The organism is Enterobacter cloacae complex sp. R_G8 (assembly GCF_024599795.1).
Lineage (GTDB): Bacteria > Pseudomonadota > Gammaproteobacteria > Enterobacterales > Enterobacteriaceae > Enterobacter > Enterobacter dissolvens.
This window is the reverse complement of the sequence record NZ_CP102246.1, coordinates 2580200-2694354: the sequence shown is the minus strand read 5'-3', so window position 1 is coordinate 2694354 and position 114155 is coordinate 2580200. Positions and strand designations below refer to the sequence as shown.

Genomic DNA, 114155 nt, shown 5'->3' with positions numbered 1-114155 from the left:
GTGCTGCGCTATGCCCAGGCATGGGCACTGCCAGCGGAATTTATTCAATGGCTGAATGCGCATAACAGCTTCTGCTCCACGCTGGTTGACCGCATTGTAACGGGTTATCCGCGCGACGAAGCGGCTGTGCTGGAAGCTGAGTTAGGCTATCACGACGGATTCCTTGATACCGCGGAACATTTCTACCTGTTTGTTATTCAGGGGCCTGAATCTCTGGCCAGCGAACTGCGGCTGGACAAATTCCCGCTAAACGTGCGGATTGTGGATGACATTAAGCCGTACAAAGAGCGCAAAGTGGCAATTCTCAACGGCGCGCACACGGCGCTGGTGCCGGTGGCGTTCCAGGCGGGACTGGATACGGTGGGCGAGGCGATGAACGATGCCGACGTATGCGCGTTTATCGAAAAAGCGATCTATGAGGAAATCATTCCGGTCCTGGATTTGCCGCGTGATGAACTGGCGTCTTTCGCCCGCGCCGTCACGGGTCGTTTCCGCAATCCGTATATCAAGCATCAGCTGCTGTCGATTGCGCTTAACGGCATGACCAAGTATCGCACGCGCATTCTGCCGCAGTTGCTGGCGGGGGTGAGGGCATCTGGCACGTTGCCCGCTCGTCTGACGTTCGCCCTGGCCGCACTGATCGCGTTCTACCGCGCAGAGCGTAACGGGGAGAACTATCCGGTGCAGGATGATGCGCACTGGCTTGCTCGTTACCAACATCTGTGGGCGCAGCATCACGACAAACAGATCACTACCCGCCAGCTGGTCTCTTCCGTTTTAAGCGTGACTGAGCACTGGGAGCAGGATTTAACCCAGGTGGCAGGATTGGTAGAACAGGTTGCGTGCGATCTCGACGCTATCCTGCAGCAAGGGATGCGTGCCGCAGTGAAACCGCTTTGCTAGAGATTCAATGCCCGGCGTTGGCCGGGTTTTTCAATTGCATTAGTTACAACATACTATAAACCTCTTTATTTAAAGTCACCTGCGACACCGTGCGGTTTATTGCGTATCAGGTGAAAAATGCAATCTTTCATTAACAAGCTTGCAACCGTGAGGGGGATCACGTTTAATAGCGCGGCTCTTTCCATTCCTGAAGCTCACTATGATTGTTCGTCCCAAACAGCACTGGCTACAACTGATTTTTGTCTGGCACGGTTCGGTATTGCCCAAAATCTATACCCGGTTGCTGCTTAACTTCCTGCTTTCCATCGCCGTAATCCTGATGCTGCCGTGGTATACCTCGCTGGGCATCAAATTTACCGTTGCGCCATTCAGTATCCTGGGGGTGGCAATCGCTATTTTCCTCGGGTTCAGAAACAACGCCTGCTATTCACGCTACGTTGAGGCTCGCCTTTTGTGGGGGCAACTGATGATAGCGGCACGCTCGCTGTTTCGCGAGGTTAAAAACACCTTACCGGATGATAAATATCTGGGTGAGTTCGTCCGTCTGCAAATTGCCTTTGCCCATTGTCTTCGCATGACCCTGCGCCGTGAAAAGGGGGAAGGGCAGCTGGCGCGCTATCTGGCGGCGGCGGAGTTACGCAACGTTATGGCCGCCAACTCGCCGGCGAACCGTATTCTGCTGATCATGGGAGAATGGCTGGCCGTGCGGCGCCGTAACGGACAACTCTCAGACATCCTGTTCCACAGCCTGAACAATCGTCTGAACGACATGTCGAGTGTCCTGTCCGGCTGCGAGCGGATCGCCACCACGCCTGTACCGTTTGCTTATACCCTTATCCTGCACCGTACGGTCTATCTGTTCTGCATCATGTTGCCGTTCGCGCTGGTTGTTGACCTGCACTACATGACGCCCTTTGTCTCGGCCCTGATCTCTTACACCTTTATCTCGCTGGACACCCTGGCGGAAGAGCTGGAAGATCCGTTTGGTACCGAAGATAACGACCTGCCGCTGGACGCTATCTGCAACATGATGGAACGCGATCTGTTGCAGATGAACGATGAAGAGAACATTCCGGAAAGGCTGATGCCGGATAAGCATTATCAGCTGACCTGACGGGCATTCCATTCGTCGCGGGTGATTTCCCACAGCTCGGAATCGAGCATACCGCTGACGTACGCTTTCTGTTCCGTTTTGATAAGCCGCATGCCGCTACTGTCTGAAATACGACGGGAGCGGCTATTGGCGGCGGCCTTCGGCGCGCGTAATACGGGTTTGTTCAGCGTATTAAACCAGTAATCCGTTGCGGCAATGCTGGCTTCGCGCATATATCCCTTTCCCTGAAATTCCGGCGACAGCCAAAACCCGCGGTTGTTATCTTCCACATCGTACAGACAGATAATACCCATCAGCACGTCCGGCACCTCGCGACGGCGGATGCTCCAGAACCAGGCAATCCCTTTTGCCATATCCGGCAGCGCCACGTTGTTGACATAGTTTTCCGCGCCGTTATCCGGGTAAGGCCAGGGCACGGAAGAGACCATATAGCGGACGATCTCCCAGTGCGGATAGCGCGTTTGTATCTGAACAGCATCTTCGGCAACCAGCGGTTTTAGCAGCAAGCGTTCTGTCGTGAGCGTCGGTATCGTCATCCGCAGATCTCCCTATTTAAGCGTTATGCTTTTGTTTGCGTTCTGGTATTTTCATCTCTATCACATTCAGTTGAGGCGTGCTGGATTTATTCACTACCAAAAATGGGCATCATTTCTTCAATGGCGAATTTTTAATGGGCTTTTTGTCTCTTTTCACCGGACGTGTTTTCCAGGATCTTCTGCAACATGGCAAAGAGACAGAGGAGGCGATTGCTCGTCGTGATACCCGTCTTTTGAATCATTCCACCCCCGAGCTGGAACGGTATTTTTCTCGCCCCCTCAGCGAGCTGCCGCGTCAAAACCCTTACCCGGTAGCGGCGCTGTTACCTCTGTTTTTAGTGGCGTTTGCGTTAAACCTTCTGCCTTTTCTCAGCGCGTTGCCGGGTTTGTCACCTTTACACCATGCACTGAGCTTTTTCGTACCATCATTAATAATGACAGGCGCGCTCATTGTTATCAGCGTGCTTCTGGCCCGAGGGATGACGTCAGGATTGTTGGGGGTTATGACGGTGTTCATCATTCTGCTGGTCGTGACACTCGCTCAGGGGCTGCATCTGCTGTTTTCTCATGACGGAAGCCTTTGGCCACTGGTCATCGCATCCTCCGCGCTGATACTTTGTCGGAGGGTGATGAACAGCAGCGGCTTTGTGCTGTTTACCCTCTATTGTCGCACTCAGCGTCTTGCCAGCGTGGCTCGTGAAATCCGGTTAAAAAGCCGTTAAAGAGGTAATATGACATTACGAAAAGCGCATCCGCAGGAAGCCGAAATACTCTGGAATATTCGCAATCAGGCGATTCGTCACGGCTGTAAAACCAGTTACGACGCGGACGTCATTGCGCGCTGGACGCCCGATCTGATGCCCGAACACTACCGTCAAATGGTCATTGAATACCCTTTTTATGTGGTGGAAGATGAAAAGGGCGACATTGCGGCAACCGGCTATCTTGATCTGGATACCCACTGTCTGGAGGCGATATTCACCTTGCCTGCAGCATCCGGTAAAGGCATGGCGACCCGGATTGTCGAGGCGCTCAAACAGGAGGCCCATAGCCGGGGGATAACCCGCCTGACGCTTGATGCAACGCCTAACGCCCGGTCGTTTTACCAGAAGCTCGGGTTTGTCACGCTGAGCGAAAAGTATCATCACTCGCGCATGGCGGGCGCTGATTTACGCTGTTTTGAAATGGCGATCAATGTGTAATGTGAGGAACGCATGGCTGTTACGGTAAGACCTTTACGCGCTGACGATTACTCCCACTGGCGACCGCTGTGGGATGGCTATACCCATTTTTATGACTGTTTTCTCGATGAATCGGTTACCGCATCGACGTGGGAAAGGGCGCTTGCCCCACATTCACCGATGTTCTGCCGCGTGGTAGAGAAAGACGAAAAGGTCATCGGCTTTGCGATGTGCATTCTCCACGAAGGCACCTGGTCAACGGCCCCCGTTTGCTACCTCGAAGATCTGTTTGTTGATGCCACCGAACGTGGTGCGGGGGCCGGGAAGGCGCTCATTGATGCCCTGATAGCGGAAGGCAAGCGCGAAGGGTGGTCAAAACTGTATTGGGTCACCCGGGAGAACAACCCGGCGCGTAAACTCTATGACAAATACGGTGAAGCTGACGATTACGTACGCTACCGCCTTTCGCTGTAAGCCTCAATCGCCTGTGTTTGTATCACACTGTATCTGCGTACCGGATACATACACAGGATTGCAATAAACTCCCTTTCGCACATATCCGCTATACAAACGCGTGTTGTTATATCCCCGTCAACTGTACTTAACCGGAGATACCAACATGTTCAGCAAACTCGCGTATTCAACCCTGGCGTTAACCGTTTCTCTTGGCACCGTCATGGCCTGTCAGGCCGAAGTCACCGGCAAAGATGTCACCGCGGCCTTCGATCACCCTCAGCAAATTAACGCCGGCGATCTGAATATCGGCTATGTCGATATCGGTCCGAAAAATGGTCAGCCGGTAATTCTGTTACACGGCTGGCCGTACGATATTCACAGCTACGCCGAGGTCGCACCTGCACTGGCCGCAAAAGGCTACCGGGTAATCGTGCCGTCATTGCGCGGCTACGGCACCACGCGTTTTCTGTCTGCAAGCACGCCGCGTAACGGCCAGCCTTCGGCCATGGCGAAAGACATCGTTAACCTGATGGACGCACTCAACATTAAACAGGCTGTTTTTGCCGGATACGACTGGGGCGCCCGTACGGCAGATATTGTCGCGGCGCTGTGGCCTGAACGCGTCAAATCCCTTGTTTCGGTCAGCGGTTACCTGATCAGCAGCCAGCAGATTGGTAAACAGCCGTTGCCGCCTAAAGCAGAGCAGCAGTGGTGGTATCAGTTCTATTTCGCAACAGAACGCGGTGCCGAAGGCTATGCCAAAAATACCCATGACTTCGCCCGTCTGATCTGGTCGCAGGCCTCACCAGACTGGACGTTTTCCGATGCGACCTTTAACGCCAGCGCAAAATCTCTGGATAACCCCGATCACGTCGCGGTTACGCTCAGCAACTATCGCTGGCGTTTAGGGCTTGAAAAAGGCGAGCGTAAATACGACAGCTACGAGCAGAAGCTGGCGACATTGCCAAATATCACCGTCCCGACAATCACCATCGAAGGCGGCAACAACGGGGCGCCACATCCTGCACCGCAGGCCTATGCCGGTAAATTCACGGGTAAATATGAACACCGCACCTTTGGGGCCACCGTGGGGCACAACCCGCCGCAGGAAGACCCGCAGGATTTCGTCAAGGCGGTTATCGACGCGGATAAGCTGTGATATGTGCTATTTTCAATACGTTACCCCTCAGTCAGGAGATCCCGGTGGAGCATATTGATCATATCCTTGTCGTCGATGACGACAGGGATATTCGTGAATTGATTGTCGACTATCTCGTCAAGTCGGGCTATCGCGCGTCTGGCGCGGCGAACGGCAAAGAGATGCGGGCTGTGCTTGATAAACAGCATGTCGATCTGGTGGTGCTGGACGTGATGATGCCAGGCGATGACGGATTAACGCTCTGCCGGGGACTGCGCAGCGGTAAACATAAAGATCTGCCGATCCTGATGCTAACCGCGCGCAACGAAGAGACCGATCGGATCCTGGGGCTGGAAATGGGGGCCGATGACTATGTCGTGAAGCCCTTTGTTGCGCGCGAACTGCTGGCGCGTATCAAAGCCATTTTGCGCCGTTTTCGCACGATGCCCCCCAATCTGCAGGTCACCGAAGCCGGGCGCCTGGTGATGTTTGGCGACTGGCAACTGGACACCGTTGCCCGCCACCTGATCGACAGCGAAGGGATGATTGTGGCGCTCAGCGGGGCGGAATATCGCCTTCTGCGCGTGTTCCTTGACCATCCTCAGCGCGTGCTGACACGCGATCAGCTGCTTAACCTGACCCAGGGGCGAGATGCCGAACTCTTTGAGCGCTCAATTGATCTCCTGGTCAGCCGGGTTCGCCAGCGGCTGAATGAAGATGCCCGCACGCCGGCCTACATCAAGACCGTTCGCAGTGAAGGGTACGTTTTCACCATGCCGGTGATCATCAAAGAGGCCAATGAATGAGGCTCTGGCCACGCTCGTTACTGACGCGACTGCTGATCATCGTGATGCTGGGGCTCCTGCTGGCCAACGCGCTCAGCCTGACGCTGGTCATGCTGGAGCGGATGCGCAGCGCCCGCACGGTGATGCTCGGCAACCTGGAATATGACGTTTCCACCAGTGTGGCCATCCTGGACCGGCTTCCCGCGAAGGAGCGTCCAGCCTGGCTGGAGCGACTGGCGCGGGGGAACTATCGCTACATCCTGGGAACCGGTGAACCGGGGCCCGCACCGCATGACAAGCGCTCGCAGGATGCCATCCGCACCCTGACAGAGGCGCTGTCAGCAACCTGGCCACTGACGTTTACTGCCGTGCCGGGGCCGGTTTCCCATATTCAGGCCCACCTTACGCTGAGCGATGGTTCGCCGCTGACCATTGACCTTATCCCCCGAATGCCACCGGTCGCCAGCTGGCTGCCTGTGGTGCTTGTGTTGCAGCTGCTGCTTCTGGCGTTCTGCTCATGGATTGCCGTGCGTCAGGTTATTCGACCTTTTTCGCAGTTTACCCGGGCGGTGGATTCCCTCGACCCGGCAGCAAGCTCGCCGATGACCGAGACAGGGCCAGTCGAGGTGCAACGGGCCGCACACGCCTTTAATGCCATGCAGGCGCGTATCCAGTCGTACCTGCGTGAGCGCGCGCAGATCCTGGCCTCTGTATCGCACGACCTCCAGACCCCGATAACGCGCATGAAGCTACGCGTCGAAATGGCGGACCAGCCGGAACTGCGGGACAAGTTGCTTAACGACCTGGATAATATGACGCGCCTGGTGCGTGAAGGAATAGCGTATGCCCGGTCATCAGAATCTCTGGAAGAGACCTCGCTCAAGCTGGAGTTGAACGCCTGGGTCAACAGCATTGCCAGTGATTATCAGGACATCGGGAAAAACGTGCAGCTTCAGGCAACCGATGCCCGTCTTCCGATTGTCACGCGCCCGCAGGCGCTACGCCGGGTGATGACTAATCTGCTGGATAATGCGCTGAAATTTGGCGACTACGCCGTCATTACGATTCATTCAGATGCCCATCATGTCACGATCTCGATTCGCGATGGCGGACCGGGGATACCGGACGCCGAACTGGAGGCGGTATTGCAGCCGTTTTATCGGGTGGAAACCTCACGAAACCGCGACACCGGGGGCACCGGATTAGGGCTGGCGATCGCCGCCCAGCTGACTGCGCAGTTAGGCGGGAAATTGCATCTGGCGAACCACGTCGAGGGCGGGTTGGACGTTTCGATTACGCTGCCGCGCGGGTAATTGTACGGTTTTGTATCGGACAGCCCTCATGATACGCGCGCAGACAATTCGCGCTGATTTGCACACATCCTGAACATATCAACACGGTGAAATAACCTCACTGCAGCTTCGCAGGGCATCTGTAATGTGAGGTCACTATGTTTCTGATAATCGCTTTTCTGGGCGGGATGATAAGTCTGCTCAGCCCATGCACACTCCCGGTTATTCCACTGCTGTTTGCCGGGTTCCAGGGGCAACGACGGCATATGCTGGCGTTGCTCGCGGGGATGATTGTAATGTTCACCCTCGTGGCACTGGTGGCTACCGCCGCCAGCAGCTGGATCGCCCAGGCGACGATAACAGGGCGCTGGGTCGCACTGGTTGTACTGGCAATAGCCGCGCTGGCACTCATTTTCCCGACATTCGCCCAGCGTATTGCCGGACCGGCCGTCAGCGCCGGTAATCTCCTCAACACACGCAGCGGGCAGACGCGCGGCATGATCTCTGCCTTTCTGGCCGGGCTGGCCGTCGGGTTGCTCTGGTCGCCGTGCGCCGGGCCGATTCTGGGCGCTATATTCAGCCTGAATATTGCCGGTCACTCCGCCATTGCCACGGGGGCACTGCTGGCCGCTTACGGCAGTGGATGCGCGCTGATGCTGGGGCTGCTGGTTGCCGGTGGCCGCACGCTGATGGCCCCCCTGCGCGCCCAATCGGCATTGATGGAAAGGTTACGCAAGGGGGCGGGCGTGGTGATGTTAGCGACCGTTGCGTTTAACGCCACCGGGATGACATCCGTTCTGAAAGGTGCAAATGGCGTCGCAGACCGCCTGGAAAATTCCCTCCTGAGTCTGGCGAAACCGACGACGACCCCGGTGAAGCTCCAGCCGGTGGTGATGACCGAGCCCAGCAGCCAGTTGCCCTCCTTAAGCGGCGGAACGGGATGGATAAACGGTGACCCTGTCACGTCTGACTCTCTGCGGGGGAAGGTGGTATTGATTGATTTCTGGACGTGGGACTGCATCAACTGCCAGCATACGCTCCCGTATGTCCGCGACTGGGCCAAAAAGTACCAGTCGCAGGGTCTGGTGGTGATAGGTGTGCATACGCCGGAATACCCGTGGGAAAAACCGCTCGCCTCGGTGCAAAAAGCGGTGACGAAATGGCAGCTCCCGTATCGGGTGGTAACAGACAACAACTATCAGATCTGGAACGCCTTCGGGAATCAGTACTGGCCCGCACACTACTATTTCGATGCCAAAGGGCAGCTGCGCTATACCTCCTTTGGCGAAGGCAATTATGACCAGCAGGAAAAAGTTATTCAGCAGCTGCTGAAGGAGGCCCGCTCCTGACCCGACTCAGGGTTGACGTTGAGCAACGATAAACAAGCGTGGAAATGCCAGCAGTATCTGCCCGTTTTCCTGAAGCGGATACTGCTCTTCCAGCAGTTCATGGTAGCGTTTCAGGAACTGCTTCTGCTCGCTTTCATTCAGCTCCTGTAACCACGGACGCAGCCCCGTGGCACTCACCCAGTCAATAATCGCCTGATGCGAACTCATTTTATGGAAATAGGTTGTGCGCCAGATATCCACGTCGCAGCCTGCCTCCGTCAGAATATCGTAATACGCATGGACACCGGGCAGAGGTTCACGGCCACGATCCGGATAACCTTCTTCAACAGCCACTTCACGCATCGAGACGTGTGTCGGTTCCAGCCAGTTATCGGGCATCTGGATCGCCAGCACGCCGTTTAACTTCAGCAGCGAAACCAGATGCGGAAGAAGATCGTAATGGTCAGGGACCCACTGTAGCGAGGCATTTGCATAAATCAGGCCCAGGGTCTGGCCCGGCTTGTACTGACGAATATCGGCTTCAACAAAGTGGCAATCAGGCAACGCCTGGCGCGCCTCTTCGAGCATCGCCGGTGAGTTATCGACACCGGTGATGTGGGCGGAAGGCCAGCGATGCTTCAGCAGCGCGGTGCTGTTTCCCGGTCCACAGCCTAAGTCAACGATGGTGGACACCTCAACCAGCGGAATTCTGGCGAGCAGTTCAGCGGCGGGGCGCGTGCGTTCTGCACCATATTGCAGGTAAAGCGAAGGGTTCCAGTCGGCCATCTTTGCATCTCCGTGTTGCAGTCATCAGCAAGAATAGCACAGGCAGAGACCTGCACAGCGGCTGGTCTCTGCCGGCGTTTTGGTTACAGAATGCCTTTCAGCGCAATATGGTAAATCAGCATAATGGTTTTGCCGTCCACGATTTGGCCGGTTTCAATGCTGCGCAATGCCTCGTCCAGCGGCATTTCCAGCACGTCGATATCTTCTCCCTCTGCCTTAATTCCGCCGCCTTCGCTGGTTCGATCCTGTGGGTGATACTCAGCGATATAAAAATAGAGCTTTTCCGTGACGGAGCCTGGACTCATGTAGGCTTCAAACACCTTCTCAACACGGGAGACACGATATCCGGTCTCTTCTTCCGCTTCCGCTTTGATGCGGCTTTCGGGATCCATGTTATCCAGCAGCCCGGCGGCGGCTTCGATAAGGTCGTCCTCATGACCATTGATAAAGACCGGAAAGCGGAACTGCCGCGTCAGGATCACCGTTCTTTTATCGCGGTTATAGAGCAGTATCGTTGCCCCGTTCCCCCGGTCATACACTTCGCGGCTTTGTCGCTGCCATTCACCGTCGCGTCGCTGCAGCTCGAAGGTATATTTTTTAAGGATGTACCAGTTATCCGACAGCGTTTCATTTTCAATGATGCGTACATCTGCACGTTTCGATTGCACGTTTGCTGCTCCTTACGTAGAGTGATCGTCATAAACAGCATTATCATGCACATTCAAGACAAAACGTGCAACATCAGGAATCCACTATGCTCACCAGTCAGCGAAAACAATTAATCCTTGAGAAGCTTGCCGCTGAAGGCCAGGTCCAGTCTAAAGCGCTCAGTGTACATTTCGCGGTGTCAGAAGACACCATTCGTCGTGATTTGCGTGAGCTGGCGGCAGAAGGGCGTTTACAGCGTGTCCATGGCGGTGCGCTGCCGGCCTCGTCGGCCACCGTGCCATTTGCCGAGCGTAAATCGGTGAAGATGGATGCGAAAAAAAATGTGGCCCGCAAAGGCGCGAAGCTCATTTCCCCGGGCCAGGTGGTGATCGTCGACGGCGGCACCACCACGTCGGAACTGATCGCGTTTTTGCCGGCGGATTTACGCATTACCGTGGTCACACACAGCCCGAGCATTGCCCTGGGACTCGTTGAACATCCTTCGATTGATGTCATTTTGATCGGCGGGCGTCTGTACAAACACTCCATCGTGACGGTAGGTGCAGCAGCCATTGAGGGCATCGACAATATTCATGCGGATCTGTTCTTTATGGGGGTTACCGGCATCCATCCTGAAGCGGGGCTTACCACCGGGGATTTCGAAGAGGCGTGCATCAAACGTGCATTTTCCGGCAGGGCCGCCGAGACGGTGGTCCTGGCGTCGCCAGAAAAAATTAACACCGCATCATCGTTTGTGATTGGCGAGCTATCGCTGGTCAATACGATTGTCGTGGAAGACGGTACCGATCGCGCCTGGATTAACGCGGTCAGGGAGAAAGGGGTTTCCGTGGTGAAGACTTCAGATCCAGAATAACCCCTTGAACCTGCCTGTAAACAGCAGGCAGGTTCGCGCGTTTCCTCAGACCTGAGGGATGCTTTCTAATGAGGTGTAGACGTTCAACCCCAGCTTCCGGGCAACCTCAATATCCATATCGGCGCCCTTAGACGCACCGGCAATACGATAAATCGCATCGCATCTGGCAATGAGTCGGTGTGCAACGGGATAGAGCATCGTCTCACTGATTTCATCCCCAATTGACGTTGAACCTGCGGCTTTGGCCAGCGGTAGCGCGAGCCATTCGCCAATCACCGGAACGTGGCCACGCTGGTAAACAGCTAACGCAGCGTTTTCCAGACGGGCAAGGTTTTCATCCATTTTTGCCTGGTCGCCATCAGTCCCGCTGCGCCAGGGCCCGGCAATTAAAATCAACTGTTGTGTCATACATACCTCTTTGCGTGATGGTGCATGAATTTGCACGTTCAGAAATTCGATGTCAGTTTTACGTTTGCAAAACATCATAGTGTGCATCCTCGTGCAAATTCAAGCAATATCGTGCATGGTGGTGATGTTGCATAAGGGCATGGCTGGTCTATGCTCAACATGCAGAGACTCGCCATTCTCTGGGGCAATTGAAAAATAACAATAAGTTGCGTTTCAGGGGGTGGAAATGAACAAGGTCCTGCTCGCATTATTATCCTGCGTGCTCTCGATCATCTCATTTACCGGCATCGCCGCCGAGCCACGGCAGGAGCCTACTGAGCAGGAACGTGCCCGAACGGTTTACATTTTTCACCAGCCGATTGTGATGCTACAGGCCAAATTTGGTCTCACCACTCCTGAAGAGCGCGTATTGCGTATCCGTCATACCCTGCGTAATTTCACCCAGCAGGATGTGCGTGAGCCGCTGAAAATTGTCCCCGTTACCCGTTACAACCAGCAGGGAAGGCTGATTGTCATGAACAATAAGCCTGTTCTATTGCTGACACAGGCGGATCTCGATGAGGGCGATGATCTGACCCTTGACCAGGCCGCTCAGCGCGTGCTGGCGCGGATGGAGGCGCAGCGTACGGCGCTTCGCGATCAGTATGACACCGGCTGGCTGGCGCTCTCCGCCGGGAAAACCGTCGTCGGACTGCTGGCACTGTCTCTTTTCTGGTATGGCGCGTGGCGGTCATGGCGCTGGGTTCGGAATGTCTGCCGTCGTCGTATTCTTGAAAACCGCAGCGTCATTCCTCAACGCTGGCGTAAGTTTGTCGGCGCAATTGAGGCCCGTTTGTATGCTTTGCTGATGATTTTACTGGGCATTCTCGGATTGTATCTCTGGCTGAGCTGGGCGTTCAGCTTGTTCCCCTGGACACGCGTCTGGGGTGCATCGTTAGGCGACTGGACCATGCGCGTTCTGCGGGATATTGTGCTATCGATTGTCTCGGCCATGCCGGGCATTATGATTGTCCTGATCATCTTTGTGATTACCGCCTTTATTCTGAAGCTCCTGAAGGTGTTGTTAAATCAGGTGGAAGCAGGGCGCCTGCAGCTGCCGGGCATTCATCCTGAAACCGTGGGAGCAACGCGTAAACTGATTTCTGTCGTGGTGTGGTTATTTGCCCTCTCTGCGGCCTATCCGTTTTTACCGGGAGCGAATTCGCTGGCGTTTAAAGGCATTAGCGTCTTCTTTGGCCTGATGCTTACCCTGGGTTCGGCAGGCGTGATGAACCATGCGATGAGCGGGCTGGTACTGATTTACTCGCGAGCGTTGAGGAAAGGAGACGTTATACGGGTTGCGGATAACGAAGGGCTGGTCACGGAGATAGGCATGCTGGCGACCAAGATCATCACCCGCGAGAACTATGTTGTGACCGTACCCAATGCGGTGGTGGTGAGCGGAAAAATCACCAATCTGAGCGTGCAGAATCCTGACGGCGGCGTGAACCTGACGATTGGCGTGACGATTGGCTATGACACACCGTGGCGACAGGTTCATGCCATGCTGGAGATGGCAGCCAGACGGTCGAAATGTGTTGACCCTTCGCAGCAGCCCCTGGTGCGTCAGCTGGGGCTGATGGACTGGTACATTGCCTATGAGCTGCAGGTAAAATTGCAGCCCGGACAGTCACTTGCCGAGGCCCGCAATGAGCTCCACAGTAACATTCAGGACGTTTTCAACGAGTTCAACGTGCAAATTATGTCGCCAAACTTCGTGATGCAGCCGGAAGGTGCGGTCGTCGTCGCGGAAGAAAACTGGTTCGCAGCACCGGCAGAGAAACCCACACAAAAGCCATCATGAATCAGTCCGGTGCATGACAGACCGCCTCGATATTATGGCCGTCAGGCGCAATGACAAAGGCGGCATAGTAGTTTTTGCTGTAGGGCCGCAAGCCTGGGGCACCGTTATCCCTGGCACCCGCTCGCATTGCGGCATGGTAAAAATCATCAACCTGCTTGCGTGTTTCTGCCACAAACGCCAGGTGCAGTGGGGCCGGTTTGTCGCGCGTCTGGAACAGGCAGAGTGACACGTTGCCGGAACTCATTTCAACACCGTACTCAGGTGTGCCTTCATCGATGAGCCTTACACCAAGCGGCTCAAGCGCGTTGAGGAAGAAGGTTTTACTTTTCTCGTAATCACTGACGCCGAATTTCACATGATCGAACATTGTTCCTTCCTTAAAAAAGAGAGAGAAACACAGAGTATAGAAGGCGTGCGGCGCCACATGTGCTCACGAACGTGCCAGTGTGACCAGCGTCAATCATCGGGTGTTATGTAGCAGACTGTTTTCGCCCAACAAATGTCCAACGCAGGTAGTCATAGAGCCAGTTAAACAGCATCGTGTATGGCAGAAAAAACAGTACCAGACCGATCTCGACAAAAAATGCCTCAGTCACTGTTAAATTCAGCATTACCATCGCGACAGGGATTAATGTGATGATAAGTCCTGTTTCAAAGCAGACCGCATGGATCGCGCGAACGAGAAATGTTCGTTGAAATGCATATTTTTTCTGAAGGGCATCAAAGAATTTATTAAACACAAAATTCCATGCTGTAGCGGCAAGTGCAGATATCACGGATAACGAACCTGACTGGAGCACCGACACGTTCATCAGCCACGCCAGTGACAGCGCAATAATAACGTTGGCCGTCACTTCGAAAATGACAGCATGGAAAACGCGTTCTTTAAAACTTTTATTTAATTCAATTTCCATTTGCTTAGGGGTGTTTTTAAAAAAACTGGAGTATACCAGACAGGCTTCAACTTTCTTTAAACGTGCAGGTTAGAATTGCTGCCAGGCCCCGGTTATTCGGGGCCTGGCACTATGTTCTGAGGAACAGATGTAAAACCAACCCGATGACCGCACACGCGGCAATAACGTGAGTCACTTTATATTTGAACCGGAAAAGTGCGATAGCGGCAGCAAGGGCAATGACCGCCGCGATCCAGTCCGTTTTGCCGTCAAAGCCCTGAGGCCATAGCACGTGGTAGCCAAAAAAGAGCGCCAGATTAAGAATTACCCCAACCACAGCTGCGGTAATCGCCGTGAGCGGCGCGGTGAAATTAATATTGTTGTGCGTCGTTTCAATAAAAGGACCACCGGCGAGGATAAACAAAAACGATGGCAGAAACGTAAACCAGGTCGCCAGCACGGCCGCTACAGCGCCTGCCAGGAAAAGCTGATCCGGGCCATACGCCATATTCACATAGCCACCGACAAATCCCACAAATGCCACAACCATGATAAGCGGCCCCGGCGTGGTTTCGCCCAGTGCCAGACCATCAATCATCTGCGTTGGCGTGAGCCACTGATAATGGCCAACCGCACCCTGGTAGATATAAGGCAGTACCGCATAAGCACCGCCAAAGGTCAGCAACGCCGCTTTGGTGAAGAACCAGCCCATCTGGGTAAACGGGTGCGTCCAGCCCAGGCTCAGAAAGAGCATTGCCATTGGCGTTGCCCATAAAAAAACACCGGCAACGATAATCAGGATCAAGCGTGACCATTTGAAAACCGTATGCGGAGCCGCTGGCGTATGGTCATCAATAATGGCAGCACCGTAGGATTTTCGGCTGGCGTCATGGGCGTTACCCTGACCAAAATGGTCGGGGAAAAGGCGCCCCCCCACATAACCCATCATTGCGGCTGACAGGACAATAACGGGAAAAGGGACATTGAGGGTGAAAATGGCGACAAACGCGGCGGCAGCGATTGCCCACTGCGTGCGATTACGCAGCGCCCGCGAACCGATACGGTGCGCAGCCTGCACAACAATCGCCGTAATTGCCGGTTTGATGCCATAGAAGAGACCGGCCACGACAGACAAATGGCCATACGCAACGTAAATCCACGACAGGGCAATAAGGATAAAAAGGGAAGGGAGCACAAACAGTGCCCCGGCAACCACGCCGCCCCAGGTGCGGTGCATCAGCCAGCCAATATAGGTCGCCAGTTGTTGCGCCTCCGGCCCCGGAAGCACCATACAGTAATTTAGTGCATGCAAAAAGCGCTGTTCGGATATCCAGCGTCGGTTTTCAACCAGCTCCTGATGCATTATCGAAATCTGCCCAGCCGGCCCGCCAAAGCTGATGAATCCTAGCTTCAGCCAGAATAAAAAGGCTTCACGGAAACTGACATGCGGAGGTGGAACGCCCGGTTCGTCGTCGACCGTAGGCAGATTGTTGTTCATGAGTATCTGAACCTGTTATTGAATTCTGCTGAGAGAAGGATCCGCTAAGCATATGCCATATTTATGAAAGATGAGTAAAGATGGCTACGTCAGCGAACTGAGATAAGAGATTTTAAAGACAGCGGCCGTGTTAGCGGTATTTCTTGTTAAATTTCCATGCCTTATAGGAAAGAAACGGAGGCTGAAAAAACCAAATGATGAACAAAGCGATCAACATAGCAACGCCTGTGGATATTACATTTTCTCTGGACGCGATGATAATAACTATGAGGTAAACAGCAGCAAGCAACATGGTCAATAACAACGCTGCGTTAAAACGTCTGGACAAGTCAGATATCACCATATCCAGAGAAAGGGCATCTTTTGTTATGTACTTACGCAACTTCTGCAGGTCCAAGGATGTAAATCCAGATGCCAGCAGCTTTGCTTCGGTTATCGCCATGTTTTCTCCATCAGCGCTGATTACTCGGTGTAATCAAGACTATCAACCCGGTAGCTCAGTGGGTAGCGTTATGTACAAACTCGTAAATGATTTTACAACAGCTATCAATAGCCAAGGGAACAAACACAATGACGGCCACGGAATGCTGGATTCGCCCTGAATTAACCTTGGTGCGCATAATGTATATTATGTTAAATCCCATTAACTGATAACTTACTTCATGAACCAAGTCGGCTTGTCTGACCTCCCTCTCGTTTCTCGTCTTTCACTGACGATTACGCCCATCTGTGAAAAAAACTCATAACACCATTCGATGGCGCATGCTGGTTCCCTTCATGTCAGTGCAATACCCTGTCACATACAGAATTGCTGGCAATAAAAGAAGGAACACAGAATGAAGTATGTGAATCTGGGTCGTAGCGGTTTGCAAGTCTCCCGTCTTTGTCTCGGTTGTATGAGCTATGGTGAACCTGAACGCTTGCCTCAACCCTGGTCCCTGAATGAAAAGGCGTCACGTCCGCTCATTCGTCAGGCGCTTGAAGCGGGCATTAATTTTTTTGATACCGCGAATATCTACTCGGGCGGAAGTTCTGAAGAGATCACTGGAAAAGCGCTGAGAGAAATGGCCAGACGCGATGAGATTGTTGTGGCGACAAAGACCTTCTTTCCGTGGCGCAACTCACCCAATACCGGGTTTCTTTCCCGCAAGGCCATTTTTCAGTCTATTGACGATAGCCTGATGCGCTTAGGTATGGATTATGTGGATCTCTTTCAGATTCACCGATTTGACCACTCCACGCCTGTTGAAGAGACCATGGAGGCTCTGCATGACCTCGTTAAATCAGGAAAAGTACGTTACATCGGCGCATCATCTATGGAAGCCTGGCGCTTTGCAAAAATGCAGCATACGGCAGAGCGTAACGGCTGGACCCGATTTATTACGATGCAACCGCAATACAACCTGCTTTACCGGGAAGAAGAGCGCGAGATGCTGCCCCTGTGTGAAGACCAGGGCGTGGGTGTGATCCCCTGGAGTCCGATGGCACGCGGCAGGCTCACGCGCGACTGGAGTGTCACGTCCCGACGAACGCAAAACGATGCCTTTGCGTTAAAAATGTATGAGAACGCAGCCCTTCTGGATAAGCCCGTTATTGATGTTGTTGCCAGCATTGCTGAAAAGCACGAAGTGCCAAAAGCCCATGTTGCAATTGCCTGGTTGCTATCAAAAACGGTCATCACGGCACCGATCATCGGCGCGACGAAACCAGAACATCTTTCCACGGCTATCAGCGCGCTGGACTTTTCACTTAGCGATGCCGAAATCATGGAACTCGAGGCACACTATCTGCCGCACCCCGTCGACGGGATCATTCCCCCGCTTCCGGATACGCCACCTTCACTCACGCCGCCTTCAGCAATACAGGACTGTTAATGCCCTCCCCTGGCCCGGCGTTGCCGGGTCTCTCAGGCCAATCATTCCCGGACACTGATGTGAAATGGGAAGCGGTGCAGACGCGAATGCGCCCGATCGAAAAATCATCGCTCCACCAGGCGACGGCCTAAGGTGGCCATCACCGTTTAACTTTTATCAAACTGACTTTCGGTAAACGGATCTGCGCGACCGCCCTGCAATGGGATCCTAGCAAGCGCTGCATCGATTTCGCGTAACTCGCTATCCGTCAACCGGACTTGCGGCGCACCGCTATTTTCTATCAGGTGCGGATATTGCGTCGTACCCGGGATGGGGACTATCCATGGCCGCTGAGCCATCACCCAGGCCAGCGCGAACTGAACCGGAGTGGTGTTTTTGCGGCGGGCCCACGACTGCGCGAATTCAAGCAGTACCATGTTTTTGGCCAGGGCATCGGGCTGGAAGCGTGGCAGGTTATGCCGCCGATCTGTGCTGTCGAACCGCTGGCTTGGATTGACTGCCCCGGCAAGGAAACTCCGGGCGGTCGGGCAGTAAGGTACAAAGCCGATACCCAGCTCTTCGAGCGTTGGAAATATCCGCGTCTCCGGTTCACGCCACCACATGGCATACTCACTCTGTACTGCAGTCACAGGGAGTACCGCATGTGCGCGGCGGATTGTCCTGGCACTCGCTTCCGACAATCCCCAGTGTTTCACTTTACCCTCCTGGATCAACGCCTTCACGGTTTCCGCCACATCCTCAATCGGCACATTCGGATCGGGGCGATGCTGATAAAGAAGATCGATATGGTCCGTTTTCAGACGCTTCAGCGAGCCCTCTACGGCACGGCGAATATGGTCAGGATGGCTGTTGAGTGAGGTTGGCTTCCCCTCCTCCACGCCGAAACCGAACTTAGTGGCAATCACCACACGATCGCGAACGGGGGCCAGTGCTTCCCCGACAAATTCTTCACTGAGATGGGGGCCATACACCTCGGCAGTATCAAAGAACGTGATGCCTTGTTCGAAGGCGGCCCGGATGAGCGAAACCATGGCTTTACGATCGCGCGGACCACCGCCGTAATACCCCACCATAGGCAGACACCCGAGTCCCATGCTTGAAACCTCCAGCGAGCCGAGTTTACGCGTGGTTAAGGTCTCCTTCTGGACGGGAACAGCACCCGAAGGGGCGCCCGACGTGTCCTGACCAGCCGGTTTAGCCATCACGGCTCCGCTCCTGCCAAGGGTGGTAGCGGCCAACGCCAGACCGGCGCCGGCGATCAGAAAATTGCGACGATCCCGGGAAGCGGGTACGGAAGCAGAATGCTGGTCATGCATCATCTTGCTCATAAACTGGAACTCCCTATAGCGAAGAAAGGATTCATTAATTTGGTCATTACCAGGCATAAGCCTGGGGCGCTTCTCCCCCGGGTCCGGGCCAGATTTCGTCGAGACAGCTCATGGTGTCGTCTGATAGCGTGATTGTCGTTGCGTGAAGCGCCTCCCGGAGTTGCTCGACCGTACGAGGCCCGATAAGTGGCGCAGTAACGACAGGATTCTGCAGGAGCCACGCCAGCGCCACATCGGAAGGGGTTTCGCCGAGGTCCTCACATAATCCTTCGTAGGCTTCCAGCTGCGGACGATACTGTTCGATTAGACGGGCAAACGCGGGCCTCGCACGGCGCCCGCTTGCCATCTTTTTCAGTACGCCGCCAAGCAACCCTCCGGCAAGTGGGCTCCAGGGAATCAGTCCCAGGCCAAAATGACGGCATGCGGGAATGACCTCCAGCTCAACAGTTCGGGCAGTCAGATTGTAGAGACTTTGCTCAGCTACCAGGCCCAGGGAATGACGAGCCGTGGCCACTGACTGCGCAGTCGCAATGTCCCAGCCTGCGAAATTGCTGCTACCGATATAAAGCACTTTTCCCTGCTGAACAAGGAGCTCCATGGCCTGCCAGACCTCTTCCCATGGTGTATAGCGATCGATGTGATGCATCTGATAGACGTCAATATGGTCGGTCTTAAGCCGTCGCAAACTGTCCTCGCAGGCCTTGCGAATATGGTAAGCAGAAAGACGGCGATCGTTCGGGCCTGGTCCCATAGGCTGATAGGCTTTCGTCGCCAGAACGATACGGTCACGGCGGCCCCCCTGCTGGAGCCAGCGACCAATAATCTCTTCAGACAGCCCCGAACCTTGCTGGATATCGGGTGATTGCTCGGTGCCATACACATCTGCTGTATCAATGAAATTGATACCCGCCTCAAGCGCTTCATCCAGAATGCGGGCGCTGGTTTTCTCGTCGGTGACGTCACCAAAATTCATGGTTCCGAGACAAAGGCGGCTGACTTTCAGGCCGGTGCGGCCAAGATGCGTATAGTTCATACACGGCTCCGTTAGGTGAATGTTCCGCCCTGACCGACGGCCAGAGCGCATAATTTTCAAGAATAACGAAGCACAACGTGTTCAGTGAGAGGCGATGAGTGGATGGACTTGTGAAATAAATTCAGCAACGGATTAGCCCTGGTCGGTCTATGGTGTATATCATTTCCGTATCAACGCATTCGGGCCTTAACGCACAAGGAAAACGATTCTGTATGCAAATAAGCAGAGCTGATGTCGCCGATCTCATTTATTTCATGGCTATTGCACGTCATCGCAGTTTCAGCCGTGCGGCGATTGAATTAGGTGTCAGTGCATCAGCGCTTAGTCATGCCCTGAAGGGACTGGAAACAAGGCTCGGGGTTCGCCTGCTTAATCGCACGACCAAGAGCGTTACCCCTACGGCTGCAGGTGAAGAGCTGGTTCAGTCTGTCCTTCAGCCTTTCGACAAGATAGAAGGCGCGCTTGAATCGCTTAACCGGTATCGTAATACGCCTACCGGCCGTATCCGCATCAATGCAGCCGTTGAAGCGGCCAATCTTTTGCTTGCACCGGTTATGCCCGCGTTTATGGATCGCTATCCCGATATTGAAATAGATATTGTGGCCAGCAACCGTATGGTGGACGTCACTGATGCGGGCTTCGATGCCGGTATCCGCTATGGTGGCACCGTCCCGGAAGACATGGTTGCCCGGCGTTTATCTGCCGATATTCGCTGGGTTATCGCAGCATCCCCCGACTACCTGGAACGTTACGGAACGCCTGAACATCCGGATGATTTGTTACACCATCGCTGTATAAGCAATCGTCTCGGCGACGATCGGATTTATCGCTGGGAACTTGAGCGAGACGGCGAAACGTACCAAATCACTGTGCCTGGCTCAGTCACGGTCAACCAGGCAGAAACGGGTCTTGTGGCCGTATTAGGCGGGGCCGGCCTGATGTATTTTCCGGAGCCTCTTGTTGCACCCTATGTGAAGGATGGACGGCTCCGCCTGGTGCTTACGGAATGGTCCCCGCTGGAGGAAGGTTTTTATATCTATTATTCAAGCCGCCGGCAACTGCCGACCGGGCTTCGCCTTCTGATTGAGTTCATACAGGAGGCCAGGCCGCTGGGGTTGTGACATAGCGCTTCCATACGGGACGATGCGTTATCGTCTTTATCGCCCCGTAGCGGATATCAGAAAATCAATCAGGGCCTTCACTCTTTTCGTTTTACCCGCATTTTTAGGGTAATAGAGATAGACTGGCGGGTAGGTTTTCCAGTAACTCTCCATCACGGGGATAAAGTGCTCTCTGTCGGGCTGTAACTGCCAGATGGGTTCAAACAGGCGTCCAATTCCCAGCCCGTTACGGATCCCGTCAGCCATAACGTCGATATCGTTACTGATTAACTGCCCGGGCATCTCAACCGTCAACTGCTCTCCGCGGTCATTCAGGATCAATGGAAGGATGCGGTTGTTAGTAATAAAACGGTAGCCAATCAGCTTGTGTTGACTGAGGTCTGACGGCACCTCAGGCGTTCCATGCTCGCTGAGATAGGCTGAGGATGCATATAACCCTTCACGAAAGGGTTTCATTAACGGTCGCGCCACCACCCCACCCTCGAGGATATCGCCAAAACGGATCCCAAGATCAAAACGCTCTTCGATGATATTCACGGTACCGTCGTAAACCGAAATTTCCAGCTGTATACCCGGGTATTGCTGACAGAATTCCGCCATTGCAGGCTTAAGAATTAACAGATAGGCAAAACGCGATAGCGTAATTCTCACCACACCAGAGGGCTCCTGATTCTGGTCGCGAATGCTTTCAAGCGAATTTTCCAGCGACTCCACCGCCGCGGCGGTCTGTTCCAGCAACAGCTGCCCGGTTTCCGTCAGCTCAATACGGCGGGTCGTACGCACAAAAAGCGGATGGCCAATATGCTCTTCCAGCAATTTAAGCGCATTGCTGACGGAGGGAGGCGTAATTTCCAGTTTTCTTGCGGCTGCCGAAATATTGCCCTCACGTGCAATGCTCTGAAAAATGCGTATCTGATTATACAGGGCGTTATTCATAATGTGTTCCTAAAACAATCTCCGCCTGATTATTAAGTACAGGCTAAAGATGCTTAAGTCAATAATATCCCTGTAGTACGTTTTTACTGATGCTGCGATCCACTGTTAACCACGTATTTTGAAATACACCTGTACTCATTCAGATGACATTCACGGCACAGAATGGATGCCAATAGGCAAAAGACATTAAGGTATTGATGTTTTTTAACTTTTGTTTAGTGCGGGATAGTCAGTGTAGCCCACCGCATCGTTCTGTCCCGGCGCATAGAAGGTTGCAGGGTCCGGAACGTTGAGATCGCTGCCGCACGCAAATCTTGCGGGTAAATCGGGATTGGCAATAAATGGAACACCATAGGCGATGAGATCGGCCTCACCCTTGTTAATTGCATCCTCACCGGTCTGAGCATCATATCCACCATTCAGAATAAAAGTTCGCGAGAAACACTGACGAAGATAAGGTGCAATCCGCTGTGAACCTGCGACCGGAGCATCGGGCCCGGCAATACCTTCGGTTACGTGAAGGTAGGCGATGCCAATAGCGTCGAGTTGAGTCGCTAAATAACTGAATGTTTCAACCGGCGAAGAATCAGACATACCATGTAGCGACATGTTTGGACCAACCCTGAAACCAACGCGATCGGCGCCAAGCACTTCGCTCACTGCACTGACGACCTCCAGAGGAAAACGTGCACGGTTTATAATAGTCCCACCATAATGATCTTCTCGTTTGTTAGAACCGTCACGAAGGAACTGGTCAAGGAGGTATCCTGAACTACCATGTATTTCTACTCCATCGAAACCGGCTTCAGAAGCTTTTTCAGCACCCTGACGAAACTGTGAGACGACATCGGCGATTTCACTTGTTAAAAGCGCGCGAGGGACAGGAGTTTGTGCTAGTCCATTAGACGTAAAAACGTCTGCCTCTGCATTAATTGCAGATGGGGCAACCGGAAGGACACCATCATGGAACTCAGGATGCGAAACGCGTCCGACATGCCATAGTTGCGCAAAAATAATTCCCCCGGCTTCATGAACTGCATCTGTTACGCGACGCCATGCCTCAACCTGAGCGAGGGAATATATTCCCGGTGTTCTTATATATCCGGTACCTTGACGGCTAACCTGCGTAGCTTCAGATATTATCAACCCTGCCTGCGCCCGCTGCGCATAGTAAACAGGAGCCAGAGGGTTAGGTACATTACCGGTAACGGCCCGACTGCGGGTCATTGGGGCCATTACCATTCTATTTTTTAGTGTCAATTCCCCGATGTTATATGGGGATAAAAGCGTAAGGGGTGCATTTTTCAAGGAGCAGTACCTTTTTTCTCAGTAAGAAACGAGTCGTTTTGTTTTGTAACCAGGGCTATATTACATACCGTTATTTTACCCGCAAGAAGGCACATTCATGATACCGTCAGATAAACGGACAGCACCCACCTGCAATATTTTCACCCGCGAATTGCTCAGTCGGATTGGTGATAAGTGGAGTATCTTAATCATTGCTCATCTTTCCGAGGGACCTTTGCGGTTTAATATACTCAGACGTACCATCGGTCAGGTTTCTCAGAGAATGCTGACGTTAACACTGAGAAGTCTTGAACGAGACGGGTTAGTATCGCGAACGGTATTCCCTTCGATCCCGCCACGTGTTGAATATGAGCTAACTCCACTTGGACGGACATTAATGGGGCCAGTTATGACACTTATAGACTGGTCCTTGATTCATCAGGGCGAGGTTGAAAAGGCACGTTCTGAATATGAAAGCCAGCCCGAGTTTTCGACTGATTAAGCCAGACTATTCATATACAGATGCAGGAACAGACATGTCTGGCATACATTTACCCTGTCGCACTCCTCACCTGATTATTAAGTACAGACTAAATATGCTTAAGCCAATGCCCGCCTAATCTTCTTAAAATGGCGCTCATATACTCTTCTCTCTTTCCCTTTAAACCTGAGAACAAGAGACACTTATGCGAATTTTATGTCTGGATACCCCCGCACCTGGAGCATCGCTGGAAAAATATGCTCCGCACCTTAACGCTGAAGCACTGCACGCCTGGGGATTGTATAAATCCGTTTGAATGCACTGACGGATAAGACTACTGCAAATGAGACACTTATATTTGAGTCTCTTTCTTTTGAAACTTAAGCTCGGGAGGCAATAATGCGAATTTTATGTCTGGATATCCCCGCACCTGGAGCATCGCTGGAAAAATATGCTCCACACCTTAACGCTGAAGCGCTGCACGCCTGGGGATTGTATAAATCCGGCTTCATCCGCGACATCTACTTCCGTCAGGACAGACCTGGCGTCGCTATTTTTCTTGAATGTGACTCTGTCGATGAAGCGATGAACGTAATGGCCGAATTCCCGCTGGCAAAAGCAGGCTTATTAAGCTTTGAGTGCATTCCGCTTGGCTCCTTTATTAACTGGGAAAATCTCTTTGCCGCTGAATTTAAAAATAAAGAGTGAGGCCCGATATGAAACCTGCAGATAAACCCGTGCTGTGTGTCGTTTCCAGCCATCCGATTAAAGGCGCATCCGGTGTACCAACCGGTTTTTTCCTGGCTGAGCTGACGCATCCGCTGAAAGTACTGGAAGATGCCGGACTAAAAACGACGATAGCCAGCATTCGCGGGGGACAGCCGCCGGTGGATGGATTTGACCTCAGTGACCCTGTCAACGCCTGGTTCTGGAACGAAACCGATTTTCAGCAGCGCCTGGCCACAACGCCTGCGTTATCTGAGCTGAACGGTTCCGATTACAGCGCCGTTTTCTTTGCGGGCGGGCATGGAACCATGTGGGATTTCCGCGACAGCCAGGATGCCCAGCGTATTATCCGGGAAGTGTATGAAAGTGATGGGATTGTCGCAGCCGTCTGCCACGGACCTGCGGCTCTGGTTGACGCAAAGCTCAGCAGCGGCGAATACCTGGTGAAAGGCAAAAACGTGGCGGCCTTTACCAACAAGGAAGAGGAAGAAGTTCACACCACCGATGTGGTTCCCTACCTGCTTGAGACTGCACTCCGCGAGCATGGCGCGCTTCATCATGAAGCCCCGAACTGGTCTGAAAATGTGGTTACTGACGGTCGCCTTATCACGGGGCAGAATCCCGCTTCAGCGCACGGTGTCGGTGTGGCGCTGTTAAATGCCCTCCGCCAGCCAACTTAATCCATTCATCTGTCTTTCACCGTTACTCACCCTCTTTGGCCGGTTTACGTCAGCAACGTTCCGGCCTTTTTTCAGGAGCTGAATATGAAATCTCTTCCTTCAGTCGCGCTCGGCACATGGTCCTGGGGCACAGGCTTTGCCGGTGGCGACACCGTCTTCGGCAATCATCTTTCTGATACTCAGATGGCAGACGTGTTCACCACGGCCATGAGTAAGGGTCTGAATCTCTGGGATACCGCAGCAGTATATGGCATGGGGAGTTCCGAGGCAGCGCTGGGAGCATTAGTCCGTCAGTTCCCCCGCGAGGATATGATTTTATCCACCAAATTCACGCCGCAGATTGCGAACGAACAGTCAGCACAGCCTGTCAGCGATATGCTTGAGGCCAGCCTTGGACGTCTGGGTGTGGACGCGATTGATATCTACTGGATCCACAATCCCCTCGACGTTGAGAAATGGACGCCAGGACTGATCCCACTTTTACAAAGCGGTAAGGTCAAACGCGTAGGTGTTTCCAACCACAATCTGGCACAAATCAGACGCGCCAACGAAATCCTTAACGCTTCCGGTTATTCCCTCAGTGCAGTACAGAATCATTACAGCCTGCTTTATCGCGCCTCTGAAGAGGCCGGGATCCTTGATTATTGCCGACAAAATAACATCACGTTCTTTGCTTACATGGTCCTGGAGCAAGGCGCGCTCAGTGGTCGTTATGATTCAAATCATCCCATGCCTGCCGGGAGTGGCCGGGCCGAAAGTTATAACGCAGTACTGCCGCAGATAGAAAGATTAACCGCCGCCATGAAAAAAATGGGAGCCGAAAGGAATGCCAGCGTGGCACAGATAGCCATCGCATGGGCTATTGCAAAAGGTACCCTTCCCCTCGTTGGTGCGACTAAAGTCCAACACGTTCTGGACGCCGCCTGCGCTTCATACATCCAGTTACGCGATGAGGAAATCATCCTGCTGGAACAACTCGCCACAGAGACCAGAGTGGATACACGAGGCGCCTGGGAAAAACCGATGGTGTAAACCCTGTCCGGGACAGACTGTCATGAATGACACTCACGAACGGGCTGTTCCGGGCGATCCTAATCTGCATCACTTTTACTGCTTTGTATGAAGGGTGAGAATATGAAAATCATTTGCCTCGAAGAACATTATCTCGACAGCGAGTTAGGGCGAGCGTGTATGCCTGTTGCGCTTGAGCAGGCACCTTTCCTTGGCGACTGGGGGAAAACTGTCGCTGATGGTCATAATCCTGACCGAAGCCGGCCGCAGATAGAAAAGAATGCGCTGATAAACGCGAAAGGCGCTGATTTGGGAAGCCGCCGCCTCAGGGATATGGATGAGGCTGGAATTACCCTGCAGATCCTCTCTGTGGGCGGATTCCCCCAGCTGGCTCCCGGTGATAAAGCGGTAACATTAAATACGGCGGCAAACGACCGCCTTGCCGGGGCGGTAAGAAATCACCCGGATCGCTTCGCGGCATTTGCCACACTTCCCTGGGCACAGCCGGAAGAGGCTGAAAAAGAGCTTGTCCGCGCAGTTGAAAAACTGGGGTTTAAGGGGGCACTTCTGAATGGCCGACCCTCTTCATGCTTTCTCGATCATCCTGACTATGACTCCCTGCTTTCCCGCTTTAATAAACTGAATGTGCCACTCTACCTTCATCCCGGATTACCGGTTAAAAGCGTGCAACAGGCCTACTTCACGGGCTTCAGCGCAGAGGTCAACGCCCGGCTCTCTATGTTTGGCTGGGGCTGGCATCACGAAGCCGGGATCCATTTGTTACGGCTGATGTTATCGGGCGCATTTGATAAATATCCCCACCTGCAGGTAATCAGTGGCCACTGGGGGGAGATGCTGCCCTTCTGGCTGCAGCGTCTTGATGACAGCCTTCCGCTGGCTGCAACGGGTCTGTCACGCACGCTAACGAGAACCTTCCAGGAGCACGTTTACGTTACCCCGTCAGGTATGCTGACACTGCCGCACTTCCAGTTTATCTACGCGTTAATGGGGGCAGACAGGATCCTGTTCTCCGTTGATTACCCCTATCAGACCCTGGACGGTGTAAAAACATTTATCGACAGTCTGCCCGTCAACAAGGCTGTAAAAGAGGCCATCGCGTTTCGCAATGCAGAACGTTTACTGGGCATCACGGCGTAGTTCACGGGTTCATGATGACCAGACACAATGAGATCCGTCGACCATTATTAGTTTTTGTCTAAAAGTGAATGAGCCTTTACTGCTCTAAAAAAATAATGGTGTCACTCTATACTGGGTTAAAAATTCACCAGCCTCTTTAACGTATTGAAATGAAAAATATCCTTGTTATTTCAGGTCATCCTGAGCTGAACCATTCCGTCGCCAACGCCACTATCCTTGATGAAGTGGCGACCGCCCTTCCCGATGCTGAAATTCGTCGTCTGGACTGGCTCTATCCGGACGGCAAATTCAATATCGCTGCGGAGCAGGAAAGCCTGCTCAGGGCCGATGTGATTGTCTGGCAGTTTCCTTTTTCCTGGTATGGGCTGCCCGGGTTAATGAAACAATGGCTGGACGAGGTCTTTGTCCACGGCTTCGCGCATGGCTCAACGGCGAAACTGGGCGGTAAAAAGCTGATCCTCTCCTTCACTACAGGGGCGCCACAGGCGCTCTATACCGCTGACGGTTTCTTTGGCCATGCCATTGAAGAGTATCTTATTCCGTTCGAGACCACGGCAAAACTGTGCAATCTTGAGCTGCTGGCGCCGGTTTATACCTGCGGTATCAGCTATGCCGACCGGGATGCCGACAAAATCGCGCAGCATAAAACGCTTGCCCGGGAACATGCTTCAAGGCTTGTCGATCTGCTTAATTCCGTCGTGAATAATCCAGAGGGAGAATAACGATGCAGTATACCCGGCTCGGTAAAAGTGACTTACTGGTCTCCCGCATCTGTATGGGATGTATGGGGTTTGGCGACCCGTTAACGGGCCAGCATCGCTGGACGCTGGACGAAACAGCAAGCCGGGACATCATCCGCTACGGTCTCGAAAAGGGTATCAATTTTTACGATACCGCCATCGCCTATCAGAACGGTTCCAGTGAGCGATACGTTGGCCGGGCGCTGCGGGAGATGGCAAAACGCGAGGATGTGGTGCTGGCCACCAAGTTTCTGCCGCGAACCGCCGCGCAAATTGCCGCGGGGATCGGCGGAAAAGAGGCAATAGCCCGATCGCTCGACCAGAGCCTGCAAAATCTGGGGATGGACTACATCGACCTCTACATCTACCACATCTGGGATTACAACACGCCCGTTATTGAGGTGCTTGAAGCGCTTCATGCCGCCGTTACTGCGGGCAAAGTGCGCGCTATTGGTATTTCCAATTGCTATGCCTGGCAGCTTGCGAAAGCGAACGCCCTTGCCGAACGCGAAGGGCTGACGCCCTTTGTTTCCGTGCAAAGCCACTACAACCTGATTATGCGTGAAGATGAACGAGAGCTCTTCGGTCTGTGCGCTGAAGATGATATCGCCATGACCCCCTATAGCGCGCTGGCCAGCGGTCGTCTCTCCCGGAAAGAAGGCCACACGCGGCGAGCCACGGAGGATGATTATGCGCGCGGGAAATATGACAGCACGGCTGAACAGGATCGGCTCATTATTGAGCGTGTCGCCGAACTTGCCGAACGGCATCAGGTGTCCATGACGGAAATCTCACTCGCCTGGCTGCTGACAAAAGTCACGTCACCTGTCGTAGGGGCCACAAAAAAAGATCACGTCGATGGCGCGGTAAACGCCGTAAATCTTCAACTGAGCCCGGAGGAAATCCGGTTTCTGGAAGAAACCTACCAGCCGCACGTTCTGACGGGGATCATGGCGCAAAACACGCCGCAAACGAAAGACGCCAGGCAGGTCTGGACGCGGTAGCCCTTATTCACTTTCATGAAAGCTTATGAGGAGGAAGGATGATTTTTAAAACAGTGGTAGCCACTCTTTTCACCCTCTCCGGGCTCGCGTCAGCCCTGGCAGCAACGCCTGCTTATTACATCGCAGAGTTTCAGGCGACCGATCTTGACGCTATCAAACCGTACAGCGCTCAGGTTGAATCTACCTTCAGACCTTTTGGTGGACGCTTCATCGTCAGAGGAGGTGAACCCGATGTTAAAGAAGGGTTTGGAGCACAGGGCAGACTGGTTGTAATCAAGTTTGAGAGTCTCAAAAATGCCCAGGACTGGTATAGCTCGGCCGCATACCAGAAGATCATTCCTATCCGACACCGTGCCGGCAATTCGCGAACCTATATCGTAGAAGGATTGCCAGAACTGGCTCCTGTTACACCATAGCGTTTTACAGTCCTGTTAAGACAAAGGAGGTTTATGATGGTGTTACTTCAGCGCAGAGCAGCAGCATTGTTTTTGTTTGCCTTTATCTTCCTCATGCCCGCTAGTCATGCTCATAGCCGTGAAAAGACCGACATTAAAACGCTCGTTATCGTCTCTCACCCTTATCCGGAACGCTCAGTTCTGACAAAAGGGCTGCAGGAAGCCGCTGAGAGTCTGGAAGGCGTGACGGTTCGCAACCTTGAGACGCTGTATGGCTATGACACACGTCGGATTAATGGCGACGCGGAGCGAAAAATGATGCGTGAGCACAGGCGTGTTGTTTTCATCTTCCCTACACACTGGTTCAACATTACACCAATGATGAAGGCCTGGCTGAATGAAACCTGGGGAAGTATCGGACCCGGTCTTTGGCAGGGAAAGGAGATGTTTATTGTCAGTACGGCTGCGGGGGGAAGCTCCACTTACGGGCCGGACGGCAGGATCGGGGTATCGCTTGCGGATGTGTTTTTACCGATGAAGGCAAGCGCCCTGCATGCAGGTATGACGTGGCTTCCTCCCCTGGTCTTTGAGAGCGCCAGCAGCGATCGGTTACCTTCTTACCAACACCAACTTATAGAACGTCTTAAACAGCCATTTCAGTAAAAGGATCATCGTGAAAAAGACTCTTATGCTTTTAATTTGCATGCTGATAAGCAGCCCTGTCTTTGCAACAAAACTGGACGCGCCGGATAAGCGAGTGATGAATCTCTTTGAGCTCGGCGTCAGGCCCGATCGGGACAAAGATTTTACAGACGTAGCCAGACAGACGATTTCCGCTTCGGTTGATTATGAAGCAGGTACGCTGGCGATGTACGCCCTGCACCGCAGCGACAATCCACGTCAGGCATTCATGGTCGAACTCTATGAAAACCAGAGTGCTTACCGCAAACATCTGAATGCCGAACCATACAAGGCATTCGCTGCCCGGGCACCTGACATTATCGATCGGAAAAATAAAATCACTCTGGAGCCCCAATTTGTGGGGGATAAACACATCATACCGGATGAGCGAACCATTAATAATCTGGTGATCGTCGAGGTAAAGCCTGAATTTCAGACCGAATTTAAAAACATCGTCCTTCCTGAAATGGCCGAGTCGCTCAAAGTAGAGAAAGGCGTGTTAGCCATGTATGCCGGTACAGATTCAGAGACTCCAAACCGCTGGTATTTCTATGAGATTTACGCCAGTGAGGAAGCGTATCAACTGCACCGACAAACGCCACACTTCCGTGACTATCTCAGGCAAACGGCGCATATGAGCGTCAGTAAGGACGCTATCCCGGTAAAACCGGTATTTCTTCGTAACAAAGGCGGAATCAAACAGGAACCGCACCGTTGACCAGTGAGGATTGACATGAAAAGCGTAATTGCAGCGGCGGCCATGTCGCTTGTTATTTCTGATTTTGCTAATGCTGAGGAAACAAGAGGTAAAACTATGATGAAAATTGAACCTTCAGCGATTTCTGAAGCTGATATTCGTTCTGTCTCACCGGCTCTTGCGCGCTTTGGTCGAGAAGCGATTACTGAAGATCTGTGGACACGCGACGCCCTCTCACCCAGGGATCGTAGCGTGGTGACCGTCGCCATGCTGATTGCCCGCAACCAGCCTGCCGAGCTTAAGCACTATATCGACGTCGCTCTCGATAGCGGCGTGACGCCAGCGGAATTATCAGAAATCATTACCCATCTGGCCTTCTACTCAGGTTGGCCAAATGCCATGTCAGCCGTCAGCGTGACCAAAGCAGTATTTGAATCTCGTGGCGTCACGGCAGATGCACTTCCTGACGCTTCTCCGGACCTGCTTCCTCTCAATCAGCAAGCAGAAAAGCAGCGTTCAGCGACAGTGGAAAAAAATGTTGGCCCAATATCTCCAGGCCTGGTTAAATTTACTGCTGACCCCCTGTTCCTGGATCTCTGGCAAAGACCTGCACTGAAACCCCGCGACAGAAGCCTGATTACGGTCAGCGCGTTAATCGCATCCGGACAGAGTGCGCAGATTGGCTATCACCTCAACAGAGCGATGGATAATGGACTTTCTGCTGAGGAAGCTGGGGAGATCGTTACCCAAGCCGCGTTTTACGCTGGCTGGCCAAACGCATTTACCGCTGCTCCGGTTGTCGGAGAGGTATTAAGCAATCGCTCATCAAGTAAAAGGTAATATTACTGAACACTAAAACCTGACGCACATCACAAAATTAGAACGAACAGTTCATGAACCAACAGGCGTAACATCGAGTGATTTAGGGACAGCGTTTAACACAGTTATGAACCAAAACTGAGTTCATAACTGTGAGTTTGAATCGCCATTTAATTAATATCCATTTAAAACAGTTTGTTATACTGTTTCTGGTGCTGAAGTAAATTACGTATATTCCTCAAACCCAGAATAGTTAAATCTCATTAACTGATTACTTACTTCATGAACCAGGTCGGTTCTCATAAAACCATGGGGTTAAGCACCCCATCCTCTTTCGTATGCCGGCATTATGTTAAGGGGTTAACTTAAAGGTAAAATCTCAATCGTTGCCGCTTTCGCGCGTGTCCCTATCATTGCGGAAACATAGCTGCTGCCGGAGTACTTTTTCTGGTAAGCCTGATCAATTTTACTTTCAAGCTCAGGGTCTGATGGTTTTGCGAACAGTACGTCGAATTCCTGTCCGTTAGCCAGTATCTTACCCGCCTGCTGAGACAATGCAGCCTGATACCATTTTGAACGGGTACCACTATAGGCTCGGACGAAGAGTCGATTATCCACCTTCACTTCCCAAATCCATGTCGGCGTACCGGTCGTATTCATGCCGGGATGATACGGAGCGATTTTCAGGTCGTCAGCCGCATCTATTCTTGCTAATAATTCAGGATTCCAGAGCATAAAACTCTCCTCTTTCATGGGCGGTTATTTTTCCTCCTGGTAATAGCCAGGAGAGCAGTGTCTGTCTTTTCTCGCAGAGACACTGCATCTGAAAACACCGGACGGTGCTATGGCTTACTTATTAAGATTTTTGTTGAAAAATGCAGTGATGTTATCGAACGGGATCTTGTCCATACGATCATATAAATCGACATGTGTGGCATCTTTAACAATCAGAAGCTCTTTTGGCTGATTTGCCGCTTCATAAGCCGTTTTGGAGAAGTAAAGCGAATGCGCTTTTTCGCCATGGATGAACAGGATTGGGCGCGGAGAAATTTCCTTAATATAGGTCATTAGCGGGAAATTCATAAAGGCCATCGGCGTTGTCACTGACCATGAATTGCCAGAGTTAACTGCTCGTGGATGATATCCGCGTTTGGTCATGTAATAGTCCGCATAGTCCACGAGGAACTGTGCTTCACCGCCCTTCAGTTTATTATAGGCTGGCTGGTATGCAGGTTTGCCGTTTGCCGCATCTTCCCAGCGCTGAAGGCTCATCTTCTCGAGTGCCTGCTCGCGTTGCGCCGGTGTTACGCTGTCATTGTAGCCTTTCGACATCACGCGACTCATATCATACATGGTGCTGGCAACGACCGCTTTTACGCGTTTATCCACGGCAACAACGTTCAGGGCAATCCCCCCCATACCGCAGATACCGATGACACCGATACGTTCACGATCCACATAAGGTTGCAGTCCAATAAAATCGACTGCGGCCATAAAGTCTTCGGTATTGATATCAGGTGAAGCAATATTGCGGGGTTCACCACTGCTTTCACCGGTATAAGACGGATCAAATGCCAGCGTCACGAATCCACGCTCTGCTAAGGTCTGAGCATAGAGACCTGAGGCCTGCTCTTTTACCGCGCCAAAAGGCCCGGAAATCACAAGCGCAGCAAGCTTCTTGTTCCCGCGATCTTTAGGAAGATACACATCAGCGGCTAGCGTAATACCGTAACGATTTTTAAACGTTACTTTTTGATGATCCACTTTGTCGCTCCTTGGGAAGGTTTTATCCCACGTCTGAACCAGACGCGCCGAAGAGTCTGCTGTGCCTGGTGCAGGCTGGGCAACCGCAGATTCTGTTGAAATCAGAGCCATCGCACCGGCAAGGAGTGCACCATTAAAAAAACGAGTTGAAGAATTTAGCGTCATGATATCAAAACCTTACATTAAATTTTCAGGAACCGAATTCGGTACGGGTTGCGTTGTTGCTATTTTGAATATCATTAAAGAAATATGTTATTAAAATACTCTGCATTATTTGCCCGATCCTATTAACCTGAGGCCAAACCGTATATTTGAGTATTAATAACAGGTACGTTGACGGGGTTGCATAGACGCAACAAATGTGAGGCGTTACAGATGATTTCAAACAAGTCGGTTGAGAAACGACTCGACGAACTCTCGCGGAATATTGCTCAGCGCACGCCCGATACCGGTGATTTTCCCACCGCTGTCGAAGGGCTGGAATTATTCCGGCGAAACGAACCTGCTCCTCCGGTGAGCTGCCTGGTGCCACCGAGTATCGTTCTGGTGGCTGACGGCGAGAAGATAATGTGGGTTGGAGGCGAACCTTATACCTATAATGCGAAAAAATTCCTGATCACTTCTCTCGACTTACCAGCCAGTTCGGAAGTGTTACACGCATCAGCATCTCGGCCGTGCGTCGGCATAGCCTATAAACTTGACCAACGCGTGCTGATGGAATTAATTACGCAGGGCGGCCTGCCGCCAGTGAAAAAACGTGATCCGGGAACAGGTGTCGGTATAGGAACCATGACAGATGTTTTGCTGGAGCCTTTCTGCCGCCTGCTTTCATTGCTTGACGAGCCTGAAGCCATTCCTGTTCTCAGCCCGCTGATTCAACGGGAGATACATTACCGGCTTTTAATGAGCGATCGGTCCGATCATCTCAGACAGATTGCAGCAGTAGACGGCCATGGCTACCGTATCGGTAAAGCTATCGACTGGTTAAAGACCCATATTGCTTCGCCTTTACGCATCGAGGAGCTGGCGAGTCGGGTTCAGATGAGCACGCCCTCTTTCCACCGACATTTCAGGCAGCTTGCGGGAATGAGTCCGCTCCAGTATCAGAAATGGCTGCGCCTCAATGAAGCCAGACGACTCATGCTGAATGAGCATTACGATGTCACCACAGCGGCCTATGCTGTCGGTTACGAAAGCTTATCCCATTTCAGCCGGGAATATACGCGGATGTTTGGTGAGTCGCCTAAGAGGGATATTACCGTGCTGAGAAAGTCAGCCGGTGAAATTTAATCATTTGTTGCTTCCATGGAAACAGGCTGAAACGTTGATGATTCATATGATTAAAAGAATATCCCGTCGCCTGCAACACTGTAACGAGGCGGCCGCCAGCATAAACCATGCTGCCCCGACACAGCTGCAGCAGCTGAAGACGCAGCTGGCCGATGAAATGGGTAAGCCTGTGGGGCTACATACTATGGGTATTCCAGCGGCGGTCAGTACGCTCGGGGTAATTGTCAGTTTCGCCATTCCGCAGCTGTGGCTGGGGTATGGCGTAGTCGCCGCACTAGGCCAGCCAGCCGAACGCGTATTCGTGTGGGTTGTGCTTGTCGCCCTGCTGTTCGCCGGCATTAACGGCGTGACGATGTTTATGATTGGCAAAGGTAGCATGCGCGCCGTGCGGTTACATCTTACGCTGGCGGTGCTAAGCCTGGTATTAACGGCAGCCTATCTGCTGGCCGCGCTGAGCGGTAGTTCTTCTCCGGGCGTCAGCCTGACCGCAGCGCTGGTGAGTATTGTCATGCTTGGGCTTAGCGGCAGTTGTATCTTCTCTACCGCTTTCTATAAGATGCTGCTATTTACTTTGCATAACAGAGTCTGGCGCAAGCTTATCAGCCAGACGAGTTAGACATTTATTCCATAAAAATCCCGCCGCTACCGGCGGGATTTCTTTATTGCTTTTTATACCTGCGCAACCAGATAAGCTTATACGCCGCCGGAATGATAAACAGCGACAGCAGCGGCGCGGTGATCATCCCGCCAATCATCGGCGCGGCGATCCGGCTCATCACTTCTGAACCCGCGCCGGTCCCCCAGAGAATAGGCAACAGACCCGCAATAATGACCGCCACCGTCATTGCCTTGGGCCGGACACGCAGGACCGCGCCATGGTACAACGCGTCATCCAACGCTTGTGCGGTGAACGTCTCCCGTCGGGATAAGGCCGGGTTCGCTTCGATGGCATGGCGCAGATACATCAGCATCACCACGCCAAACTCGGCCGCCACCCCGGCAAGGGCAATAAATCCGGTGCCGGTGGCGACAGACATATGAAAGCCCTGCCAGTACAGGAACCAGATCCCACCGACCAGAGCGAACGGCAGACTCATCAGGATCAGCAAGGCTTCGTCAACGCGTCGGAACGCCAGATAGAGCAGAATGAAGATGATCATCACCGTCATCGGCACCATCAGCTTTAGCTTCCTGTTGGCATGCTCAAGCAGCTCAAACTGCCCGGAGAACGACACGCTGGTTCCCGGTCTCAGCTTCACGTTCTGGCTGATGGTCGTCTTAAGGTCATTGACCACCGACACCATATCCCTGCCGCGGGCATCAATATAGATCCAGCTGGTTGGTCGGGCATTTTCCGTTTTCAGCATCGTCGGACCAGAAACGACACGAATATCCGCCACATCCCCCAGCGTGATTTGCTGCTTCATCGGGGTCAGGATCGGCATCTCTTTCAGTGCCTGCGGGCTGTTCCGGTAGTCCTGAGGATAACGAATATTAATCGGGTACCGGGCCACGCCCTCAACCGTTTCCCCTACCGTCTCGCCACCAATGGCGGAGGAGACGAACAGCTGCACATCCCCCACCGTCATACCGTAGCGGGACGCTTTTTCGCGATTGATATCCACATCAATGTAACGCCCCCCTTCCAGCCGCTCTGCGAGCGCAGACACCACGCCAGGTACGGTTTTGGCGACCGTTTCAATACTCTGCGCCGTGGCGTCGATATCCGACAGAACGGTACCTGACACCTTGATGCCGATTGGGCTTTTAATCCCGGTAGAAAGCATGTCGATGCGGTTACGGATTGGTGGTACCCAGAGGTTAGCCAGACCCGGCAGGCGGACGGTTTTATCGAGTTCGTCAATAATCTTGTCAATCGTCATCCCGGGCCGCCACTGATCCTCGGGTTTCAGCTGAATGGTGGTTTCCACCATTTCGAGCGGTGCGGGATCTGTTGCGGTCTCTGCCTTACCGGTCTTGCCAAACACAGAGGCCACTTCAGGCACGGTTTTGATGAGCTTGTCCGTGGTCTGCAACAGCGCAGCCGCTTCAGCCGGAGAAACGCCCGGCAGCGTTGACGGCATATACAGCAGATCGCCCTCATTTATCTTCGGCAGGAATTCGCCGCCCACCTGACTCAGTGGCCAGGCAACCGTGAAGATCGACAAGGCCGCCACCAGCAAGGTTGTTTTTGGCCAGTGAAGCACCCGCAGCAGCAGCGGATGATAGGCTTTAATCAGCAGCCGGTTCAGCGGGTTACTGCTCTCGGCGGGAATTTTCCCCCGGATCCAGAAGCCCATCAGAATGGGAATGACGATAATGGCCAGCGCGGCTGCACCTGCCATCGCGTACGTTTTGGTGAACGCCAGCGGACCAAACAGCCGCCCTTCCTGACCTTCGAGGGTAAAAATAGGGATGAACGATAAGGTGATGATCAGCAGGCTGATAAACAGCGCGGGGCCTACTTCAACGGAGGCGTTGGTGATCACCTTCCAGCGGGTCGCGTTATCTATCTGCTCGCCAGGGTGCTGATGATCCCACTCCTCCAGCCGTTTATGCGCGTTTTCAATCATCACAATGGCGGCATCCACCATCGCCCCCACGGCAATGGCAATTCCTCCCAGGGACATAATATTGGCGTTCAGCCCCTGGAAATGCATGACGATAAAGGCAATACACAGGCCTAGCGGCAGCGAGATAATCGCCACCAACGCAGAGCGCACATGCCAGAGAAACAGCGCGCAGACGATGGCCACCACAATAAACTCTTCCAGCAGTTTATAACTCAGGTTATCGATGGCCCGGTCAATCAACTGGCTGCGATCGTACGTGGTAACAATCTCAACACCTTCCGGCAGGCTGGCCTTCAGCGTCTCCAGTTTATCTTTTACCGCGGTAATCACTTCACGCGCGTTTTTACCCGAACGCAGGATCACCACGCCGCCCGCGACCTCTCCCTGCCCGTTAAGCTCGGCGATCCCGCGCCGCATTTCAGGTCCGGTTTGTACGCGAGCAACATCTCGCAGATAAACCGGAACCCCGTTCTCGTTGGTTTTCAGGACGATGTTATTGAAATCATCAATGGTCTGCAGATAGCCGCTGGCCCGGACCATATACTCTGCTTCCGCGATTTCGACCGATGAGCCCCCTGCTTCCTGATTAGACGATCCCAGGGCCTGCTTAACGTCTGCCAGACTGATGCCGTATTGCGCCAGTTTCAGCGGATTGATCTGGATCTGATACTGCTTCACCACCCCGCCGACCGAGGCCACTTCCGCCACGTTCGGGATGGTTTTCAGCTCAAATTTCAGGAACCAGTCCTGCAGGGAACGCAGTTCGGATAGGTCGTGTTTTCCGCTGCGATCCACCAGCGCATATTCAAAGATCCAGCCCACACCTGTGGCATCTGGCCCTATTTCCGAACTGACGCCGGCAGGCAGTTTCCCCTGAACCTGATTGAGATATTCCAGTACGCGCGAGCGGGCCCAGTAGAGATCGGTCCCGTCTTCAAAAATAACGTACACATAGGAGTCACCAAACTGTGAAAACCCGCGCACGGTCTTCGCACCCGGCACCGACAGCATGGTGGTGGTGAGCGGATACGTCACCTGGTTTTCGACAATTTGCGGCGCCTGGCCGGGGTAGCTGGTTTTAATGATCACCTGAACATCAGACAGATCGGGTAAGGCATCCACCGGCGTATTGATGATGGTCCATGTTCCCCAGACGCTCAGAAATAGCGCGCCCATCATCACCAGGAAACGGTTGGCGACGGCGCGCCGGATAATCCATGCAATCATCGTCGTCTCCTCAATGACCTGAATGACTCTTTTCAGGCTGACGCATACGCTCCAGCGCACCGGTAATATTGGCTTCGGAATCAATCAGGAACAGACCGCTGACTACCACCGACTCCCCTTCGCTGAGGCCGGATCCTACGCCGGACTGCTGCTGAGATTCGTGCAGAACGTGGATCCGCTTCGGCACAAACCGGCCCTCCGCATCAACGGTGATGACCCGCTGTTCTTTACCCGTGTCGATAACGGCCTGGGAGGGGATCAACAGCATCTCCTGACTTTGGGTGTTCAGCTTCAGATACGCATTCATACCCGGCTTAAGCCGTTCATCTTTGTTGGAAACCTGCAAGCGAACCTGCAGCGTACGGGTGGCAGGATCGACGCTTGGCAAAATGTTCCATTTTTCAACGTGAAACGATGTGTCCGGATACGCCGGGACCGAAATGGCAAACTGCGAGGCGTCTTTCAGCAGATACGCGATGGATTCAGGTATGGCCGCGCTGATCCACACCGGATCCATCCCCTGAATCTGCGCCACGACCTTATCTTTCGAAATATTCATTCCGTTACGCAGGTCAAACGCGGTGATCACCCCGTCAATCGGCGCGTTGATGGTAAACCGGGTCTGGACCGTGCGGGTCGAGCGTAACCTCTGAATATCCGCTTCCGGCATGCCTGCCAGACGAAGCCGTTCAAGCACCCCTTTCAGCTGCGTGGGCGTGCCACCGGTTCCGGACAACAGGAGGAACTCACTCTGCGCTTCCACCCACTCCGGAATGGTGATGTCGATGAGCGGCGTGCCTTTCTTTACACGATCGCCTGTCGTCAGGGGATACACCTTCTCCACAAAGCCTTCGGAGCGCGCCTGCACGATAACAAACTGATATTCGTTATAACTGACATTGGCCGGGATAGTCTGGGCATAATTCAGCGTGCCGCGGGTGACTTTTTGCGTTTTTAATCCCAGGTTCTGAACCTGCGTCGGATCAATACGGATACCGGCACCGCTTTTATCGTCATTTTCATCCGCGTATTTCGGCACCAGATCCATATCCATAAACGGCGATTTACCGGGCTTATCGAATTTAACGTCGGGCTTCATCGGGTCATACCAGAAAAGCACCTTTCGTTCCGGCGGGGTATTTTCTGTTTTTTCTGCAGCATAAATATACTGCCACGCCGTCACTGCAATCAGCCCTCCCGCGAGAAGGCTGCCGATCATCATTGCAGCATATTTAACCTTTAACGATGCCATGCCGTGTCTCGCTATTTAATGCTCTTGAGTAAAGAGATTTTGCCCTGCTGCACAAAAGAAAAATTAACGCGGTTGCCGACTTTTACGGCCTTAATACTTTCGTCTGCGTCAGTAAAGGTGAAACGCATGGTCATGGCGGGCCAGCCAATTTCCGGGATGGCTTCATGAGCAATCGTGACCTTTTTGTTTGTGAGATCAATGTCCTTCACGATGCCAGTCCCGGAGACAACCTGCTCTGTGGCCCCTTCGCTGGCAGCACTCATCTCTGCATGCTGATGAACCTCGGCCTGCAGGCCGGCAGAAAACATCATGGAGATCGCACCGAATACAACGGCCTTCATTGAATTACGCATATTATTTTCCTGTTGAGTTAACTGAGGTTATTCGACCCAACCGCCGCCCAGCGCGGTGAAGAGATTAATTTCATTAACCTGTCGGGCATAAATAAGGTCGAGAATGTTTTGTTGCGTGGAAAACAGCGCACGTTCCGCGTCTAATACTTCGATATAACTGACCGCACCGCGGGTATATAACCCTCTGGCACGCTGCAGGGTGATGTTTAGCGAATCAAGATACCGCTGTTGCGCAGCAAGCTGCTGGCTGAGGCTGTCCCGCAGCGCGAGCGCGTCGGCGACCTGTTTAAAGGCGGACTGAATTTTTTGTTCGTAATTCACAACCGACTGCTGCTGGCGAATTTCGGCCAGCTTCAGGTTGGCTTTATTCCTGCCCGCATTAAAAATGGGAATGTCTATTTTGGGAATAACGTTCCACATGCCGCTGCCGGACGTGAAGAGGCCAGATAATTCCGTGCTACCCGTTGAAAGCCCACTGGTCAGGGAGATGGACGGGAAAAAGGCCGCGCGCGCCGCGCCAATATTCGCATCGGCCGCTTTAAGCTGATACTCCGCCTCCATAATATCCGGGCGCTGGAGCAATATTGCCGATGAAAGATGGGGCGGTAGCGTTACCGGCGCAATATCGCTGGCGTTCATTCCGCTGTCGCCCGGTAGCGCGCGATACGTTCCGAGGACCAGTTGTAAGGCATTATTGGCCTGTGCCAGCTCCCCCTCTCTTTTGGCAATTTCTGCCCGGGTGCTTTCGATCTGCCCCCGTGCCTGTTCCAGCGCCAGCACGTTCGTGCTTCCCGTCACCAGCTGTTGCTCAACGAAGGCGTAAGACTGCTGATAATTTGACAGCGTATCGCGCGCGATACGCAGCTGTTTGTAGGCCAGTTGTTGGTTGAAATAGCTCTGCGACACATTAGCGACAAGCAAAATATGCACGGCACGACGGGCTTCTTCGCTGGCGAAAAAGTTTTGTCGGTCGGCATCGCTCATGTTCTTTAGCTTGCCGAAAAAGTCGAGTTCGTAGCTAAGCGACAGTCCCGCGTCGTACTGCCGGGAAGTGGGTTTGTCACTCTTTAGCCCCCCGCTGTAAGTGATGTCCGCGGAGGCGTTCAACTGAGGATAACGATCCGAATCCGTCACGTTGAACTGCGCCCGGGCCTCTTCAACCTTCAGCGCGGCCATTTTTATATCGCGGTTGTTCTTCAGGGCCTCTGTAATCAATCCCGCGATTTGCGGATCGACGAAGAAGTTGCGCCAGCCGGTGTCCTGATACAGGCCTTCCACAGGCGTCAGGCTGTTACGCGAGAGCGAAAACTGCTGGGGTACCGGTGACGCCGGGCGCTGGTATTCAGGGGCCAGCGAGACGCATCCTGCCAGGATAAATACCGTAGTGATGCTTAGTCGTTTTAACAGGAACATAACGGTTCAGATGAATTCCAGAGTATTTTTAGGGCTACTCTACTGAACGCGTCCTGTTTGACGGGTGACAGGATAATGACAATGTTGTCATTTATGGCGTAAGTCATTGTTAACGGTCGCGGGTGCAATAGAATGTGCTGAGCAGCCAGTCGGGGAAGCGTGATGAAAATATTGATTGTTGAAGACGAAATTAAAACCGGTGAGTACCTCAGCAAAGGGCTTACGGAAGCGGGCTTTGTGGTGGATCGCGCTGACAACGGCCTGACAGGCTACCATCTCGCCATGACCGCCGATTATGACCTGCTCATTCTGGATATCATGCTCCCTGATGTGAACGGCTGGGATATCATCCGCATGCTCCGTTCTGCCGGAAAGGGAATGCCGGTCCTGTTGCTGTCGGCTCTCGGCACCATTGAACACCGGGTGAAAGGCCTGGAACTGGGGGCGGATGATTACCTGGTTAAGCCCTTTGCCTTTGCTGAGCTGCTCGCCCGGGTCAGAACGCTGTTACGACGCGGCAATACGGTGATCGCCGAGAGCCAGTTTACGGTGGCAGATCTGAGCATCGACCTCGTATCACGAAAGGTAAACCGCGCCGGAAACCGCATTCTGCTCACCAGCAAAGAGTTCAGCCTGCTGGAGTTTTTTGTTCGCCATCAGGGTGAAGTGCTGCCCCGCTCGCTGATTGCTGCGCAGGTCTGGGACATGAATTTCGACAGCGACACCAACGCGATTGACGTCGCGGTGAAGCGGTTACGCGCCAAAATCGACAACGATTATGAACCGAAGCTGATCCAGACGGTGCGCGGCGTGGGCTATATGCTGGAGGTTCCGGATGCACAGTAAGCCCGCCAGACGCCCCTTCTCCCTGGCTCTGCGCCTGACGTTCTTTATCAGTCTCTCCACCATTCTGGCTTTTTTCGCGTTTACCTGGTTTATGCTCCACTCCGTTGAAAAACACTTTGCCGAGCAGGATATCAGCGATCTGCAACAAATCAGCCGCGCCATGCACCGCATACTGCAGTCGCCCGCGGATCCGGATGAAAAGAAAATCAGCAAAATCAAAGAGTCGCTTGCCAGCTATCGCAACGTTGCCGTCCTGCTGCTCGATCCCCGTGGCAATGTGCTCTTCAGCTCACAGGGCGAGGCCATCCGGCCAGCGGTGAATACCGCGGATTTCAGCGCCCATCGCCGCGCGCAGGATGTCTTTCTCTGGACGGTGGAGGATGCTGGCAAGGCGATGCACGCCGGGTCCGAGATGAAGATGGAAACGTACCGGATTATCGCCTCTTCCGGCACGGCGACATTGCAGGGAAAAGAACAACACTATGTCATGCTGATCGGCCTCTCCATTAATTTTCATCTTCACTACCTCGAGGCGCTGAAAAAGAACCTGATTGCCATCGCGGTGGCGATCAGCCTGCTGATTGTTCTGCTCATTCGCATCGCGGTTCGTCAGGGACACCTGCCCCTGCGTAACGTCAGCAATGCGATAAAAAATATCACCTCAGAGAATCTGGATGCGAGGCTTGAGCCGTCGCGGGTGCCGGTTGAGCTGGAACAGCTGGTGATCTCGTTTAACCACATGATTGAAAAAATTGAGGATGTCTTTACCCGTCAGGCAAACTTCTCTGCCGATATCGCCCATGAGATCAGAACCCCGATCACCAATCTGGTAACGCAAACGGAAATTGCGTTAAGCCAGAACCGCTCGCCGAAAGAGCTGGAGGATGTGCTGTACTCCAGCCTGGAAGAGTACAACCGGATGACCCGCATGGTCAGCGATATGCTGTTCCTGGCCCAGGCGGATAATAATCAGCTGGTCCCTGATCGGGTAACCTTTGATTTGAGCGCGGAGGTGATGAAAGTCTTTGATTTCTTCGAGGCCTGGGCGGAAGAACGCCATATCACGCTGCGTTTTAACGGGACGCCTTGCCTGATAGACGGCGATCCGCAGATGTTCCGAAGAGCCATCAATAACCTGCTCTCCAATGCCCTGCGCTATACGCCGGAAGGAGAAACGGTGACCGTGTCGGTAAGCGAAAAGGAAAATGCGTGCGAACTGATCGTTGCCAACCCCGGCAAGCCTATTCCTGAAGCGCATTTGCCCCGGCTGTTCGACCGCTTTTACCGGGTGGATCCGTCCAGACAGCGAAAAGGCGAAGGCAGCGGGATCGGCCTGGCGATTGTGAAATCCATCATCACCGCGCATCACGGCAACGTGCGTGTGGAATCCGATGCCGTGTCGACCCGTTTTATATTATCGGTGCCGCGACTGATGGCACACCGCTAGCACCTTCTCTCTGAGCCACCGGTGGCCCGGGTCCTGCTCCATTCGCGGGTGCCACATCTGTGAAACGGTAATGGTGCGGGTGGGAAATGGCAGTTCAAAGATGTGCACATTCTCGCTCATCGGTTGATTGAGCAGATACAACGCCGGGACCATCGCAATCAGATCGGACGCCAGCGCCACGGATAACGCAGTCGGAAAACCGGGCACCACGCTGGCGATTTTGCGTTTCATCCCCCGCGCGGCCAGGGCATCATCAACAAAACCGTGTGATGATCCGTTCGGGGCGGTCACCACATGACCCCAGGCGACATAATCCTCAAGGCTGACTGTTGGCAGCGCTGCCAGCGGATGCCCTTTGCGTACCGCGCCCACGAAATGGTCTTCAAACAGCCGCTGCAGACGAATTTCGGGCCCCATGTTGCTCTGCACACCAATTTCCAGGTCAACCAGTCCTTCCCGCAGATAACGCGACGTTTTCTCCGGTTTCGGGGCAAAGCGAATACAGACGTCCGGCGCTGCTTCCGCAACGGCCGCAATCAGCAACGGGCCAAACGCCACCACAAAGCCATCATTGGCTCTGACGGTAAACACCCGTTCAAGATTTTCTGCCCGGAACGTGTCCGTTGAAGGCTGCAGCACCGCCCTGGCCTCATGCAGCGCATGCCGGGCGCGATCCCGGGTGGCTTCGGCCCACGGTGTCAGCACCATCTGACGCCCGGCCCGCACCAGAATCGGATCGCCGGTGACCTCACGAAGCCTGCTCAGCGTACGGCTCATGGCTGAGGTGCTGAGATTAAGACGCCGCGCCGCCCCCGCCACGCTGGCTTCAGCCAGCAGGATGTCAAGCGCGACAAGTAAATTGAAATCAGGATCGGTCACGGTGACTCCTCATATAAGGCGTTTCATGCAACAAATAAGTGCAAAGGCTGCGTCTTCCGCCCTGTATAACCGATTACTATAGTGTCGTCATCAACATTTTTCCCTGGAGAAAACACGATGACGCTCTTTTCAAACCAACCCGGCGACGAAGGGTTACCGGGACATGAACGCGCCCGGGTGATGGCCGCGGTGATGACCACCACGCTGATGGGAGTCTTCGACGGCACCATAATCAACATTGCCCTGCCATCGATGGCCAGCGCGATGCAGGTGCCCGCGAACGTCGCTGTCTGGTTCGCCAACGGCTATCTGCTGTCTGCGGCCATGACGTTAGCCATCTTCGCCGCATTCGCCGCGCGCGTGGGTTACCGCCCGGTGTTTCTGGCGGGACTGGCTTCGTTTACCCTGACCTCGCTCGGCTGCGCGCTGGCAACAACGCCGGAAATGCTGATCGGGATGCGAATTCTGCAGGGTATCGGCGGCGCGGCCACGTTGAGTATTGCCCCGGCGATCCTGCGCTCGGTATTCCCGGGACGGCTGCTTGGCCGCATTCTGGGGCTGCATGCTCTGCTTATCGCTTCCAGTACTGCCATTGCGCCGGTGCTGGGCGGAACAATCCTGGATGTCCTGAGCTGGCAATGGTTGTTCGCAATCAACATTATCCCGGGCTCGATTGCCCTGCTGTTGGCATGGAAAGCGCTGCCGCGGACGACGGGCACTGATACATCTCCGTTCGACGTGCCCGGTGCCCTGTTGTCCGTCATCCTGCTGGGGTCGATGATCATGGCGGCAAACAGCGTAGAGAATACAGCGCACGCCATCAGCACGGGTTACTGGGCACTTGTCGCCACGATCAGTCTTATTGCCTTTGTCTGGCATATCCGTCGCACCCGGAGCCCCATTCTGCCGCCGGTGATATTCAGCAACGGACGGTTTACCCTCGCCGCCCTCACCTCGCTGGCTTCATTTGTGAGTCAGGGCATTACCTTTGTCGCGCTGCCGTTTCTCTTTCAGAGCGTGTACGGCTATAGCCCGGCGATCGCCGCGTTACTGTTCACCCCCTGGCCCATAGGTATTGTACTCATTGCGCCGCACGCGGGCCGTTGGGCAGATACGATCTCCGCGCCGCTGATTTCGACCCTCGGGCTGATGATTTTTGTCGTTGGGTTGATTTTGCTGGCGACGCTGCCGGCCAGCCCTTCTGCCTGGGATATCTGCCTCAGGAGCCTGGTATGCGGTATCGGCTTTGGCTGTTTCCAGAGTCCCAATAACCGGGAAATGCTCTCTAACGTTGCCCGGGAGTATGCCAGCTATGCATCGGGGGTGTTGTCCATTGTCAGAACGTTTGGCCAGTGTCTCGGTGCCGCCGTGGTGGGTGTTTTGCTGGCCGCGACCGCAGGGTCAGACCATCAGACGCTGGATGACGGTGCCGTTCATCTTGCGCTGTGGATCGCGGTGATCGCGTCAACTACATCGGTGTTATTTAGCGTTAGCAGACTGCGTAACGCGCGAAGGGCTACGGCATAAACGCCAGGGCAGCGTCCTGCGACGCTGCCCCCATATTTACTCCAGCGCCAGCAGCGCAAAACTCGCCAGCCAGTGCCCACCGCTGTAGTGACTGCCGACAACATGCTCGACGCTCGCCGTCAGGTGTTTCGCCACCGCATCACGCAGCGCCTGCTGCGCCGGATGATCCTCCGGCAGCACACTGGCAATATGCTTCATGCACCAGGCGCGGCTGAGGTTTAATCCGTCCAGATGGGCAATTTTCGGGTCGGTACGGTCACTCACTTCTGCCGGGTTCATCAGCGCCGCAACGGCCCCGATATTGGGCAGAAACGCGTCGAACCAGGCCGGGAAATTCTCCGCCACTTTGCTCATCAGCAGGGCTTCTGTCAGCGCGCCGGACACATACTCATCGCCACCCGGTTCATAGTGAGCCGGATACTGCGTATCCGCGAGATAAAACCGCGTCGCCGCCTCCAGAATGGCACTCTCCAGCGCGCTATCTTCCACCGCCCGGGCGTAATCGACCCCCAGCGCCAGCGCAAACGCGGTGTTGTAATGCGTGCCAACCCGGATCGGGTACGTCAGCTTGCTGAGGTAATCCACCAGGCGGTTGCGAATGTCCTGCGTTAACGGCTCAAGCGTCTGATACCAGCCTGCCGCCTGCGGCAGCGATGACTGTTTTAGCTCCTGAGCCAGCGCCAGCAGCCAGCCGTAACCATACGGGCGTTCGAACGAGGCGCGGAACGGCGCGTTGAAATAGGCCAACTCCTGTGCCACCTTTTCTGGCGTGAGATGGTCGGCAAACAGGGTGATAATGTCTTCCCGGCACGACAGTTGCGGGTAAAGACGCAGGCAGCGCAGTAGCAGCCAGTAGCCGTGCACCGCCGAGTGCCAGTCGAAACAGCCGTAGAAAATCGGGTGCAGTTCGCGAGGCGGCAGCACGTCGCCATCATCATTGAGCAGGTGCATGATGTGGTTCGGGTATTCCTGACGCAAATAGGTCAAAGGCATGCGGGCAAATGCGTCAGCCTGATGTTGCGTTAATTCCATGACAGCTCCTTAGCGAAACACGAGGAAATACATGAGGAACACGTTCACCACCAGCAGGGTTAACGCGGTCGGGATCTGGATCTTTATGACCTGATATTTGTCTTTCAGCTCCAGTAACGCGGCGGGAACGATGTTGAAGTTCGCGGCCATCGGCGTCATCAACGTGCCGCAATAGCCTGCGTACATACCAATCGCCAGCAGCGGTGCCGGGTTACCGTGATGCACGTGGATCAGGAACGGTAAGGCGATACCGGCACTCAGCACCGGGAAGGCCGCAAAGGCGTTGCCCATGATCATGGTGAACAGCGCCATACCCACGCAATAGATCACCACCAGCATAAAGCGGTTATCCGGGTTCACAAACAGGCTGACCACCTGTTGCACGGAGTTGCCGGTATTGGCTACCACGAAGACCCCGCCCAGCATGGCCAGCATCTGCGGCAGGATCACCGCCCAGCCAATGGTATCCACCAGGCGGCGAGACTGACGGACGGCATGCAGCGGCGTGCCCTTTGTCAGCCACCAGCCGGTAAGGATCGCCGCCACACAGGCCACGCACAGCGCCGCCAGCGTGAGCTGTTTTTGATCGAGCAGGTAAACCCCGCCAATCGACACCCCTTTCAGGAACAGCGTGCCGATAACCGTCACCACCGGGATCATCAGGGCCGGTAAAAACAGCCAGTTTTTCAGCCGGTTTGAGGAGGCAATACGCTCGGGCTCGCTGGCCATTTTGTAGTGCCCTTTTCCAACCAGGCCAAAGCCTGCCAGCAGCGCTATCACAATCACGGCGCCGCCAATGATCCGGTACGCCAGCGAGCGACCCAGCTCCTGCACCATCAGGTCACCGAACAGGAAGATCCCACCGAACAGAAACCAGAACAGTGCTGTGGTAAAGCGTTTGGGATTGGCGCGATCGCGCAGGGTCATGATCACCAGCAGCATCACGACAAAGCCAATCAGGTAGTACACGCGGTTGATAGTGAGCAGCGTCATCATGGCGCGATCTCCTGCGTTCCCTGCCCGGCTTTCCAGGTCATCACGTCGCGACGGATGCTGGCATCCAGGCGCAGCAGACGCGTCATATGAATTATCAATGCCGCAATCGCCGTCGGGATCGCCCACAGGCCGATATGCAGCGGTTCAATTCCCTGAATACCGTTCTCCTTCAGGAAGGCGTCGATCAGCAGTACCGCCCCGAAGGCGATAAAAATATCCTCGCCAAAGAACACCGCGATATTGTCGCACGCGGCGGCATGGGCTTTGATTTTGTCGCGGATATACTGGGGCAGCTCGCCGTACTCATTCAGCGCCGCCCCTTCGGCCATCGGCGCCAGCAGCGGACGCACCGTCTGGGCATGACCACCCAGCGACATCAGCCCCAGCGCGGCCGTCCCCTCACGGGCGACAAAATAGATCATCAGAATACGCGCCGAGGTGGCGCTGGCGATCTTCGCCACCCACGCCTGCGCGCGCTCTTTAAGACCGTAATATTCCAGCAAACCGATAACCGGCAGGATCAGAATGAAAGTGGCCAGAGAGCGGCTGTTGACGAACTTCTCGCCGAAGGTTTCCAGCAGCATGCCGAAATCCATCCCAACCAGCAGACCCGTCGCCAGCCCCGCTACCACAACCACCAGTAGCGGATTGAAGCGCAGGGCAAAACCAATAACCACCACCGGGATCCCGATAAGCGGCAACAGTGCAGAACCGTCCATAAACGTTACCCTATCCAAAGTGAGCGTTGCGCGCCGACGGCTATTTTTTTAATTTGCGGCGAGCGATGTTGTGTTTTACGGCAGGCTTCGAAAACCTGCGTTAAAAAGCTATATCTGAACCGCAAAAACATGTAAACAATTTATCAATAAAATGTTCTTATTTTATCGATGAGTTTACATTTCCGGGCAACAGCCACACTCCCGTAAGGAACGTTATGACCCTGAAGAAAAGTGCTGCATCAATGAATCACGACGACATTAACGACGGCCGGATCGTCTCCTCCCGCCATCTGGTTTCCGAGCGCTGCGCGGAGCTGTCGGAGCTGGAGTACGCGCTGATCATGACCAGCAACGCGTTCAATAAATGGATGGTGCGCTGCATGACGGCCGCCGGTGAGCCGGATATGGGCGCCTTTGACGTCTCGCTTTTGCATCATGTGAATCACCGCAATCGCAAGAAGAAGCTGGCCGATATCTGTTTTGTGCTCAACGTGGAAGACACCCACGTGGTGACCTATGCGCTGAAAAAACTGGTCAAGGCGGGCTACGTCACCAGTGAAAAGGCAGGAAAAGAGCTCTTCTTCTCCACCACGGAGGCGGGTAAAGCGCTGTGCATGAAATACCGGGATGTGCGCGAAGCGTGTCTGATCAACATTCATGCCGAAAGCGGGATTGCTGGTGCTTCTATCGGTGACACCGCCCAGCTGCTGCGCACCATTTCATCCCTGTATGACACCGCCGCACGGGCGGCGGCATCACTTTGACATCACGGGCGTCTGAAGAGGGTAATACTGCGTCCCGCCAGTTCGTAATCCACGGTCCGGGTGATGACCTCGCCCGTGGCAACGTCCCCTGCCGTGGAGAGTTCCAGCACCCAGCCACCTTCCCCAAACTGCGGGATCTGGAACGACACGGCGCCTTCGAACGGATTGAACAGCATCAGTACGTCGTGCCAGATCCCCTCCTCCTGAATAAGATCGGGCCGGCTGATGGAGACGCCGAGCGTCGAGCCCTCCTCCCAGTGTTCTGACTGCTGCGGTCCTCCTCCGGCGTTGAACCAGCGGATCTCAAGGCCGTCGCGCCAGCTCTCCCGGCGCAGCAGCGGCTGTTTCGCGCGAAGCGCAATCAGGTGCCGGGTAAACTCGCGCAGCGCGACGTCGTTTTCTGATAACCCTTTCCAGTTGATCCACGAGATCTCGCTGTCCTGGCAATAGCCGTTGTTGTTCCCTTTTTGCGTTCGGCCAAACTCATCCCCGGCCAGCAGCATCGGTGTACCGTGGGAGAACAACAGCGTGGTGAGGAAGTTCCGTTTCTGCCGCTCACGGATGGCAATAATGTCGGGGTTCTCGGTCGGGCCTTCCTCGCCGTAGTTATACGCGCGGTTATCGTTGTGCCCGTCGTTGTTCTCTTCACCGTTATCGGCATTGTGTTTCTCGTTGTACGACACCAGATCGTTCAGCGTGAAGCCGTCATGCGCGGTAATAAAGTTGACGCTGGCCCACGGGCGACGACCGCGTAAATCATAGAGATCGCCCGAGCCCAGCATGCGGGCGGCAAAATCAGTGGGGACGTTATCGCCCCGCCAGTATTCGCGAACGGTATCGCGATATTTGTCGTTCCACTCGCCCCAGCCGGGCGGGAATCCGCCCACCTGATAGCCGCCGGGGCCGATATCCCAGGGCTCACCGATGAGCTTGAGTTTTGATAAAACCGGATCCTGGGTCATGGCATCAAAGAAGCCACCGCGCGGATCGAACCCTTCTGGCTCGCGCCCCAGTATCGTGCCCAGATCGAAGCGAAAACCGTCGATATGCATCGATTCCGCCCAGTAGCGCAGCGAATCCATCACCATCTGCAGCACTCGCGGGTGTGAGGTGTTCACCGTATTCCCCGTGCCGGTGTCATTGATGTAATAGCGATGCTGATCCGGCAAGGTGCGGTAATAGCTGTAGTTATCGATACCCTTGAACGAGAGCGTCGGGCCAAGCTCATTGCCCTCTGCCGTGTGGTTATAGACCACGTCCAGAATCACCTCGATACCCGCGTCATGGTAAGCGCGCACCATATCGCGAAAACCCTGGATCCCCGCCGGGCCGTAATAGCGTGACGCGGGGGCAAAAAAGCCCAGCGTGTTATAGCCCCAGAAATTCTTCAGGCCGCGGTCCAGCAGGTGCTGATCGTCCGGGAACCAGTGAACCGGCAGCAGCTCGACGGCGGTGATACCCAGACTTTTAATGTAATCGACCGAGGCTTTATGCCCCATGCCTTCAAAGGTGCCGCGCAGCTCGGGCGGTATCGCCGGGTTGAGCTGGGTAAAGCCTTTCACATGGCTCTCATAAACCACAGTATGCGGCCAGGGGATCGCTGGCCGCTGATGGTCCTGCCAGTCAAACGCATTGGGATCGATGACCCTGCATTTTGGGGTGAACGGCGCGCTGTCCCGCGTATCAAAGCTCAGATCCAGCGCGTCATGACCCAGCTCGTAGCCAAAATGGGCGTCATTCCAGTCGATATCGCCCACCAGTTCACAGGCATAGGGATCGATCAGCAGCTTATGCGGGTTAAAGCGATGCCCGTTTTCCGGGTCATACGGCCCGTAGACGCGATAGCCATACAGCGCGCCGGGCTTCAGGTCCGGCACATAGCCGTGCCAGATCTCGTGGGTATATTCCGGCAGCTCCAGCCGCGCGATTTCCGTTTTGCCGGAGGGGTCGAACAGACAGAGTTCCACCCGCTCGGCGTGGGCAGAAAACAGGGCGAAGTTAACCCCTTTCCCGTCGTAATTTGCGCCGAGCTGCTGGCCGTGACCAGCCCGAATTTCAAACCTGTTATCCTTTGCCATTTTCGTTCTCCACGATTATTCGCAGGTAAGCAGAACTAACAAACTTCCTGTTTCAGACGTTAAATCCAGCGTCTCCCGCAGCTCCCGGCGTTCACCGGTAAACAGATCCCGGTAGCGTTTCCCGGAAAGTTCTGCGGGGATGGCAACCGAGGTGTTGGCCCACAGCGTTTCGTTTGTGGGGGTAGCAAAAACCAGAAGGGGTACGGCAACAATCAGCGCCTCCCCGTCCTTCACGCGCGCGTAGACAATCAGGTTTTCCTCGCGCTCGCCGCTGACCTTCAGCGGCAGCCAGTCACCATAGCGGAACAGCGATAAATAGTGCTGCCGGACGCGTAACAGCGTGGCGGTGACATACTGCTTCACCCTGCCGTTTCGCCATTGCCGTTCGTCAGCAAAGAGCGTCGCATCAGCGCTGCCCAGGTTTTGCCTCAGCGTGGCAAAGTCTGGCTCCAGTCGGTTATCCGGGTCGACCAGGCTAAAGTTAAGCGCCTCGCTTCCCTGATAGATATCCGGTACGCCCGGCGCCGTCAGTTTGATCACCGTCTGGCTCAGACTGTTCATCAGCCCGGCGCGGATAAAGGGTTGCAGGGAGGACGCGAAATCATGCAGGAACAGCGTGTTCTCAGGAGATAGCAAGTGCCGGACGTAATTCAACACCACGCTCTCATAGCTCTCATTGCTGTCGATCCAGTCGGTACGCTGTTTGGCCTCGCGCAGCGCTTTCTCAATAAACCCGAGGAAACGCGCTTCGAGAGACTTCAGCCCTTCATCATCGTCAGGCGACAACGTTGCAGGCCAGACGCCCGCCAGCGCCTGGTAGATCATCCAGGTATCGGCCGCGTTTGGTGCGGTACCGTCATTGAGAAAACGCACCTGGGTCTGGTTCATCTGTCGCCAGCGCGCCAGATTTTCGCCCCACTGTTCCGGGGCCTCCGTCAGGGTGTAGAGACGCGCCCGCGCGTCTTCCCCGCGCTTGGTGTCGTGCGTGGAGGTTCCCAGCAGCGCATCGGGCTGACGGGCCAGACGAATACGCATCTCCTGGTGAAAGCGGGATAACGAAAACGCGCGCGGGGTGGGATCGGCCCCCACTTCGTTCAGGGCGAGCTCAAGGTTGTGGCGGAAAAAGAGCGTATCTTCCACCGATTTCGCCATCAACGGCCCGGTAAGCTGCTGGAAGCGGGTTCTGAACAGCGAGGCCGCATCGCGGCTGCTGGCGTCCAGGTCGCCGGTAAGTATCCGCACAATCAGGCTCAACGCCGGTTCCGGTGCGTCCACGCTGGCAATAACGCGGTTCAACAGCGCGACATCCGGGGCGGTTAACCCGTCGGCGGTGCCGTAGGTGCGGTAGACCGGAAAGGCAATCAGCAGTTCGCGCAGCGTATATCGGATATCGTCCTGCGGCACGTCAATGCCGTTGTGCCGGGCAAGGTCGGTGGCAATGTTGAGCAGCGTGGTGAATTCACCTTCAAAATTGCGATCGGTCATCAGCCCTTTAGCGTTGCGAAGTTCCGCATGGCGATCGACCGTCACGCCCAGCGTCTCGTCGTGGATTTTTTCCAGCCGCCCGAGGTTATTATCGTCGACCAGCACTTCGGCCAGCGAGGCGATAAACTCGTAGCCGGTGGTACCAGAGACCGGCCATTCCGCAGGCAGTTGTTCCCCTTTGGCGAGAATTTTTTCCACCGTGATATAACAGTCGGGACCGGTTGCCTGCCGTAACCGCTGCAGGTAACCCAGCGGGTCGGCCAGCCCGTCGATATGGTCTATGCGCAACCCGTCGACAATGCCGGTATGCACGAGCTCGAGGATCAGGCGATGCGTATCCTGAAACACCCCCTCGTCTTCCACTCTGACGCCCACCAGGCCGGTAATTTCAAAAAAGCGCCGCCATGAGAGCTGTTTCGGCGCTTCCCGCCAGGACATCAGACGCCAGCTCTGCGCCTCGTGGATCGCCTCAATGCTTTTATCCGCATCCCATGTTCCGGGGTTAAGCGGATAGGCTGTGTCATAGTAGACCAGCGCGGCCTCACCTGTGACACTGTCACGTTTCAGAGCGATCGCCCCCTTCTCCAGCTCGGCCTCAAAGGTATCGCCAAGGAACGGCAGCGTCAGCGGGCGCGACCAGTCGATATCAAAATAGTGCGCGTAGCGGCTTTGCTGACCAAACGCGATAACGTCCCGCCACCAGCGGTTTTCCAGCGAGGTCGACATGTGGTTAGGGACAATGTCCAGGATCAGCCCCATTCCCGCCTGCCTGAGTGCCGCCGTCATACGGTCGAATCCGGCGCGTCCGCCAATGGCGGGCTCGATCTCATTAGGATCGGTGACGTCATAGCCGTGGGTTGACCCGCTGGTGGCGGTAAATATCGGTGAGGCATAGAGATGGCTGATCCCGAGGTCTTTAAGGTATGGCACCAGCTCCACCACGCGGTCAAAGGTCATGCCATTGCGGAACTGTATTCGGTATGTGGCACAAGGGATCATGATGCGTCTCCATCTGCAAAACGAACGACAATGCTGTTTGGCGGTAATACGTCACTGACCTCCGGCCAGCTAAAGAGCGTTTCACCTGCCAGCGCAGGAACGTCAACGGGGTTATTACCGATATTGAGCGCCAGCGACAACGTGCCCGTCGGGAAAGACCAGCTCACCGCCGCCATACCGGGAGCGGTCTTAACGATTTTCCCCTCAACGGTGCCGCCAGGGCGGAGTAATGGCACAAGATAGCGATGCCGCAGGACCAGCAGGCTTCGCGTGAAGCGCAGCCAGGATTTACCCTGCGCAGTCGTCACGTTATGCCAGTCCAGTTTTGAGCGGGCAAAGGTCTGCTCGTCATTCGGATCCGGTACATCACCATCGTGCCCGCTGTGGCCGGTAAACTCTTTTGCCCGCCCTTCCCGCACGGCTTTCGCCAGCTCGCCATGAAAATCCGTAAAGAACAGGAACGGGCTAGTTTCGCCGTACTCTTCGCCCATAAACAGCAGCGGGATATGGGGTGACAGCAGCAGCGCGGCGAGCAGAACGCGGGTTTTATCCGCGCCCGCCAGGGTAATAAGCCGTTCGCCCTGGGCGCGGTTACCGGTTTGATCGTGGTTTTGAATAAAATCGACAAAGAAGGTCGGCGGCTGGGTGTGGCATTCCACCCCGCGTGAGTGTCCGGTCTGCAAAGAGACCTCACCCTGATAGACAAACCCTTCTGCGAGCGCTCTGGCGAATTTTTTCTCGGGTTCGAAGGCAAAATCCTGATAGTAGGCATGCGTTTCGCCGGTGGCAAAGACGTGGGCGGCGTTGTGGAAGTCATCATTCCACTCGGCGGTAAACAGCGGCGTGGCTCCCTTTTCATCCCGTGGATGCAGGAAAATGACGTTACGGCTGTCTTCGGTGGTGAGATGGATATGACGATCCGGGAGCGCTTCGCGGATCGTTTCCGCGATCTGCTGAAGAATATGTTTCGACGCCGTATCTTTGATCTGGTCGATGGCATCAAACCGTAAACCATCCAGACGGTATTCAGTCAGCCAGAACAGGGGCGCATCCAGAATGTAGTGTCTGACCGGCTCCCGTTCATAGGCAATACCATTACCCCACGGCGTCATTCTTTGCGCATCAAAAAACGCGGGTGACAGCAAGGGGAAGTAGTTTCCCTCGGGGCCGAAATGGTTGAGTACGATATCCAGCACCACGGAAAGGCCCAGGCCGTGCGCCGCATCAATGAACGCGTGAAAATCCTCCGGCGTGCCATAGGCGGAGTGCGGGGCATACAGTAATACGCCGTCATAGCCCCAGCCGCGACTGCCGCCGAACTGTGAAACCGGCATGACTTCAAGCTGGGTGATGCCGAGTTCAGCCAGATACGGCAGCTTGTCGATAGCCGCCCGGAAGGTGCCCTGCGGGGTAAAGGTGCCAATATGCAGTTCGTAAATCACCGTCTCTTCCCACGGTCGCCCTGCCCAGTTCGGGTTCACGGGCTGATAGCGGCCGGGATCGATCACCACGGAGGGGCCATTAACGTCACCTTTCTGCGCCCGCGACGCGGGGTCAGGTACCGTCATGCCGTCCTGTAAAACGAACTGATACTCGGTGCCATGCGTCACGCCAGGTACGTCAATCTGGAACCAGCCGTGACCGATCGCCGCCATGGGCAGATCCTCGTCTGCCAGACGTAGCGTAAGTTGTTGTTGTCCTTCAGCCCAGACGCGAAAACGTACAACGTCACCGGAAATAAACTCAGCACCCCACTGCTTTTGAAATGTCCTGAATTCCATTCATTGTCCTCGAATGACCCACATTTTACGCGGAACGAAGTACAAGCTTAGTTCAGGATCGAAAGCACGCTTCAACAGCGGCCAGAAGTGCAACCGTCATTTTTCTGTCACTAAAATTCATTACGCTGTCGTCATTTTGACAAGGGTGTTAAGGAAACTATAGTGAATTCAATGATTAAGGCATTACTGGTGGCATTACCGATGTTGAGCGGAACCGCTACAGCGGCGAATAATGAACTGTGTGAACCAAAAGCCTACGAAATGGCGCTGCGCTACCAGCAGAAGTCGGCTGAAATCATGGCGCTTCAGCTGCAGACGTACCGTTTTGCCACCGGGCGTTTTGATGAGAAGGTGAAAGATCTGAAAACGCCAGAAAATTACGCGGTGGTGATGGATCTGGATGAAACCGTGCTCGACAACACCCCGCTGTTGGTGCGTGACATGGAACAGTGCCATGACTACACCCAATGGGATACCTGGAGCGACTGGGAAAAACAGGGAAAACCCGGCCTGATCCCCGGCGCGCAGGCGTTTCTTGAGCATGTGGATCAAAGCAAGGTGCGTATCTACTATGTCTCTGACCGCATGCAGGAAAATAAAGCAGATACCATCAAAACGTTAAAATCCCTTGGCCTGCCGCAGGTCTCGGACGACAGCGTGCTTCTGGATACGGTAAGCAAAGAAGAGCGCCGCCAGAGCATCCTTAAAAAGCAGCAGATCATTATGCTGTTTGGCGACAGCCTGCCGGATTTCGCCGTGCAGTTTAAAAACAAAAAACCGAGCGAGCAGCAGCGCGAGCTGGTTGAGGCAAGTGCAGAGCATTTTGGCAATGACTGGATTGTGCTGCCTAACGCCGCTTATGGCTCATGGTCAAAAGCCACGCCGGATAGCTGGAAGCCGTAACAATATGCCCGCCGGGCACGGCAATGCCATTGCCCGGCCAACCCACTGAGCTATTCATCCCATTTATAGGTCCTATCACTTTTGAGCGGGTTCTTAAATTTTGATGCATAAGTAAGATGAGGACTTTCTAAAGGAGATCATCATGCTTACTGTCAAGAAACTTGCCCTCTCTACGCTCATCACCAGTTCACTGCTCTTCTACCCTGCGCTGCACTCCCTGGCAGAGACGCCTCAGCACGTGGTAAAACAACCGGCGGGCGGCTACAGCGTTCAGGTGGGCGACGTGCTGGTCACCGCGTTTACAGACGGCAGCGTCGCGCAGGATTTGCATAAGCTGCTGCGCCGGACAACGCCGCAACAAATTGATGCACTGCTGGCGAAAAATTTCCAGACCAACCCGCCAGAGGTCTCCATCAACGCCTTCCTGATTGCGCTGCCGGGACACAAAATTCTGGTCGATACGGGTTCAGGCCAGCTCTTTGGTCCGGGTAACGGTGGGCGTTTAATCGAGAGCCTGGCAACGCAGGGGATCAAACCGCAGGACATCACGGAAATCTTACTGACGCACGCCCATTCCGATCACGCCGGTGGCCTGATTAAGGACGGCAAGGCGGTATTTACCAACGCTCGCGTGTTTGTCGGGAAACCGGATATCGACTTTTTCTTCAATGAAGAGAATCAGAAAAAAACCGGTTACGACCAGAACTACTTTGACGTGGCGCAGAAGACCTTAAAACCGTATCTTGATGCCGGCAAAGTGGTGCCGTTTACCGGTACTTCTGAGCTGCTGCCGGGTATTACCGGAACGGTTCACCCTGGCCATACGCCGGGCTCGGCCTTCTATACGCTGGTAAGTAAAGGCGAGAAGATCACCTTCGTGGGCGACATTATTCACGCTGCTGCGGTCCAGTTCCCGCAGCCTGAGGTGACCATCGCCTACGATGAAGATCAGGACGGCGCCGCCCGTGTGCGCAAGCATGCCTTTGACGACTTCGTCAAAAACAGAGATCTGGTTGCCGCGCCACACCTGCCGTTCCCCGGTATCGGCTATGTCACCAAAGGCGAACGTGCGGGCTATGCCTGGGTTCCGGTTACCTATACCAACCGGGACGCCAGCACGGCTAAATAAACAACGGAAAACACCATGACGCCATTTTCAGACCTGGATATTGACCTGATATTGACGTTGGATGCACTGCTCACCGACCGGAACATCACGCATGCCGCCGCACGTCTGGGGGTCAGCCAGCCCGCGCTGTCAGCCCGTCTTTCGCGCCTGCGTGCCATTTTTGGCGAGCCGTTGTTTATCCCTTCCCCACATGGACGTGGGGTGTTGCCCACACCCCGAGCCGAGGCGCTGAGGCCACAGGTCGCGGCCGTTCTGCGTGGTATCAGCGCGATGCTTGCCCCCACCGGGTTTAACCCCCGCGAGAGCAACCGCACGTTCGTCATTGCCCTGCATGAAAACCCGGCCCTGATGCTTGGGGCTGAACTGCTGAATCACATCAGACGTGAAGCGCCGGGGATCCGCCTGCGTTTCGCCCTGCCGGAGTGGGTGAACCTGCCCCAGCAGCTGGAAAGCGGAGACGTTGATATTTACATCGGCGTAAGTGCGGGCGCGCACGACGGCTGGGTCAGACGCAAACTGTTTGAAGACGCGTTTGCTACCGCCCAGCGCAAAGAGCATCCTCGCGGTACGGGGCCGCTGGATCTGGCGCAGTATTGCGCCCTCTCTCATCTGGTGGTCTCCTCCCAGGGCGATCCATTTACCGGCTTTGTCGACCAGACGCTGGCCGGGCTGGGATATCAGCGCAACGTGGTGATGTCCACGCAAAGCTATGCCATGGCACCGCCTCTGGTGGCGGGGACTGACCTGATTTGCACCTTACCGGGACGCATGTTGCAGCAGTTCGCCACCACGCTCGATATTTTCCCACCGCCGCTGCCTTTGCAGCCGATCGCCATCAGCATGTACTGGCATCCTAAAAACAGCCAGGATACGGCGAGCGCCTGGTTGCGCGAACAACTGCTGCTCGCCGCCGGACGTCAGCCCTGAGCGACAGTAGTCAGGAACTTTTTTAAGACTTCAGAACGTATGATTCGGTGACAAACCAGCGTCAGCTCGCTCTCCCTGAGCCGATCAATAATGTCGACATAAACCACATTCCCGACGCTCACCGCCCTGGCTGAGGCGGGCAAGAGCGCAATGCCAAATCCCGCCGCGACAAGGCTGATGACGGTGGGCACGTCGGTGGCATTCTGCACCACCTCCGGCTGGAAACCCGCCCCGTTACAGGCATCACAGAAATATTGTTCCAGCCCCATGCCTTGCGGATCGCGCAGCGAGATCCACTTTTCGTCCTTCACGGATGAAAGCGTCAGTGCGGATGACGTTGCCAGGGGATGTTGGCGAGGCAGCGCCAGCACCGTTTTTTCTGAGGTAAAGGGACGAGATTGCAGATCGTCAGGTAACGCAGGCAGCGGAGCCCGGATAATCGCCACGTCCAGCTGGTTGGTCTCCACGGCTTCGTAAAGCGTCTGCACGTTCCCGGTCATCAGCGAAATGGCAATCGCGGGCCAGTTTTCGTGCAGCTGGCGTAGCGTAGCAGGCAGCTTACCGTCGAACATCGCACTCGATACACATCCCAGATTCAACACCCCCTGTTCGCCACGGGCGGTTTGTCTGGCGTCCAGCACAGCCTGCTCGGTCATCGCAATTGCCAGCCGGGCTTTGACCAGAAACGCGTCTCCGGCAGGCGTCAGGGTTAAGCGACGATGTGCCCGGCTAAACAGTGTGACGCCCAGACGCGCCTCCAGCGCTTTAATCTGCTGACTCAGCGCCGGTTGCGCCATGTTCAGCCGCTCCGCGGCGCGGTGCATATGGAGCTCTTCGGCCACCACCAGAAAATTACGCATCAGACGAAATTGCATGACGAAGTTCCGCGAAAATTGATAATAAAACTATTATCAAAATAGCATTAATGATGCAATTGATGCTATCTGTCGTTCGCCCAACAATGGAGGTAAGCCATTAAGGGAGAAAAACATGCAAAACCCCATCAACGATCTCAGAAGCGCCATCGCGTTGCTGCAACGCCATCAGGGTCACTATATCGAAACCGATCACCCCGTAGATCCCAATGCGGAACTGGCAGGCGTGTACCGCCATATCGGCGCGGGCGGTACCGTAAAACGCCCCACCCGCACGGGCCCGGCCATGATGTTCAATAGCGTGAAGGGCTACCCCGGCTCCCGCATTCTGGTAGGGATGCACGCCAGCCGGGAAAGAGCGGCACTGCTGCTGGGGTGCGAACCCTCGAAGCTGGCGCAGCACGTCGGTCAGGCGGTGAAAAACCCGGTTGCGCCGGTGGTGGTCCCGGCCTCTCAGGCACCATGCCAGGAGCAGGTCTTCTATGCCGACGACCCGGACTTTGACCTGCGTAAGCTGCTCCCGGCCCCAACCAACACGCCGATTGATGCAGGCCCGTTCTTCTGTCTGGGGCTGGTGCTGGCAAGCGATCCGGAAGATACCTCGCTGACCGACGTGACCATTCACCGTCTCTGTGTGCAGGAGCGAGATGAACTCTCTATGTTCCTTGCCGCCGGTCGCCATATCGAAGTCTTTCGCAAGAAGGCCGAAGCGGCGGGCAAACCGCTGCCGGTCACCATCAATATGGGACTTGACCCGGCTATCTACATTGGGGCCTGTTTCGAAGCGCCAACCACGCCATTCGGTTACAACGAGCTTGGCGTCGCCGGTGCATTACGCCAGCAGCCGGTGGAACTGGTACAGGGTGTGGCGGTAAAAGAGAAAGCGATCGCGCGGGCGGAAATCATCATTGAGGGCGAACTGCTTCCCGGCGTGCGCGTAAGAGAAGATCAGCACACCAACACCGGCCACGCCATGCCGGAGTTCCCGGGCTACTGCGGTGAAGCCAACCCGTCCTTACCGGTTATCAAAGTGAAAGCGGTCACCATGCGAAACCACGCGATCCTGCAGACGCTGGTGGGCCCGGGCGAAGAGCACACCACGCTGGCCGGTTTGCCGACAGAGGCCAGCATTCGCAACGCGGTCGAAGAGGCCATCCCTGGTTTTCTGCAGAACGTCTACGCACACACCGCCGGGGGCGGTAAATTCCTCGGCATTTTACAGGTGAAAAAACGCCAGCCCTCAGACGAAGGACGTCAGGGCCAGGCGGCGCTTATCGCCTTAGCCACCTATTCCGAGCTGAAAAACATTATCCTCGTGGATGAAGACGTGGACATCTTCGACAGTGACGACATCCTGTGGGCGATGACCACCCGCATGCAGGGCGATGTGAGCATCACCAACATTCCGGGGATCCGTGGCCACCAACTGGATCCGTCGCAGTCGCCGGACTACAGCACCTCGATCCGAGGAAACGGCATTTCCTGCAAGACTGTCTTCGACTGCACGGTACCGTGGGCGCTAAAGGACCGCTTTGAACGTGCGCCGTTTATGGAAGTTGATCCCACTCCATGGGCACCGGAACTGTTCAACGATAAAAAATAAGCCGTCGTCGCCGTTTCTTCACCCCGATGGGGTGAAGAAACGCAAGCTTAAATTGCCGCTTCCCCTGCTTTCTTGTACCCTTTCAGCGTTTACCCCAACCTCCTGACAATCGAGACACCGGACGCCTATGACTGCACATATTTCCAAAGATCCTTTGCATGGCGTTACGCTGGAGATGATGGTCAACGCCCTGGTGGCGCGATACGGCTGGAGCGAGTTAGGTAACCGAATCAAAATCAACTGTTTCAGAAAAGACCCAAGCGTGAAGTCGAGCCTGAAATTCCTGCGCCGCACCCCCTGGGCGCGCGCGGAAGTTGAAGCCCTGTATCTGGATTCCCTCAATGATAACGGGGCCGCTGAACCCGAGGCGCCCGCCTTTAACCCCTGGGCCAATAGTCGGATAACCAAGAGCTAATACGCAAATGATGCGACATGTAAAACGGACGGGTGCGCTGCTTGGCTGCGCGCTTTTACTTGTTAGTTGCTCCTCAAAACCCCCAAAGTCGCTGGTCACACCGCTCCCGACCACAAGCAAACCGACGCAGCAGGCAAATGAGCCGATGCGTGGGATCTGGCTGGCGACTGTCTCCCGCCTTGACTGGCCGCCAGTCGCGTCGGTGAATGGCCGCAGTGCTGACCAGCGTATCGCGATGCAAAAGCAGGCGCTGATCGACAAACTCGACAATCTGAAACGCCTGGGAATTAACACGGTGTTTTTCCAGGTGAAACCGGACAGCACGGCGCTCTGGTCGTCCAAAATTCTGCCATGGTCAGATATGCTTACCGGCAACATCGGCGAGTATCCGGGCTACGATCCGCTGCAGTTTATGCTTGATGAAGCCCACAAGCGTGGGATGAAAGTTCACGCCTGGTTCAACCCCTATCGCGTTTCAACCAATACCAGACCGTCAACCATCGCCGCGCTGAACCGCACCTCATACCAGCAACCGTCCAGCGTCTACGTGCAGCACCCTGAGTGGGTTCGCATCGCAGGCGATCGGTTTGTGCTCGACCCGGGCATCCCGGAGGTGCGTGACTGGATAACCCGGGTGGTGACCGAGGTGGTGGCGAACTACCCGATAGACGGCGTGCAGTTTGATGACTACTTTTATGCCGAATCGCCCCGCTCAACGCTGAATGACGCGCAGACCTACAGACAATACGGCCAGGGGTTTAGCTCAAAGGCCGACTGGCGTCGGCACAATACGCAGCAGCTGATCGTCCAGGTTTCCCGCGCAATTAAACAGACAAAACCCGACGTTGAGTTTGGCGTCAGCCCGGCGGGTGTCTGGCGTAACCGCTCTTTCGACCCGGCAGGATCCGACACCCGTGGCGCGGCGGCGTATGATGAATCCTACGCTGATACCCGTCAGTGGGTGCAACAGGGGCTGCTGGACTACATTGCCCCGCAAATCTACTGGCCGTTCTCCCGGGATGCGGCGCGCTATGACGTGCTGACCAAATGGTGGGCCGACGTGGTAAAACCGACCCATACCCGTCTGTACATCGGCATTGCGTTCTATAAAGTGGGCGAGCCGTCGAGAAATGAGCCGGACTGGACGGTTCAGGGCGGCGTGCCGGAGCTGAAAAAACAGCTCGATCTCAACGACGCCCTGCCGAACGTGAATGGCACTATCCTGTTCCGCGAAGATTACCTCAACCAGCCGCAGACGCAGCAGGCGGTAAACTACCTGAAAGGACGCTGGGGAAGCTAAGTGAATGTCAGGCAGAAACGCCCTGTTTCTGCCTGATTTTTTACGGCTTCGGCCCGAACATCGCCTCAAGCTGCTTCGCGTCCGGCATACCGACAACCTGCTGGAGCTCGTTCTGGTCATTCAGATAATAAATGGCCGGCGTGGCATTCGCCCCCAGACTGTCCATCAACGCCTGATGTTTTTGCAGTATCGCCACGGTTTCACGCGAGGCCGTGCCTTCCAGTTTTGGCAGTTTTTTCCCGCCGGACAGTTCGTACTCCTTCCACGCCGTAACCGGATCTTTTGCATTCAGGATCGCAGATGCGTTACGGCCGCTGTTCGGGTTGAGAAACGCCACCAGCAGCGTGTTGAGCTGCACATTACCCGCCTTCACCCACGGCTGTGCTTCTGACCAGAATGCCTTGCAGTATGGGCAGAACGGATCGGCGAAGACAAACACTTTGCGTGGCGCGTTATCTGCCCCCTCTTTCAGGGGGTGCGCGGCGTTAAGCTGTTTCCACATTTCGCGTCCCATCGGGGCGTAGATCTCTTTCTGGAAAACACCCTCGCTGAGGTTTTTACCCTTCTCGTCATAGAGATAACCCGAAATAACGTGCTTTCCGTCAGGTGTCAGAAAGAGCGTCACCCCCATGTCCTGATATTGCCCCAGCCAGGCGGGTGCGCCACCGGGCACGTCAATTTTCTTGAGGATCGTAATCTCCTGCTGCTCGCTAAAGGTCTTCACGACATCAGGTATCGTATCCGCAGCCTGCGCCAGCCCTGACGCAGTCAGCAGCGAAAGTAACAGTAATTTATTCATGTCCCTCTCCGGTTTGTTCGGGGGCCTGCGGCCCCCTACAGGTTAGCGGTTTTTCAGTGCATCAGTGACCATTTCATCAAACTGTTCAAACGGTACCCAGCCGGGTAACAATCCTTCGCCAATCAGCGTGGCCGGTGTCCCCTGAATACCCAGTTTCTCGGCGATGATCAGGCTGCGTTTTACCGTGACCAGGCTCGTATCATCCGGCGTTGCAACATTCACGCCCGCGCGCTTTTGCGCCTCCTGAATGCTGGCGTCATCGTGATACCCTTTTTTCGCCATCAGGGTCTCGTTGAATTTCATAAACTGCTCAGGATGTGAACGCCAGACGGTTAACGCGTCGCGCGCGGCAGTCAGCGAGCTCTCCGAACGGAATGGCAGGAACTTAAACACCACTGCCACCTCAGGATGTTTCTCGACGATCTTCTCCAGATACGGATCGAATTTTTTGCAGTAGGGACAGTTGTAGTCCGTAAAGACCACCAGCGTCAGTTTTGGATTTTTGGCACCGATACGCGGCGAATCCGGGTCGTTAAACAGAAAATCGTAGACCAGCCTCTGAGCGCGTTGCTCCTGATCCGGAGTGATCGGGTCCGCCGCCATGACCTGAGCTGACGCGAAAAACAGCAGAAACGTAATAAGGATTTTTTTCATAACAGCGTTAGCCTTTTGCTTTGTTCAGAGTGGTCATCAGGGTGCGTTTGTCCAGCAGTGGCGAGAGGATGTCGCCCTCCGGCGTTCCGGGGCCATACACCTGATTAAACGGGATGGCGTAGCGGTTGCGTGTTTTCAGAAACGCCGCAATCGTCTCTGATGGCTGACTCCAGTCTCCGCGTAGCGCCACCACATCCGGCTGGCGCAGCGCGGCGATAACCTCCGGCTGATTGAGCACCCGGTGCTCATTCACCTTGCAGGTGACGCACCAGTCCGCCGAGATATCCACAAACACCCGTTTCCCCTGCGCAAGCGCATCGCTGATTGCCTCCTCACTGAGCGGCTGCCACGGGATCGTCTGTTCGCTATTCTCAGTCGTGGTAACCGGCGTTGCGTTCACTATCCCGCGCAGCTGATATCCGCCCAATATGGCCAGCACGAGCGCCACCACCCAGAACAGCGGCGACGTTTTCTGAGCGCTTAGCACACAGGCCACAATGGCAACCACAATCAGAAGCAGCATCAGGATGTGGCTGAACGTCTCGCCCAGATGCAGACTCAGCAACGTCACCAGCCACAGGCTGGAGGCCAGCATCATCACTCCCAGAATCACCTTCAGGGTATTCATCCAGCGGCCTGGTTTTGGTAGCAACAAGGCGGTTTTGGGGATCAACGCGACGAACAGCCACGGCAAACTCATGCCCACGCCGAGCATCAGGAAGATAAGCCACAGCGAATGCAGCGGCGCGCCCAGCGCGAAGGCCACGGCCGTACCGAGGAACGGCGCGGAACACGGCGTGGCGAGCAGCGTGGCAAACATGCCTTCGCAGAAGCTGCCCGTCAGTCCGGTTCCACCCGTTGTAGCGAGCCGTCCGGTGGCGGCGGAAGGCAGAAACAGCTCAAACGCACCAAACAGGTTCAGCGCAAAGATAAAGGTCACGGCGACCATCAGCCCAATAAACCACGGGTTCTGGAACTGGATGCCCCAGCCCAGCGACGCGCCGGTCACTTTCAGGACGGTCACCATCGTGGCCAGCAGCATAAAGGAGGTCAGAATACCCGCAGTGGTCGCCAGGAAACGCAGCCGGATCTTCCGCGTGTCCGTCCCCGCCTGCAGGACGCTGCTGAGTTTCATGCCCATTACCGGCAATACGCAGGGCATCAGGTTCAGGATCAGCCCGCCCAGCAGGGCAAAGGCCAGCATTTTTGCTGTTCCCGCGGGCGCACTCTGCACTGCGTCTGCGGGGGCTGCGCCTACAGTCAGTTGCGTTTGCTGGGCTTTATCGCCGTTGGTGACGACAAATGACAGCGTTTTCCCCGCAAGCGTCGCGGGTTTATCGCCCCACTCATCGGTGACCGGAACCGCGACCTGAAGCCGGTTTCCGGTGTGCTTAATCACCGGTTCGCCGGGCAGAATGTCACCCTCCAGCGGGTCAAAATAGATTCCGGGATTGACCCATTCGCCTTCCGTCGTGCCCGTCATCATCAGCTTGCCGTCTGATAACCAGGCGCTGAAGTCTGACGACACGCCAGACGAACCGGGTATTGAACGCATCGCGTCTTCAAATGCCGTACGGAAGCCCGCATCCGCTGGCGCGCGGAAATCGAGATGCAGCGTGTAGTCCGTCAACAGACAGACGTTGCTGCAGGTTGAGAGCGTAAGTGTGGCGTCGAGCACATCCGCGTCCGTCCCGGCGATCGTAATGGGGATCGTAACGCTATCGTGGTAGCCCTGGGTCGTCAGGCCTGAAATATCAAAGCGCGAAGGTACCGGCCAGTACCAGGTATCCTTAACGCCCTGTGGCCAGCTGATTTTGGGGGCCACGCCGCCCTCGCCCGGCGAACGCCAGTAGGTTTTCCAGCCGGGCTGCAGCTCGACGCTGAGCAGGCCGATGATGCGGTCTTGATCCCGCTCAGCCTGAAAGCGGATGCGGGCGTGATCGTTTTGCGGTGACACCAGCCAGCCCGTATCTGCCGCATGAGCAATACCCATGCCGGACAGCCACAGGAGGACGAGTCCCCTGAAAAGGTTAACCATGTTTTACTCCGTGAATAGTGAAAATTATCGTGTGGTGACGATGCTTTTCATTCACGGAAAACGCAGTTTTTGAGGTGTATTCGGGGAGGCGGTGCCTGGACAGGCTGCTCCCTGGAGAGAAATGTGCGCCGTTGGGTAAACAACTGCAGCAGAGCGAAGAAGATAATAATCGCCGGTAGCGCACCGTCAAAAAACAGCGGCTGGGCACAAAGCAAAGACTGTGCGCCAAGTTGACACGGCGACGGGCCGGGCTGTTCAGCCTCCTGACCCGGGGCGTCAGCCATCATGACCGTTTGCACCTGAGGATCCAGCCCCTGTAAAAAATGGTTGAGATAAACCGCACGCTGGACCAGGCAAATTGCCATTGCCAGACACGTGATTATCAGAAGCCATTTACCCAGAAGCTGACGGTTGCGCATAACGTTCCAAACTAACAAGACGCCCCGATCATAAACGATAGTGATGAATCTACAAGTCCCGGCAGTGTAAGGTTTTGTCTGCCGGGCGTATTAACTCCCTGTCAGCGCGTCATAAACGTCCCGCAATCGCGTTCGCAGGAACAGCACAGCCTTATGCTTACGTGATAATAACGCCTGCTCGCTGACCCCGGTTTCGCCGACCAGCAATTTAATGCTGTAGCCCTGCAACTCCGTCTTTTCAAAGACCTCGCGCTGCGCGGCGGGCAGTTCAGCCAGCGCCTGCCCCAGTTCTTCCCACAGCAGCGTTTTGAGGTACTCCTCTTCCGGGGTATGCGGAACACCGAACAGGGTTTCAGCGATCTCGTCTTCCGGGAAATCGTCATCCTCCTCGCCTGTGAAACTGAAATAACCGGAGAGCGGCACTTCACGCTTTTTGCGTGCCCGGTCGGTCATCTCATTTCGCGCCGCGCGAAACAGCCACGCGGCAACGTTTTCGACCGGCTGTTCCACCTTCATCAGCTGATACGTGATCTCCTGCAAAATATCGTCGGCGTCGTCACGTACCGGGGTTCTTCCGCGAATGAAGGCGCTCAGCCGGGCGCGGCAGGCATTAACCGCCGACATCAGCAAGGATCTGCCCGCTTCCCCGGTTTTCATCTCGCTCACTCTGCGTCCGGCGCTTTCGGCGCGTTGTCTTCGCGCTTGTCGTCACGGTGGCCATGCCAGCCACAGTGCCCACGACCATGACGACCAAATCCTTCCCGGCGCTGCTGCATGAACGCTTCACGCTGTTCCGGCGTCATGTTCATCCAGCGTTCGTGCATCCGGCGATGCGCCCCAAACATACCCGGACGGAACCCCAGCCCCCCGAACAGGATCCGGCTCAGTATCAGAATGCCCAGCGCCTGCCAGAATCCAATGGCTTTCACGCCGAGGATCGCCGGGAGTAATGCGTTCCACAGGGACATCACCAGCAGACCGAGCACGATAAAAATGACCGCGCCGATGACTAAGCCCTTGCCCATACGGTGGCGACCAAATCCGCGCCCGTGACCTCTGCCGTGCATATCAAACTCTCTCATGGTGTTGACCTCATTTACTGTAACTGATTATGGCTTGTGATGAGGTAGACGGATGAGGAGCAAAAATATTGCTAAAAATTTTCAAAAACATCGTAATCAATGTGGTTTACGCTTTTCGCGGCTGACGAATGGAAACAGCATAAAAATGAGAACCTGTCATAATGCCGATCTGTTCGCGCTTTTAAATCAGGTTGTTTATTCATCAGGTTTTATATTGATGCTTTTTAAATGCCCTATTTCAGTTGTTGAGATTATTCCTATAATCACCCAAAAAACCTTCTATTTAACAATAATCTAAAGCGAGGCTTAATTAACTATTTTTAGTTAAAAGTTTGTAATCATTATATCTCTGTCTATTATTCATAGCGTCACGCCCTGCAGCAGGAAATAGAAACAGATACATTAAAAAGGAGCAATCTGGTAATGATAGGCAGACTGACGAATTATATCCTCTGGTACCACACTGTTTGGGTGTTCATATTTTTATTAGTGGTCGGCGTGGCTGCTGGCGTATTTTTTAATGCCATACTGCATTTTCATGGGGATGACGCATTCCTGACAGGATTAATTTTCTTTTTATTCCCGGCGCTACTGGTATGCCTTCGGCTACATCGGCTATCAGCGAAACATCGCCAAAGATAATGCTCGTCACGCCGGTTGTTGAATCAAAATTCTTTCGCAAAATTAAGCTGAAACCAACAACTTAGCCGCCTTTATTGCCGGGCAGCGCTACGCTCACCCGGCCTACAATCCACAATAATATCAAGCTTGCACTGGCAAACTAAAACTCGAAATACTCCGCGTGAGCTGCTGCGCCTGCTCTTCCAGCGACGCGGCCGCCGCGGCAGACTGTTGCACCAGCGCGGCGTTCTGCTGGGTCACACCATCCATCTCCGTCACTGCCTGCCCGACCTGACTGATACCGCGACTCTGCTCTTCAGAGGCCACAGAGATCTGTTCCATCAGCGTATTCACTTTATTAACGGAGCTGATAATCGAGTCAATGACCTCCCCTGAGCGCCCTACCAGTTCGGCACCGTTTTTTACGCTGGAAACCGACTGGGCGATCAGGTTTTCGATATCCTTCGCTGCCACCGCACTTTTCTGCGCCAGCGTGCGAACTTCGCTGGCGACCACGGCAAAACCACGCCCCTGGGTACCGGCGCGCGCCGCTTCTACCGCCGCGTTGAGTGCCAGAATGTTGGTCTGAAAAGCGATGCTGTTGATCACGCTGGTAATGTCCTCGATGCGCTTCGAGTTCGCGGCGATGGTATTCATCGTTTCAATCACTTCACGGGTCACGGCTTCCCCGGTGTGGGCATTTTTCACCGCGTCCTGCACCAGTTTCCCGGCCTGGCAGACGTTGTCGGTGTTATTGGCTACGGTCGCGCTCAGCTCTTCCATGCTGGCCGCCGTCTGGGTTAGCGCAGACGCCTGCTGCTCGGTACGCGAAGCCAGATCGATATTCCCGGAGGCAATTTCCTGTGCAGCGTGGGTCACGGTATGACTCGCGTCGCGCACCTGGGCGATGGTCGTCAGCAGTGCCTGACGCATCTGCTCCATGGAGCCCATCAGGTGATCGATCTCATTGCCGGAATTCCCCTTCACCGGTACCGGAATGTCCAGTTTGCCCGCCGCAATCTGACTGCAGTGTTCACGAGCCAGATTAACCGGCGCCAGAACAAGGCGCTTCATCAGCAGGCTGACGGCAACAATCACCAGCACAAACAGCAGAGCGATACCGGCGATAATCGCCAGGCCGGAAACAAAGTTGCTGCTCGCATCTTCGTTCAGGTTTTTGGCATAGGCCTGATGTACGGCCAGAACCTGGTCAAGAACGATCTCATACTGACGATCGAGGCGCGAGACTTCCGGTATCAGGGCGTTGAATTTGGCAACATCGTGCGCGGCGGCGGCATCAATCAACGGTGCCAGCCCCTGGTTACGGTAATTCTGCCAGGCATCCTGATAGGCGCTCACCAGCGGCGCTTCATCCGTCAGACGGGGAGACGCCATAAAGGCAGCAAAGGCGCGATCGGCTTTGGTCAGCGCCTCTTTTACTGCCGCGAGCTTCGCCGACTCATCCGCAGATGCGCCCGCCTCTACCATCTTCACATACTCCATCACCCGGACACGCAACGTACGGCTATGGTTGATGGGATCAATAATCGACAGCACCACCTGGATCTCTTTGTTCACATTATCCAGGGAGTTATTACTTTTGATGATGAGGCCAACGCTGGTGAGCGTGCTGGCGATAAAGAAGAAAAGCAGCGAGAAAAACACAATCAGGGATGATTTTTTTAACGACATGAACCGATACCTCAAGGAAAATTATTCCTTATGGTTATCGGCTAAACCAAAACTTAAATTAATTAAAGTTATTGAAGTATCCCGTCGTCCGGCAGGGCTATTCTGCCGCTTTGTAGCGCCGCTGCAGGGTGGCATCCAGTTTTCGCTGTACGGGTTCAGGCATCTCACCGTCGATTAACTTGCCAATCAGGTCAAAGCAGTGCCATGCCAGCTGACGATTATCCTGACGGACGGTATCCACCGGAATAGTGAGCGAGTCGTATAAATAGTGATCGTCAAAACTGGCTAACCGGATATCACTTTGCAACAGGTTGTGCTGACCCATGTAGCGCAGCACCCCTTCCAGCAGCCCGCAGGCGGCGGTGAACAGGGCTTTTGGCGGACGGCCCAGGCGTGCACAGAGTTCGGCGAACATCTCATATCCGGAACTCGGGTGATAATTTCCGTGGATGATCCACTCCGGGCGCAGCGTAACGTTCGCGTCGCGCAAACCCTGCTTAAACCCTTCGAGGCGGTCGCGCGTAGGGGAAAGACGTGGCTGTCCACCGAGGAAGTAAAACTCATCGGGGTGCTGGCGGGCAATCTCGGCCACCAGTTCGGCTGTCGGGGTAATGGAATCGGTGATCACCAACGGCAGCGAGCTGTCATTCATGTGGCGGTCAAAGAGCACCACGGGCAGCTGTTCGCTCAGTTTCTGGTAATCCGCATCGTTAAGCATACTGGAGGCCACAATCAGCCCGTCGACCTGACGCGCCACCATGTTGTTGACCACCACGGTCTCCTGCCCCGGATTTTCATCGCTACAGGAGATGAGCAGCTGAACGCCAGCCTCGCGGCACAGCGTCTCCAGTTCGTGAGAAAAGACGGCAAACCCGTAGTTGGTGATCTCCGGGACCACCAGACCAATGGTGTGACTGCGGTTATCGCGCAGCGACCGGGCGTGAATGCTGGGCTGGTAGTGATGCTCTTTCGCAATGGCCAGCACGCGTTCACGGGTCTCTTCCGCCACGCGAAGCTCTTTGCTGCGTCCGTTCAGTACCAGGCTGGCGGTGGCTTTGGACACTCCCGCCAGCTCCGCGATGTCTTTAATGGTGACGCGTTTTGTTTTTCTCACAACGACTTAGATCCGGCTGCCAAAACCGCTATTCTACCATGCAGGCGCGCAGCGACCAGTAGCGTAATGTGATGTCGGACGCACCTTCGAATCGCACCCGGGCCGGTTGGTCAGGAAAATAGCGGCTGCTCATCACCCCTTCACCGTGGTTGATGAAAATTTCGACGCTGGAGTGGTCGCACAGAACGCGCAGATGGTGAACCTCACCCAGCCAGTAGCGGGTTAACGTCTCACCCGTTTTCAGGCTGGCACGTTCCAGACGCAGGCCATTGCCATCGACCGTGAGGTGCAGCGCACCGGCAAAATCCAGTTTCGCGGAGGTTGCACTCAGCTCGAACTCAAGGCGCGAGGCATCAAGCTCCGGCGCATCGCAGGCGTTGCCCTGCCAGTGCTGCTCCTCTTCGCGCAGCGCTTCCAGCTCACGCACCGGGGTCTGCCAGAGCTTGCCGTCGCGGTAGCGCAGCTCTCGCGGGCAGGTCATCTGATGGATCCAGCCCTGTGCCCGGGTGGGCTGCAGCATCTCTTCCCCGTCAGGCACGCCCATCCAGCCCATCAGGATCCGTCGGCCATCTTCCGCCAGCGTCGTTTGCGGGGCGTAAAACTCAAAACCGGCGTCCAGCTCGTGTAACGCACCGTGCTCAAATGCGCCGCGCTGATAGTCAAACGCCCCGCTCATCCAGGCTGCCGGATAGGTGTTGAGATAACGATGCGGCTCACGCGCCAGCCCCTGCGGGCAGCAGATCATAACGTGCGTCCCGTCGAGGGCAAACAGGTCCGGGCACTCCCACATGTATCCCGCCTCCGTCAGTCCGTTGACGCCGTGACCGGCGATTTCTCCGCACAATACCCACGTGTGCAAATCGGCAGACCTGAACAGCAGCACTTTGCCGCGCTTTTGCACATCCTGCGCGCCGAGCACCATGTACCACATCCCGTCGTGCTGCCACACCTTCGGATCGCGCACGTGGCCGGTGTAGCCATCCGGCAGCGCGAGCACCGGCCCCAGCTTTTTAAAGGTCCCGTCCGGTTGTTCCACGGCCAGGCACTGCCAGGCGGTGCGGCTGCCGTCATCGAACTTCACGTTGCCGGTATAGCACAGCGTCAGCACCCCATTGTTGTCCACGGCGCTGCCGGAATAGCAACCGTTGCGGTCGTACTCTTCATCTGGCATCAGCGCCATGGGCTCGTGCTGCCAGTGCAGCAGATCGTCCGAACTCCAGTGCCCCCAGCATTTATACCGGTGATCGCAGTCCAGCGGGTTCCACTGATAAAACAGATGGTAGCGCCCGGCAAACCAGATAAAACCGTTCGGATCGTTCATCAGCCCCGTTACCGGCGCCGGATGCCACTGCGGATAGTGGCGGTCGGCACGCGCGCGCGGTTGCCCTTTCATGACAGCCTGCAGCACGGCAGGCCAGCGGGAAGGTAATGTCATTATTCAGAGTCCGTTTTATATTTCAGCAGCAGCGAGACGGTAAACGCCACGCCAAACGCAATCACCATGCCGATAATATAGTTGAGCAGCGAACTGGCCTGCACGATTGCCATACCCGGCAGCGCCGTCAGCCCTACCGCCGTCATGTAGACATGCACCGACACCACCCATGCGCCGCCCACCGCACCGCCGATCAGCGCGGCCACAAACGGTTTCACGAAACGCAGGTTGATACCAAAGATGGCGGCTTCGGTGATGCCCAACATGGCAGAGAACGCCGACGGTAAAGTAATGGCTTTAATTTTTGCGTCTTTGGTTTTGAACCACACCGCCAGACACGCGCCGCCCTGCGCTACGTTCGCCATGGCCCAGATCGGCAGCAGGAAGTTAACGCCGATCGACGGATTCCCCAGCAGCCCGGCTTCAATCGCGTGGAAGCTGTGGTGAATGCCGGTAATAACAATCACCGAATAGAGCCCGCCGAACAGCAAACCGGCCAGCCAGCCCGCGTGGGTAATCAGGGTGCTCAGAATAAAGGAGATGCCATCGCCTAACGCGCGTCCCGCCGGGCCGATAATCAACAGCGCGATAAAACCGGAGAGAATGACGGTCAGGAACGGCGTCAGGATCAGGTCTAACGCATCCGGGATGACGCGACGCAGGTTTTTCTCAACAATGCTCATAAACCAGACGGCCAGCAGCACCGGGAACACCGTTCCCTGATAGCCAATCATGGCAATCTCAAGGCCGAAAAAGTTCATGGTGTGGAAGCCGGACGCCACGCCCCAGGCGTTGGTCAGCGCCGGGTGAGTCAGAATACCGCCGAGCGTGGCGCCTAAATAAGGGTTACCGCCAAACTCACGCGCGGCCGTGAAGCCAATCAGAATCGGTAAAATGATAAACGCCGCCGAGCTGCACATATCCAGCATGATGTAGATGGCGTTATCGGCATTCACCCAGCCGTAGGTTTTCACCATCCCTAGCAGGCCCATCAACAAACCGGACGCCACAATGGCAGGAATGATCGGCACAAAAATATTGGAAAGCAGACGGGCAATACGCTGGAACGGATTGAGCTTACGCGCCGCGAGATCTGCCGCTTCTGACTTGCTCGATTCACCGATCCCTGCGGCCTGAATAAAGGCCGCGTAAACTTTGTTAACCACGCCGGTGCCAAAAATCACCTGCATCTGGCCCGCGTTACGAAAACACCCTTTCACCCCCTCGACCTTGCCGATGGCCTGCTGATCGGCAAGCGCATCGTCAACCAGTACCAGACGAAGGCGTGTTGCGCAGTGTGCGGCACTGGCGATGTTCTCTTTGCCACCGAGCAGCGGAATGAGCGCACGGGAAATATTATCAAAATCCATAGTTACCTCTGCCTGACTTCATTTTTATGATGTTTGATACGCTCCCTTAGTGCGGGAGCGTGAAGGGTTAAAACCAGGTTTCCATCTGGACCCCAAAGTTCCATTCCCCGCCAGCGTTAAAGCCGCTGCTGCCGAAGGCGTCATCGCTGGCGTAGTTATCCAGTTTGCTGCTCCAGTCCATCCAGGTGGCGAACAGGCGCAGTTCAGGACGGCTGAAGAAATCGCCGATCTTGCCCGCTTTTAAGGTCGGCGCGAAGGTCAGCTTGTAGAAGCTGCCGTTAACGGCGTTGCGATCTTTATAGCCTTCCGGGTTCAAATCCATGTACTGGTAGCTGCCCTCAAACGCCAGGGCGAAATTCTGCGTAACCTCTTTGATGAGCCGGGTGTTGAGCGTAACCCACTCGTAGCTGTCACCTTTGATGTAGCGATCTTTACTGCTCTGCGCCAGCACCGCAGGTGCGATATGCCAGCCACCGCCGAGCGGCGTGACACCGTAACTTGCGAAGCGCCAGGTATCGGCTTCTGACAGCAGCGCGCCATCAGAGCCGATGCTTTTAACTTCTGCCCCCAGGCCGTGACCATACAGCAGCGCCGTTTTCGCTGAGCCTTCTCGCAGGCCGTAGAAGCTGTCATTGTGCAGACCCACCAGGGCATGCACGCCGGTGTTCGCCGCATCGGTTTTAATCAGATCGCCATTGCTGTCCTTGCGTTCGTCGTTATCCTTCGCCCGCAGGCCGCTCACCATGAGCTGGAATGGCCCGGCAAAGTGATTCATGCTGAGGATATAGTTCTGCACGTTGTTGTCGATCTGCTCTTCGCTGCCGAAGTTGCGGCCGTAAATCGAGAAGTTGCTGCGCAGCGTATCATTCCACTTCACGTCATACACACCGCCGCCGGTACCGGCAAGGAACACCACGTCAGAATCCAGCCAGTGAATATCAAAGTTATCGCGGTCAAAGCGTTTACCGGCCCAGAAGGTACTCCCTTTCAGCGCGCCGGTGAAATCAGGCAGATTGCCCAACTCGGCGAAGGCCTGACGAATGTTGAGGTCGCTGGTATCGGCTGACCAGTCGTTATAGGTCTTCTGCCCGTCGGCTAACATCGCTTTAAAGCGCGTGGTCGCCCCGCTCTCCAGGGTCTGTTTGTGTTCCACATTCAGCTCAACGTAGGTATCCGCTTCGTTACCCAGACGCCCGACTGCGCCCCCGGTTTCCCCGGCAGGCGTCAGATACGGACCGCTTTTGCTGCTCGACGCCGCGTCATTCATCAGCAGGCCTGAGCGGGCATAACCGTGAAATTCAAACCCGCTGCTCTGATCGGCTTTCTTCTCCAGCACCGTGGTACGCTGGGCCACCTCCTGGGTGGTGGTCTGTGTCTGCTGCTGCGCGGCAACCAGCTGCTGCGTTTTTTGTTCTGCTGCCGTTGCGCGTTTCTCCGCATTCTGGGCGCGCATTTCCGCATCCTGAAGACGCTGTTCCAGCGCCGCCAGGCGCGATTCAATGCTTGTCATATCGGTCTGGGCAAAAACAGAGGTACTACCGGCCAGCATGCCAATCATCACGGCAAGTCTGCGTTTTTTATACATTTTGTCGCATCCCTAAAAAAAGTGTTTTGATAATGCTAAATTGCTAAACCGGTTTAGGCTGCTGATACTAAACCCGTGAATTTTGGATCGGCAATACTTTTTGCTAAACCGTTTTAGTAAGTGTGATCGAGGCGACAATTCAGGCCGCCGATCGGCGGCCAGGAAGGAATTACAGGTTGTGACGGTACGGCAGCGCGGTCATTGCCCCTTTGGCCGTCGTGGCCAGCGCACCACAGCGCTGGGCAAGTGCGAGGGTTGTTGCCAGATCCTGGCCTGACGAGGCCAGGCCGAACAGCAATCCTGCGACGAACGCATCGCCTGCGCCGGTGGTGTCAACACACGCTACCGGCGTGGCCGGATAGTGTGTCGTGATGCCCTCATGCCAGGCCATTACCCCCTCTTTACCCCGCGTCACCAGCACCAGGCGGGCCGGACAATGGCGCATCAGCGTCGCCAGACCGGCTTCCACAATCGCTTCACCGGTTAAAAACGTCAGCTCTTCGACGGAGAGTTTGACCACATCCGCGCGCTGTAACGCCTGTTCGAGGCAACGGCGAAGATCGCCCTCATCCTGCCAGAGGTCGGGGCGAATGTTGGGGTCGACGCTGACAAAACCACCGGCTTTTTTAATTGCATCCATCGCCTGAAAAGTGGCAGAGCGACTCGGCTCCGCGCTGAGCGCAATGGAGCAGACGTGCAGCCACTCTCTGGCCCTGAAGGGCGGCAGATCGGTGGAGTCGAGAAACAGATCGGCGCTGGGGCGAACCATAAACGTAAACGAGCGTTCGCCCTGTTCGTCCAGATCAACCACCACCGTTGAAGTGCGGTGTGCCGGATCAAGACGCATCCACTGCACATCAACCTGCTCATCTGCCAGCGTTTTGTGCATAAAGCGGCCAAACGGATCGTCGCCAACCCTGCCAATAAAGGCACTTTTCCCGCCCAGGCGGGCGATGCCGACCGCCACATTTGCCGGTGCGCCGCCGGGGCACTGTAGCAATTTACCTTCCCCCTCTGGCAGTAAATCCACCACCGCATCACCGAGTACCCAGATTTTATCCATGACATCCCCGTAGCTAAACTATGTTAAACCGTTTTAGCTATTTAAACACAGGCTGGCCAAAGGGGAAATAATCAGGGAGGAAAAAGCGTTATCGTACCAGGTGTGGCCAGTGAATATCGCCCACCCCGTTAACCTGCGGCCGGGCAAACAGAAACCCCTGGAAACGACGAATACCGGCGGACTCCAGCCAGCACCACTCCTCCAGCTTCTCGATACCTTCCGCCACCAGCGTGATTTCCAGGTCGGTGCAGCAGCTCACTATCGATCTGACAATCGCCTGTTTCGCACCGCTGAGATGGATATTGCTGACAATTTCCCGGTCGATCTTGATTTTATCCGGCTGGAAGCGGGTAAGCAGAGAAAGCCCCGCATAGCCAGAGCCGAAATCATCAATCGCCAGGCCTATGCCTTCGCCGCGAAGCCGTTTAATGGCGCTGTTGAACTTGTTGAAACCGGAAATCATTTCATTTTCCGTCACTTCAATGACCACCTGCTCCGGCTGTAGCCCGTGCAAACTGATTTGATCCACCAGAAACTCCACTGCCCCCGGCACATTGACCAGCGACATAGGTAACAGATTTACCGCAATTTTATGGCTGCCAATCCCCAGTTTCTCTGCCAGTGCAAAGGCATACTTTTTGGTTTGCAGATCCACTTCGTAGATCTTGTCCTGATCGAGCGTTTTAAAGAAATGTTCCGGGCTGCCGCCATCGTTACTGCGAATAAGCGCTTCAAGCGAACTGATTTTCCCTTCCGAGGGTTCGACAATCGGCTGCAGTGCGAACTGGCAGATTTGGTCGGCAATAAGCCCCACGGCCTCACCAAAGGGGGCTTTCTCGCGTGAAAGCGTCCATTTTGCCGCATCCGCTGGCGCCCTCGAATTGCCCGCATGCTTACCGGTAATAAAGCTCTGAATGAATTTAAACACCCGATCATCAGATGTCAGGTAGCTTTCCAGTTGGCTGTAATCCAGAACCGACTGCAGTACCTCTTTTGGCGACTGAACCTGCAGGTCGAAGAGCAGCATACCGGCATTGTTAAAACGTCTGCGGGGGCCGTAGTCCCGCATCAGCTCAACCACCCCACTGTGTCGCTGGTCATCGCGAATTTTATGGAACAGCTTGACCACGCTCTCTTCAGACCCTTCAAGAATTTGCATAACGTCGCTGCCGTTCGAGAGTAGCACACCGGTAATGTTCTGGTTGGTGTTGCGGATCCTGGCTCGTTCGACCAGCGCGCGTAGCTCTGCGGATCGGCAGGATAAATTTAACTGGCTTCGATAAATCAGCGTGGTGAGCACAGGAATGGGTTCCAGAATAAGGGAGGCGCCGGGGAAGTTACTGTTTAACATACTTCACCAGCGCTACCTAATAAATTAACGGCTTAAGGGATCACCCTTTTTCCTCCGCCCCGATGCGGTTGTCGATCCGCATCTTCATGTAGTCGTAAAACGGATTTGAGGTCACCCGCATCAGGGCATCTTTACCCACGCTCAGTACGGAGGTCTCTCCCCACAACGCAATGGTGCCCAGGCTGATGCCATAGCGGTTTTTCACGGCCGGATGCCGGCCATACAGATCGTCATCCGGCGGGAAAGGCACGGCGACATGCGAAAGCGAATAGACCTCCGGCGGATACTGCTGCGCCAGCGGCTCCACGGTCTCATCTGTACTGCCTGCGGGGATGTGCTTCGCAACCGTGGCGAAACGCTCCGCACTGGCGTTGGTGACAATAGTGACACTGTAACGCCTTTGCGCAGACGGCAACAGCTCAGAGAGGGCCGTCCACGACGATGGACGGAATAACGGGCGGAAACTCGCCGCCTGGTTGATATCAAACACCACCAGTTCACTGCCGTTGGCCGGGAGCTGGTCAAATAACCCCGTGACAACCGCACGGGTACTGACGGTTGAATCCATCACCGACTGAAAGGCCAGTACCGGCGGCAATCGATCCAGCGTGTGGTTTTGTGCATCGCGGCCAATCTGCTCCTGCAGCGCCTTCGTCAACAGCCACGACTGGCGCGCCGCGTTTACCGGGAAAGAGTTGTATTTATACGGGTTATACTCCGGCGCGATGTTCAGCCACGCCGCTTTCGCAAACGCCGGTAATAGCGCCGGTAAGCCAGCGAATCCGGCAAAGCGGGCAAACGCCGTGACGCCGATCATCGGTGACAACAACACCAGTTGCTGAGGTTTTCGCAGCGAAGGCGATTCCAGCGCGTCCAGGGTGTATTTCATCGCCAGCGCCCCGCCGTTGGAATAGCCCACCAGATGCAAAGGAACGTTATCCCCCGCCAGACGGATGGCTTCGCGCACCGCAAGACGCGTCGCCGCCAGCCACATTTCCCAGTCAACGTTGGTCAGCGCACCTGGTGCCGTTCCGTGTCCAGGCAAACGCGGCACCACGGCCACAAAACCACGCTGCTGATAATCAACGGCAAGATGGTGAACGCTGTAGGGTGAATCGGTAAGTCCGTGCAGTAAAACTACCGCACCACGCGGTTTACCGGCAGGCATCAGCACAAACGAGCGATTCGCATCCGGGGCAAATTTTCCGGGCCACACCAGGCTCTGGCGGTAGTAGCGATTTAACGCGGTACGCTCCTCACCCTCCGTTTTTGCCGTGACCGCGTTATCCATGTCGGCGAAGATGGCCTTTTCCCGGTCGAGATAGTCAGCAAATTTCGCCTTATCCAGCTCGCTTACGCTCATTTCATCCGCACGCCAGGTATGCCAGAGATGCAACGCCGGCCCTTGCTGCGAGAGATACACCCTCACTGCCAGCAGCACAACCACGATAATCCCTATGACCATCGCCACTTTCTTTGCGAGAGCCATCAGGCGCACGCTGACACGCCAGGGCAGATTCGCCATGCCGGGTTCCTTCTTTTAGTCACTGTGTTTGTATCTTATCAAAAATGTGAAGCGGCTGAGGTATTCACTGTATTTATTGCTAATGTTTTTTATCACGCTTATCTGCGCATGTGTAAGGTATGCCCATACGGCATCAACTATTACCTCTTTCACCTGCTTTATAAATTATATAAATGCCAATACTAAATACATCAACCATGATTATCTTGGTTAACAATAAATAACACTAAATCGCATGCTAAAAGATGATATTTACGTATATTTATAAACTCTTTTTAAAAATGGAGTTTTAGCGATGGCTATACCGGTTTATTTATGGATACGAGATGATGGCAATACTGAAATAAAAGGAAGCGTAGACGTTCAGGATCGAGAAGGCAGCATTGAAATCACCGGTTTTACACACAGCCTGAGATTACCTACCGATGCACTTACCGGAAAAGTAATGGGCACTCGTCAACATGCACCTTTGTTATTTCAGAAAGAAATTGACTCATCCTCCCCTTACCTCATGAAGGCAGTAGCGACCGGACAAACACTTAAGACTGCGGAATTCAAATGGTATAAGATAAACGATGCAGGACAGGAAGTTGAATATTACAACATGACACTTGAAAACGTGAAAGTAGTTTCGGTTTCACCGCTAATGCACGACATCAAAGATCCCACCAAAGAAAAGCATAATCATCTGGAACTGGTTGAGTTAAGGTACGATAAAATTACGTGGAAGTTTTGTGATGGAAATTTACAGTTTGCTGATAGTTGGACGGAGCGTTAATTATGCGCTATCCAACGATACCCGTTCATCCAACACCGCCAGCGTATCCAACCTCCTTGCTGGTTCCCCCTGGCGCATCCATTGTTAACAACATGATGATAGCAAGATTCCATAAAGGCCCATCAGCACTGACGTACATTTGGTTCTATGGGATGGTAAGGCTACATGGACCGTGGGACTATAAATCACTATCAGGACGCCAGTATGCCGATTATGGTAATTTCAATTACGGTGCCGTAGGTACTGCGGCAGGCATTTCTGAACAAATACTGTTGAGAGGGGCTGGATGGGCGCAAAGTCGATCGGGTAACGGGGATCCGAAGAAATTTGGCGCCTGGTATGAATCAGCACCCTATGGAGATGATCCTGCGGATCAGGTCTGGATAAGAGCAGGTATTGACTATGCTAAAAGAACGGGGTTTTAAAAAACGGTACGCATTAGGCGTTATTATTATCGTGATGATTTGGATTATATATATGATCCCCCGGTGGGTATTTCCTGTGGAATATAGTATATATAAGAAAATAGCTTTAAATGATTCTGCAAATATTTATATTGTGCAAAGTGATGCAGGAGCGACTACAGCATTCGGTTACCATTATTACCTGATTGATAATAAAACTTCAGACAATAATTTTATTTCTCATCTGGATGATTATACTCCCTTTCTTAAAACACGAGACGCAAACGCCTTACGTAAAGTCGATAATGGACAGATTTATCTCAACATTACAGGCGATATATATTATTTTTCAAGTCCTGCGCAGTATCGTATTCAATCTAACCTATACCGCATAGGTATAAATCTCGTTGCCAGGCCATAGGGCAACCTGGCAAAACATTACTGTGTTTCTCCACATCACAAACTTTCCTCACGGGCGACGGGCGATTCAGGATCGCAAATGCGTGCCCCTTCAAAGTTCTTGCTTACCGTAATACACACTGCACCAAAAGTGAACTACGCTGCACAAATGTTGATCACTGGTTAATCAAATATTGCATGAAATTTACAGCACAGCGGCTTTTCGCCGTCATGTGAACATGGCACGCGTCATGCATTGTTAACCAGGTAACAGAATTCCGGCCATTGACAGCCGGTTAACAGCGAGGCGGTAATGACCACCAAACCCGAAATGCTGAGCCGTATCGAAGCCACCTTCAGCCAGCTGACGCCCAGCGAAAAGCGTGTGGCAAGCTGGATGCTGGCGCATGCCGCGCTGATACCGTTTGAGACGGCAGAGAGCGTGGCGCTGACTACCGGCACCAGTGGGATCACCGTCGGGCGCTTCCTGCGCAAGCTGGGGTATCGCAACCTGGACGATGCGAAAAAAAGCCTGCGCGATCCGTATCAGCCATGGGGAATGAACGAACGTCTGGACTCCTGGCAACAGCAAAGTCCGCTCTCGGATCGCCTCCAGCACTCCCTTTCGCTGGAGGTGGATGCCATTACCCATGTTTATCAGCTGGCACAGACCGATGCCTTCAGGCAGATCGTCCATCAACTCACCCATGCTGACGCGGTGTTTGTGTTGGGGATCCAGTCAACGCGCGGGATTGCCAACGCCTTCTTCAGCCACCTGGAATACCTGCGCCCGCGCGTGAGCTACTCCGAGGGGTTATCCGGCAGTTGGGTTGAATCGCTCAACTCCGGTTTTGACCACCCTTATGTGGTGCTGACCGATACCCGCGCCTATTCCGCCATTGCCCGGCAGTACTGTCGGGTCGCAAGTGAGAAAGGTATTCCGATGGCCCTGATCACCGATATCTGGTGTCCGTGGGCGCGGGATTATCCCATTGATTTATTGCAGGTTAAAACCGATACCGGCCACTTCTGGGATTCGCTGGCCCCTGTGAGCTGTCTTTTCAACCTGCTGCTGTCGGGCGTGGTCCAGGCGCTGGGTGATGCGCTTGCAGACCGTCTGACGATAAACCGTGAATTACAACAAGAGTTTGGACAATTCGAACGCTAAAGGAGCGGAGCTATGCCCGAAGAGAGTGAATTGATTGATGTCGCCAGAATGTTTCCTGAGTTGCATATCGATCTGAAATACGCCACCGCCGATAACCTGACTGGCCGTCCCATCTATCAGGAGGCGCTGTGTTTGCTGCATACCGATGCCGCCACCGCGCTGGCGAAATCGATTGGCATCGCCACGCTCGCCGGACTGAAACTGGTGGTCTACGACGCCTATCGCCCGCAGCAGGCGCAGGCGCAGCTGTGGGATGCGTGCCCGAACCCGGAATATGTGGTGGATGTGGCCATTGGCTCCAATCACAGCCGCGGTACGGCCATCGACGTCACCCTGATGGATGAACATAACAACGTGCTGGATATGGGCGCCGGGTTTGATGAGATGGATGACCGTTCTCATCCGTATCACCCCTCCGTGCCGCCGCACGCCCAGCGCAACCGCCTGCTGCTTAACGCCATCATGTTTGGCGGCGGCTTTGTGGGGATCGGCAGCGAATGGTGGCACTTCGAGCTGCCAAACGCCGCCAGTTATCCCCTTCTTGACGATCGTTTCGCCTGTTTTCCGTTGACGCACACCTCTCTTTAAACCTGGAGCACTGCCATGAAAACAACGCTTCTCACGACGCTTATCGCCGCCACACTGGCTCTGAGCATGCCTGCTGCGCAGGCCGCCGTTCCGAAAGACATGCTGGTGATAGGTAAAGCCGCCGATCCGCAAACCCTCGATCCGGCAATCACCATCGATAACAACGACTGGACTGTCACCTATCCGTCCTATCAGCGCCTGGTGAAGTACAAGCCTGGCACCACGGAGGTCGAAGGCGATCTGTCTACGGGCTGGAAGGCATCTGAGGATCAGAAAGAGTGGACCTTCACCCTGACGGACAACGCTAAATTCTCTGACGGCACGCCCGTCACCGCCGAAGCGGTAAAACTGTCGTTTGAGCGCCTGCTGAAGCTCAGCCAGGGGCCGTCTGAAGCGTTCCCGAAAGATCTCAAAATTGACGCCGTTGATGACCACACGGTGAAATTCACCCTCAGCCAGCCGTTTGCTCCCTTCCTCTATACCCTGGCGAATGACGGTGCATCGATTATTAACCCGGCCGTACTGAAGGCCAATGCCGCCGATGATGCGCGGGCTTATCTGGCGCAGAACACCGCCGGTTCCGGGCCATTTATGCTGAAGAGCTGGCAAAAAGGTCAGCAGCTGGTGCTGGTGCCTAACCCGCACTGGGCGGGTGATAAGCCCCACTTTAAGCGCGTCTCGGTGAAAATTATCGGTGAGAGCGCGTCGCGTCGCCTGCAGCTTTCCCGTGGCGATTTGGATATTGCCGACTCCCTGCCTGTCGATCAGCTTTCTGCGCTCAAGCAGGAGGGCAACGTCGCTGTAGCCGAGTATCCGTCCCTGCGCGTGACCTATCTCTATCTCAACAACAGCAAAGCGCCGCTGAATCAGGTGGATTTGCGCCGGGCCATCTCCTGGGCGACCGATTATCAGGGGATGGTAAAAGGCATTCTCAGCGGTAACGGCAAGCAGATGCGCGGCCCGATCCCGGATGGCATGTGGGGCTTCGACGCCACCGCCATGCAGTACAGCTTTGACGAGGCCAAAGCGAAAGCGGCGCTGGAGAAAGTCAAAGATAAACCGGCCAGCCTGACGTTCCTCTACTCGGACAACGACCCGAACTGGGAGCCTATCGCCCTCTCCACTCAGGCCAGCCTGGGCAAGCTCGGCATTAACGTCAAGCTGGAAAAACTGGCTAACGCTACCATGCGCGACCGCGTTGGCAAGGGCGATTATGACATTGCCATTGGCAACTGGAGCCCGGACTTTGCCGACCCGTACATGTTCATGAACTACTGGTTTGAGTCGGACAAAAAAGGTCTGCCGGGCAACCGCGCGTTCTATGAGAACAAAGAGGTCGATTCCCTGCTGCAGGCGGCGCTGAAAACCACGGACCAGGCGGAGCGCACCCGCGATTACCAGCAGGCGCAGAAGATTGTGATTGACGAAGCGGCCTACGTTTATCTGTTCCAGAAGAACTACCAGCTGGCAATGAACAAAGAGGTCAAAGGCTTCACCTTTAATCCAATGCTCGAGCAGGTGTTCAACATCGCCACCATGAGCAAGTAACGGTTTCGCCGGGGGAAAGTGTATGACGTTCTGGAGCATTGTGCGCCAGCGCTGCTGGGGGTTAATCCTGGTAGTAGCCGGTGTCTGTATCATCACCTTTATCATTTCACACCTGATCCCCGGCGATCCGGCCCGCCTGCTGGCCGGTGACCGTGCCAGCGACGAGATTGTGCAGAACATTCGCCAGCAACTGGGACTGGATCAGCCGCTCTATATCCAGTTTGGCCGCTATGTGGACGCCCTGGCGCACGGCGATTTAGGGACCTCTATCCGTACCGGGCGGCCGGTGGCGGAAGATTTAAAAGCCTTCTTCCCTGCCACGCTGGAGCTGGCGTTCTGTTCCCTGCTGCTGGCGCTGGTGATCGGCGTTCCGCTGGGGATTTTATCGGCGGTCTACCGTAACCGCTGGCTGGATCATCTGGTACGGCTGATGGCGATGACCGGGATCTCCACACCGGCCTTCTGGCTGGGTCTGGGCGTCATCGTCTTGTTCTACGGCCATCTGCAGCTTCTGCCCGGCGGCGGCAGGCTGGACGACTGGCTCGACCCGCCGGCCCACGTGACGGGCTTTTATCTGCTGGATGCCCTGCTGGAGGGTAACGGCGAGGTCTTTTTCAACGCCCTGCAACACCTAATTTTACCGTCACTGACGCTGGCGTTTGTTCATCTTGGCATCGTGGCGCGTCAGGTACGTTCCGCCATGCTGGAGCAGCTCAGCGAAGATTACATTCGCACCGCCCGCGCCAGCGGCTTGCCGGGCTGGTATATCGTCCTGCGGTATGCCCTGCCGAATGCGATGATCCCGTCCATTACCGTACTCGGGCTGGCGCTGGGCGATCTGCTTTATGGTGCGGTACTGACCGAAACCGTCTTTGCCTGGCCAGGCATGGGCGCCTGGGTGGTGACCTCCATTCAGGCGCTGGATTTCCCTGCCGTCATGGGCTTCGCCGTGGTGGTTTCACTGGCCTATGTGGTCGTCAATCTGGTGGTTGATCTGCTCTATCTGTGGATAGACCCTCGTATCGGGCGCGGAGGTGCAGAATGATGTTGACTGAGGAAACGCCCGTCCCCGTAAACACAACGAAACCGGGCATCGACTGGCCAAGGCTGTTCTGGATGCTGCGTCAAAGCCCGCTCACGCTGATCGGCGGGGTGATTATGCTGGCGATGCTGTTGCTGATGGTAACTTCACCGTGGATCGTCCCCCATGATCCGAACGCGCTGGATCTCACTGCCCGGTTGCAGGCCCCGTCTGCGCAACACTGGTTTGGTACCGATGAAGTCGGACGCGATCTGTTCAGCCGCGTGCTGGTCGGTAGCCAGCAATCCATTACCGCCGGGCTGGCGGTGGTAGTGATTGCCGGGAGTATCGGCTCGCTGCTGGGCTGTTTGTCCGGCGTGCTGGGCGGGCGCGGCGATGCCATCATTATGCGGGTGATGGACATTATGCTCTCCATTCCCTCGCTGGTACTGACCATGGCGCTGGCGGCGGCGCTTGGGCCGAGTCTGTTTAACGCCATGCTGGCGATTGCGATTGTGCGTATCCCGTTTTACGTTCGCCTGGCGCGCGGGCAAACCCTGGTGGTGCGCCAGTTTACCTATGTGCAGGCCGCGCGCACTTTTGGCGCGTCGCGCTGGCATTTGATCAGCTGGCACATTCTGCGTAACGCCCTGCCACCGCTGATCGTGCAGGCCTCACTGGATATTGGCAGCGCCATTCTGATGGCCGCCACGCTGGGCTTTATCGGCCTTGGGGCACAGCAGCCCACCGCCGAATGGGGAGCGATGGTGGCCGTGGGCCGCAACTATGTGCTCGACCAGTGGTGGTACTGCGCCTTTCCTGGTGCGGCAATTCTGGTCACTGCCGTCGGGTTTAATCTGTTTGGTGACGGCATTCGCGACCTGCTGGATCCGAAATCGGGAGGAAAACAGGCATGAGCGAAGCAGTATTAACCATTGAAGATTTACACCTGAGCTTCCCGATATTTCGCGGCGAAGTTCACGCCCTGAACCACGTATCGCTGGAGATCAAACGCGGCGAGATTGTTGGCGTAGTGGGCGAATCCGGCTCCGGAAAATCGGTAACGGCGATGCTGACCATGCGTCTGCTGCCGGAGGGCAGTTACCGGATCCATCGCGGGCAGGTAAAACTGTTGGGTGAAGATGTCCTGAATGCATCCGAGAAACAGCTCCGCCAGTGGCGCGGTGCCAAAGTGGCGATGATTTTTCAGGAGCCGATGACAGCGCTGAACCCAACGCGACGAATTGGCAAACAGATGGTGGAGGTGATCCGCCAGCATCAGCCCCTTTCACGGCGTGATGCCGGGAAAAAAGCGATCACCCTGCTGGAAGAGATGCAGATCCCGGATGCGGCGGAGGTCATGGAACGTTATCCGTTCGAGCTGTCCGGCGGTATGCGCCAGCGGGTGATGATTGCGCTGGCCTTCTCCTGCGAGCCTGAACTGATTATTGCCGATGAGCCGACCACCGCACTGGACGTCACCGTCCAGCTACAGGTACTGCGATTGCTGAAGCATAAAGCGCGGGCCAGCGGAACCTCGGTACTGTTCATCAGCCACGATATGGCGGTGGTTTCACAACTCTGCGACCGGATGTATGTCATGTACGCCGGGAGCGTGATTGAAAGCGGCACCACGCAAACGCTGATCCACCATCCCGTTCATCCCTATTCCATCGGCCTGTTGCAGTGTGCGCCTGAAAACGGCGAGCCGCGCGAGATGCTGCCTGCCATCCCCGGTACAGTGCCCAATCTTAGCCAGCTTCCGCGCGGGTGTGCTTTTCGGGAGCGCTGTTTTGCTGCGGGCGTAAAATGCACTGAAACGCCGCGCTTACTGCCTCAGGGGGCCGAAGGCCAGCGGGCAGCCTGCTGGTATCCGCAACAGGAGAAAACCCATGTCTGACGTACTGCTGGAACTGGATCGCGTGCACGTTAACTTTCCCGCACGCAAAAACTGGCTGGGGCGGGTCACGGAACAGGTGCATGCTCTTAACGGGCTGGATCTTCAGATCCATCGCGGCGAAACGCTGGGGATTGTTGGCGAATCCGGCTGTGGTAAAAGCACGCTGGCGCAGCTTTTAATGGGGATGCTCAAACCCAGTGCCGGCCTGTGTGCACGGACAAACCACGCGGGCGGTATGCAGATGGTGTTCCAGGATCCGCTCTCGTCGCTTGACCCGCGTCTGCCGGTCTGGCGCATTATCACCGAGCCGGTGTGGGTGCAAAAACGCAGCAGCGAACGGGAACGACGCCAGCTTGCTGAAAACCTGGCGCAGCAGGTGGGTATCCGCCCGGAATATCTCGACCGCCTGCCGCACGCCTTTTCCGGCGGGCAGCGCCAGCGTATTGCTATCGCCCGCGCTCTTTCCTCTGACCCGGACATCATCGTGCTGGATGAGCCCACCAGCGCGCTGGATATTTCCGTACAGGCGCAGATCCTCAATTTACTGGTGAAGCTACAGCAGGAACGCAACCTGACCTATGTGCTGATATCCCATAACGTCTCGGTTGTCAGGCACATGAGCGATCGCGTGGCGGTGATGTATCTCGGGCAAATTGTCGAACTGGGCACGGCGGCACAGGTGCTGGTTACGCCGCGTCATCCGTATACCCGGCTGCTGCTCGATTCCGTTCCCAGAACCGGTGAGTCGCTGGATGAAAACCTGGCGCTGCGTAAAACGGATCTCCCGGGTAACCGCCATCTGCCCGAGGGGTGCTATTTCCGCGACCGTTGTCCGCAGGCCACACAGGGGTGTGAACGCCCGCAGCCGCTACAGCCTTCACACGAGGGCCGTAGCGTGCGCTGCTGGCGTAATGTGGATTAATTTCCTGCCAGTGCGGCAATTTTAGCCGGCGGTATTTTTCAGGATCACGTCACTGCAACTGAAGAAGGTCTCGCGCGCGGGATCTTCATGACGTGCCCAGGCAATATAAATAATGGCTTTCTTACCGGTGGTATAGCCTTCCGGTAATTTGACATCGAGTTTGTAATGTCCGGGGACGGCTTTCGTACCATCTGGAATACCCACAAATTTCACCTCAGGGGATTCCTGCAAATCCGACCATTTCAGCTTACTGGTGGCGGGGTCAAAATCGGGCTTGCTTAAATAGACTGTAAATTCACTGGGGTCGTGCATCTGGCTGGCTTTATAATCCAGCGCGACGCGACCCTCTTTTACTTCCAGTTCCGTTGTGTACCAATCCGCGCTGGGTAGATTAATACTTTTATAATTTTCTATGCCCGCTGAGCATAATTGTTCGTCAGGCACCTTTGTTTGCCATTGATCTTTAGGGGCATTTTGAGAGTACGCATTCCAGTTATTAAATAATCGCTCCCTCTGCCAGTTTTCACTGCCTGCGGCCTCGTATGCCGCCTTGCATGCAGCATTTTTTATCCCCCCGCTACCCCCGCCGTAATCTTGTTGACTGTAACAATAATACTGTCGGGAAGGCGGCATTTCTGACGTGCCGTGTCTGGGTGCGGGTACTGCATCAACCTTTTTTGCCTCTTCAGCCATGGAGAGTGAACTAAAACCAGAAAACATCATAATACAGCCAAGAGTCAGTGCTGAATATTTCATAACATTCACCGTGGAGTTCATTAATCTATTAACAACAGCAATGTCAGTATAGACAATGGAATTAAAATACAAGCGCAATAAAATGCCTGGGCACGTGTTCGACATTTCATTCAGCCATTATTGGTAGGTGAATGCACAATATATTATATAGAGGCTAACTTTGCAGGTGGAGTATATTTCTGTCGAAATTAATAAATATAATAAAGTGATAATCACGCAATGAGACAATTTTAAATAGATGAATTCTACCGAAATGCCCGATGCTAATGAAATACGGTTAATGACTTATGGGTATTAAAGGAACAGCCGGGCCTTCGCCCGGCTCATGCTCAGTTAAGTTTATAGTCCAGCGTGATTTCAGCTTTCAGTACCTGCGACACCGGGCATCCCGCTTTCGCTTTCTGGATGATGCCATCGAATTTCTGCGGGTCGATACCCGGTACGGTGACCTTGCTGTTTAGCGCAATTTTGCTGATTGCGAAGCCGCCATCGGTTTTATCCAGCGAGACATCCGCCGTGGTATCGATGGAATCGGCTGTGTAGCCTGCTTCACCAATCATCAGCGACAGCGCCATTGAGAAACAGGCGGCGTGTGCTGCGCCAATCAACTCTTCCGGGTTAGTGCCTTTAGCGCCTTCGAAGCGGGTGTTAAAGCCGTAAGGTTGTTGATTCAGGACGCCACTTTCCGTTGAAACCGTCCCTTTTCCCTTCTTGATGTCACCAGACCAGTGTGCCGAACCGTGCTTATGAATCGTCATTCTTGCTCTCCTTTTGGCTTACAAAGGGGTAAGTATAGACTATGCCTCTGGCATACCCTGGAACACAGACAATTCCGTAACCTGCACCTGCTCTACGACTAAAAAGGATAAACTTATGAGAAGAATCAGGATCGCCGTCGCGGTAACAACCCTTGCTATGTCGCTGTCTCTGCTGGCAAAAAACCCGGAAAACTTTATCTATACCAGTTCTGGCGATCTCGATGCGGCATTCCCTCTTATCGCGCGAAGCGACATCGGCGGCGTGCAGATCGTATACAACTGGCGAGCGCTGGAGCCAGCGAAAGACAGCTATGACTTCTCGCAGATAGAACAGGATCTGGCGCGCCTTAAGGCCGCCGATAAAAAACTTTTTATTCAAATTCAGGATCGCTTTTTCGACAAAGACGCCCGCTATGTTCCTGACTATCTGATGAAGGATAAGCAATACGGCGGCGGCATTGCACCGCAGTTTGATAACCCGGGTGAAGGCAAACCGGTCGGGTCGGGCTGGGTGGCTCGGCAGTGGGATCCCGCCGTGCGCCAGCGATATCAGGCACTATTGACTGCTATTGCTAAACAGTTTGACGGCCGGGTGTATGGCGTGAACCTGCCCGAAACGGCGATTGATCCTGACGAGAAAAAACCACCAAAGGGGTTTTCATGTGATACCTATTTTGCCGGCGAAATGGAAAACCTGGCCTATGCGCGAAAAGCATTCAGGCACTCCTATGTCGTACAGTATGTGAATTTCTGGCCGTGCGAGTGGAATAATGGCCATGATTACATGGGACGTCTGTTTGCGTTCGCCAGTGCCAATAACATTGGGCTTGGCGGTCCGGATATTGTTCCCAACCGTAAGGCGCATATGAAGAATGCCTACCCGTTCTTCAATCAGTACAAAGACAAGCTCTCGCTCGTTGCCATGGCCGTTCAGGAACCGACCCTGACTTATCGTAACCCGGAGACAGGAAAACCGTTCACCAAAGATGAGTTTGTTCAGTTTGCGGAGCGTTATCTCGGCGCGGATATCATCTTCTGGAGCACGGCCTCCCCGTGGCTGAAGGCAAAATAACTATCCGCCCTGCTGCGCCTCGTTCGACAGATGACGCGCAATGTGGTCAAGAAACACACGCAGTGCTGCCGGCTGATATTCCCGGGACTGATAGATGCCATGAATGGCTAACGTTCTGGGCGTCAGGCTGCTCAGCACCGGGACCAGCGTGCCCTGTTCAATGGCGGCATGTGCTTCCTGCTCCGGCAGCATCGCAATACCGCAATGCTTCACCGCCGCCTCCATCAACAATGACGAGATGCTGGCGCTAAGATTGCCGCTCACGGCGACACTGACGTTTTCCCCTTCCGGCGTCAGGAAGTGCCACGACTGACCCGCGAAAAAGCTGTAATGCAGACAGTTGTGCTGCGCTAACTCCTCCACCTGTCCTGGCGTGCCGTGAGTGGCAAGATACTGCGGCGACGCGCACAGCACGGAACGGCACTCCCCGAGCCTGCGGGCAATCATCCCGGGCTCGGGGTTATCCGTAATGCGGATCGCCACATCAATGCGTTCCCCGACCAGACTCACCGGGTGGTTGTTCACATCCAGCTCAATGCGCAACTGCGGGTAGCGCGAAAGCAAACCGGGCAGCACCGGGGCAATCAGATGCATGGCGGTAAAATGGGCGCAGGCCACCCGTAGCGTGCCTGAAGGGAGATCTTTCTCCGACTGGCCTTCAATTTCCTGTGACAGTTGCGACAGCGTTCGCGTTTTTTGCAGCACTTTCTCTCCGGCCGCCGTCAGCGTCAGCTTGCGCGTCGAGCGGTTTACCAGCCGCGTACCGGCCCACTTCTCCATTTGCTCAAGATAGCGGCTCACCATCGGACGGGAGATCCCCAACGCCCGGGCCGCTGCACTCAGGCTTCCCAGCTCGCATATCCGGTTATAGACCTGAGCGGCAATAACGCGATCCATATAACACCCCATTTGCTCGATTTATGAAACAAAGCATGTCTTGTTTCAGGAATTCTGGCAAATGCGAATATCCGTACAATAAAGACTTTCCTGAATAACAGAGACATCAGAATGAAATTCACTCACCTTGCACTGCTTTCCACGCTTATCACGCCCGCGGTGTTTGCTGCGCCATTAACCATTGATACCTATAACCCGCAGGACAAAGGGATGTTTGCGGTCTCCTCCACGCTGGTCTCTGGTCCAAAAGAGGCCGTGCTGTTTGACGCCCAGTTCAGCGTCAAAGATGGCGAAGCGCTGGTCGACAAAATTCGCAAAAGCGGGAAAACCCTGAACAAAATCGTCATTACCTCTGGCGATCCGGATTTCTATTTTGGTCTGCAACCGCTGGTGAAAGCCTTTCCGAATGCCAAAGTGGTGGCCACACAGCAGGTGGTTGATCATATCAAGGCCACCAAAGACGCCAAGCTTGCCTTCTGGGGCCCGCAGATGAAAGACGGTGCGCCAACCGAGCTTGTTGTCCCGCAGGTGCTGGCATCCACGACCTTTATGGTGGACGGCGAGAAGATTGATATCGAGCAGCCAGAAAGCTACGCCGCCTATGTCTGGATCCCGTCGGCGAAAACTATCCTCGGTGGAACCGGCGTCGCCTGGGGTATTCACGTCTGGACGGCAGACACCCAGACACCAGCCAGCCGCAAGCAGTGGCAACAGACGCTGGAAAGCATGGCGGCACATAAGCCTGAACGCGTGATCCCGGGTCACTATCTGGGAACACCGCCGGCGGGTACCGGTGCTATCGCCTTTACCCGTGATTATCTCCAGCGCTTCGAACAGGCGTTGTCAGAACATAAAACATCGACAGGCGTGATCAGCGCCATGAAAAAACAGTATCCGGGTCTGGCTGAAGAGAGCTCACTGGAATTAAGCGCCAAAGTGAATACCGGCGAAATGAAGTGGTAATGTAAAATCTGCTCCTGCTATATTTCGGTGATAGCAGGAGCACCTGCAAAATAACCTCGCGGTAAACCCTCAATATATCCCCCCATTCTAAAAGCGCATAAAAGCATGCACTTATGTCATTTTTATTTCTAAGATGAATCTTAGACACAGCGGCCAAAATATTTGCCATTCTGTTTGTGAATTAAATTTTTTGCGAGCCGTACCATTAAACAGACAACGACACGGAGGCAGCATGTTTACTTATTACCCGGCCAATACTGCAGCAGCACAACCTGAACTCGTTAACGCGATTGCACAGGGTCTTCACGCCGAGCATGGTGCTGTGACTGAAGATGACATTTTGATGGAACTGACCAGGTGGGTGGAATCCACAGACAATGACATCCTCAGTGACATCTACCAGCAGACCATTAACTACGTCGTCAGCGGGCAAAACGCACCTTTGTAAAAACCTGCTAAGCTGGATCTGCAACCTAAGGGGTTACATTTCGTTTGCGTAAGCGAACTGGTCCTTAAAACTATCAACAGGATTGAGGAGTTAACATGAAATCGAACCGTCAGGCACGCCATATACTGGGACTGAACTACAAGCTTTCTAACCAACGTAAAGTGGTGATTGAAGGCGACAGTGAAACACAGGTCACTCACGCCACCGGCAGAAAACGCCACGCGGGCAAGTAAGTCCCGGAGAGAGATCCCTCAACACCATCGGCAAAACCGATGGTGTTTTTGTTTATGTGTTGCGGTAATTAATATTTAGCTCCTTTATAATACCGCCTGACCGCACCCCATCGCACAGGCCAGAAAGATGACAAACAGCAGTGTCAGGGACGGATCTTCAAAAAAAGAGTGAGTGACATGGACAACAAACTGAAAAAACATCGTTCCCTATATATCCCTTATGCCGGCCCGGTATTACTCGAATTCCCCCTGCTCAACAAAGGCAGCGCCTTCAGCATGGAAGAGCGCAGCAGCTTTAACCTGCTGGGTTTACTGCCAGAAGTGGTGGAAACCATTGAAGAACAGGCAGAGCGCGCGTGGATCCAGTATCAGGGTTTCAAAACCGAAATCGACAAACACATCTACCTGCGTAACATTCAGGACACCAACGAAACCCTCTTCTATCGGCTGGTACAAAACCATCTCGAAGAGATGATGCCGGTGATCTACACCCCAACGGTGGGTGCCGCCTGTGAACGCTTCTCAGAGATCTACCGTCGCTCCCGTGGCGTCTTTATCTCTTATCAGAACCGTCACAACATGGACGATATTCTGCAGAACGTGCCGAACCACAATATCAAAGTGATCGTGGTGACTGACGGCGAGCGTATTCTGGGCCTTGGTGACCAGGGCATTGGCGGCATGGGGATCCCAATCGGTAAGCTCTCTCTGTATACCGCCTGCGGCGGCATCAGCCCGGCGTATACCCTGCCGGTGGTGCTGGATGTGGGCACCAACAACCAGCAGTTGCTTAACGATCCGCTGTATATGGGCTGGCGTCATCCGCGTATTACCGACGACGAGTATTATCAGTTTGTCGATGATTTCATCCAGGCGGTCAAGCACCGCTGGCCGGACGTGCTGCTGCAGTTTGAAGACTTCGCGCAGAAAAACGCGATGCCGTTGCTGAACCGCTATCGCGATGAGATCTGCTCCTTTAACGACGACATTCAGGGTACCGCCGCGGTCACCGTCGGCACGTTGATCGCCGCCAGCCGTGCGGCAGGCAGCCAGCTGAGCTACCAGAAAATCGTCTTCCTCGGCGCAGGCTCTGCGGGCTGTGGTATCGCCGAGCAGATTATCGCCCAGACGCAGCGTGAAGGGCTAAGCGAAGAGCTGGCGCGCTCCCGCGTGTTCATGGTCGACCGTTTCGGCCTGCTGACCGACGGCATGCCAAACCTGCTGCCGTTCCAGACCAAACTGGTGCAAAAACGTGAGAACCTGAAGAACTGGGACACCGACAACGAAGTGCTCTCTCTGCTGGACGTGGTGCGCAACGTGAAACCGGATATCCTGATTGGCGTCTCCGGTCAGACGGGGCTGTTCACCGAAGAGATCATTCGTGAGATGCACAAGCACTGCGAACGCCCTATCGTGATGCCGCTCTCCAACCCGACCTCGCGGGTAGAAGCAACGCCGCAGGACATCATTGCCTGGACCGAAGGGAACGCGCTGGTCGCAACCGGCAGCCCGTTCGATCCGGTGGTGTGGAAAGATAAAACCTATCCTATTGCCCAGTGCAACAACTCCTATATCTTCCCGGGTATTGGTCTGGGTGTGATCGCCTCCGGCGCGTCGCGCATTACCGATGAAATGCTGATGTCGGCAAGCGAAACTCTGGCGGGCCACTCGCCGCTGGTGAACGATGGCGAAGGACTGGTGCTGCCAGAGCTGAAAGACATTCACAAGGTGTCGCGTGCTATCGCGTTCGCGGTCGGGAAAATGGCGCAGCAGCAGGGTGTGGCGGTGAAAACCTCTGCCGACGCGCTGCAGCAGGCCATCGACGACAACTTCTGGATGCCGGAATACCGCAGCTACCGTCGTACCTCGATCTAACACTGTGTTCCGACCGTTCCCTCTCCCACCGGGAGAGGGAATTACATTCGTCCCCCCCACTAGCCAAACCGCCTTTCCCCCGCTACACTCCTTTCATCCATTAACCCACTGAATATATAAGGAGGCCAATTATGCTGTACTGTGAAATTTTCAATGTTTCACATACATTTGGTGATCGCACCAGCTCAAGCGTTATCGGTATCGTGCTGCGATAACTTCTGCTTGAGCGAAGACACCAACCCCTGAAATCCCTTCTCTCGGGCTTACTGAGTTATCGTCAGCGATGTTTGACGAGGCATAAACATGCCTGTAACTCTTGGGTAAGCAACAATGAGCACTTTACTCACTGCACAATCTTTACGTGTTGATACGGCGTTTGGCACGCTCTTCGACTCCCTCTCCTTTACGCTGAAAAAAGGCGACCGCATTGGCCTGCTGGGCGACAACGGCTGCGGCAAAAGTACGCTGCTGAAGGTGCTGGACGGCACAGATTCCCCGGCTGCCGGAACGGTCGCGCTAGCCGGACACTGTCTGATGGCGCGCGTTGAGCAACATCTGCCAGAAGCCATTTATCCCCTGACCATGCTGGATGCCGTGCTGGCGCAACTGCCCACGACTGAGCGCGAGAGCCTGCGCTGGAAAGCAGAAACGCTGCTGGCGGGTATGGGCTTTACGCCGCAGGACATGGCCTTAACGTCGGCGACGCTGAGCGGCGGGCAACACACGCGTCTCCTGCTCGCGCGGGCGTTGATCGGCGATCCGGATCTGTTACTACTGGACGAGCCGAGCAACCACCTCGATTTGCCTACCATGCTCTGGCTGGAGCAGTTTTTACAAAACTGGTCCGGCAGCTTTGTACTGGTCTCGCACGACAGGCAGTTGCTGGATGCCGTCACCAACGGTAGCTGGATCCTGCGCGATAAAATGTTGCACTACTTCGCCCTTCCCTGCACCGCCGCACGTGAGGCGCTGAGAGCGAAAGACGAAAGCGATACGCTGCGACATAAAGCGGAGCAAAAGGAGATCGACCGCGTAACTGCCAGCGCCAGACGGCTGGCCACCTGGGGCAAGGTCTACGATAACGAAGATCTGTCGCGCAAAGCCAAACAGATGGAAAAACAGGTCGAGCGGCTAAAGGAGAGCCAGACAGAGCTGACAGCAGGCAGTCCATGGACGTTAACCCTGCGCGGTGATGCCCTGCGGGCTGACCGACTGCTGGAGATGGAAAACCTCGGCGTACCGCCTGCACCTGGGTTGCCAGACCTGTTTCACGTCGACATTGCGCGGCTTAAAAGCGGCGATCGGGTGGCTATCGTCGGGCGTAACGGCTGCGGCAAATCATCGCTGATGAAGCTTATCTGGCGTCATTATGCGCATGAGCAGGCAAACGCGGGCCTGAAACTTCATCCCCGCGTGTCGCCAGGCTATTACGACCAGACGCTGAATCAGCTTCCGGACGAGGCAACGATCTTCGACGCGCTGGAGCCTTTTGGGCCAGCGCCACAGGATCGCAAGATGGCGCTTATCAGCGCCGGGTTCCCGTGGGCGCGTCACGGGCAACAGGTCAGCACCCTCAGCGGCGGGGAGCGTTCGCGCCTGCTGTTCATCGGCCTGACGCTTGCCCGTTATAGTCTGCTGATGCTGGATGAGCCAACCAACCATCTGGATATGGAAGGCAAGGAGGCGCTGGCCGCTACCCTGCAACAGTTTGAAGGCGGCGTGCTGCTGGTAAGCCATGACCGACAGCTGATTGCCCAAAGCTGTAACCGCTTCTGGCTGATTGAGGACGGTACGCTGAGCGAATGGCATGACGCCGAAGCGGTATTCGAGCGGTTGCGTGAAAGCGCAGGCCTGGCGACCCCGTCGGCTACGCCAGCGGTTGCGGACGTTAAGGCGTTCGCCTCAGACGATCTGCTTGAAAGACTGATCGCGCTGGAAACGCTGCTGGCGGAAGACCTGGCGCGTAAGCCAAAACATCAGAAACCGCAACTGCAGGCGCAATGGCGTAAAGAGATTGAGGTGATAGAAGCAAAACTGTAAGTCTGTGCCCGGCGAAGACCTCGCCGGGCCAGTCAATTCCCCCCCTAATTATTAGAGGATCGCTGTATTCTTAATCTGAAATCGCATCAATTGGTGACATTATGTTGCCGCCGCCTTGCATAACTCCTCTAAACTATTAATCCTTAAGTAGTATTCCCCTGCGATACACATACCCATCAAAAACAAGGAGAAACCTATGAAGGCTGCTGTTGTTACACAGGATCATCAGGTCAATGTTACCGAAAAAACCCTACGCCCACTGAAGCACGGCGAAGCCCTGCTTAAAATGGAGTGCTGTGGCGTTTGCCATACCGACCTCCATGTCAAAAATGGCGATTTCGGTGATAAAACCGGTGTGATCCTGGGCCATGAAGGGATTGGGATCGTGAAAGAAGTTGGGCCTGGCGTGACGTCACTGAAAGTAGGCGACCGCGCAAGCGTCGCGTGGTTCTTTGAGGGCTGCGGCCACTGTGAATACTGTAATACCGGCAACGAAACCCTGTGCCGTGATGTGAAAAACGCCGGCTATTCCGTTGACGGCGGCATGGCGGAAGAGTGCATCGTCACCGCGGATTACGCGGTGAAAGTGCCGGACGGTCTGGATTCGGCTGCGGCCAGCAGCATCACCTGCGCCGGTGTCACCACTTACAAAGCGGTGAAAGTCTCCCATATCAAGCCGGGCCAGTGGATTGCGATTTACGGTCTGGGCGGGCTAGGCAACCTCGCGCTGCAGTACGCCAAAAACGTCTTTAACGCCAAAGTCATCGCCCTTGACGTTAACGACGAACAGCTGAAACTGGCTGCAAGCATGGGGGCAGACTTAACCATCAACTCCCGCAGCGAAGATGCCGCTAAAATCGTGCAGGAAAAAACCGGCGGTGCACACGCGGCCGTGGTAACGGCGGTCGCGAAAGCAGCATTTAATTCGGCGGTGGACGCGGTGCGTGCCGGTGGCCGCGTGGTGGCCGTTGGCCTGCCGCCGGAAGCCATGAGTCTGGATATCCCCCGTCTGGTGCTGGACGGTATCCAGGTGGTCGGTTCGCTGGTTGGGACCCGTCAGGATCTGCAGGAAGCGTTCCAGTTTGCAGCCGAAGGCAAAGTGGTGCCAAAAGTGACGATGCGCCCGCTGGAAGATATCAATGCCATCTTCAAAGAGATGGAACAGGGCCAGATCCGCGGCCGTATGGTGATTGATTTACGCTCGTAACGGTCCGTTCCCGCTAACCGCTCCGTTTATGGGGCGGTTTTATTATTGCCACTTTCCGGCAATCCTTATCTTAATTCCTTTGTTCCCTTGTTTTCCTGTGCGCCCGATGATGAATCCGACGCTAACAAGAAGATAACAAAGGAATTCACCATGCAAACCCCTTTTCGCCTGCCGCTGCTGACGGCGTTGATTCTGGCCTCCACCGCAGCCTGGTCTGCAGAGTCTCCTGTTAAGGGGGGGACGCTGATCTATCTGGAACAACAGGCCCACACTAACCTCTATCCGCCAGCCGGAGGGTTTTATCCCAACGGCGGCATTCTGAATCAAATTACCGACAAACTGACCTGGCAAAACCCGAAGACGCTGCAGGTTGAACCCTGGGTGGCTGAAAGCTGGACCACCAATGCGGATAATACCGAATACACCTTCAAAATCCGTCCCGGGATCACCTTCTCTGACGGCACACCGCTGGACGCCAGTGCGGTTGCTAAAAACTTCGATACTTACGGTCTGGGCAATAAGGCGCAGCGCTTACCGGTTTCGGAGGTGATCAATAACTACGATCGCAGTGAAGTGGTTGATCCGCTGACGGTGAAGTTTTACTTCAAAAAACCGTCACCCGGCTTTCTGCAAGGGACGGCCACCATTGGCTCCGGGCTGGTATCTCTGAGCACGCTTAAGCGTAACTTCGAAGCCCTGGGTGATGCCCGCCATATCATTGGCTCCGGGCCGTTTGTCGTGAAAGACGAAAAGCTCGGGCGAGAAGTCACGCTGGAGGCGCGCAAAGACTACCAGTGGGGGCCGAAAAGCCTGGCGCAACAGGGGCCAGCGAATCTCGACGGCATCAAGTTTATCGTCACCCAGGAGGACAGCGTGCGCGTCGGCGCTCTGCTGGCGGGCCAGGCCGACTTTATCCGTCAGGTGCAGGCGTATGACGAAAAACAGGCCACCGATCAGGGTTATCACATATACGCGGCGCCTACGCGTGGGGTCAATGACAGCATCAGCTTCCGCCCGGACAATCCGCTGGTTGCCGATATCCGCGTGCGCCAGGCGCTGCTGCACGCCACCAACGCGAAACAGGTGGTCGATACCCTCTTCTCGTCTCATTATCCGCAGGCAAAATCGGTTATCGCCGGTTCTGCCGCTGGTTTTGTCGATCTCAGTGACAGGCTGACGTTTGATCCGGCGAAAGCCAACGCCCTGCTGGACGACGCGGGCTGGAAAACCGGCAGCGACGGGATCCGGGCAAAAGACGGCCAGCGTCTGGCGCTCACCGTTTACGAATCACTCCCACAACCGCAAAACAAAGAAGTGCTCCAGCTGGTTGCCCAGCAGTGGCGGCAGGTGGGCGTGGCGCTGAACGTCAAAGCCGGTGACGCCGGAAGCCGAACCCTGGATAACCTCGACCCGCTCAAAACGCCGCTCACCGTATCGGAAGTAGGACGCGCGGATCCGGATGTGGTGAAGAGCATGTTTTACCCCGCCAACCGTGACGCACTGCTGCAAAAAGGTGGCTCCAGCGACAAGGTCAAAAACTTCCGTGACGACAAGCTGAATGCGTTGCTGGCAAATATTTCGGCTGAGGTCGATCCACAAAAACGCCTGCAGCTGACGGGAGACGCCCAGCGTTATCTTCTGGACAACGCCTACGTCATTCCGATTTTCGAGGAGCCGCAGGTCTTTGCCGGTGCGCCGTGGTTAAAAGGTGTGAATTTTGAAGCGGTTGGCCGCCCGTCGTTCTACGGCGCGTGGATTGAGAAACACTGAGGAGCTGACGATGCGCCACGCACTTCTTCAACGTCTTGGGCACGGCCTGCTGGTATTGTGGGCTGCCTTTACCCTCTCGTTCGTGTTGCTCCAGGTGCTGCCGGGTGACGCGGTGCTGATTAAATTTCAGAACCCGGATCTGGGACTCAGCCCGGCGCAAATCGAGGAGATGCGCGTGGCGTATGGTGCCGATAGTCCGCTGTGGCAGCAATATGGCCACACGCTGCTGGCGATGCTGCGGGGGGACTTTGGTTATTCACTCCAGGCCGGAGTCCCGGTGAGTGAGTTGATTGCCAGCAACCTGCCGGACACGCTGAGCCTCGCCCTGCCCGCCTTTGCGCTGGCCGTGCTGCTGGCGTTTGCGCTGGCTTTTGCCTCACGCCTGCCGGGTCTGCGCTGGCTGAGCAATTTCATCCAGTCCCTGCCGGTCCTGTTTATCTCCTTACCAACGTTCTGGCTGGGGATTGCCCTCATCCAGCTCTTTTCTTTTCAATTGCGGCTGATCCCGGTGATTAACCCGACGCCGCTGCAGGGGCTGATTTTGCCGATCGTCACCGTCGCCATCCCGATCTCTGCCCCGCTGGCGCAAATTCTTATGCGCAGCCTGGATCAGGTGGCCGCGCAGCCGTTTGTGGCCGTTGCCCGGGCCAAAGGGTTAAGTGAAACCGCCGTGCTGTGGCGGCACGTCACCGGCAACGCCCTGCTACCGGTACTGAATATCGCCGGATTGCTGCTGGGTGAACTGATTGCCGGGGCGCTGATCACCGAAACCGTTTTTGGCCGCAGTGGTCTGGGTCAACTGACCCAGCAGGCGGTAAATAACCAGGATATCGCCGTTCTGCAGGCGGTGGTGATGATATCCGCCCTCGGGTTTGTGCTGATCAATCTGCTGGTGGATCTGCTGATGCCGCTGTTCGATCCCCGTCTGCAAACTGTTACCGGAGGTGCATCATGAGTCTGGTCGATTACGCCGCCGCGGCGCGAAAACGCGTCCCGACATGGCAGGGGCTGCAGTGGCAACCGGGGTTATGGCTGGCGTGGGCAACAATCGTTGTCGCGGCGTTAGCCGCCGTGGCACCCGGCCTGTTTACGCACTATAACCCGATTGAGGGCATCGCGGGGGCACAACGTCTGGCACCGCAGGCAGGACACTGGCTGGGGACCGATCAACTGGGTCGTGATGTCTACACCCGCATTGTGTACGGCGCGTCTCACTCCCTGAGCGCGGCGCTGGCGGCTGTCACCCTGGGGCTGCTGGTGGGGACCGGGCTGGGGGTGATTGCCGGCGCGTTTGCCGGGCGCGTCGAGTCCCTGCTGATGCGTTTTGTCGATGTGTTGCTGTCGATTCCCTCCCTGCTGCTCTCTCTGACGGTAATCATTCTGCTCGGGTTTGGCACCGTCAACGCCGCCATTGCTGTTGGTGTCGCCTCGGTCGCCAGCTTCGCGCGTCTGGCGCGGGGGGAAGTGGTGCGGATCCGCCATACGGATTACATTGAAGCCGCGTATGGCAGCGGCGGTACCTTTTGGACCGTACTGTGGCGTCACATTCTGCCGAACTCCCTGACCGCCGTTCTGGCGTTCGCCACGCTGCAGTTTGGTCAGGCTATCCTGGCGCTGTCCACGCTGAGCTTCCTCGGTTATGGCACTCCGCCCCCCATTCCGGAATGGGGTTTACTGATTGCCGAAGGCCGTAACTATCTCTCAACCGCCTGGTGGTTAACCACCTTCCCCGGCGTGGTGGTCATCGCCGTGGTGCTGGCCACCAACCGTATCAGCCAGCAGTTTAGCGGAGGTCGCTCATGACTGTTCTCTCAGTGGAAAATTTGACGATTAGCTACCGCACCGCGCGCCAGTGGCAAGAGGTGGTGCATAACGTCAGCTTTACCCTCAAGCGGGGGGAAATGCTGGCGTTTGTGGGCGAGTCAGGATCCGGTAAAACGAGCATTGCACAGGCCATCATGGGATTGCTGGCCGACAACGCCCGGCGTGATGCGGGCAAAATCATCCTCAACGGTGAGGAGATAAGCCAGTGGTCAGCTAAACGTCTCGATACCCTTCGTGGCGCGCGGATTAGCCTCGTCCCGCAGGATCCGGGTAATTCCCTCAACCCGGTGAAAACCATCGGTACGCAGGTGGGTGAAATAATTGAACTACACCAAAAAGTGACCCATGCACATCGTGATGAACAGGTGCTCGCCCTGCTGACTAAAGTGGGGTTGAGCCACCCCGAACAGCGCATGAAACAGTATCCTCATCAGCTCTCCGGCGGCATGAAACAGCGCGTGCTGATTGCCATCGCCATTGCCCTGCGACCGGACGTGATCATTGCCGACGAGCCGACCAGCGCGCTGGATGTGACGGTGCAAAAGCGCATTCTTGATCTGCTGGATCGCCTGCGCCGGGAATCGGGCACCGCCGTGCTGTTTGTGACCCACAACCTGGCGCTGGCCGCAGAGCGCGCCGACAGGCTGCTGGTGTTTCGCCACGGCGAAGTTCAGGAGCACGGCGCCACCGCTGACGTCGTTCGTGCGCCACAGCATGCCTATACCCGCCAGTTATTGAGCGATCTTCATGGACAACGGTTAACCATTGCCCCTGTTTCTGGCCGCCCGCTGGCCTCGCCCGCCATTCGTGCACAGGCTATCAGCAAGCAGTTTTCCCTGGGCAAGGGCCAACAATTGCAGGCGCTGGATCAGGTGAGCTTTACCGTCAGGCGCGGTAGCACGCATGCGCTGGTGGGCGAGTCGGGGTCAGGGAAAACCACCCTCGCCCGTATTTTGCTCGGGTTTGAGCAGGCCGACAGCGGCCGGGTGATCATTGATGACATTGACGCCACCACGCTCAGCCGCGAGGCGCGCCGCCAGCTGCGCCAGAAAATCCAGTTTGTTTACCAGAACCCGTTTGCCTCTCTCGACCCGCGCCAGACGCTATTTGAGATCGTTGAAGAGCCGCTGAAAAACTTCGCCCGCATCAGCAAAGCAGAGCGTAAAGACCGGGTTGAGACGGTGGCGCAGCGGGTGGCGCTGCCCGTGGAGATATTAACCCGAACCGCCCGGGAGCTCTCTGGCGGGCAACGCCAGCGCGTGGCGATTGCCCGGGCGCTGATCCTGCAACCCACCATTCTGGTTCTGGATGAAGCCACCTCCGCGCTGGACGTTACCGTGCAGGCGCAAATTCTGGCACTTCTGCAGCAACTGCAACAGCAGCTGGGGCTGACCTACCTCTTTATCACACACGACCTGGCGACAGTACGCCGCATCGCCCACAGCGTCACGGTGCTGCGCAGCGGCCAGGTTGTGGAACAGGGTGATGTGGAGCGCTTATTCGCCTCGCCGCAGAACAGCTATACGCGTGAACTGATTGACGCTATCCCCCATTTTTCACCCGTTACGGAGGAGTTCGCATGACGCGAAAACGCCTGGGATTTTTCACCCGTCTGCTTGATGATGCCACCCCGAAGGAGCGCTATCGTCTGGCAACGGAACAGATCCGTCACGCCGAGCGCTACGGTTTTGACAGCGCCTGGATTGCGCAGCATCACTTCCATGAACAGGAAGGCGGTCTGCCGTCGCCGCTGCTGTTTCTGGCTCACGTGGCGGCGCACACCGAATCCATTCGCCTGGGCACGGCCATCATCACCCTGCCGATGGAAAACCCGCTGCGCGTGGCGGAAGACGCAGCCGTGCTGGATCTGCTGGCCAACGGACGCCTGGAGATTGGCTTCGGTTCGGGCGGTACGCCAACGTCATTTCTGCCATTCGGCCTGACGTTTGAGGAGCGCGGCGCGGCGTTTGCCGACCATCTGCACGTGATCCAGAGTGCCTGGCGCGGCGATTCGCTCGTTCATCCTGACAATCATCTTTATCCCCCGGCCCCGCAACTGGCGCAGCGTATCTGGATTGCCACCTTCTCTGTGGAGGGGGCCGTTCGCGCCGCGCAGGCCGGACATGGCCTGATGCTCTCCCGCACTCAGCCGCGTCCGGCAGGACAACCGGATTTGACGCTCGACGAGATCCAAAACCCGATTGTCGATGCCTATCTTGATGCGCTTCCGGCGGGGATTGCGCCACGTATTCTGGCCTCCCGAACCGCGTTCGTCGCCGACAGCGACGAATATGCCCTGAAAGTCGCCACGCCGGGCTTAACGAAGCAGGCGCAGCAGCATCAGCGTGCCGGGTACACTGTAACAGGTGACACTGTCACTGATTATCGTCGCCAGTTTGACGCCCATATTGGCTCACCGGAGACAGTGATGCGTTCGCTGAAGGCTGATTCCATTCTGACGCGCGCCACGGACATCTCGTTTCAGGTGCATTCGGTCGAGCCCTCTCACCGCGACACCCTGCGCTCGATTGAACTGATTGCAGAACATATCGCCCCCCACATTCTTTGAGGAGATACCTATGTCATTAAGTCAGGACATTCTCGCCGAGCTGGCGGAGATTAAACCCGGCTCCCCCCTTGCAGAGGCGCGTGCCATTCGCGACGCCGCGACGCGTCACGCCCAGGGCAGCTACGAGGTTCTGTTTAGTCAGCAGGAGAGTGATTTTACGCTGGAGGAGCGTTTTGCCGTGGCGGCAAAAGTCGCCAGATGGCACAACGCAGAGGCATTAGCCGCACACTATGCCGGATTTGGCCTGGCGGATCCGACCTCTGAACGCCTGACCCCAGCGCTGAATTTCGCGCGGCTACTGACGTTCTCACCGGTCGAAGCCTCACCTGGCGCATTACAGCCCCTTACGCAGGCGGGATGGAGCAAAGAAGGCATTGTCACGCTGGCGCAGCTGATCGCTTTTGTCAGCTTCCAGAGCCGGCTCATTGTCGGGCTGCGTTTGCTGAACGATAAACCGGTCGCCTCCAGCGATACCCCGGTGGCTGCGGGCATCTGGCACACCCGCACAAAAACGGCCACGGGTAAAACCGCCCCTGTCGTCTTCACCCAACAGGAGCTGGGCTGGGAACCGTGGATCGCCGCCAAACCGCTGGCGGAGTTTCGTGACGATGAGGTCGCCATTTTAACGAAATTTGGTCATACCGAATCGGACTATTTCCGCCTGCTGGGACGCAACCTGCCGGTGCTTGAGCAACGTACGTTAACGGATAAAGGGATTTTTTACACCCCGGGCGGTTTACCACGTGCCGAGCGCGAGCTGGCCGCCACGGTGACCAGTAAAATTAACGGCTGCATCTACTGCGCATCTGTCCATGCGCGGAAAGCCAGCCAGCTGTCTAAGGATGATCCGGCGGTAGAGGCGCTTCTGGCGGTTCGTCCAGGCCAATCCCTGAGTGAGGGGCAGTCTGCGCGCTGGCAGGCGGAAATCAATTTTGCGGCAGCGCTGTCAGTCACGCCGCCAGCCGCCACGCCGCATCATCTGGCGTCGCTGGAAAAGGAAGGGCTGGATACGCTGTCGCAACTCGATCTGGTTCAATCGGCGGCATTCTTCGCCTGGGCCAACCGTCTGATGTTGACCCTGGGCGAGCCCTGGCTGGCCTGAATGCAATCAGGCTAGCGCGCGAGCGTTAGCCTGAGCCCGACGGGCGCGCAGATGGCCGTAGATCAACAGCGCGCTCATGGCCGAGAAGGATAACATCGCCGCCGGTAGCGTGACATAGCTCCAGCTAAAGCCGAGCGTAATCATCATCCCGCCAAAATACGCGCCAATCGCGCTGCCCAGATTAAACGCCATCTGTCCGCCTGCGGCCCCCAGCATTTCCCCTCCTTTCGCATTTTGCAGCAGCAGAATTTGCAGTGGTGCGGAAAGTGCAAACAGGCCTGCACAGCAGACAAAGCCCATCAACAGCGAGGCCGTTTTCAGTTCGCCAAAGGCGAAAAGCAGCAACAGCGAGGCGACAATCACCATATCGGTCGTGGCCGCAATACGCAGCGGACTGTAACGACCCGATAGTTTCCCGCTCAGCAGGTTACCCAGCACCATACCCAGGCCCATCAACATCATGATGATCGTCATCACCCCCTCGGAGAAGCCAGAGACATTGACCATAAACGGCTTCACAAAACTGAACCACGCAAAAACGCCAGCGTTGCCAAACATGGTGGCGGCGAAGATCAGCCACGGCTCCGGTTTTTTGAGAAAGTGAAACTGCTCGGTGAGTTTTATTTCTGATGCGTCATGAATGTTCGGCACCCACACCAGTACCGAGAGGATCACCAGCGCGTCAAACAGGGCAATCAGGAAAAAGGTGTAGCGCCAGTTGAACGCGTGCCCCAGCCAGGTTCCAAACGGTACCCCCACCAGATTCGCCACGGTCATACCGGCGATCATCCCCGACACGGCCACCGTCACCTTCCCCGGTGGCGCTATTTTCGAGAGGATAATCGCCCCCACGCCGAAAATTGCACCGTGCGGGAACCCCGAAATTAAGCGCCCTGCCGCCAGCCACAAGTAGGATGTGGAAAAGGTAAATATCGCGTTGCCCACCGCACACAGGGCAACCAGAAACAGCAACGTGGTTTTTAACGAGAATTTACTGGAAAACAGCGCCACTATCGGCGCGCCAATCACCACGCCAAAGGCATAAAACGAGATCATATTCCCGGCGGCGGGAATGGAAATGCCGGTGTCATGCGCCAGTTCGGTTAAGACACCCATAATGCCAAATTCAGCCATGCCGAGGCCAAACGTGCCGAGGGCTAACGAGAACATTGTCTTTTTCATACCACAACCACGTGTGAAAAATTCGCAGCGGGCATTATTGAATAATCTTGTATGGTGAGCCAGTTCAAATCGGCAGGCTGACACGTTAATCCATTAATTCAGGTGGATTACACTTCTTAATGCGGCCTCGCTTCTTCCCCGCGACCGGACAACCTGAGGATGACAATCATGGTAAGCAAAAAGAAAACCAGTGTCGCTGTTGATGTCGTTAAGAATGCTCCTCTGAAAACAAAAGAGTATGAAAAAGAGCTACGCCGCCTTCACGTTGAGCTGGTTAAGCTCCAGCAATGGGTGGTCGCTAAAGGATTGAAAGTCTGCATCGTGTTCGAGGGGCGCGACGGGGCCGGTAAAGGCGGGACCATTAAAGCGATAACCGAACGCGTCAGCCCGCGCGTATTCCGCGTTGTCGCGCTGCCTGCGCCCACTGAGAAAGAGAAAACGCAGCTTTATTTCCAGCGCTACGTCCCGCACCTGCCCGCTGCCGGTGAAATCGTCATATTTGACCGCAGCTGGTACAACCGCGCAGGCGTTGAACGGGTGATGGGGTTCTGCACGCCGGAACAGGTTGAAAAGTTTCTTGATGGCGCACCGGTGATGGAAAAAGCGATGGTGGATGCCGGGATCATTTTGCTGAAATACTGGCTTGAAGTGACGCCGAAAGAGCAGGAACGCAGGCTACGCGATCGCATCAACGATGGCCGCAAGATCTGGAAATTATCGCCTATGGATATCAAATCGTTCAATTTATGGGATGAATACACCGTAGCGCGGGATGCCATGTTTGCTTCAACGGATACCGCCTGGGCACCGTGGTTTGTGGCACGTTCGGAAGATAAAAAACGCGTGAGACTGAATATTATTACCCACCTTCTTTCACAGATCCCCTATAAAGAAATTCACGTTGAGCAGGTGGATTTACCAAAACGTAAAATTGGCAAGATCAAACCAACAAAATATCCTTTCAGGTATATTGAAGAGAAATTCTGACATTACTGGAAGACGGCTCGCAGAATGTAGATTACCAGGGGTTACGGTATTGTTTTTTGTTGGCTGCGGTTGATAATGACCGCACCAACAAAGGAGGGTAAAAATGAAACCAAACCGAACAAGAAATTGCAGTGGCAGACCGACCCGGGCTGAGACGATACCGCGCCAGGCGTTACCCCCAAAGGAGCGCAGACGCCAGCGCCATCAGGATCAGGAATTCATAAAAGCTATGAATGAATTTACTGCTAAAGCGGGATTATTATCAGATGACCCTTATTTTGGAGGGCTTTGATGTGCTTTCAGTTCGATGTTTATCGTAACCCATCAGACAAGACGTGCGAGTATCAGCCTTATTTTATGATAATTCAGCATGTCTATTATGATGATTTATCAACGAGACTGATTGTTCCTTTGAGCTATCAAAATAATTTACATGGGCATTACAACTGCGCCGCACCATTAGTGAATATTGAATTTGAGAGACATTTTCTCAATACCGCTGGTATAACACACGTGGAGAAAAAGAGATTAAATAATAAAAACTATGTATGCAATCTTCGCAGCGCAAGAAGTACCGTGATTGCGGCGATAGATGCGTTAGGGACAAATACATAACGTAGGCCCGCGCAAGCGAAGCGCCGCCGGGCAAAGCCGACGGCGCAGGACGTTTTACTTCATCCCTTCCGTACTCTCCTGTTTCGCTTCCTGTCGCTCCACTTCCCGGTACCAGCGTGGGTGGTGTTTCTGCGCCCAACGGCGGCTCACCTTCCCTTCAATCATGCCTTTAATCGACCCTTTCACCCAGAAGGCCATATACATATGGATCAGAATGGCATGGATCAGAATGATGGCTGAGGTTGCGTGGATCAGCAGCGCGTAGCGGATGACCTGCATCGGGAAGTACTGCGCAAAATAAGGACGCCAGATGATCACACCGGTCACCAGCAGGACGAAAATCATGCTCATGATGCTCCAGAACATCATCTTCTGTCCGGCATTGTATTTACCGACCTTCGCGACTTTATGTTCGTTCCCCTTCAGGACCTCAATAATGCCCTTCAGCCAGGGAATATCCTGCTTGTCCGGGATATTGTGATGGACGAAACGCACAAACATAAACATAAGCACCACAAAAATCAGTACGCCAAAAAACGGGTGCAGAATACGCCCCATCTGCGGCGTACCGAAGGTTTCGGTCAGCCACTGCAGTGTCGGGAAGAAAAACGAGATCCCGGATACCGCTACCAGGAAGAAGCAGATCACCACCGTCCAGTGACAGGCGCGGTCGATAAACTTCGTGCGCACAATCATTTTCGACTTACTCATGGTGTTCCTCCTCCTCGTCGTCATCCACCTCTTTATTCGGCCCGATCCCAATGTAGTGATAAATCAGCCCGGCAAAAGTGGCGATAAAACCCGCCGCCGAGAGCGGTTTGAGCGCCCCTTTCCACAGGTTGATCGAAGTATCGATCGCCGGATCTTTCGGCAGATTGTGGTACAGCTCCGGCTGGTCATTGTGATGCAGAACGTACATCACGTGCGTACCGCCCACCCCCTGCGGGTTGTAAATGCCCGCCTTGTCGTAGCCGCGCGCGTTCAGTTTGTCCACGCGCTGCTGCGCCACCTCCAGCATCTCTTTCTTGGTGCCGAAGTGGATAGCGCCGGTGGGACAGGTCTTGACGCAGGCAGGCTCCTGTCCGACGCTGACGCGGTCCACGCACAGGGTGCATTTGTATACCCGGTTATCCTCTTTATTGAGGCGCGGGATGTTAAACGGGCAACCCGCAATGCAGTACCCACAGCCGATACAGTTATCCTGCTGGAAGTCGACGATCCCGTTCGCATACTGGATGATGGCGCCTGCAGACGGGCAGGCCTTGAGGCAGCCGGGATCTTCACAGTGCATACAGCCATCTTTTCGAATCAACCACTCCAGCTTGCCGTTCTGGTCAGTTTCGCTAAAACGCATCACCGTCCAGGATTTGGCGCTCAGATCGGCCGGATTGTCGTAAACGCCAACGCAGTGCCCTACCTCATCGCGGATATCGTTCCACTCTGAACAAGCCACCTGGCAGGCTTTGCAGCCCACGCAGGAAGAGACATCGATGAGCTTGGCGACTTCGGCCTTATAATCCCGCGCGCGCGGCGCGGGCGTTATCGGGTTGGTCGCGGAGCGTTTGATAATGTCTTGTGTTTCCATCGCCATTTACTCGCTCCTTACGCTTTCTCGATGTTGACCAGAAACGCCTTGTACTCCGGCGTTTGCGAGTTGGAATCGCCGACGTTAGGCGTCAGGGTGTTGGCGATGTAGCCTTTCTGCGCCACACCTTCAAAGCCCCAGTGCAGCGGAATACCCACGGTTTCAACCTGCTGACCGTGCACGTTCAGCGACTGCAGGCGGCGAGTGACCACGGCAACGGCGCGAATAAAGCCGCGCTTGCTGCTGACCGTGACGCGATCGCCGTTGGCAATGCCTTTCGCCTTCGCCAGCGTTTCGCTGATTTCCACAAACTGTTCCGGTTGCGCGATGGCGTTAAGCCGCGCGTGCTTGGTCCAGGTGTGAAAATGCTCGGTCAGGCGGTAGGTCGTTCCGACGTATGGGAATTTGTCCTTTTTGCCCAGGCGCAGCACGTCCTCTTCGTAAATACGCACCACCGGGCTGGAGATCACGTTCGGGTGCAGCGGGTTAGTCCCCAGCGGCGTTTCCATCGGCTCGTAGTGTTCCGGGAAAGGCCCCTCTGCCAGCTTGTCGAGGGCGAAAAGGCGTCCCAGTCCTTCCGGCTGCATGATAAACGGCCCGGTGTTGCTGCCCGGCGCGGCGGTGTTGAAGTCAGGAATATCGTTCCCCGCCCACTTCGCCCCGTTCCACTGAATCAGCATACGTTTCGGATCCCACGGCTTGCCGTTTACGTCCGCAGACGCGCGGTTGTACAGCACGCGACGGTTCAGCGGCCACGCCCATGCCCAGCCCAGCGTATTGCCCAGCCCGGACGGGTCGGCGTTATCGCGGTTGGCCATCTGGTTACCCTGCTCCGTCCAGCTGCCGGTGTAGATCCAGCAGGACGACGCGGTCGTGCCGTCATCGCGCAGCAGCGCGAAGCTGTTCAGCAGTTGACCTTTCTTCGCCACCAGATTGCCGTTGGCGTCATAGAGATCGGCCAGCGCCACGCCGTTGTTCTCTTTCGCCACCTCTTCGGATTCAGGATGATCCGGTTGCTTATAGTTCCAGCGCATCTTCAGCAACGGTTCAGCGCCTTTGCCGCCTTCGGTGCGGTACATCTCACGCAGGCGATGGTAAATCCCGGCCAGAATTTCACCGTCATTACGCGCTTCACCCGGCGCATCCTGCCCCTTCCAGTGCCACTGTAACCAGCGACCGGAGTTGGCGATCGACCCGTCTTCTTCGGCAAAACAGGTTGACGGCAAGCGGAAGACCTCGGTCTGAATTGATGCGGGATCCACATCATTCATCTCGCCGTGGTTCTGCCAGAAGTTAGACGTTTCCGTCACCAGCGGATCGATAACCACCATGTACTTCAGCTTGCTCAGGCTGCGAACCACTTTGTTTTTGTCCGGGAAGGATGCCACCGGGTTAAAGCCCTGGCAGATATAACCCGTGACGTTGCCCTTATCCATCATGTTGAAATACTTGATGACGTCGTAGGCCTGGTCCCACTTAGGCAGCCACTCAAAGCCCCAGTCGTTCTCTTTCTGCGCCGCATCACCGTAGAAGGATTTCATCAGGCTGACGTAGAACTTCGGATAGTTGCTCCAGTAGTTCACCTGATCCGGCAGCGTCGCCTTAGGCGTATTCGCCGCGAGATAGGTCTGCAGATCGGCCTGCTTCTCAGACGGTAGCGTCAGGTAGCCTGGCAGGCTGGTCGACAGCAGGCCGAGGTCGGTCAGGCCCTGGATGTTGGAGTGACCGCGCAAGGCATTTACCCCGCCTCCCGCCATGCCCATATTGCCGAGCAGCAGCTGAATCATCGCCATGGTACGGATGTTCTGCGCGCCAACGGTGTGCTGCGTCCAGCCCAGCGCGTACAGGAACGTGGTGGTTCTGTCGGCGGCGCTGGTTGAGGCCAGTACTTCACACACCTTCAGGAAATCCGCTTTTGGCGTGCCGCAGATGTTTTCCACCACGTCAGGCGTATAGCGGGATACATGCTCTTTCAGCAGATTCCACACGCAGCGCGGGTGCGTTAGCGTTTCATCACGCATCGCGTAGCCGTTTTCATCGAACTGATAGTTCCAGGACGATTTATCGTACTGGCGTTTTTCGGCGTCATAGCCGCTAAACAGCCCGTCATCAAAGGCAAAATCATCCCGCACCAGCAGGCTGGCGTTGGTGTAGTGTTTTACGTACTCCGCGTTGATTTTATTGTTTTCAATCAGATACAGCAGCACGCCGGACAGGAACGTGATGTCCGTACCGGAGCGGATCGGCGCGTAGATATCGGCCACCGATGCCGTACGCGTGAAGCGTGGATCGACGACGATAAGCGTCGCATCGTTATTGTTTTTCGCTTCCATCGCCCAGCGGAACCCCACCGGATGGGCCTCGGCGGCGTTACCGCCCATCACCATCACGACGTTGGCGTTTTTGATATCCACCCAGTGGTTGGTCATCGCACCGCGACCAAATGTTGGAGCAAGACTTGCTACCGTTGGTCCGTGTCAGACGCGTGCCTGGTTGTCTACCGCCAGCATCCCGAGGGAGCGAACAAATTTTTGCGTCAGCATGCCGGTTTCATTGCTGGCCGCCGAGGCGCACAGCATGCCGGTAGAGAGCCAACGGTTCACCGTCACGCCCTGCGCGTTCTTTTCTATAAAGTTGGCATCGCGGTCGGCTTTCATCAGTCTGGCAATCCGGGAGAAGGCGTCATCCCAGGAAATACGCTGCCATTTGTCGGAGCCCGGCGCGCGGTATTCCGGATAGCGCAGACGGTTATCGCTGTGAACATAGTCCAGCAGTCCCGCCCCTTTCGGGCAGAGTGCCCCACGGCTCACCGGATGGTCCGGATCCCCTTCAATATGATAAATGGCCTCTCTGGCGTTCTTCGCGCCATCGCCCAGGCTATACATTAAAAGCCCACAACCCACGGAGCAGTATGTGCAGGTGTTACGGATCTCTTTGGCACGCAGCAGTTTATAGTTGCGTGCCTGAGCCAGCGCCATTTTGGGAGCGAATCCCAGCATCGCGGCTGTTGTTCCGGCCATACCGCCCGCGCAGATTTTAAAAAATTGTCTGCGGCTGACGTCCATTGTTGTCCTCATTTACGGATAAGACTTCGCGCCGCAAACTAACAGCAAAGCCCCTGTTTTTTTTGCGTCAAATCAAGGTCACCGGTGTTCGCCCCCTTAATAGTCACCCACAACCCTTTTGAATACCTCTTTTTGATTAACGGCTTAAGAGAATAATTCGCAGCCGTCAGGGGATTAATGCTATAAATTTTGCCTTTCGTTTTTATCGTGATGGCAAGGGTATGGACAGGAAAAGAGCAACGCTGACTGGACTGGCGGCGATAGTGTTATGGAGCACCATGGTGGGCCTGATTCGCAGCGTGAGCGAGGGACTTGGGCCGGTGGGGGGCGCCGCCATGATTTATACCGTCAGTGGTTTACTCTGTCTGGTGACAGTAGGATTTCCTGATATCCGGCGCTTCACTCCCCGGTATCTTATTGCCGGTAGCGTACTGTTTGTCAGCTACGAAATTTGCCTGGCGCTGTCGTTAGGTTATGCCGCTACGCGTTCGCAGGCGATT

The 114155-nt window shown here is 55.2% G+C and carries 109 protein-coding genes and 1 pseudogene (2 of these 110 running past the window's edge); 63 read left to right on the top strand and 47 right to left on the bottom strand.

Translation table 11 applies throughout. The features are described 5' to 3' along the window. Window positions 1-903: the 3' portion of a tagaturonate reductase gene (locus tag NQ842_RS12765; RefSeq protein WP_194516131.1), read on the top strand. The gene continues 549 nt to the left of window position 1, outside the view; 903 of the gene's 1452 nt are visible here — the last part of the coding sequence; its start codon lies off the left edge, out of view; its stop codon occupies window positions 901-903. Between the two features lie 199 nt (window positions 904-1102). Continuing rightward, on the top strand, window positions 1103-2017 hold the full coding sequence (locus NQ842_RS12760; protein ID WP_196372299.1) for a bestrophin family protein: 915 nt from the start codon (window positions 1103-1105) through the stop codon (window positions 2015-2017). Here NQ842_RS12760 and NQ842_RS12755 read toward each other — a convergent pair. Continuing rightward, window positions 2005-2553, bottom strand: coding sequence for a GNAT family N-acetyltransferase (locus tag NQ842_RS12755; protein WP_046887454.1), 549 nt, complete (start codon window positions 2551-2553; stop codon window positions 2005-2007). The two genes, NQ842_RS12760 and NQ842_RS12755, sit on opposite strands and share 13 nt — an antisense overlap. Before the next feature lie 134 nt (window positions 2554-2687). Here NQ842_RS12755 and NQ842_RS12750 point away from each other — a divergent pair, with 134 nt between their 5' ends. From NQ842_RS12750 to NQ842_RS12720, 7 genes are all read left to right on the top strand, one after another. Next, the gene (locus NQ842_RS12750; protein WP_257256934.1) at window positions 2688-3275 is read left to right on the top strand and encodes a hypothetical protein; all 588 of its coding nucleotides are present in this window, start codon (window positions 2688-2690) and stop codon (window positions 3273-3275) included. Window positions 3276-3284: 9 nt separating this feature from the next. Beyond that, window positions 3285-3755, top strand: coding sequence for a GNAT family N-acetyltransferase (locus tag NQ842_RS12745; RefSeq protein ID WP_118282692.1), 471 nt, complete (start codon window positions 3285-3287; stop codon window positions 3753-3755). Between the two features lie 12 nt (window positions 3756-3767). Next, a complete protein-coding gene (locus tag NQ842_RS12740; RefSeq protein ID WP_063412560.1) occupies window positions 3768-4208 on the top strand; it encodes a GNAT family N-acetyltransferase in 441 nt (146 codons plus the stop codon). Between the two features lie 145 nt (window positions 4209-4353). Beyond that, window positions 4354-5349: an alpha/beta fold hydrolase gene (locus NQ842_RS12735; RefSeq protein WP_014831931.1), complete on the top strand. Its 996-nt coding sequence runs from the start codon at window positions 4354-4356 to the stop codon at window positions 5347-5349. A 44-nt stretch (window positions 5350-5393) separates the two neighbouring features. Next, window positions 5394-6134: a response regulator gene (locus tag NQ842_RS12730; protein WP_014831932.1), complete on the top strand. Its 741-nt coding sequence runs from the start codon at window positions 5394-5396 to the stop codon at window positions 6132-6134. After that, a complete protein-coding gene (locus NQ842_RS12725) occupies window positions 6131-7426 on the top strand; it encodes a HAMP domain-containing sensor histidine kinase (protein WP_014831933.1) in 1296 nt (431 codons plus the stop codon). Before NQ842_RS12730 ends, NQ842_RS12725 begins: the two co-directional genes overlap by 4 nt. Window positions 7427-7563: 137 nt before the next feature. Beyond that, a complete protein-coding gene (locus NQ842_RS12720) occupies window positions 7564-8754 on the top strand; it encodes a cytochrome c biogenesis protein/redoxin (RefSeq protein WP_063426449.1) in 1191 nt (396 codons plus the stop codon). Window positions 8755-8760: 6 nt separating this feature from the next. Here the strand turns inward: NQ842_RS12720 and tam are convergent, their stop codons facing one another. Continuing rightward, window positions 8761-9519, bottom strand: coding sequence for a trans-aconitate 2-methyltransferase (tam, locus tag NQ842_RS12715; RefSeq protein ID WP_257255911.1), 759 nt, complete (start codon window positions 9517-9519; stop codon window positions 8761-8763). Window positions 9520-9602: 83 nt separating this feature from the next. Beyond that, entirely contained in the window at window positions 9603-10187 is a 585-nt protein-coding gene (locus NQ842_RS12710; RefSeq protein ID WP_014831936.1) for an NUDIX domain-containing protein, read from the bottom strand. Window positions 10188-10273: 86 nt separating this feature from the next. On the opposite strand from NQ842_RS12710, the gene NQ842_RS12705 reads away from it, so the two are divergent. Next, complete coding sequence (locus NQ842_RS12705; RefSeq protein WP_257255910.1) at window positions 10274-11041, top strand: DeoR/GlpR family DNA-binding transcription regulator; 768 nt, start codon at window positions 10274-10276, stop codon at window positions 11039-11041. A gap of 45 nt (window positions 11042-11086) precedes the next feature. Here NQ842_RS12705 and NQ842_RS12700 read toward each other — a convergent pair whose 3' ends face one another. Then, on the bottom strand, window positions 11087-11449 hold the full coding sequence (locus NQ842_RS12700) for a DUF4406 domain-containing protein (protein ID WP_014831938.1): 363 nt from the start codon (window positions 11447-11449) through the stop codon (window positions 11087-11089). 226 nt (window positions 11450-11675) lie between these two features. Here NQ842_RS12700 and NQ842_RS12695 point away from each other — a divergent pair, with 226 nt between their 5' ends. Further along, the gene (locus tag NQ842_RS12695) at window positions 11676-13292 is read left to right on the top strand and encodes a mechanosensitive ion channel family protein (protein WP_083021918.1); all 1617 of its coding nucleotides are present in this window, start codon (window positions 11676-11678) and stop codon (window positions 13290-13292) included. Between the two features lies 1 nt (window position 13293). On the opposite strand, the gene NQ842_RS12690 is transcribed toward NQ842_RS12695, so the two are convergent. The 4 genes from NQ842_RS12690 to NQ842_RS12675 all read right to left on the bottom strand — a co-directional run bounded on the left by NQ842_RS12690 (window position 13294) and on the right by NQ842_RS12675 (window position 16125). Further along, window positions 13294-13659 (bottom strand): VOC family protein, encoded by a 366-nt coding sequence (locus NQ842_RS12690; protein WP_257255909.1) that lies wholly within the window; start codon window positions 13657-13659, stop codon window positions 13294-13296. 103 nt (window positions 13660-13762) lie between these two features. After that, entirely contained in the window at window positions 13763-14206 is a 444-nt protein-coding gene (locus NQ842_RS12685; protein WP_047361898.1) for a PACE efflux transporter, read from the bottom strand. 109 nt (window positions 14207-14315) lie between these two features. Further along, window positions 14316-15683, bottom strand: a complete 1368-nt coding sequence (gene chrA, locus NQ842_RS12680; RefSeq protein WP_182381737.1) for a chromate efflux transporter — start codon at window positions 15681-15683, stop codon at window positions 14316-14318. Between the two features lie 130 nt (window positions 15684-15813). Beyond that, entirely contained in the window at window positions 15814-16125 is a 312-nt protein-coding gene (locus tag NQ842_RS12675; protein ID WP_047361895.1) for a hypothetical protein, read from the bottom strand. Window positions 16126-16519: 394 nt separating this feature from the next. Here NQ842_RS12675 and NQ842_RS12670 point away from each other — a divergent pair, with 394 nt between their 5' ends. Then, complete coding sequence (locus NQ842_RS12670) at window positions 16520-17557, top strand: aldo/keto reductase (protein ID WP_257255907.1); 1038 nt, start codon at window positions 16520-16522, stop codon at window positions 17555-17557. Window positions 17558-17703: 146 nt separating this feature from the next. On the opposite strand, the gene NQ842_RS12665 is transcribed toward NQ842_RS12670, so the two are convergent. After that, a complete protein-coding gene (locus NQ842_RS12665; protein WP_192871082.1) occupies window positions 17704-18885 on the bottom strand; it encodes an aldo/keto reductase in 1182 nt (393 codons plus the stop codon). Window positions 18886-18931: 46 nt separating this feature from the next. Further along, on the bottom strand, window positions 18932-19918 hold the full coding sequence (locus NQ842_RS12660) for an aldo/keto reductase (RefSeq protein ID WP_048240786.1): 987 nt from the start codon (window positions 19916-19918) through the stop codon (window positions 18932-18934). Window positions 19919-20130: 212 nt separating this feature from the next. On the opposite strand from NQ842_RS12660, the gene NQ842_RS12655 reads away from it, so the two are divergent. Then, window positions 20131-21039 (top strand): LysR family transcriptional regulator, encoded by a 909-nt coding sequence (locus NQ842_RS12655; protein ID WP_014831948.1) that lies wholly within the window; start codon window positions 20131-20133, stop codon window positions 21037-21039. A gap of 36 nt (window positions 21040-21075) precedes the next feature. Here NQ842_RS12655 and NQ842_RS12650 read toward each other — a convergent pair whose 3' ends face one another. Both NQ842_RS12650 and NQ842_RS12645 read right to left on the bottom strand, forming a co-directional pair. Then, window positions 21076-21975: a LysR substrate-binding domain-containing protein gene (locus tag NQ842_RS12650; protein WP_047361890.1), complete on the bottom strand. Its 900-nt coding sequence runs from the start codon at window positions 21973-21975 to the stop codon at window positions 21076-21078. A 204-nt stretch (window positions 21976-22179) separates the two neighbouring features. Then, window positions 22180-23283: an alkene reductase gene (locus NQ842_RS12645; protein ID WP_063453387.1), complete on the bottom strand. Its 1104-nt coding sequence runs from the start codon at window positions 23281-23283 to the stop codon at window positions 22180-22182. 97 nt (window positions 23284-23380) lie between these two features. Here NQ842_RS12645 and NQ842_RS12640 point away from each other — a divergent pair, with 97 nt between their 5' ends. The 12 genes and pseudogenes from NQ842_RS12640 (at window position 23381) to NQ842_RS12585 (ending at window position 31675) form a co-directional block, all read left to right on the top strand. After that, a complete protein-coding gene (locus NQ842_RS12640; RefSeq protein WP_072050288.1) occupies window positions 23381-23764 on the top strand; it encodes a helix-turn-helix domain-containing protein in 384 nt (127 codons plus the stop codon). 184 nt (window positions 23765-23948) lie between these two features. Continuing rightward, window positions 23949-24053, top strand: a pseudogene (locus tag NQ842_RS12635) (superoxide dismutase); the annotation flags it as partial. Between the two features lie 89 nt (window positions 24054-24142). Beyond that, a complete protein-coding gene (locus tag NQ842_RS12630) occupies window positions 24143-24451 on the top strand; it encodes a hypothetical protein (RefSeq protein WP_014831950.1) in 309 nt (102 codons plus the stop codon). An 8-nt stretch (window positions 24452-24459) separates the two neighbouring features. Further along, entirely contained in the window at window positions 24460-25149 is a 690-nt protein-coding gene (locus tag NQ842_RS12625) for a type 1 glutamine amidotransferase domain-containing protein (RefSeq protein WP_046887439.1), read from the top strand. An 84-nt stretch (window positions 25150-25233) separates the two neighbouring features. After that, complete coding sequence (locus NQ842_RS12620; RefSeq protein ID WP_257255904.1) at window positions 25234-26181, top strand: aldo/keto reductase; 948 nt, start codon at window positions 25234-25236, stop codon at window positions 26179-26181. A 102-nt stretch (window positions 26182-26283) separates the two neighbouring features. Then, window positions 26284-27318 carry an amidohydrolase family protein gene (locus tag NQ842_RS12615; RefSeq protein WP_257255903.1) on the top strand — a complete coding sequence of 345 codons (1035 nt, stop codon included), beginning with the start codon at window positions 26284-26286 and terminating at the stop codon, window positions 27316-27318. Window positions 27319-27467: 149 nt separating this feature from the next. Continuing rightward, entirely contained in the window at window positions 27468-28040 is a 573-nt protein-coding gene (locus tag NQ842_RS12610) for an NAD(P)H-dependent oxidoreductase (RefSeq protein ID WP_058663468.1), read from the top strand. A 2-nt stretch (window positions 28041-28042) separates the two neighbouring features. Further along, window positions 28043-29062, top strand: coding sequence for an aldo/keto reductase (locus NQ842_RS12605; RefSeq protein ID WP_058663467.1), 1020 nt, complete (start codon window positions 28043-28045; stop codon window positions 29060-29062). Window positions 29063-29100: 38 nt separating this feature from the next. Beyond that, the gene (locus NQ842_RS12600) at window positions 29101-29478 is read left to right on the top strand and encodes a DUF1330 domain-containing protein (RefSeq protein WP_023292403.1); all 378 of its coding nucleotides are present in this window, start codon (window positions 29101-29103) and stop codon (window positions 29476-29478) included. A 36-nt stretch (window positions 29479-29514) separates the two neighbouring features. After that, window positions 29515-30120: an NAD(P)H-dependent oxidoreductase gene (locus NQ842_RS12595; RefSeq protein WP_373371735.1), complete on the top strand. Its 606-nt coding sequence runs from the start codon at window positions 29515-29517 to the stop codon at window positions 30118-30120. Between the two features lie 40 nt (window positions 30121-30160). Beyond that, complete coding sequence (locus NQ842_RS12590; protein WP_257256932.1) at window positions 30161-30856, top strand: putative quinol monooxygenase; 696 nt, start codon at window positions 30161-30163, stop codon at window positions 30854-30856. Between the two features lie 15 nt (window positions 30857-30871). Continuing rightward, window positions 30872-31675, top strand: a complete 804-nt coding sequence (locus tag NQ842_RS12585) for a carboxymuconolactone decarboxylase family protein (RefSeq protein WP_248041085.1) — start codon at window positions 30872-30874, stop codon at window positions 31673-31675. A 339-nt stretch (window positions 31676-32014) separates the two neighbouring features. Here the strand turns inward: NQ842_RS12585 and NQ842_RS12580 are convergent, their stop codons facing one another. Together NQ842_RS12580 and NQ842_RS12575 are read right to left on the bottom strand one after the other, a co-directional pair. Further along, the gene (locus tag NQ842_RS12580; RefSeq protein ID WP_125365067.1) at window positions 32015-32389 is read right to left on the bottom strand and encodes a DUF2255 family protein; all 375 of its coding nucleotides are present in this window, start codon (window positions 32387-32389) and stop codon (window positions 32015-32017) included. Window positions 32390-32503: 114 nt separating this feature from the next. Then, complete coding sequence (locus NQ842_RS12575; protein ID WP_257255901.1) at window positions 32504-33583, bottom strand: alpha/beta hydrolase; 1080 nt, start codon at window positions 33581-33583, stop codon at window positions 32504-32506. A gap of 210 nt (window positions 33584-33793) precedes the next feature. On the opposite strand from NQ842_RS12575, the gene NQ842_RS23415 reads away from it, so the two are divergent. Together NQ842_RS23415 and NQ842_RS12555 are read left to right on the top strand one after the other, a co-directional pair. After that, window positions 33794-34708, top strand: a complete 915-nt coding sequence (locus tag NQ842_RS23415) for an AraC family transcriptional regulator N-terminal domain-containing protein (protein ID WP_373371724.1) — start codon at window positions 33794-33796, stop codon at window positions 34706-34708. Window positions 34709-34754: 46 nt separating this feature from the next. Then, entirely contained in the window at window positions 34755-35324 is a 570-nt protein-coding gene (locus NQ842_RS12555; protein WP_063426496.1) for a hypothetical protein, read from the top strand. Window positions 35325-35367: 43 nt separating this feature from the next. Here the strand turns inward: NQ842_RS12555 and silA are convergent, their stop codons facing one another. From silA to NQ842_RS12535, 4 genes are read right to left on the bottom strand one after another with little or no spacing between them, the layout of a single operon-like run. Continuing rightward, the gene (gene silA / locus NQ842_RS12550) at window positions 35368-38508 is read right to left on the bottom strand and encodes a Cu(+)/Ag(+) efflux RND transporter permease subunit SilA (RefSeq protein ID WP_257255900.1); all 3141 of its coding nucleotides are present in this window, start codon (window positions 38506-38508) and stop codon (window positions 35368-35370) included. A gap of 10 nt (window positions 38509-38518) precedes the next feature. After that, a complete protein-coding gene (locus NQ842_RS12545; protein WP_182381743.1) occupies window positions 38519-39760 on the bottom strand; it encodes an efflux RND transporter periplasmic adaptor subunit in 1242 nt (413 codons plus the stop codon). Window positions 39761-39771: 11 nt separating this feature from the next. Then, window positions 39772-40113 (bottom strand): cation efflux system protein CusF, encoded by a 342-nt coding sequence (cusF, locus tag NQ842_RS12540; protein ID WP_257255899.1) that lies wholly within the window; start codon window positions 40111-40113, stop codon window positions 39772-39774. 27 nt (window positions 40114-40140) lie between these two features. Further along, on the bottom strand, window positions 40141-41526 hold the full coding sequence (locus NQ842_RS12535; RefSeq protein WP_257255898.1) for an efflux transporter outer membrane subunit: 1386 nt from the start codon (window positions 41524-41526) through the stop codon (window positions 40141-40143). 162 nt (window positions 41527-41688) lie between these two features. Between NQ842_RS12535 and NQ842_RS12530 the strand changes: the two genes are divergently transcribed. Beyond that, the gene (locus tag NQ842_RS12530) at window positions 41689-42372 is read left to right on the top strand and encodes a copper/silver response regulator transcription factor (protein ID WP_014831964.1); all 684 of its coding nucleotides are present in this window, start codon (window positions 41689-41691) and stop codon (window positions 42370-42372) included. Beyond that, window positions 42362-43819, top strand: a complete 1458-nt coding sequence (locus NQ842_RS12525; RefSeq protein WP_257255897.1) for a Cu(+)/Ag(+) sensor histidine kinase — start codon at window positions 42362-42364, stop codon at window positions 43817-43819. Before NQ842_RS12530 ends, NQ842_RS12525 begins: the two co-directional genes overlap by 11 nt. Here the strand turns inward: NQ842_RS12525 and NQ842_RS12520 are convergent. Next, window positions 43787-44698: a LysR family transcriptional regulator gene (locus NQ842_RS12520; RefSeq protein ID WP_063426477.1), complete on the bottom strand. Its 912-nt coding sequence runs from the start codon at window positions 44696-44698 to the stop codon at window positions 43787-43789. The two genes, NQ842_RS12525 and NQ842_RS12520, sit on opposite strands and share 33 nt — an antisense overlap. Before the next feature lie 117 nt (window positions 44699-44815). Between NQ842_RS12520 and NQ842_RS12515 the strand changes: the two genes are divergently transcribed. Beyond that, window positions 44816-46225, top strand: a complete 1410-nt coding sequence (locus NQ842_RS12515; protein ID WP_257255896.1) for an MFS transporter — start codon at window positions 44816-44818, stop codon at window positions 46223-46225. Between the two features lie 36 nt (window positions 46226-46261). On the opposite strand, the gene NQ842_RS12510 is transcribed toward NQ842_RS12515, so the two are convergent. Genes NQ842_RS12510 through NQ842_RS12500 form a run of 3 tightly spaced genes read right to left on the bottom strand, consistent with a single transcriptional unit; the run spans window position 46262 to window position 48972 of the window. Further along, a complete protein-coding gene (locus NQ842_RS12510; protein WP_257255895.1) occupies window positions 46262-47257 on the bottom strand; it encodes a DUF2891 domain-containing protein in 996 nt (331 codons plus the stop codon). 9 nt (window positions 47258-47266) lie between these two features. Beyond that, window positions 47267-48253 carry a DUF979 domain-containing protein gene (locus NQ842_RS12505; RefSeq protein WP_014831969.1) on the bottom strand — a complete coding sequence of 329 codons (987 nt, stop codon included), beginning with the start codon at window positions 48251-48253 and terminating at the stop codon, window positions 47267-47269. After that, complete coding sequence (locus tag NQ842_RS12500) at window positions 48250-48972, bottom strand: DUF969 domain-containing protein (RefSeq protein ID WP_125365058.1); 723 nt, start codon at window positions 48970-48972, stop codon at window positions 48250-48252. Before NQ842_RS12500 ends, NQ842_RS12505 begins: the two co-directional genes overlap by 4 nt. 215 nt (window positions 48973-49187) lie before the next feature. Between NQ842_RS12500 and NQ842_RS12495 the strand changes: the two genes are divergently transcribed. Further along, a complete protein-coding gene (locus NQ842_RS12495) occupies window positions 49188-49736 on the top strand; it encodes a winged helix DNA-binding protein (protein WP_125365057.1) in 549 nt (182 codons plus the stop codon). Window positions 49737-49738: 2 nt separating this feature from the next. Here NQ842_RS12495 and glgX read toward each other — a convergent pair whose 3' ends face one another. From glgX to treZ, 3 genes are read right to left on the bottom strand one after another with little or no spacing between them, the layout of a single operon-like run. After that, the gene (glgX, locus tag NQ842_RS12490; RefSeq protein WP_257255894.1) at window positions 49739-51814 is read right to left on the bottom strand and encodes a glycogen debranching protein GlgX; all 2076 of its coding nucleotides are present in this window, start codon (window positions 51812-51814) and stop codon (window positions 49739-49741) included. A 15-nt stretch (window positions 51815-51829) separates the two neighbouring features. After that, entirely contained in the window at window positions 51830-54298 is a 2469-nt protein-coding gene (gene treY / locus NQ842_RS12485) for a malto-oligosyltrehalose synthase (protein WP_257255893.1), read from the bottom strand. Continuing rightward, the gene (gene treZ, locus NQ842_RS12480; RefSeq protein WP_257255892.1) at window positions 54295-56079 is read right to left on the bottom strand and encodes a malto-oligosyltrehalose trehalohydrolase; all 1785 of its coding nucleotides are present in this window, start codon (window positions 56077-56079) and stop codon (window positions 54295-54297) included. The genes treY and treZ overlap by 4 nt, the downstream gene beginning before the upstream one ends. Before the next feature lie 162 nt (window positions 56080-56241). On the opposite strand from treZ, the gene NQ842_RS12475 reads away from it, so the two are divergent. The 3 genes from NQ842_RS12475 to NQ842_RS12465 all read left to right on the top strand — a co-directional run bounded on the left by NQ842_RS12475 (window position 56242) and on the right by NQ842_RS12465 (window position 59038). Beyond that, window positions 56242-56982 carry a 5'-nucleotidase, lipoprotein e(P4) family gene (locus NQ842_RS12475; protein ID WP_257255891.1) on the top strand — a complete coding sequence of 247 codons (741 nt, stop codon included), beginning with the start codon at window positions 56242-56244 and terminating at the stop codon, window positions 56980-56982. A gap of 142 nt (window positions 56983-57124) precedes the next feature. Then, a complete protein-coding gene (locus NQ842_RS12470) occupies window positions 57125-58111 on the top strand; it encodes an MBL fold metallo-hydrolase (protein WP_047361856.1) in 987 nt (328 codons plus the stop codon). Window positions 58112-58126: 15 nt separating this feature from the next. Next, window positions 58127-59038, top strand: coding sequence for a LysR family transcriptional regulator (locus tag NQ842_RS12465; protein ID WP_257255890.1), 912 nt, complete (start codon window positions 58127-58129; stop codon window positions 59036-59038). On the opposite strand, the gene NQ842_RS12460 is transcribed toward NQ842_RS12465, so the two are convergent. Further along, a complete protein-coding gene (locus NQ842_RS12460; RefSeq protein WP_050860663.1) occupies window positions 59029-59913 on the bottom strand; it encodes a LysR substrate-binding domain-containing protein in 885 nt (294 codons plus the stop codon). The genes NQ842_RS12465 and NQ842_RS12460 overlap by 10 nt on opposite strands. Before the next feature lie 115 nt (window positions 59914-60028). Here NQ842_RS12460 and NQ842_RS12455 point away from each other — a divergent pair, with 115 nt between their 5' ends. The 3 genes from NQ842_RS12455 to NQ842_RS12445 all read left to right on the top strand — a co-directional run bounded on the left by NQ842_RS12455 (window position 60029) and on the right by NQ842_RS12445 (window position 63231). Further along, entirely contained in the window at window positions 60029-61516 is a 1488-nt protein-coding gene (locus NQ842_RS12455) for a UbiD family decarboxylase (RefSeq protein ID WP_014831979.1), read from the top strand. Between the two features lie 127 nt (window positions 61517-61643). Further along, the gene (locus NQ842_RS12450) at window positions 61644-61931 is read left to right on the top strand and encodes a VF530 family DNA-binding protein (RefSeq protein ID WP_014831980.1); all 288 of its coding nucleotides are present in this window, start codon (window positions 61644-61646) and stop codon (window positions 61929-61931) included. Between the two features lie 7 nt (window positions 61932-61938). After that, window positions 61939-63231 (top strand): glycoside hydrolase family 10 protein, encoded by a 1293-nt coding sequence (locus NQ842_RS12445; protein WP_046889651.1) that lies wholly within the window; start codon window positions 61939-61941, stop codon window positions 63229-63231. Window positions 63232-63271: 40 nt separating this feature from the next. On the opposite strand, the gene dsbG is transcribed toward NQ842_RS12445, so the two are convergent. The 14 genes from dsbG to NQ842_RS12375 form a co-directional block, all read right to left on the bottom strand. Then, a complete protein-coding gene (gene dsbG / locus NQ842_RS12440) occupies window positions 63272-64030 on the bottom strand; it encodes a thiol:disulfide interchange protein DsbG (RefSeq protein WP_257255889.1) in 759 nt (252 codons plus the stop codon). Between the two features lie 42 nt (window positions 64031-64072). Beyond that, a complete protein-coding gene (locus NQ842_RS12435; protein ID WP_182381757.1) occupies window positions 64073-64684 on the bottom strand; it encodes a DsbA family protein in 612 nt (203 codons plus the stop codon). A gap of 7 nt (window positions 64685-64691) precedes the next feature. Then, window positions 64692-66722: a protein-disulfide reductase DsbD gene (locus tag NQ842_RS12430; protein WP_257255888.1), complete on the bottom strand. Its 2031-nt coding sequence runs from the start codon at window positions 66720-66722 to the stop codon at window positions 64692-64694. Between the two features lie 47 nt (window positions 66723-66769). After that, a complete protein-coding gene (locus tag NQ842_RS12425; RefSeq protein ID WP_050860660.1) occupies window positions 66770-67141 on the bottom strand; it encodes a hypothetical protein in 372 nt (123 codons plus the stop codon). Window positions 67142-67231: 90 nt separating this feature from the next. Then, complete coding sequence (locus NQ842_RS12420) at window positions 67232-67798, bottom strand: RNA polymerase sigma factor (protein ID WP_257256931.1); 567 nt, start codon at window positions 67796-67798, stop codon at window positions 67232-67234. A gap of 5 nt (window positions 67799-67803) precedes the next feature. After that, complete coding sequence (locus NQ842_RS12415; protein ID WP_013096556.1) at window positions 67804-68223, bottom strand: hypothetical protein; 420 nt, start codon at window positions 68221-68223, stop codon at window positions 67804-67806. Between the two features lie 762 nt (window positions 68224-68985). After that, the gene (locus NQ842_RS12410) at window positions 68986-70536 is read right to left on the bottom strand and encodes a methyl-accepting chemotaxis protein (protein ID WP_050860657.1); all 1551 of its coding nucleotides are present in this window, start codon (window positions 70534-70536) and stop codon (window positions 68986-68988) included. A 97-nt stretch (window positions 70537-70633) separates the two neighbouring features. Further along, complete coding sequence (locus NQ842_RS12405) at window positions 70634-71650, bottom strand: LacI family DNA-binding transcriptional regulator (RefSeq protein ID WP_047361838.1); 1017 nt, start codon at window positions 71648-71650, stop codon at window positions 70634-70636. A gap of 28 nt (window positions 71651-71678) precedes the next feature. Beyond that, a complete protein-coding gene (locus NQ842_RS12400; RefSeq protein WP_050860656.1) occupies window positions 71679-73085 on the bottom strand; it encodes a sucrose-6-phosphate hydrolase in 1407 nt (468 codons plus the stop codon). Continuing rightward, window positions 73085-74455 (bottom strand): sucrose-specific PTS transporter subunit IIBC, encoded by a 1371-nt coding sequence (locus NQ842_RS12395; RefSeq protein WP_047361834.1) that lies wholly within the window; start codon window positions 74453-74455, stop codon window positions 73085-73087. The genes NQ842_RS12400 and NQ842_RS12395 overlap by 1 nt, the downstream gene beginning before the upstream one ends. A gap of 67 nt (window positions 74456-74522) precedes the next feature. Further along, complete coding sequence (locus NQ842_RS12390) at window positions 74523-76040, bottom strand: carbohydrate porin (protein ID WP_257255887.1); 1518 nt, start codon at window positions 76038-76040, stop codon at window positions 74523-74525. 169 nt (window positions 76041-76209) lie between these two features. Next, on the bottom strand, window positions 76210-77103 hold the full coding sequence (locus NQ842_RS12385; RefSeq protein WP_203462303.1) for an aminoimidazole riboside kinase: 894 nt from the start codon (window positions 77101-77103) through the stop codon (window positions 76210-76212). Between the two features lie 88 nt (window positions 77104-77191). Continuing rightward, window positions 77192-78403 carry a diguanylate phosphodiesterase gene (locus NQ842_RS12380; RefSeq protein ID WP_170289850.1) on the bottom strand — a complete coding sequence of 404 codons (1212 nt, stop codon included), beginning with the start codon at window positions 78401-78403 and terminating at the stop codon, window positions 77192-77194. A 91-nt stretch (window positions 78404-78494) separates the two neighbouring features. Beyond that, window positions 78495-79979 carry a carboxylesterase gene (locus NQ842_RS12375; protein WP_232943213.1) on the bottom strand — a complete coding sequence of 495 codons (1485 nt, stop codon included), beginning with the start codon at window positions 79977-79979 and terminating at the stop codon, window positions 78495-78497. Window positions 79980-80274: 295 nt separating this feature from the next. Here NQ842_RS12375 and NQ842_RS12370 point away from each other — a divergent pair, with 295 nt between their 5' ends. From NQ842_RS12370 to NQ842_RS12325, 10 genes are all read left to right on the top strand, one after another. Then, complete coding sequence (locus NQ842_RS12370; RefSeq protein WP_257255886.1) at window positions 80275-80757, top strand: Hcp family type VI secretion system effector; 483 nt, start codon at window positions 80275-80277, stop codon at window positions 80755-80757. Window positions 80758-80759: 2 nt separating this feature from the next. Beyond that, window positions 80760-81182 (top strand): polymorphic toxin type 44 domain-containing protein, encoded by a 423-nt coding sequence (locus NQ842_RS12365; protein ID WP_125365042.1) that lies wholly within the window; start codon window positions 80760-80762, stop codon window positions 81180-81182. Further along, window positions 81160-81582, top strand: a complete 423-nt coding sequence (locus NQ842_RS12360) for a hypothetical protein (RefSeq protein ID WP_257255885.1) — start codon at window positions 81160-81162, stop codon at window positions 81580-81582. Before NQ842_RS12365 ends, NQ842_RS12360 begins: the two co-directional genes overlap by 23 nt. A 291-nt stretch (window positions 81583-81873) precedes the next feature. Then, window positions 81874-82728 (top strand): MurR/RpiR family transcriptional regulator, encoded by an 855-nt coding sequence (locus NQ842_RS12355; RefSeq protein ID WP_014831997.1) that lies wholly within the window; start codon window positions 81874-81876, stop codon window positions 82726-82728. Between the two features lie 12 nt (window positions 82729-82740). Then, on the top strand, window positions 82741-83316 hold the full coding sequence (ddpX, locus tag NQ842_RS12350) for a D-alanyl-D-alanine dipeptidase (protein WP_014831998.1): 576 nt from the start codon (window positions 82741-82743) through the stop codon (window positions 83314-83316). Window positions 83317-83331: 15 nt separating this feature from the next. Then, window positions 83332-84864, top strand: coding sequence for an ABC transporter substrate-binding protein (locus NQ842_RS12345; protein WP_050860652.1), 1533 nt, complete (start codon window positions 83332-83334; stop codon window positions 84862-84864). 22 nt (window positions 84865-84886) lie between these two features. Further along, a complete protein-coding gene (locus NQ842_RS12340) occupies window positions 84887-85909 on the top strand; it encodes an ABC transporter permease (RefSeq protein ID WP_013096543.1) in 1023 nt (340 codons plus the stop codon). Beyond that, on the top strand, window positions 85906-86802 hold the full coding sequence (gene ddpC, locus NQ842_RS12335; protein WP_257255884.1) for a D,D-dipeptide ABC transporter permease: 897 nt from the start codon (window positions 85906-85908) through the stop codon (window positions 86800-86802). Before NQ842_RS12340 ends, ddpC begins: the two co-directional genes overlap by 4 nt. After that, the gene (locus NQ842_RS12330; RefSeq protein WP_020688688.1) at window positions 86799-87785 is read left to right on the top strand and encodes an ABC transporter ATP-binding protein; all 987 of its coding nucleotides are present in this window, start codon (window positions 86799-86801) and stop codon (window positions 87783-87785) included. Before ddpC ends, NQ842_RS12330 begins: the two co-directional genes overlap by 4 nt. Further along, on the top strand, window positions 87778-88707 hold the full coding sequence (locus NQ842_RS12325; RefSeq protein ID WP_047024865.1) for an ABC transporter ATP-binding protein: 930 nt from the start codon (window positions 87778-87780) through the stop codon (window positions 88705-88707). Before NQ842_RS12330 ends, NQ842_RS12325 begins: the two co-directional genes overlap by 8 nt. Window positions 88708-88728: 21 nt before the next feature. Here NQ842_RS12325 and NQ842_RS12320 read toward each other — a convergent pair whose 3' ends face one another. Both NQ842_RS12320 and NQ842_RS12315 read right to left on the bottom strand, forming a co-directional pair. Continuing rightward, window positions 88729-89463 (bottom strand): lytic polysaccharide monooxygenase auxiliary activity family 9 protein, encoded by a 735-nt coding sequence (locus tag NQ842_RS12320; RefSeq protein WP_257255883.1) that lies wholly within the window; start codon window positions 89461-89463, stop codon window positions 88729-88731. A gap of 329 nt (window positions 89464-89792) precedes the next feature. Then, complete coding sequence (locus NQ842_RS12315; protein WP_014832005.1) at window positions 89793-90221, bottom strand: OsmC family protein; 429 nt, start codon at window positions 90219-90221, stop codon at window positions 89793-89795. 115 nt (window positions 90222-90336) lie between these two features. Here NQ842_RS12315 and NQ842_RS12310 point away from each other — a divergent pair, with 115 nt between their 5' ends. Next, window positions 90337-91293 carry a hypothetical protein gene (locus NQ842_RS12310; protein WP_257255882.1) on the top strand — a complete coding sequence of 319 codons (957 nt, stop codon included), beginning with the start codon at window positions 90337-90339 and terminating at the stop codon, window positions 91291-91293. Here NQ842_RS12310 and NQ842_RS12305 read toward each other — a convergent pair whose 3' ends face one another. Further along, on the bottom strand, window positions 91294-92190 hold the full coding sequence (locus NQ842_RS12305; RefSeq protein ID WP_257255881.1) for a LysR family transcriptional regulator: 897 nt from the start codon (window positions 92188-92190) through the stop codon (window positions 91294-91296). Between the two features lie 111 nt (window positions 92191-92301). Here NQ842_RS12305 and NQ842_RS12300 point away from each other — a divergent pair, with 111 nt between their 5' ends. The 12 genes from NQ842_RS12300 (at window position 92302) to NQ842_RS12245 (ending at window position 106221) form a co-directional block, all read left to right on the top strand. After that, a complete protein-coding gene (locus tag NQ842_RS12300) occupies window positions 92302-93153 on the top strand; it encodes a Vmh family MBL fold metallo-hydrolase (RefSeq protein WP_232943207.1) in 852 nt (283 codons plus the stop codon). A gap of 232 nt (window positions 93154-93385) precedes the next feature. Further along, window positions 93386-93601 (top strand): biofilm-dependent modulation protein, encoded by a 216-nt coding sequence (bdm, locus tag NQ842_RS12295; RefSeq protein ID WP_008501713.1) that lies wholly within the window; start codon window positions 93386-93388, stop codon window positions 93599-93601. A 95-nt stretch (window positions 93602-93696) separates the two neighbouring features. Continuing rightward, complete coding sequence (gene sra, locus NQ842_RS12290; RefSeq protein WP_013096533.1) at window positions 93697-93834, top strand: stationary-phase-induced ribosome-associated protein; 138 nt, start codon at window positions 93697-93699, stop codon at window positions 93832-93834. A 177-nt stretch (window positions 93835-94011) separates the two neighbouring features. After that, window positions 94012-95709, top strand: a complete 1698-nt coding sequence (locus tag NQ842_RS12285; RefSeq protein WP_013096532.1) for an NAD-dependent malic enzyme — start codon at window positions 94012-94014, stop codon at window positions 95707-95709. A gap of 330 nt (window positions 95710-96039) precedes the next feature. Next, the gene (locus NQ842_RS12280; protein ID WP_257255880.1) at window positions 96040-97749 is read left to right on the top strand and encodes an ABC-F family ATP-binding cassette domain-containing protein; all 1710 of its coding nucleotides are present in this window, start codon (window positions 96040-96042) and stop codon (window positions 97747-97749) included. 196 nt (window positions 97750-97945) lie between these two features. Further along, a complete protein-coding gene (adhP, locus tag NQ842_RS12275) occupies window positions 97946-98956 on the top strand; it encodes an alcohol dehydrogenase AdhP (RefSeq protein WP_013096530.1) in 1011 nt (336 codons plus the stop codon). Window positions 98957-99106: 150 nt separating this feature from the next. Beyond that, window positions 99107-100726, top strand: a complete 1620-nt coding sequence (locus tag NQ842_RS12270) for a TIGR04028 family ABC transporter substrate-binding protein (protein ID WP_063411657.1) — start codon at window positions 99107-99109, stop codon at window positions 100724-100726. Window positions 100727-100736: 10 nt separating this feature from the next. Beyond that, window positions 100737-101681, top strand: coding sequence for an ABC transporter permease (locus NQ842_RS12265; RefSeq protein WP_118282739.1), 945 nt, complete (start codon window positions 100737-100739; stop codon window positions 101679-101681). Continuing rightward, window positions 101678-102529 (top strand): ABC transporter permease, encoded by an 852-nt coding sequence (locus NQ842_RS12260; protein WP_257255879.1) that lies wholly within the window; start codon window positions 101678-101680, stop codon window positions 102527-102529. Before NQ842_RS12265 ends, NQ842_RS12260 begins: the two co-directional genes overlap by 4 nt. Then, window positions 102526-104133, top strand: a complete 1608-nt coding sequence (locus NQ842_RS12255; protein ID WP_257255877.1) for an ABC transporter ATP-binding protein — start codon at window positions 102526-102528, stop codon at window positions 104131-104133. Before NQ842_RS12260 ends, NQ842_RS12255 begins: the two co-directional genes overlap by 4 nt. Beyond that, the gene (locus tag NQ842_RS12250) at window positions 104130-105119 is read left to right on the top strand and encodes a putative FMN-dependent luciferase-like monooxygenase (protein ID WP_063411661.1); all 990 of its coding nucleotides are present in this window, start codon (window positions 104130-104132) and stop codon (window positions 105117-105119) included. Before NQ842_RS12255 ends, NQ842_RS12250 begins: the two co-directional genes overlap by 4 nt. 10 nt (window positions 105120-105129) lie before the next feature. Continuing rightward, window positions 105130-106221 carry an alkylhydroperoxidase domain protein gene (locus NQ842_RS12245; protein WP_014832015.1) on the top strand — a complete coding sequence of 364 codons (1092 nt, stop codon included), beginning with the start codon at window positions 105130-105132 and terminating at the stop codon, window positions 106219-106221. Window positions 106222-106227: 6 nt separating this feature from the next. On the opposite strand, the gene araJ is transcribed toward NQ842_RS12245, so the two are convergent. Further along, entirely contained in the window at window positions 106228-107403 is a 1176-nt protein-coding gene (araJ, locus tag NQ842_RS12240) for an MFS transporter AraJ (RefSeq protein ID WP_257255876.1), read from the bottom strand. Between the two features lie 168 nt (window positions 107404-107571). On the opposite strand from araJ, the gene ppk2 reads away from it, so the two are divergent. Together ppk2 and NQ842_RS12230 are read left to right on the top strand one after the other, a co-directional pair. Next, the gene (gene ppk2 / locus NQ842_RS12235; RefSeq protein ID WP_248059632.1) at window positions 107572-108390 is read left to right on the top strand and encodes a polyphosphate kinase 2; all 819 of its coding nucleotides are present in this window, start codon (window positions 107572-107574) and stop codon (window positions 108388-108390) included. A gap of 291 nt (window positions 108391-108681) precedes the next feature. Then, on the top strand, window positions 108682-109005 hold the full coding sequence (locus NQ842_RS12230; protein WP_258150358.1) for a CcdB family protein: 324 nt from the start codon (window positions 108682-108684) through the stop codon (window positions 109003-109005). Between the two features lie 54 nt (window positions 109006-109059). On the opposite strand, the gene fdnI is transcribed toward NQ842_RS12230, so the two are convergent. Genes fdnI through fdnG form a run of 3 tightly spaced genes read right to left on the bottom strand, consistent with a single transcriptional unit; the run spans window position 109060 to window position 113655 of the window. Then, window positions 109060-109716, bottom strand: a complete 657-nt coding sequence (gene fdnI / locus NQ842_RS12225; RefSeq protein ID WP_014832018.1) for a formate dehydrogenase-N subunit gamma — start codon at window positions 109714-109716, stop codon at window positions 109060-109062. Next, window positions 109709-110596 (bottom strand): formate dehydrogenase subunit beta, encoded by an 888-nt coding sequence (gene fdxH / locus NQ842_RS12220; protein WP_182381777.1) that lies wholly within the window; start codon window positions 110594-110596, stop codon window positions 109709-109711. Before fdxH ends, fdnI begins: the two co-directional genes overlap by 8 nt. Before the next feature lie 11 nt (window positions 110597-110607). Beyond that, complete coding sequence (gene fdnG / locus NQ842_RS12215; protein ID WP_257255874.1) at window positions 110608-113655, bottom strand: formate dehydrogenase-N subunit alpha; 3048 nt, start codon at window positions 113653-113655, stop codon at window positions 110608-110610. Window positions 113656-113876: 221 nt separating this feature from the next. On the opposite strand from fdnG, the gene yddG reads away from it, so the two are divergent. Then, window positions 113877-114155, top strand: partial view of an aromatic amino acid DMT transporter YddG gene (gene yddG, locus NQ842_RS12210; RefSeq protein WP_063425843.1) — the start only. The gene runs 600 nt beyond the window's last position; 279 of the gene's 879 nt are visible here — the first part of the coding sequence; its start codon is at window positions 113877-113879; its stop codon lies off the right edge, out of view.

What these genes read in the sequence shown, in the direction of transcription:
- NQ842_RS12690 (WP_257255909.1), bottom strand. Translation starts at nt 13,659, where the DNA reads ATGTTCGATCATGTGAAATTCGGCGTCAGTGATTACGAGAAAAGTAAA.
- treZ (WP_257255892.1), bottom strand. Translation starts at nt 56,079, where the DNA reads ATGGAATTCAGGACATTTCAAAAGCAGTGGGGTGCTGAGTTTATTTCC.
- NQ842_RS12545 (WP_182381743.1), bottom strand. Translation starts at nt 39,760, where the DNA reads ATGGCATCGTTAAAGGTTAAATATGCTGCAATGATGATCGGCAGCCTT.
- NQ842_RS12745 (WP_118282692.1), top strand. Translation starts at nt 3,285, where the DNA reads ATGACATTACGAAAAGCGCATCCGCAGGAAGCCGAAATACTCTGGAAT.
- NQ842_RS12330 (WP_020688688.1), top strand. Translation starts at nt 86,799, where the DNA reads ATGAGCGAAGCAGTATTAACCATTGAAGATTTACACCTGAGCTTCCCG.
- NQ842_RS12760 (WP_196372299.1), top strand. Translation starts at nt 1,103, where the DNA reads ATGATTGTTCGTCCCAAACAGCACTGGCTACAACTGATTTTTGTCTGG.
- NQ842_RS12740 (WP_063412560.1), top strand. Translation starts at nt 3,768, where the DNA reads ATGGCTGTTACGGTAAGACCTTTACGCGCTGACGATTACTCCCACTGG.
- NQ842_RS12675 (WP_047361895.1), bottom strand. Translation starts at nt 16,125, where the DNA reads ATGGCGATAACCGAAGCAAAGCTGCTGGCATCTGGATTTACATCCTTG.
- NQ842_RS12435 (WP_182381757.1), bottom strand. Translation starts at nt 64,684, where the DNA reads ATGAAAAAAATCCTTATTACGTTTCTGCTGTTTTTCGCGTCAGCTCAG.
- NQ842_RS12515 (WP_257255896.1), top strand. Translation starts at nt 44,816, where the DNA reads ATGACGCTCTTTTCAAACCAACCCGGCGACGAAGGGTTACCGGGACAT.
- NQ842_RS12640 (WP_072050288.1), top strand. Translation starts at nt 23,381, where the DNA reads ATGATACCGTCAGATAAACGGACAGCACCCACCTGCAATATTTTCACC.
- NQ842_RS12750 (WP_257256934.1), top strand. Translation starts at nt 2,688, where the DNA reads ATGGGCTTTTTGTCTCTTTTCACCGGACGTGTTTTCCAGGATCTTCTG.
- NQ842_RS12415 (WP_013096556.1), bottom strand. Translation starts at nt 68,223, where the DNA reads ATGAGAGAGTTTGATATGCACGGCAGAGGTCACGGGCGCGGATTTGGT.
- NQ842_RS12320 (WP_257255883.1), bottom strand. Translation starts at nt 89,463, where the DNA reads ATGAAATATTCAGCACTGACTCTTGGCTGTATTATGATGTTTTCTGGT.
- NQ842_RS12375 (WP_232943213.1), bottom strand. Translation starts at nt 79,979, where the DNA reads ATGGCGAATCTGCCCTGGCGTGTCAGCGTGCGCCTGATGGCTCTCGCA.
- NQ842_RS12630 (WP_014831950.1), top strand. Translation starts at nt 24,143, where the DNA reads ATGCGAATTTTATGTCTGGATATCCCCGCACCTGGAGCATCGCTGGAA.
- NQ842_RS12345 (WP_050860652.1), top strand. Translation starts at nt 83,332, where the DNA reads ATGAAAACAACGCTTCTCACGACGCTTATCGCCGCCACACTGGCTCTG.
- NQ842_RS12575 (WP_257255901.1), bottom strand. Translation starts at nt 33,583, where the DNA reads ATGACGCTAAATTCTTCAACTCGTTTTTTTAATGGTGCACTCCTTGCC.
- araJ (WP_257255876.1), bottom strand. Translation starts at nt 107,403, where the DNA reads ATGAAAAAGACAATGTTCTCGTTAGCCCTCGGCACGTTTGGCCTCGGC.
- NQ842_RS12620 (WP_257255904.1), top strand. Translation starts at nt 25,234, where the DNA reads ATGAAATCTCTTCCTTCAGTCGCGCTCGGCACATGGTCCTGGGGCACA.
- glgX (WP_257255894.1), bottom strand. Translation starts at nt 51,814, where the DNA reads ATGGCAAAGGATAACAGGTTTGAAATTCGGGCTGGTCACGGCCAGCAG.
- NQ842_RS12525 (WP_257255897.1), top strand. Translation starts at nt 42,362, where the DNA reads ATGCACAGTAAGCCCGCCAGACGCCCCTTCTCCCTGGCTCTGCGCCTG.
- NQ842_RS12385 (WP_203462303.1), bottom strand. Translation starts at nt 77,103, where the DNA reads ATGGATAAAATCTGGGTACTCGGTGATGCGGTGGTGGATTTACTGCCA.
- NQ842_RS12530 (WP_014831964.1), top strand. Translation starts at nt 41,689, where the DNA reads ATGAAAATATTGATTGTTGAAGACGAAATTAAAACCGGTGAGTACCTC.
- NQ842_RS12260 (WP_257255879.1), top strand. Translation starts at nt 101,678, where the DNA reads ATGAGTCTGGTCGATTACGCCGCCGCGGCGCGAAAACGCGTCCCGACA.
- NQ842_RS12255 (WP_257255877.1), top strand. Translation starts at nt 102,526, where the DNA reads ATGACTGTTCTCTCAGTGGAAAATTTGACGATTAGCTACCGCACCGCG.
- NQ842_RS12325 (WP_047024865.1), top strand. Translation starts at nt 87,778, where the DNA reads ATGTCTGACGTACTGCTGGAACTGGATCGCGTGCACGTTAACTTTCCC.
- NQ842_RS12340 (WP_013096543.1), top strand. Translation starts at nt 84,887, where the DNA reads ATGACGTTCTGGAGCATTGTGCGCCAGCGCTGCTGGGGGTTAATCCTG.
- NQ842_RS12305 (WP_257255881.1), bottom strand. Translation starts at nt 92,190, where the DNA reads ATGGATCGCGTTATTGCCGCTCAGGTCTATAACCGGATATGCGAGCTG.
- NQ842_RS12555 (WP_063426496.1), top strand. Translation starts at nt 34,755, where the DNA reads ATGATTAAAAGAATATCCCGTCGCCTGCAACACTGTAACGAGGCGGCC.
- NQ842_RS12670 (WP_257255907.1), top strand. Translation starts at nt 16,520, where the DNA reads ATGAAGTATGTGAATCTGGGTCGTAGCGGTTTGCAAGTCTCCCGTCTT.
- NQ842_RS12270 (WP_063411657.1), top strand. Translation starts at nt 99,107, where the DNA reads ATGCAAACCCCTTTTCGCCTGCCGCTGCTGACGGCGTTGATTCTGGCC.
- NQ842_RS12585 (WP_248041085.1), top strand. Translation starts at nt 30,872, where the DNA reads ATGAAAAGCGTAATTGCAGCGGCGGCCATGTCGCTTGTTATTTCTGAT.
- NQ842_RS12590 (WP_257256932.1), top strand. Translation starts at nt 30,161, where the DNA reads ATGCTGATAAGCAGCCCTGTCTTTGCAACAAAACTGGACGCGCCGGAT.
- NQ842_RS12665 (WP_192871082.1), bottom strand. Translation starts at nt 18,885, where the DNA reads ATGAGCAAGATGATGCATGACCAGCATTCTGCTTCCGTACCCGCTTCC.
- NQ842_RS12495 (WP_125365057.1), top strand. Translation starts at nt 49,188, where the DNA reads ATGACCCTGAAGAAAAGTGCTGCATCAATGAATCACGACGACATTAAC.
- NQ842_RS12755 (WP_046887454.1), bottom strand. Translation starts at nt 2,553, where the DNA reads ATGACGATACCGACGCTCACGACAGAACGCTTGCTGCTAAAACCGCTG.
- NQ842_RS12580 (WP_125365067.1), bottom strand. Translation starts at nt 32,389, where the DNA reads ATGCTCTGGAATCCTGAATTATTAGCAAGAATAGATGCGGCTGACGAC.
- NQ842_RS12425 (WP_050860660.1), bottom strand. Translation starts at nt 67,141, where the DNA reads ATGCGCAACCGTCAGCTTCTGGGTAAATGGCTTCTGATAATCACGTGT.
- adhP (WP_013096530.1), top strand. Translation starts at nt 97,946, where the DNA reads ATGAAGGCTGCTGTTGTTACACAGGATCATCAGGTCAATGTTACCGAA.
- NQ842_RS12470 (WP_047361856.1), top strand. Translation starts at nt 57,125, where the DNA reads ATGCTTACTGTCAAGAAACTTGCCCTCTCTACGCTCATCACCAGTTCA.
- NQ842_RS12400 (WP_050860656.1), bottom strand. Translation starts at nt 73,085, where the DNA reads ATGACATTACCTTCCCGCTGGCCTGCCGTGCTGCAGGCTGTCATGAAA.
- ppk2 (WP_248059632.1), top strand. Translation starts at nt 107,572, where the DNA reads ATGGTAAGCAAAAAGAAAACCAGTGTCGCTGTTGATGTCGTTAAGAAT.
- NQ842_RS12595 (WP_373371735.1), top strand. Translation starts at nt 29,515, where the DNA reads ATGGTGTTACTTCAGCGCAGAGCAGCAGCATTGTTTTTGTTTGCCTTT.
- NQ842_RS12430 (WP_257255888.1), bottom strand. Translation starts at nt 66,722, where the DNA reads ATGGTTAACCTTTTCAGGGGACTCGTCCTCCTGTGGCTGTCCGGCATG.
- NQ842_RS12695 (WP_083021918.1), top strand. Translation starts at nt 11,676, where the DNA reads ATGAACAAGGTCCTGCTCGCATTATTATCCTGCGTGCTCTCGATCATC.
- NQ842_RS12460 (WP_050860663.1), bottom strand. Translation starts at nt 59,913, where the DNA reads ATGCAATTTCGTCTGATGCGTAATTTTCTGGTGGTGGCCGAAGAGCTC.
- NQ842_RS12735 (WP_014831931.1), top strand. Translation starts at nt 4,354, where the DNA reads ATGTTCAGCAAACTCGCGTATTCAACCCTGGCGTTAACCGTTTCTCTT.
- NQ842_RS12725 (WP_014831933.1), top strand. Translation starts at nt 6,131, where the DNA reads ATGAGGCTCTGGCCACGCTCGTTACTGACGCGACTGCTGATCATCGTG.
- NQ842_RS12420 (WP_257256931.1), bottom strand. Translation starts at nt 67,798, where the DNA reads ATGAAAACCGGGGAAGCGGGCAGATCCTTGCTGATGTCGGCGGTTAAT.
- tam (WP_257255911.1), bottom strand. Translation starts at nt 9,519, where the DNA reads ATGGCCGACTGGAACCCTTCGCTTTACCTGCAATATGGTGCAGAACGC.
- NQ842_RS12300 (WP_232943207.1), top strand. Translation starts at nt 92,302, where the DNA reads ATGAAATTCACTCACCTTGCACTGCTTTCCACGCTTATCACGCCCGCG.
- treY (WP_257255893.1), bottom strand. Translation starts at nt 54,298, where the DNA reads ATGATCCCTTGTGCCACATACCGAATACAGTTCCGCAATGGCATGACC.
- NQ842_RS12720 (WP_063426449.1), top strand. Translation starts at nt 7,564, where the DNA reads ATGTTTCTGATAATCGCTTTTCTGGGCGGGATGATAAGTCTGCTCAGC.
- NQ842_RS12505 (WP_014831969.1), bottom strand. Translation starts at nt 48,253, where the DNA reads ATGATGACGCTGCTCACTATCAACCGCGTGTACTACCTGATTGGCTTT.
- NQ842_RS12615 (WP_257255903.1), top strand. Translation starts at nt 26,284, where the DNA reads ATGAAAATCATTTGCCTCGAAGAACATTATCTCGACAGCGAGTTAGGG.
- NQ842_RS12625 (WP_046887439.1), top strand. Translation starts at nt 24,460, where the DNA reads ATGAAACCTGCAGATAAACCCGTGCTGTGTGTCGTTTCCAGCCATCCG.
- ddpC (WP_257255884.1), top strand. Translation starts at nt 85,906, where the DNA reads ATGATGTTGACTGAGGAAACGCCCGTCCCCGTAAACACAACGAAACCG.
- NQ842_RS12250 (WP_063411661.1), top strand. Translation starts at nt 104,130, where the DNA reads ATGACGCGAAAACGCCTGGGATTTTTCACCCGTCTGCTTGATGATGCC.
- fdnI (WP_014832018.1), bottom strand. Translation starts at nt 109,716, where the DNA reads ATGAGTAAGTCGAAAATGATTGTGCGCACGAAGTTTATCGACCGCGCC.
- NQ842_RS12610 (WP_058663468.1), top strand. Translation starts at nt 27,468, where the DNA reads ATGAAAAATATCCTTGTTATTTCAGGTCATCCTGAGCTGAACCATTCC.
- NQ842_RS12455 (WP_014831979.1), top strand. Translation starts at nt 60,029, where the DNA reads ATGCAAAACCCCATCAACGATCTCAGAAGCGCCATCGCGTTGCTGCAA.
- chrA (WP_182381737.1), bottom strand. Translation starts at nt 15,683, where the DNA reads ATGAACAACAATCTGCCTACGGTCGACGACGAACCGGGCGTTCCACCT.
- NQ842_RS12510 (WP_257255895.1), bottom strand. Translation starts at nt 47,257, where the DNA reads ATGGAATTAACGCAACATCAGGCTGACGCATTTGCCCGCATGCCTTTG.
- NQ842_RS12285 (WP_013096532.1), top strand. Translation starts at nt 94,012, where the DNA reads ATGGACAACAAACTGAAAAAACATCGTTCCCTATATATCCCTTATGCC.
- ddpX (WP_014831998.1), top strand. Translation starts at nt 82,741, where the DNA reads ATGCCCGAAGAGAGTGAATTGATTGATGTCGCCAGAATGTTTCCTGAG.
- NQ842_RS12600 (WP_023292403.1), top strand. Translation starts at nt 29,101, where the DNA reads ATGATTTTTAAAACAGTGGTAGCCACTCTTTTCACCCTCTCCGGGCTC.
- NQ842_RS12265 (WP_118282739.1), top strand. Translation starts at nt 100,737, where the DNA reads ATGCGCCACGCACTTCTTCAACGTCTTGGGCACGGCCTGCTGGTATTG.
- NQ842_RS12395 (WP_047361834.1), bottom strand. Translation starts at nt 74,455, where the DNA reads ATGGATTTTGATAATATTTCCCGTGCGCTCATTCCGCTGCTCGGTGGC.
- NQ842_RS12410 (WP_050860657.1), bottom strand. Translation starts at nt 70,536, where the DNA reads ATGTCGTTAAAAAAATCATCCCTGATTGTGTTTTTCTCGCTGCTTTTC.
- NQ842_RS12655 (WP_014831948.1), top strand. Translation starts at nt 20,131, where the DNA reads ATGCAAATAAGCAGAGCTGATGTCGCCGATCTCATTTATTTCATGGCT.
- sra (WP_013096533.1), top strand. Translation starts at nt 93,697, where the DNA reads ATGAAATCGAACCGTCAGGCACGCCATATACTGGGACTGAACTACAAG.
- fdxH (WP_182381777.1), bottom strand. Translation starts at nt 110,596, where the DNA reads ATGGCGATGGAAACACAAGACATTATCAAACGCTCCGCGACCAACCCG.
- NQ842_RS12355 (WP_014831997.1), top strand. Translation starts at nt 81,874, where the DNA reads ATGACCACCAAACCCGAAATGCTGAGCCGTATCGAAGCCACCTTCAGC.
- NQ842_RS12315 (WP_014832005.1), bottom strand. Translation starts at nt 90,221, where the DNA reads ATGACGATTCATAAGCACGGTTCGGCACACTGGTCTGGTGACATCAAG.
- NQ842_RS12685 (WP_047361898.1), bottom strand. Translation starts at nt 14,206, where the DNA reads ATGGAAATTGAATTAAATAAAAGTTTTAAAGAACGCGTTTTCCATGCT.
- NQ842_RS12310 (WP_257255882.1), top strand. Translation starts at nt 90,337, where the DNA reads ATGAGAAGAATCAGGATCGCCGTCGCGGTAACAACCCTTGCTATGTCG.
- NQ842_RS12245 (WP_014832015.1), top strand. Translation starts at nt 105,130, where the DNA reads ATGTCATTAAGTCAGGACATTCTCGCCGAGCTGGCGGAGATTAAACCC.
- NQ842_RS12280 (WP_257255880.1), top strand. Translation starts at nt 96,040, where the DNA reads ATGAGCACTTTACTCACTGCACAATCTTTACGTGTTGATACGGCGTTT.
- dsbG (WP_257255889.1), bottom strand. Translation starts at nt 64,030, where the DNA reads ATGAATAAATTACTGTTACTTTCGCTGCTGACTGCGTCAGGGCTGGCG.
- NQ842_RS12365 (WP_125365042.1), top strand. Translation starts at nt 80,760, where the DNA reads ATGCGCTATCCAACGATACCCGTTCATCCAACACCGCCAGCGTATCCA.
- NQ842_RS12705 (WP_257255910.1), top strand. Translation starts at nt 10,274, where the DNA reads ATGCTCACCAGTCAGCGAAAACAATTAATCCTTGAGAAGCTTGCCGCT.
- NQ842_RS12450 (WP_014831980.1), top strand. Translation starts at nt 61,644, where the DNA reads ATGACTGCACATATTTCCAAAGATCCTTTGCATGGCGTTACGCTGGAG.
- NQ842_RS12465 (WP_257255890.1), top strand. Translation starts at nt 58,127, where the DNA reads ATGACGCCATTTTCAGACCTGGATATTGACCTGATATTGACGTTGGAT.
- NQ842_RS12390 (WP_257255887.1), bottom strand. Translation starts at nt 76,040, where the DNA reads ATGTATAAAAAACGCAGACTTGCCGTGATGATTGGCATGCTGGCCGGT.
- NQ842_RS12700 (WP_014831938.1), bottom strand. Translation starts at nt 11,449, where the DNA reads ATGACACAACAGTTGATTTTAATTGCCGGGCCCTGGCGCAGCGGGACT.
- NQ842_RS12370 (WP_257255886.1), top strand. Translation starts at nt 80,275, where the DNA reads ATGGCTATACCGGTTTATTTATGGATACGAGATGATGGCAATACTGAA.
- NQ842_RS12650 (WP_047361890.1), bottom strand. Translation starts at nt 21,975, where the DNA reads ATGAATAACGCCCTGTATAATCAGATACGCATTTTTCAGAGCATTGCA.
- cusF (WP_257255899.1), bottom strand. Translation starts at nt 40,113, where the DNA reads ATGCGTAATTCAATGAAGGCCGTTGTATTCGGTGCGATCTCCATGATG.
- NQ842_RS12360 (WP_257255885.1), top strand. Translation starts at nt 81,160, where the DNA reads ATGCTAAAAGAACGGGGTTTTAAAAAACGGTACGCATTAGGCGTTATT.
- NQ842_RS12660 (WP_048240786.1), bottom strand. Translation starts at nt 19,918, where the DNA reads ATGAACTATACGCATCTTGGCCGCACCGGCCTGAAAGTCAGCCGCCTT.
- silA (WP_257255900.1), bottom strand. Translation starts at nt 38,508, where the DNA reads ATGATTGCATGGATTATCCGGCGCGCCGTCGCCAACCGTTTCCTGGTG.
- NQ842_RS12535 (WP_257255898.1), bottom strand. Translation starts at nt 41,526, where the DNA reads ATGTTCCTGTTAAAACGACTAAGCATCACTACGGTATTTATCCTGGCA.
- NQ842_RS12500 (WP_125365058.1), bottom strand. Translation starts at nt 48,972, where the DNA reads ATGGACGGTTCTGCACTGTTGCCGCTTATCGGGATCCCGGTGGTGGTT.
- NQ842_RS23415 (WP_373371724.1), top strand. Translation starts at nt 33,794, where the DNA reads ATGATTTCAAACAAGTCGGTTGAGAAACGACTCGACGAACTCTCGCGG.
- bdm (WP_008501713.1), top strand. Translation starts at nt 93,386, where the DNA reads ATGTTTACTTATTACCCGGCCAATACTGCAGCAGCACAACCTGAACTC.
- NQ842_RS12445 (WP_046889651.1), top strand. Translation starts at nt 61,939, where the DNA reads ATGATGCGACATGTAAAACGGACGGGTGCGCTGCTTGGCTGCGCGCTT.
- NQ842_RS12230 (WP_258150358.1), top strand. Translation starts at nt 108,682, where the DNA reads ATGTGCTTTCAGTTCGATGTTTATCGTAACCCATCAGACAAGACGTGC.
- NQ842_RS12605 (WP_058663467.1), top strand. Translation starts at nt 28,043, where the DNA reads ATGCAGTATACCCGGCTCGGTAAAAGTGACTTACTGGTCTCCCGCATC.